The sequence below is a fragment of the Porphyromonas crevioricanis genome (genome assembly GCF_900476255.1).
Lineage (GTDB): Bacteria > Bacteroidota > Bacteroidia > Bacteroidales > Porphyromonadaceae > Porphyromonas > Porphyromonas crevioricanis.
In genome coordinates, this window is the sequence record NZ_LS483447.1 from 315,001 (window position 1) to 430,343 (window position 115,343).

At 46.0% G+C, this 115,343-nt stretch carries 100 protein-coding genes, 3 tRNA genes, 2 rRNA genes and 1 pseudogene (2 of these 106 only partly in view); 32 read left to right on the forward strand and 74 right to left on the reverse strand.

Annotated elements, in window-relative coordinates; all coding sequences use genetic code 11:
- The 4 genes from DQN70_RS01495 to DQN70_RS01510 all read right to left on the reverse strand — a co-directional run.
- Positions 1-870 (reverse strand): 23S ribosomal RNA (locus DQN70_RS01495) (it extends 2,008 nt beyond the left edge of the window).
- Positions 871-986: 116 nt separating this feature from the next.
- Positions 987-1,060 (reverse strand) — tRNA-Ala (locus DQN70_RS01500).
- Position 1,061: 1 nt separating this feature from the next.
- Positions 1,062-1,135: transfer RNA gene (locus tag DQN70_RS01505), tRNA-Ile, on the reverse strand.
- A gap of 247 nt (positions 1,136-1,382) precedes the next feature.
- Positions 1,383-2,913: ribosomal RNA gene (locus tag DQN70_RS01510) — 16S ribosomal RNA — on the reverse strand.
- The 16S and 23S rRNA genes sit together here with 2 tRNA genes alongside, the layout of an rRNA operon.
- A gap of 500 nt (positions 2,914-3,413) precedes the next feature.
- On the opposite strand from DQN70_RS01510, the gene DQN70_RS01515 reads away from it, so the two are divergent.
- The 3 genes from DQN70_RS01515 (at position 3,414) to DQN70_RS09685 (ending at position 5,232) form a co-directional block, all read left to right on the forward strand.
- Positions 3,414-3,629 (forward strand): hypothetical protein, encoded by a 216-nt coding sequence (locus tag DQN70_RS01515; protein ID WP_111759313.1) that lies wholly within the window; start codon positions 3,414-3,416, stop codon positions 3,627-3,629.
- 728 nt (positions 3,630-4,357) lie between these two features.
- Entirely contained in the window at positions 4,358-4,822 is a 465-nt protein-coding gene (locus DQN70_RS01520) for a hypothetical protein (protein WP_023940911.1), read from the forward strand.
- A gap of 248 nt (positions 4,823-5,070) precedes the next feature.
- On the forward strand, positions 5,071-5,232 hold the full coding sequence (locus tag DQN70_RS09685; protein ID WP_023940910.1) for a T9SS type A sorting domain-containing protein: 162 nt from the start codon (positions 5,071-5,073) through the stop codon (positions 5,230-5,232).
- Here DQN70_RS09685 and DQN70_RS09470 read toward each other — a convergent pair.
- Positions 5,184-5,663: a hypothetical protein gene (locus DQN70_RS09470; RefSeq protein WP_170120694.1), complete on the reverse strand. Its 480-nt coding sequence runs from the start codon at positions 5,661-5,663 to the stop codon at positions 5,184-5,186. The two genes, DQN70_RS09685 and DQN70_RS09470, sit on opposite strands and share 49 nt — an antisense overlap.
- A gap of 8 nt (positions 5,664-5,671) precedes the next feature.
- Here DQN70_RS09470 and DQN70_RS01530 point away from each other — a divergent pair, with 8 nt between their 5' ends.
- From DQN70_RS01530 to DQN70_RS01545, 4 genes are read left to right on the forward strand one after another with little or no spacing between them, the layout of a single operon-like run.
- Positions 5,672-6,016 (forward strand): DUF3276 family protein, encoded by a 345-nt coding sequence (locus DQN70_RS01530; RefSeq protein ID WP_023937295.1) that lies wholly within the window; start codon positions 5,672-5,674, stop codon positions 6,014-6,016.
- Positions 6,017-7,363, forward strand: coding sequence for a tRNA (N(6)-L-threonylcarbamoyladenosine(37)-C(2))-methylthiotransferase MtaB (mtaB, locus tag DQN70_RS01535; RefSeq protein ID WP_023939925.1), 1,347 nt, complete (start codon positions 6,017-6,019; stop codon positions 7,361-7,363).
- On the forward strand, positions 7,363-8,286 hold the full coding sequence (locus tag DQN70_RS01540) for a lysophospholipid acyltransferase family protein (RefSeq protein ID WP_023939927.1): 924 nt from the start codon (positions 7,363-7,365) through the stop codon (positions 8,284-8,286). The genes mtaB and DQN70_RS01540 overlap by 1 nt, the downstream gene beginning before the upstream one ends.
- Positions 8,287-8,296: 10 nt before the next feature.
- Positions 8,297-9,331 carry a glycosyltransferase family 2 protein gene (locus tag DQN70_RS01545; RefSeq protein ID WP_023937299.1) on the forward strand — a complete coding sequence of 345 codons (1,035 nt, stop codon included), beginning with the start codon at positions 8,297-8,299 and terminating at the stop codon, positions 9,329-9,331.
- Here DQN70_RS01545 and dprA read toward each other — a convergent pair.
- The 4 genes and pseudogenes from dprA to DQN70_RS01565 form a co-directional block, all read right to left on the reverse strand.
- Positions 9,316-10,431 carry a DNA-processing protein DprA gene (gene dprA / locus DQN70_RS01550; protein ID WP_036888261.1) on the reverse strand — a complete coding sequence of 372 codons (1,116 nt, stop codon included), beginning with the start codon at positions 10,429-10,431 and terminating at the stop codon, positions 9,316-9,318. The two genes, DQN70_RS01545 and dprA, sit on opposite strands and share 16 nt — an antisense overlap.
- A gap of 57 nt (positions 10,432-10,488) precedes the next feature.
- Positions 10,489-14,189, reverse strand: a pseudogene (purL, locus tag DQN70_RS01555) (phosphoribosylformylglycinamidine synthase).
- A gap of 279 nt (positions 14,190-14,468) precedes the next feature.
- On the reverse strand, positions 14,469-15,776 hold the full coding sequence (locus tag DQN70_RS01560; protein ID WP_036888038.1) for a glycosyltransferase: 1,308 nt from the start codon (positions 15,774-15,776) through the stop codon (positions 14,469-14,471).
- Positions 15,777-15,916: 140 nt separating this feature from the next.
- Positions 15,917-16,825: an Ig-like domain-containing protein gene (locus tag DQN70_RS01565; protein ID WP_023937303.1), complete on the reverse strand. Its 909-nt coding sequence runs from the start codon at positions 16,823-16,825 to the stop codon at positions 15,917-15,919.
- Positions 16,826-17,771: 946 nt separating this feature from the next.
- Between DQN70_RS01565 and lon the strand changes: the two genes are divergently transcribed.
- The 7 genes from lon (at position 17,772) to DQN70_RS01600 (ending at position 25,550) form a co-directional block, all read left to right on the forward strand.
- On the forward strand, positions 17,772-20,210 hold the full coding sequence (gene lon, locus DQN70_RS01570) for an endopeptidase La (RefSeq protein ID WP_023937305.1): 2,439 nt from the start codon (positions 17,772-17,774) through the stop codon (positions 20,208-20,210).
- Positions 20,211-20,247: 37 nt separating this feature from the next.
- A complete protein-coding gene (locus tag DQN70_RS01575) occupies positions 20,248-20,787 on the forward strand; it encodes a DUF1599 domain-containing protein (RefSeq protein ID WP_023937306.1) in 540 nt (179 codons plus the stop codon).
- Positions 20,784-22,070, forward strand: coding sequence for a BT_3928 family protein (locus tag DQN70_RS01580; RefSeq protein WP_023937307.1), 1,287 nt, complete (start codon positions 20,784-20,786; stop codon positions 22,068-22,070). Before DQN70_RS01575 ends, DQN70_RS01580 begins: the two co-directional genes overlap by 4 nt.
- A gap of 56 nt (positions 22,071-22,126) precedes the next feature.
- Positions 22,127-22,888 (forward strand): triose-phosphate isomerase, encoded by a 762-nt coding sequence (tpiA, locus tag DQN70_RS01585; RefSeq protein WP_023937309.1) that lies wholly within the window; start codon positions 22,127-22,129, stop codon positions 22,886-22,888.
- A gap of 37 nt (positions 22,889-22,925) precedes the next feature.
- Complete coding sequence (locus DQN70_RS01590) at positions 22,926-23,456, forward strand: SPOR domain-containing protein (RefSeq protein ID WP_052115660.1); 531 nt, start codon at positions 22,926-22,928, stop codon at positions 23,454-23,456.
- A 170-nt stretch (positions 23,457-23,626) separates the two neighbouring features.
- Positions 23,627-24,205, forward strand: coding sequence for a GTP cyclohydrolase I FolE (folE, locus tag DQN70_RS01595; protein ID WP_023939932.1), 579 nt, complete (start codon positions 23,627-23,629; stop codon positions 24,203-24,205).
- A gap of 55 nt (positions 24,206-24,260) precedes the next feature.
- Complete coding sequence (locus DQN70_RS01600) at positions 24,261-25,550, forward strand: MFS transporter (protein WP_023939934.1); 1,290 nt, start codon at positions 24,261-24,263, stop codon at positions 25,548-25,550.
- Between the two features lie 777 nt (positions 25,551-26,327).
- On the opposite strand, the gene DQN70_RS01610 is transcribed toward DQN70_RS01600, so the two are convergent.
- On the reverse strand, positions 26,328-28,502 hold the full coding sequence (locus DQN70_RS01610) for a thiol protease/hemagglutinin PrtT (RefSeq protein ID WP_023939937.1): 2,175 nt from the start codon (positions 28,500-28,502) through the stop codon (positions 26,328-26,330).
- Between the two features lie 86 nt (positions 28,503-28,588).
- Between DQN70_RS01610 and DQN70_RS09565 the strand changes: the two genes are divergently transcribed.
- From DQN70_RS09565 to lipA, 7 genes are all read left to right on the forward strand, one after another.
- Complete coding sequence (locus DQN70_RS09565) at positions 28,589-28,810, forward strand: hypothetical protein (RefSeq protein ID WP_023939939.1); 222 nt, start codon at positions 28,589-28,591, stop codon at positions 28,808-28,810.
- Between the two features lie 427 nt (positions 28,811-29,237).
- On the forward strand, positions 29,238-29,855 hold the full coding sequence (locus DQN70_RS01620) for a hypothetical protein (RefSeq protein ID WP_042225781.1): 618 nt from the start codon (positions 29,238-29,240) through the stop codon (positions 29,853-29,855).
- Positions 29,856-30,051: 196 nt separating this feature from the next.
- Positions 30,052-30,471 carry a 6-pyruvoyl trahydropterin synthase family protein gene (locus tag DQN70_RS01625; RefSeq protein ID WP_023939948.1) on the forward strand — a complete coding sequence of 140 codons (420 nt, stop codon included), beginning with the start codon at positions 30,052-30,054 and terminating at the stop codon, positions 30,469-30,471.
- Positions 30,472-30,484: 13 nt separating this feature from the next.
- Positions 30,485-31,081 (forward strand): 7-carboxy-7-deazaguanine synthase QueE, encoded by a 597-nt coding sequence (locus tag DQN70_RS01630; RefSeq protein WP_197711758.1) that lies wholly within the window; start codon positions 30,485-30,487, stop codon positions 31,079-31,081.
- A 5-nt stretch (positions 31,082-31,086) separates the two neighbouring features.
- The gene (gene porE / locus DQN70_RS01635; RefSeq protein ID WP_023939953.1) at positions 31,087-33,348 is read left to right on the forward strand and encodes a PorE family type IX secretion system protein; all 2,262 of its coding nucleotides are present in this window, start codon (positions 31,087-31,089) and stop codon (positions 33,346-33,348) included.
- A gap of 48 nt (positions 33,349-33,396) precedes the next feature.
- Positions 33,397-35,583 (forward strand): S9 family peptidase, encoded by a 2,187-nt coding sequence (locus DQN70_RS01640; protein ID WP_023939954.1) that lies wholly within the window; start codon positions 33,397-33,399, stop codon positions 35,581-35,583.
- The gene (gene lipA, locus DQN70_RS01645; RefSeq protein WP_023937334.1) at positions 35,583-36,461 is read left to right on the forward strand and encodes a lipoyl synthase; all 879 of its coding nucleotides are present in this window, start codon (positions 35,583-35,585) and stop codon (positions 36,459-36,461) included. The genes DQN70_RS01640 and lipA overlap by 1 nt, the downstream gene beginning before the upstream one ends.
- 812 nt (positions 36,462-37,273) lie before the next feature.
- Here the strand turns inward: lipA and DQN70_RS01650 are convergent.
- Both DQN70_RS01650 and DQN70_RS01655 read right to left on the reverse strand, forming a co-directional pair.
- On the reverse strand, positions 37,274-42,259 hold the full coding sequence (locus DQN70_RS01650) for an InlB B-repeat-containing protein (RefSeq protein WP_111759315.1): 4,986 nt from the start codon (positions 42,257-42,259) through the stop codon (positions 37,274-37,276).
- Between the two features lie 434 nt (positions 42,260-42,693).
- Positions 42,694-45,465 (reverse strand): T9SS type A sorting domain-containing protein, encoded by a 2,772-nt coding sequence (locus DQN70_RS01655; RefSeq protein WP_023941385.1) that lies wholly within the window; start codon positions 45,463-45,465, stop codon positions 42,694-42,696.
- 69 nt (positions 45,466-45,534) lie between these two features.
- On the opposite strand from DQN70_RS01655, the gene DQN70_RS01660 reads away from it, so the two are divergent.
- From DQN70_RS01660 to DQN70_RS01670, 3 genes are all read left to right on the forward strand, one after another.
- The gene (locus tag DQN70_RS01660; protein WP_036888051.1) at positions 45,535-45,864 is read left to right on the forward strand and encodes a hypothetical protein; all 330 of its coding nucleotides are present in this window, start codon (positions 45,535-45,537) and stop codon (positions 45,862-45,864) included.
- A 119-nt stretch (positions 45,865-45,983) separates the two neighbouring features.
- Positions 45,984-47,804 carry a DUF349 domain-containing protein gene (locus tag DQN70_RS01665; protein ID WP_023941384.1) on the forward strand — a complete coding sequence of 607 codons (1,821 nt, stop codon included), beginning with the start codon at positions 45,984-45,986 and terminating at the stop codon, positions 47,802-47,804.
- 225 nt (positions 47,805-48,029) lie between these two features.
- A complete protein-coding gene (locus tag DQN70_RS01670; protein WP_023941383.1) occupies positions 48,030-49,085 on the forward strand; it encodes a L,D-transpeptidase in 1,056 nt (351 codons plus the stop codon).
- A gap of 722 nt (positions 49,086-49,807) precedes the next feature.
- On the opposite strand, the gene DQN70_RS01675 is transcribed toward DQN70_RS01670, so the two are convergent.
- The 53 genes from DQN70_RS01675 to pnp form a co-directional block, all read right to left on the reverse strand.
- Positions 49,808-50,002 (reverse strand): hypothetical protein, encoded by a 195-nt coding sequence (locus tag DQN70_RS01675; RefSeq protein ID WP_023941378.1) that lies wholly within the window; start codon positions 50,000-50,002, stop codon positions 49,808-49,810.
- A gap of 596 nt (positions 50,003-50,598) precedes the next feature.
- Positions 50,599-51,489, reverse strand: a complete 891-nt coding sequence (locus DQN70_RS01680) for a tetratricopeptide repeat protein (protein ID WP_023941376.1) — start codon at positions 51,487-51,489, stop codon at positions 50,599-50,601.
- Positions 51,486-53,324, reverse strand: coding sequence for a BatD family protein (locus tag DQN70_RS01685; RefSeq protein WP_023941374.1), 1,839 nt, complete (start codon positions 53,322-53,324; stop codon positions 51,486-51,488). The genes DQN70_RS01680 and DQN70_RS01685 overlap by 4 nt, the downstream gene beginning before the upstream one ends.
- A complete protein-coding gene (locus DQN70_RS01690) occupies positions 53,324-54,025 on the reverse strand; it encodes a tetratricopeptide repeat protein (protein ID WP_023936869.1) in 702 nt (233 codons plus the stop codon). Before DQN70_RS01690 ends, DQN70_RS01685 begins: the two co-directional genes overlap by 1 nt.
- Positions 54,022-55,041: a VWA domain-containing protein gene (locus tag DQN70_RS01695; RefSeq protein WP_023936870.1), complete on the reverse strand. Its 1,020-nt coding sequence runs from the start codon at positions 55,039-55,041 to the stop codon at positions 54,022-54,024. Before DQN70_RS01695 ends, DQN70_RS01690 begins: the two co-directional genes overlap by 4 nt.
- A gap of 12 nt (positions 55,042-55,053) precedes the next feature.
- Positions 55,054-56,037, reverse strand: coding sequence for a vWA domain-containing protein (locus DQN70_RS01700; RefSeq protein ID WP_023936872.1), 984 nt, complete (start codon positions 56,035-56,037; stop codon positions 55,054-55,056).
- Positions 56,034-57,032, reverse strand: coding sequence for a hypothetical protein (locus tag DQN70_RS01705; protein WP_023941370.1), 999 nt, complete (start codon positions 57,030-57,032; stop codon positions 56,034-56,036). The genes DQN70_RS01700 and DQN70_RS01705 overlap by 4 nt, the downstream gene beginning before the upstream one ends.
- Positions 57,029-57,916, reverse strand: coding sequence for a DUF58 domain-containing protein (locus DQN70_RS01710; protein ID WP_023936874.1), 888 nt, complete (start codon positions 57,914-57,916; stop codon positions 57,029-57,031). Before DQN70_RS01710 ends, DQN70_RS01705 begins: the two co-directional genes overlap by 4 nt.
- Positions 57,917-57,933: 17 nt before the next feature.
- Positions 57,934-58,932 carry an AAA family ATPase gene (locus DQN70_RS01715; protein ID WP_023941367.1) on the reverse strand — a complete coding sequence of 333 codons (999 nt, stop codon included), beginning with the start codon at positions 58,930-58,932 and terminating at the stop codon, positions 57,934-57,936.
- 3 nt (positions 58,933-58,935) lie between these two features.
- Entirely contained in the window at positions 58,936-60,339 is a 1,404-nt protein-coding gene (locus DQN70_RS01720; RefSeq protein WP_023941366.1) for a LysM peptidoglycan-binding domain-containing protein, read from the reverse strand.
- A gap of 23 nt (positions 60,340-60,362) precedes the next feature.
- A complete protein-coding gene (gene rimO, locus DQN70_RS01725) occupies positions 60,363-61,670 on the reverse strand; it encodes a 30S ribosomal protein S12 methylthiotransferase RimO (RefSeq protein WP_023941365.1) in 1,308 nt (435 codons plus the stop codon).
- On the reverse strand, positions 61,667-62,620 hold the full coding sequence (gene ftsY / locus DQN70_RS01730; RefSeq protein ID WP_036888055.1) for a signal recognition particle-docking protein FtsY: 954 nt from the start codon (positions 62,618-62,620) through the stop codon (positions 61,667-61,669). The genes rimO and ftsY overlap by 4 nt, the downstream gene beginning before the upstream one ends.
- Before the next feature lie 857 nt (positions 62,621-63,477).
- Positions 63,478-63,957: a 50S ribosomal protein L17 gene (gene rplQ / locus DQN70_RS01735; protein ID WP_023941362.1), complete on the reverse strand. Its 480-nt coding sequence runs from the start codon at positions 63,955-63,957 to the stop codon at positions 63,478-63,480.
- Positions 63,958-63,969: 12 nt separating this feature from the next.
- Positions 63,970-64,968 carry a DNA-directed RNA polymerase subunit alpha gene (locus DQN70_RS01740; RefSeq protein WP_023936884.1) on the reverse strand — a complete coding sequence of 333 codons (999 nt, stop codon included), beginning with the start codon at positions 64,966-64,968 and terminating at the stop codon, positions 63,970-63,972.
- Between the two features lie 11 nt (positions 64,969-64,979).
- Positions 64,980-65,585 (reverse strand): 30S ribosomal protein S4, encoded by a 606-nt coding sequence (gene rpsD / locus DQN70_RS01745; RefSeq protein WP_023936886.1) that lies wholly within the window; start codon positions 65,583-65,585, stop codon positions 64,980-64,982.
- A gap of 286 nt (positions 65,586-65,871) precedes the next feature.
- Positions 65,872-66,258, reverse strand: a complete 387-nt coding sequence (rpsK, locus tag DQN70_RS01750) for a 30S ribosomal protein S11 (RefSeq protein WP_023936888.1) — start codon at positions 66,256-66,258, stop codon at positions 65,872-65,874.
- A 10-nt stretch (positions 66,259-66,268) separates the two neighbouring features.
- The gene (gene rpsM, locus DQN70_RS01755) at positions 66,269-66,649 is read right to left on the reverse strand and encodes a 30S ribosomal protein S13 (protein WP_023936890.1); all 381 of its coding nucleotides are present in this window, start codon (positions 66,647-66,649) and stop codon (positions 66,269-66,271) included.
- Between the two features lie 40 nt (positions 66,650-66,689).
- The gene (ykgO, locus tag DQN70_RS01760; protein ID WP_023936892.1) at positions 66,690-66,806 is read right to left on the reverse strand and encodes a type B 50S ribosomal protein L36; all 117 of its coding nucleotides are present in this window, start codon (positions 66,804-66,806) and stop codon (positions 66,690-66,692) included.
- Positions 66,807-66,821: 15 nt separating this feature from the next.
- The gene (gene infA / locus DQN70_RS01765; RefSeq protein ID WP_023936894.1) at positions 66,822-67,040 is read right to left on the reverse strand and encodes a translation initiation factor IF-1; all 219 of its coding nucleotides are present in this window, start codon (positions 67,038-67,040) and stop codon (positions 66,822-66,824) included.
- 3 nt (positions 67,041-67,043) lie between these two features.
- Complete coding sequence (map, locus tag DQN70_RS01770; RefSeq protein ID WP_023936896.1) at positions 67,044-67,829, reverse strand: type I methionyl aminopeptidase; 786 nt, start codon at positions 67,827-67,829, stop codon at positions 67,044-67,046.
- A 23-nt stretch (positions 67,830-67,852) separates the two neighbouring features.
- Positions 67,853-69,190: a preprotein translocase subunit SecY gene (secY, locus tag DQN70_RS01775; protein ID WP_023936898.1), complete on the reverse strand. Its 1,338-nt coding sequence runs from the start codon at positions 69,188-69,190 to the stop codon at positions 67,853-67,855.
- A gap of 3 nt (positions 69,191-69,193) precedes the next feature.
- Positions 69,194-69,640 carry a 50S ribosomal protein L15 gene (gene rplO / locus DQN70_RS01780; protein ID WP_023936900.1) on the reverse strand — a complete coding sequence of 149 codons (447 nt, stop codon included), beginning with the start codon at positions 69,638-69,640 and terminating at the stop codon, positions 69,194-69,196.
- Between the two features lie 25 nt (positions 69,641-69,665).
- Positions 69,666-69,845 (reverse strand): 50S ribosomal protein L30, encoded by a 180-nt coding sequence (gene rpmD / locus DQN70_RS01785; protein WP_023936902.1) that lies wholly within the window; start codon positions 69,843-69,845, stop codon positions 69,666-69,668.
- Between the two features lie 24 nt (positions 69,846-69,869).
- Positions 69,870-70,388 carry a 30S ribosomal protein S5 gene (gene rpsE, locus DQN70_RS01790; RefSeq protein WP_036888060.1) on the reverse strand — a complete coding sequence of 173 codons (519 nt, stop codon included), beginning with the start codon at positions 70,386-70,388 and terminating at the stop codon, positions 69,870-69,872.
- 8 nt (positions 70,389-70,396) lie between these two features.
- The gene (gene rplR / locus DQN70_RS01795; RefSeq protein WP_036888061.1) at positions 70,397-70,741 is read right to left on the reverse strand and encodes a 50S ribosomal protein L18; all 345 of its coding nucleotides are present in this window, start codon (positions 70,739-70,741) and stop codon (positions 70,397-70,399) included.
- A gap of 21 nt (positions 70,742-70,762) precedes the next feature.
- Positions 70,763-71,314 (reverse strand): 50S ribosomal protein L6, encoded by a 552-nt coding sequence (rplF, locus tag DQN70_RS01800; protein ID WP_023936907.1) that lies wholly within the window; start codon positions 71,312-71,314, stop codon positions 70,763-70,765.
- A 15-nt stretch (positions 71,315-71,329) separates the two neighbouring features.
- Positions 71,330-71,728, reverse strand: coding sequence for a 30S ribosomal protein S8 (gene rpsH / locus DQN70_RS01805; protein WP_023936909.1), 399 nt, complete (start codon positions 71,726-71,728; stop codon positions 71,330-71,332).
- Between the two features lie 148 nt (positions 71,729-71,876).
- A complete protein-coding gene (gene rpsN / locus DQN70_RS01810; protein ID WP_023936913.1) occupies positions 71,877-72,146 on the reverse strand; it encodes a 30S ribosomal protein S14 in 270 nt (89 codons plus the stop codon).
- 1 nt (position 72,147) lies between these two features.
- Complete coding sequence (gene rplE, locus DQN70_RS01815; protein WP_394341827.1) at positions 72,148-72,702, reverse strand: 50S ribosomal protein L5; 555 nt, start codon at positions 72,700-72,702, stop codon at positions 72,148-72,150.
- An 11-nt stretch (positions 72,703-72,713) separates the two neighbouring features.
- Complete coding sequence (gene rplX / locus DQN70_RS01820; RefSeq protein WP_023941354.1) at positions 72,714-73,034, reverse strand: 50S ribosomal protein L24; 321 nt, start codon at positions 73,032-73,034, stop codon at positions 72,714-72,716.
- 24 nt (positions 73,035-73,058) lie between these two features.
- The gene (rplN, locus tag DQN70_RS01825) at positions 73,059-73,424 is read right to left on the reverse strand and encodes a 50S ribosomal protein L14 (RefSeq protein ID WP_023936919.1); all 366 of its coding nucleotides are present in this window, start codon (positions 73,422-73,424) and stop codon (positions 73,059-73,061) included.
- Complete coding sequence (gene rpsQ, locus DQN70_RS01830) at positions 73,424-73,681, reverse strand: 30S ribosomal protein S17 (protein WP_111759316.1); 258 nt, start codon at positions 73,679-73,681, stop codon at positions 73,424-73,426. The genes rplN and rpsQ overlap by 1 nt, the downstream gene beginning before the upstream one ends.
- A 2-nt stretch (positions 73,682-73,683) precedes the next feature.
- Positions 73,684-73,881 (reverse strand): 50S ribosomal protein L29, encoded by a 198-nt coding sequence (gene rpmC, locus DQN70_RS01835; RefSeq protein ID WP_023936923.1) that lies wholly within the window; start codon positions 73,879-73,881, stop codon positions 73,684-73,686.
- A gap of 18 nt (positions 73,882-73,899) precedes the next feature.
- The gene (gene rplP, locus DQN70_RS01840) at positions 73,900-74,325 is read right to left on the reverse strand and encodes a 50S ribosomal protein L16 (RefSeq protein ID WP_023941352.1); all 426 of its coding nucleotides are present in this window, start codon (positions 74,323-74,325) and stop codon (positions 73,900-73,902) included.
- Between the two features lie 21 nt (positions 74,326-74,346).
- Positions 74,347-75,096 (reverse strand): 30S ribosomal protein S3, encoded by a 750-nt coding sequence (gene rpsC, locus DQN70_RS01845; RefSeq protein ID WP_023936926.1) that lies wholly within the window; start codon positions 75,094-75,096, stop codon positions 74,347-74,349.
- 6 nt (positions 75,097-75,102) lie between these two features.
- Entirely contained in the window at positions 75,103-75,513 is a 411-nt protein-coding gene (gene rplV, locus DQN70_RS01850) for a 50S ribosomal protein L22 (RefSeq protein ID WP_023936927.1), read from the reverse strand.
- Between the two features lie 60 nt (positions 75,514-75,573).
- The gene (gene rpsS / locus DQN70_RS01855) at positions 75,574-75,843 is read right to left on the reverse strand and encodes a 30S ribosomal protein S19 (protein WP_023936928.1); all 270 of its coding nucleotides are present in this window, start codon (positions 75,841-75,843) and stop codon (positions 75,574-75,576) included.
- A 19-nt stretch (positions 75,844-75,862) separates the two neighbouring features.
- A complete protein-coding gene (gene rplB / locus DQN70_RS01860; protein WP_023936929.1) occupies positions 75,863-76,687 on the reverse strand; it encodes a 50S ribosomal protein L2 in 825 nt (274 codons plus the stop codon).
- Between the two features lie 8 nt (positions 76,688-76,695).
- Positions 76,696-76,989 carry a 50S ribosomal protein L23 gene (gene rplW / locus DQN70_RS01865; protein ID WP_023936930.1) on the reverse strand — a complete coding sequence of 98 codons (294 nt, stop codon included), beginning with the start codon at positions 76,987-76,989 and terminating at the stop codon, positions 76,696-76,698.
- A gap of 3 nt (positions 76,990-76,992) precedes the next feature.
- Positions 76,993-77,631: a 50S ribosomal protein L4 gene (rplD, locus tag DQN70_RS01870; protein WP_023936931.1), complete on the reverse strand. Its 639-nt coding sequence runs from the start codon at positions 77,629-77,631 to the stop codon at positions 76,993-76,995.
- A complete protein-coding gene (gene rplC / locus DQN70_RS01875) occupies positions 77,631-78,248 on the reverse strand; it encodes a 50S ribosomal protein L3 (RefSeq protein WP_036888067.1) in 618 nt (205 codons plus the stop codon). The genes rplD and rplC overlap by 1 nt, the downstream gene beginning before the upstream one ends.
- A gap of 32 nt (positions 78,249-78,280) precedes the next feature.
- Positions 78,281-78,586, reverse strand: a complete 306-nt coding sequence (gene rpsJ / locus DQN70_RS01880) for a 30S ribosomal protein S10 (RefSeq protein ID WP_036888069.1) — start codon at positions 78,584-78,586, stop codon at positions 78,281-78,283.
- A gap of 18 nt (positions 78,587-78,604) precedes the next feature.
- Entirely contained in the window at positions 78,605-80,728 is a 2,124-nt protein-coding gene (gene fusA / locus DQN70_RS01885; RefSeq protein WP_023936936.1) for an elongation factor G, read from the reverse strand.
- Positions 80,729-80,737: 9 nt separating this feature from the next.
- A complete protein-coding gene (rpsG, locus tag DQN70_RS01890) occupies positions 80,738-81,214 on the reverse strand; it encodes a 30S ribosomal protein S7 (protein WP_023936940.1) in 477 nt (158 codons plus the stop codon).
- A 264-nt stretch (positions 81,215-81,478) separates the two neighbouring features.
- On the reverse strand, positions 81,479-81,871 hold the full coding sequence (gene rpsL, locus DQN70_RS01895; protein WP_036888070.1) for a 30S ribosomal protein S12: 393 nt from the start codon (positions 81,869-81,871) through the stop codon (positions 81,479-81,481).
- A 235-nt stretch (positions 81,872-82,106) separates the two neighbouring features.
- Positions 82,107-83,450, reverse strand: coding sequence for a signal recognition particle protein (ffh, locus tag DQN70_RS01900; RefSeq protein WP_023936943.1), 1,344 nt, complete (start codon positions 83,448-83,450; stop codon positions 82,107-82,109).
- A gap of 75 nt (positions 83,451-83,525) precedes the next feature.
- Entirely contained in the window at positions 83,526-83,876 is a 351-nt protein-coding gene (panD, locus tag DQN70_RS01905; protein WP_023941348.1) for an aspartate 1-decarboxylase, read from the reverse strand.
- 157 nt (positions 83,877-84,033) lie between these two features.
- On the reverse strand, positions 84,034-84,870 hold the full coding sequence (locus DQN70_RS01910) for an FKBP-type peptidyl-prolyl cis-trans isomerase (protein WP_036888272.1): 837 nt from the start codon (positions 84,868-84,870) through the stop codon (positions 84,034-84,036).
- Positions 84,871-84,983: 113 nt separating this feature from the next.
- Positions 84,984-85,745 carry an FKBP-type peptidyl-prolyl cis-trans isomerase gene (locus DQN70_RS09635; RefSeq protein ID WP_023936949.1) on the reverse strand — a complete coding sequence of 254 codons (762 nt, stop codon included), beginning with the start codon at positions 85,743-85,745 and terminating at the stop codon, positions 84,984-84,986.
- A 48-nt stretch (positions 85,746-85,793) separates the two neighbouring features.
- Positions 85,794-86,378, reverse strand: a complete 585-nt coding sequence (locus tag DQN70_RS01920; protein ID WP_023936950.1) for an FKBP-type peptidyl-prolyl cis-trans isomerase — start codon at positions 86,376-86,378, stop codon at positions 85,794-85,796.
- Between the two features lie 286 nt (positions 86,379-86,664).
- On the reverse strand, positions 86,665-87,621 hold the full coding sequence (locus DQN70_RS01925; protein WP_042226333.1) for a glycosyltransferase family 2 protein: 957 nt from the start codon (positions 87,619-87,621) through the stop codon (positions 86,665-86,667).
- A 44-nt stretch (positions 87,622-87,665) separates the two neighbouring features.
- Entirely contained in the window at positions 87,666-88,166 is a 501-nt protein-coding gene (locus DQN70_RS01930) for a DUF4199 domain-containing protein (RefSeq protein WP_036888275.1), read from the reverse strand.
- A gap of 208 nt (positions 88,167-88,374) precedes the next feature.
- Positions 88,375-90,591, reverse strand: coding sequence for a polyribonucleotide nucleotidyltransferase (pnp, locus tag DQN70_RS01935; RefSeq protein ID WP_023935678.1), 2,217 nt, complete (start codon positions 90,589-90,591; stop codon positions 88,375-88,377).
- A gap of 448 nt (positions 90,592-91,039) precedes the next feature.
- On the opposite strand from pnp, the gene DQN70_RS01940 reads away from it, so the two are divergent.
- Together DQN70_RS01940 and DQN70_RS01945 are read left to right on the forward strand one after the other, a co-directional pair.
- Positions 91,040-92,635, forward strand: coding sequence for a S8 family peptidase (locus DQN70_RS01940; RefSeq protein WP_023935684.1), 1,596 nt, complete (start codon positions 91,040-91,042; stop codon positions 92,633-92,635).
- 93 nt (positions 92,636-92,728) lie between these two features.
- Positions 92,729-92,965, forward strand: coding sequence for a protease inhibitor I9 family protein (locus tag DQN70_RS01945; protein WP_036888073.1), 237 nt, complete (start codon positions 92,729-92,731; stop codon positions 92,963-92,965).
- A gap of 109 nt (positions 92,966-93,074) precedes the next feature.
- Here the strand turns inward: DQN70_RS01945 and DQN70_RS01950 are convergent, their stop codons facing one another.
- From DQN70_RS01950 to DQN70_RS01965, 4 genes are read right to left on the reverse strand one after another with little or no spacing between them, the layout of a single operon-like run.
- Positions 93,075-95,414 (reverse strand): ATP-dependent helicase, encoded by a 2,340-nt coding sequence (locus DQN70_RS01950; protein WP_023941339.1) that lies wholly within the window; start codon positions 95,412-95,414, stop codon positions 93,075-93,077.
- A 4-nt stretch (positions 95,415-95,418) separates the two neighbouring features.
- A complete protein-coding gene (locus DQN70_RS01955) occupies positions 95,419-96,807 on the reverse strand; it encodes a hypothetical protein (protein WP_052115592.1) in 1,389 nt (462 codons plus the stop codon).
- A 23-nt stretch (positions 96,808-96,830) separates the two neighbouring features.
- The gene (gene uvrA / locus DQN70_RS01960) at positions 96,831-99,659 is read right to left on the reverse strand and encodes an excinuclease ABC subunit UvrA (RefSeq protein WP_023941337.1); all 2,829 of its coding nucleotides are present in this window, start codon (positions 99,657-99,659) and stop codon (positions 96,831-96,833) included.
- A 54-nt stretch (positions 99,660-99,713) separates the two neighbouring features.
- On the reverse strand, positions 99,714-101,024 hold the full coding sequence (locus DQN70_RS01965) for a T9SS type B sorting domain-containing protein (RefSeq protein ID WP_052115593.1): 1,311 nt from the start codon (positions 101,022-101,024) through the stop codon (positions 99,714-99,716).
- Positions 101,025-101,656: 632 nt separating this feature from the next.
- Between DQN70_RS01965 and DQN70_RS01970 the strand changes: the two genes are divergently transcribed.
- On the forward strand, positions 101,657-101,926 hold the full coding sequence (locus DQN70_RS01970) for a hypothetical protein (protein ID WP_023935701.1): 270 nt from the start codon (positions 101,657-101,659) through the stop codon (positions 101,924-101,926).
- A gap of 233 nt (positions 101,927-102,159) precedes the next feature.
- Here the strand turns inward: DQN70_RS01970 and DQN70_RS01975 are convergent, their stop codons facing one another.
- The 3 genes from DQN70_RS01975 to DQN70_RS01985 all read right to left on the reverse strand — a co-directional run bounded on the left by DQN70_RS01975 (position 102,160) and on the right by DQN70_RS01985 (position 106,309).
- Positions 102,160-103,857, reverse strand: coding sequence for an OmpP1/FadL family transporter (locus DQN70_RS01975; protein WP_042226323.1), 1,698 nt, complete (start codon positions 103,855-103,857; stop codon positions 102,160-102,162).
- Entirely contained in the window at positions 103,854-105,095 is a 1,242-nt protein-coding gene (locus DQN70_RS01980; RefSeq protein WP_023935704.1) for a hypothetical protein, read from the reverse strand. The genes DQN70_RS01975 and DQN70_RS01980 overlap by 4 nt, the downstream gene beginning before the upstream one ends.
- A 200-nt stretch (positions 105,096-105,295) precedes the next feature.
- Positions 105,296-106,309, reverse strand: coding sequence for an aspartate-semialdehyde dehydrogenase (locus DQN70_RS01985; RefSeq protein ID WP_036888281.1), 1,014 nt, complete (start codon positions 106,307-106,309; stop codon positions 105,296-105,298).
- A gap of 279 nt (positions 106,310-106,588) precedes the next feature.
- On the opposite strand from DQN70_RS01985, the gene DQN70_RS01990 reads away from it, so the two are divergent.
- From DQN70_RS01990 to DQN70_RS02005, 4 genes are all read left to right on the forward strand, one after another.
- Positions 106,589-106,664: transfer RNA gene (locus tag DQN70_RS01990), tRNA-Gly, on the forward strand.
- A 173-nt stretch (positions 106,665-106,837) separates the two neighbouring features.
- On the forward strand, positions 106,838-107,557 hold the full coding sequence (locus tag DQN70_RS01995; protein WP_023941331.1) for a MarC family protein: 720 nt from the start codon (positions 106,838-106,840) through the stop codon (positions 107,555-107,557).
- A gap of 288 nt (positions 107,558-107,845) precedes the next feature.
- A complete protein-coding gene (gene rho / locus DQN70_RS02000; protein WP_023935708.1) occupies positions 107,846-109,885 on the forward strand; it encodes a transcription termination factor Rho in 2,040 nt (679 codons plus the stop codon).
- Positions 109,886-109,924: 39 nt separating this feature from the next.
- Positions 109,925-110,641: a Bax inhibitor-1/YccA family protein gene (locus DQN70_RS02005; RefSeq protein WP_023941329.1), complete on the forward strand. Its 717-nt coding sequence runs from the start codon at positions 109,925-109,927 to the stop codon at positions 110,639-110,641.
- Between the two features lie 140 nt (positions 110,642-110,781).
- Here the strand turns inward: DQN70_RS02005 and DQN70_RS02010 are convergent, their stop codons facing one another.
- Positions 110,782-113,352: an endonuclease MutS2 gene (locus DQN70_RS02010; protein WP_023940657.1), complete on the reverse strand. Its 2,571-nt coding sequence runs from the start codon at positions 113,350-113,352 to the stop codon at positions 110,782-110,784.
- 13 nt (positions 113,353-113,365) lie between these two features.
- A complete protein-coding gene (gene rseP / locus DQN70_RS02015) occupies positions 113,366-114,685 on the reverse strand; it encodes an RIP metalloprotease RseP (protein WP_023940656.1) in 1,320 nt (439 codons plus the stop codon).
- Between the two features lie 420 nt (positions 114,686-115,105).
- Between rseP and DQN70_RS02020 the strand changes: the two genes are divergently transcribed.
- On the forward strand, positions 115,106-115,343 hold the start of the coding sequence (locus DQN70_RS02020; protein WP_023938611.1) for a hypothetical protein. It continues 965 nt past the right edge of the window; the window shows 238 of its 1,203 coding nt (coding positions 1-238); the start codon lies at positions 115,106-115,108; its stop codon lies off the right edge, out of view.

Below are 115,343 nucleotides of genomic sequence, written 5' to 3' on the forward strand. Positions count from 1 at the left end.
GGCTGCACCTAAATGCATTTCGGGGAGTACGAGCTATCTCCAAGTTTGATTAGCCTTTCACCCCTACCCTCAGTTCATTCGAAAGCTTTTCAACGCTTAACGATTCGATCCTCCAGTTAGTGTTACCTAACCTTCAACCTGACCAAGGGTAGATCACTTGGTTTCGCGTCTTCTCCATCCGACTATACGCTGTTTAAAACTCGCTTTCGCTACGGCTCCGGTGATTAACACCTTAACCTCGCCGAATAGAAAAACTCGTAGGTTCATTATGCAAAAGGCACGCAGTCACCAATATAATATCGGCTCCTACCGCTTGTAGGCAGACGGGTTCAGGATCTATTGCACTCCTCTGTTCGAGGTTCTTTTCACCTTTCCCTCACGGTACTGGTTCACTATCGGTCTCTCAGACATATTTAGCCTTACGGGATGGGCCCCGCTAATTCACGCAAGATTTCTCGTGTCCCGCGCTACTCAGGATACTCCTAAAACTCTAACCCAGCTTTAAAATACGGGACTATCACCCCCTATGGTGCGCATTTCCATACGCTTCTTCTAACTGTGTAAAATCTATATCGAAGTCCTATTACCCCCATATTGCAATCACAATATAGGTTTGGGCTAATCCCCGTTCGCTCGCCACTACTGAGGGAATCACTTTTGTTTTCTTTTCCTATGGGTACTAAGATGTTTCAGTTCCCCACGTTCGCCCTGCTTGTCGCAGTGTCAGACCTCCTGCCTGACGGGTTGCCCCATTCGGAAATCTGCGGGTCAATTCGTATGTGCCAATAACCGCAGCTTTTCGCAGCTTATCACGTCCTTCTTCGCTTCTGAGAGCCTAGGCATCCACCGTCTGCCCTTATCAAATTCGCCTTATGTGTGTGGTTAATCCTACACACGGGTTGTTTTCTTTTTGCTCTATTGTTTTTGTTCTATCATTACGTCAAAGATCGCTTCCCTATTAGAAGATCCTCCCCTAATAAGAAATGTGGAGAATATCGGATTCGAACCGATGACCCCCTGCTTGCAAAGCAGGTGCTCTAGCCAGCTGAGCTAATCCCCCGTAGTCCCAGGCAGAGTTGAACTGCCGACCTCTACATTATCAGTGTAGCGCTCTAACCAACTGAGCTATAGGACTGCATCGACTGCCTGAAAACACACGGAAAATAATAACGCCCATCTCCCAGTGGTCTCCATGATGTTAGCCACCTATACAAAACACTCTCCTATCCCCCCCCACGCTAAAATATTCACGCAGAAGACTCGATAAAATGAAAGAGCCCATAAACAGAACTAACACCTATATCGAAAATCATAGAAACAAAAGAGAGCACAAGTCGTCTTATACATAAAATCCTTCCCTGTGCAAACGTAACGAACTCCAGAAAGGAGGTGTTCCAGCCGCACCTTCCGGTACGGCTACCTTGTTACGACTTAGCCCCAGTCACCGGTATTACCCTAGGACGCCCCTCGCGGTTACGTACTTCAGGTACCCCCGACTCCCATGGCTTGACGGGCGGTGTGTACAAGGCCCGGGAACGTATTCACCGCGCCATGGCTGATGCGCGATTACTAGCGAATCCAGCTTCACAGAGTCGAGTTGCAGACTCCGATCCGAACTGGGATAGGGTTTGGAGATTCGCATCCGGTCGCCCGGTAGCTGCCCTTTGTCCCTACCATTGTAACACGTGTGTCGCCCCGGATGTAAGGGCCGTGCTGATTTGACGTCATCCACACCTTCCTCACGGCTTACGCCGGCAGTCTTATTAGAGTCCTCAGCTTAACCTGTTAGTAACTAATAATGTGGGTTGCGCTCGTTAGGGCACTTAAGCCGACACCTCACGGCACGAGCTGACGACAACCATGCAGCACCTACATAGATGCCCCGAAGGGATAACAACTCTCGCTGCCTGTCATCTATATTTCAATCCCGGGTAAGGTTCCTCGCGTATCATCGAATTAAACCACATGTTCCTCCGCTTGTGCGGGCCCCCGTCAATTCCTTTGAGTTTCATCGTTGCCGACGTACTCCCCAGGTGGATTACTTAACGCTTTCGCTAAGAAGCATACACTCATATCGCATACTCCGAGTAATCATCGTTTACGGCGTGGACTACCAGGGTATCTAATCCTGTTTGATACCCACGCTTTCGTGCTTCAGTGTCAGATATAGCCCGGTAAGCTGCCTTCGCAATCGGGGTTCTGTATGATATCTATGCATTTCACCGCTACACCATACATTCCGCCTACCTATTCTAATCTCTAGCTCTGCAGTTTCAACGGCATGCTAGGGGTTGAGCCCCCAGGTTTCACCACTGACTTACAAAACAACCTACGCACCCTTTAAACCCAATAAATCCGGATAACGCTCGCATCCTCCGTATTACCGCGGCTGCTGGCACGGAGTTAGCCGATGCTTATTCGCAGGGTACTTGCAATTAAATACGCGTATCTAATTTTACTCCCCTGAAAAAGAGGTTTACAATCCTTAGGACCGTCTGCCCTCACGCGACTTGGCTGGTTCAGGCTCTCGCCCATTGACCAATATTCCTCACTGCTGCCTCCCGTAGGAGTCTGGTCCGTGTCTCAGTACCAGTGTGGGGGATAAACCTCTCAGTTCCCCTATCCATCGTCGCCTTGGTGAGCCGTTACCTCACCAACTAGCTAATGGAACGCATGCCCATCTGTCAGTAATAAATCTTTCCTTATCCCCCCATGCAGAAGAATAAGTGTATCCAGTATTAGTCCGGCTTTCACCGGGTTATCCCAGTCTGACAGGTAGGTTGCATACGCGTTACGCACCCGTGCGCCGGTCGCCGGCATAAGTAGCAAGCTACTTACCCGATGCCCCTCGACTTGCATGTGTTAAGCCTATCGCTAGCGTTCATCCTGAGCCAGGATCAAACTCTCCATTGTTATCTTGTTTTGTTTGTTTTCCTGTTATATGCTCATTATCGTTCGCCTGGTTGGTTGTACTTGACGAAAGTCTCGTTTCCTTATATGACCCCCTCTATAATAATCACGTGAAAAAAACTTCACAGCCAAAATAAAGGAGAGGAAAAAAACATTCCTGTACTACACTTTTGTTCTATGAATATCGTCAAAGATCTCTTCGCTTTACCTAAACTCCCCTTTCCTAAGAATGCTCCCCGGCAAGCCAACCCTCTGGATCAGCTGCAAAAAGCCACTCAAAAAAAAGGAAAACCGAGTCCAACTTAAAAAAACAAGCAGCAGACCACTGTCAAAAAAAAGGAGTACACACTCCTCAAATAACAGCTCTATCGCCTTCTGCCATTCCTTTCAAGTGGCGCCCCGCTCGGGCTTAGCGAATGCAAAGATAAAACAGTTTTTCCTTCCAATCCAAATCAAATACCAAAATATTTGACGAAAGATTAGTCGAGAGAGGCCTAACAGACTTGAAATCAGCACGAAACAAAAACAAAACTTTTTCCCGGAAAAACAACTCCAAAACAAGAAATCAAGAAAAAGAGAAAAAAAACATGGAAACACATGAGATTATGAAAAAAGAAGCGAGAAGGGAGAAGCGAGAGAGGAGAAGCGAGAGAGGAGAAGCGAGAGAGGAGAAGCGAGAGAGGAGAAGCGAGAGAGGAGAAGCGAGAGAGGAGAAATAAGAGGTGAGAAGGGAAAATGCTATCCTGTCGGAAGAAGAAAAGGGGCATATCTCTCACTCCTAAATGTGGCATGTTTTGTTAAGCATCATGCTCGCAAAAAGAAGAGAAAAAACACCTGAAAAAGCAGCCAAATACAAGTGAACAAAAAAAACTCTCAAAGGCTTTACAATGACCGCCTAAAAGGCCGATGAATAGAGCGTTCTGGAAAGGTCGGGTTTTTCTCCTCAGAGAAATTTTGCTAACACAGGAGAAAAAGTTTGCTCTCACAGGAGAGAATTTTTGCTCGCTCCCCTGTTAGAAAAAAACAGCTCCATAGAGAACAAAAAAAACAAGAGAAAAACAGACTCAATAATACCCCAATTTCAAGAAAAAAATACCAGAAAAAGAAAATGAAATTATAATATTCTTAGGAAAATTATATAGATACAAAAGAGATGCAAGAAGGAATAATCCGGAGTGTATTAGTAAAGCGTTTTCCTACCCTTGGCAGGGATAGTCTGTATCGAACCATGCAAATATTGACAACAAATCAAAATCTGCGGTAAAAAAATAACTTTGCATGCAGGAGGGGTGTTCGTTTTCAAAAGACAAGAGAATAAAAGAGGAGAGTCCCTATAAATATGGAGAGGGAATAGAACAAGAGAGCGTCACAAACGTACCCTACCCCCCACAAAGTAAAAAGACTGAAAGGGCAAACAAAAGTCCAACGTATTAAAAAGCATTTGATTATGAGCAAGAAAGACTATTTACGTACACTATTTGCAATAGCAGTACTGCTATTGGAGGGGTACTTGCCAAATGTGTCTTATGCGCAGACACAAGAAACTCCTGTCATAACAATGACTACGAGCAGGAAGGCCGGAGAAAAAATCAGACTAGGAATCAGAAGTGAAGGGGAAATCCGCATTGAAGGAGTGGAAGAAGAGGCAGAAACGATGGGACAAAAAGAATACACCCTGACTCAAACAAGCGTTTCCATATATGGCGATATCAGAGAATTAGGCTGCAATTCCAATCAGTTGGCCTCTTTGGACGTAAGTAAGAATACGGGCCTAAGAAAACTGTCCTGCGTCGACAACCAACCGACAGAATTGGATGTAAGCATGAATACAAAGCTCAAAGAGCTATGGTGCTTCTCTAACCAAATCAAAGGAGAAGCTATGACAAAGCTCATCGAAGGATTGACAAATTAGGATGGGAGAAGAAAGGGTCGGAGTATTGATAGTGATCAATAGTCGGGATACAGAGGAACAAAACATTTGCCTCGAGAGCGATGTGACTATAGCCAAGGAAAAGAACTGGATACGTCTATGACTTTAATGGAGATTCTAAAAACAAAAAAGAATACGAAGGAAGTACCAATGTAAAGCGCATCGCTAAAAAACAGTCGATAAACCTTTTTCCTAATCCGGCCCGAGAGTTCGTGTACATAGAAGGCTTGATGCCAGAAGAAGAAGTGACACTCTTTTCTTCAGACGGGGTACGGATCTGGTCCGCCAAAGCAAGTGAGACCGGACAGTTGAAACTCTCTCTCGAATCCCTTGCAGCAGGTACCTATATCATAAGGGCAGGCAAACAATCAGCTCGTCTCTTGGTCAAATAAGTCTCCAAGACATATTCTTTTGCCTCGGCATAAAAAGAGTAGCCGAGGTGACACAAATAAGCCCGAAAGCGTTTGGATGCGACTTTCGGGCCTATTTCGTTTCTCGACTTAGAGTCTATTGGGATTGTAACAGCGAACTCTTGCTCTTCTTCAAGAAATTTATAAACCCGTGCAACGGCCTCCATTTGCGTTGCATTCGCTGCCAAACAGAGTAGAAACAGTACCTTCGCAGAACGAGAGACCATTGCACAATACAGCTCTTGCTGCATTATTATAGACATCAGGGTTTGGTCGCGTGCCCAAAATGCGATCTCTACACCCTCATTCTCAATGTCTTGCGACTGCTGTTTTCTGCAAAGTCCGGCACAACAAGGTTGCCAAAACAGCCTTTGAAAAGCCCATACAAAGGTCTCAACGGGACTAAAAGCCATCCATAATTATGAAAAGCAATAACAGTCGCAGACATGAGCCTCTTTTCTCTCAAGTGATAAAGGCCGGACGACGACACTATTATTTCGATATCAAGCGAGACAGCAGGGGAACGGATTATCTCGTAATCAATGAAACCAAATCCTTGGACGAAAGCGAAGGTGGCGGATTTCAACGAAGTCGTGTATTTGTCTACAAAGAAGACCTGAAACGATTCTACCAAGCACTGGGAGAGGTTGTTGCCTACACCTGTCCGGAGATAGACAACTCGGGATCCATGGAGAAGGATACAGCCGAATCTTTTGACTTTTTCGCTAATCATGCGAAAGTGACTTTCGAAGAAGAAGATCTCTAAATGATCGATACTCACCAACACGAAGACCGTAAGGCAGCCTATTATACCTTGGGCTGCAAACTCAATTTTGCCGAAACTTCGACAATCGGGAAAGCTCTGCAAGAGCGAGGCATTCGCCGGGTACGCCGAGGAGAATTGGCCGATATATGCGTGGTAAACACTTGTTCGGTGACAGAGCTGGCGGATAAAAAATGCCGCTCTGCCATCAGGCGAATTCGCAAACAACACCCCGGAGCTCTACTCATTGTAACAGGCTGCTATGCCCAATTGAGTCCCGAAGAAGTGGCTGCCATAGAAGGTGTGGACTTGGTGTTGGGGGCGGAACAAAAGCTTGATCTGCTGAAATATCTGGACGAATGGGAAGCCGGGAATAAGCAGCAAATCATTACCTGCCGAGGAAGAGACATCAAAACATTTAGTCCCAGCTGCAGTAGTGATGATCGCACCAGACACTTTCTGAAGGTCCAAGATGGCTGCGACTACTACTGTACCTACTGCACCATACCGGCAGCTCGCGGTCCGAGCAGAAACGGCAGCATAGACCTGCTCACCGAGCAAGCCCGCCAAGTAGCTGCCGATGGAGGAAAAGAGATCGTACTCACAGGAGTCAATATCGGAGACTTTGGGCGAAGCACGGGAGAACGACTCCTCGATTTGCTGGACTCTTTGGATAAGGTAGACGGTATTGAGCGTTATCGTATCAGCTCAATTGAACCCAATCTTCTCTCCGATGAAATTATAGACTTTGTTGCCAGCTCAAAACGTTTCGCTCCTCATTTCCACATGCCGTTGCAATCGGGTAGCGACACTGTGCTTAAATTGATGCATCGACGCTATGACACACAACTCTTTGCCAACAGAGTGGCTCATATTAAAAGAGTAATGCCTCAAGCCTTTATCGGCATAGATGTGATTGTGGGCAGTCGTGGAGAAAAGCCAGAACTCTTCGATGAGACCTATCATTTTTTGGAATCTCTGCCTTTCTCTGCCCTACATGTATTCACCTACAGCGAACGCCCCGGCACGGCAGCCCTCAAGATACCCTATGTTGTAGATCCCAAAGAAAAACACAGACGATCAGAATTACTGCTCAACCTATCGGAAAGCAAACTCACAGCTTTCTCTCAGGCGAATATCGGACAAACTCATCGACTGCTATGGGAACAAGGAAAAGGCCAATGGATGGAAGGCTATACAGAGAATTATCTCCGCTGTGCCACAACTTACAGGGCTGGAGCAATCGGGCAAGTAGAAGACTTTTGTCCGATGTTTTATCATGAGCCGACAGGTCTGCTGACCGACAACAAGACCCTACCCTTTCTCGAACAAATAAGTAAACAGGAATAATGAGCATCGGATATTGGCTTGCCTATGCTCCGGCCAAACTATTAGGGTATCTCCCTTTGAGTGTTCTGCTCCTCATAGCCGACGGCATTGCTAAAATAGGCTATCACCTGCTTCGCTACAGACGAAAAGTAGTGAGGGAAAACCTCTGCCAGGCCTTCCCGGAGAAGAGTGAAAAAGAAATCATAGCCTACGAAAAGCGATTTTACAGTCACTTTCTGCGCCAGCTATTCGAGAGCTTCAAGCTCCTGACCTTTAGCAAGGAAGAGGCTGCCCGGCATATCTCCTTCTCCGGAATAGACATTATCGATGAGCTGCGAGAAGAAGGATGCCCAGTGGTCTTTTTGATGATGGGCCACTATGGGAACTGGGAGTACTTCACAGCAGCACCGCTACACATCAAAAGTCTTGGTTATGATCTGCACCAAATATATCGGCCTCTGAAAAATAAGAGTATAGATCGCTTGATGAAAGTCATGCGGGAGCAATACGGAGCTTACAGCATTGCCAAAGAAGATGTCGGCAGGAGCGTCATCAGCCTAAAAAGAAATCCTCGGGAAGGACAAACAGCTCTCATTATTTTCATTGCCGATCAAACCCCATCGAAACGCAACATCCATTACTTCGCCTCTTTCCTCAATCGTCCATCAGCCTTTTTTACTGGAGCTGAACGACTGGCAGCCAAGCTCGATATACCTATTGTGTATATGGATGTTCGTTGCACCGGGAAGGGACATTACCACGGAGAGTTATCCATGCTCAGTCGGCATCCCGCAAAAGAACCGTTTGGACTTATCACCGAGCGATTTGCCGAAAAATTGGAGCAAACAATCAGACAGGATCCTCCATATTGGCTTTGGTCACACCGTCGCTGGAAACACAATATAGAGGACTACCCCAACATACCTCGCTCTGCTAAACTCTAATGTTACTGCCATGCCTTGTGCCGTAATTATCCTGAACTGGAATGGAGCCGAATTGCTCAAACGTTATCTGCCCCATCTCATCGCCCACAGCCCGACCTCCCTGGCCCGACTTATCGTTGCCGACAACGGATCGGAAGATAATAGCCTGGAAGTATTGCACAGAGACTTTCCCCAGATAGAGGTGCTGGAGCTACATCACAACTATGGCTTTGCCGAGGGGTACAACAGAGCTATTGAAGCTATCGAAGAACCTCTGATATGTCTGCTTAACAGTGATGTACGAGTAGCCCCTCACTGGCTTGAGACCCCTCTCAAAGTTTTGGAAAAAGACCCCTCCGTGGCAGCTTTGCAACCCAAGATACGAGCAGAAAGGCAACCCGAACAGTTTGAATATGCAGGAGCAGCCGGAGGATATATAGACCGGCTGGGCTACCCTTTCTGCAGAGGACGTATCTTCGATACTGTGGAAGAAGATCATGGACAATACGACAACCCTATACAGCCCGTTTTGTGGGCTTCGGGAGCTTGTCTCTTTGTACGGCGGTCTGTATATCTGGAAGTGGGAGGCTTAGATCACCGTTTTTTTGCCCATCAGGAAGAAATAGATCTCTGTTGGCGAATGGCTGCACGAGGGCACCGTATCGTAGCAGTAAGCGGATCTGAAGTTTACCACTATGGTGGGGCTAGTCTGAATATGGGACATCCCAAGAAGACTTACCTAAATTTCCGAAACAACATGCTGATGCTCTATAAAAATATGCCCGACAAGCAGTATCGATCGGTGGTATTCCTACGACGGCTGCTTGACCTTCTTTCGGCAATACAGCAGTTGTTTAGTGGCCGGTGGCAACATACAAGAGCCATTCTCAGGGCCATGCGAGACTTTGCCCGAATGCGAGAAGAATTCTCTATTGACAGAAAAATAAATCTTGAAAAAACCGTTCGAGAGAATCCCGAAGGCATACGGCCATACGCAATCGTATGGCAATACTTTGTGAAAAGAAGGCACACTTACGATGCGATAGAAAATCAACGCAGATCGTAGATGCCACCGGGAAGGCTATTTACGTAGCCTTCAAATTCCAGTTCAAACAGCGTATTGAGCAACTGCGCTGCCGATAAATTTAGGATGGCTCCGAGTTGATCGATATGCATTGGTCCCTTCCTCAGGAGACAGTCTACAATCTTAGCCCCATCGGGATTTGTAGGCAGATCTCGAAAAATTTCTTCTTCCTCTCCGGATTTACCGCCTTCTCCCCAATTGAGATAGTCCAATATATCTTCTGCTCCATTGACACAAGTAGCCTCAGAAGAGGCAATGAGTTTATTGCAGCCGGCCGATTGGCGATCAGAGATACGGCCAGGTATAGCCAAGGTCTCTCTGTCATATTCATTGGCAAGCCGAGCTGTAATCAATGATCCTCCCTTTGATGAGCTTTCTATAACCAAGGTAGCATGGCTCAGACCGGCAATGATGCGATTGCGCGCAACGAAATTGTATCTATCCGGATTTGTTCCACAAGGATACTCGGTAAGCAGGCCACCCTGCCCGACTATTTGGGCAGCAATCCTACGATGCACGTGCGGATAAATACGATCCAGGCCATGAGCCAAAACCGCAATGGTATCCAGTCCGGCAGAGAGTGCACAGCTATGTGCCTCTACATCTACACCATAGGCCAAACCACTGACTATCACCAAATCGGGCAATGCTTTGGCCAAATCCTGAATAATGCGATGACAGCAATCTCTCCCATAGGCCGTAACACTACGTGTGCCAACCACAGACAAGATATGAGAGCGTTGCATCAAATCGGCTTTCCCTTTGTAGTAGAGAAGAGAGGGAGCGTCTGCACATTGCCCGAGCAAGGCAGGATAGCGAGGGTCATCCACATAATAGGTGTCTATACAGTGTTCTCTCACCCATGTGGCTATCCCTTGTGCTTGTGTTATCAGCTCAGGAGCATAAAAAGCATTAAGCAATTTGTCCGAAATACCCTCGACATTCCGAGCCAAGACTGACCTGTCTGCAAAAATAGCTTCAGCCGAACCCATTAGAGCCAGAAGCTTACGTGCAATCACTGGACCTACACCATGAGTACAAGTGAGGGCGATTCGACAGGTCAGTTCATCAAAAAGGGGCATAGCAAAAAAGGTCGGCACGAACATAAATGCCCGTACCGACCTTGATCTATAGTTCTTTTAATGTTGATAATCTTTGATCCATTGGTATGCCGCACGGAAGGCGATCATCCAAGGAGTTATTTCGTGTTCCAACAACTCTTTGTGTGGATAATAACCACATTGCCAAGGCATAATAGCACGTTCCAAGTGCGGCATCATAGCCAGATGTCGTCCATCCGGGCTGTAAAGGGCAGCTATGGCATGGGGAGAACCATTAGGATTGCCCGGATAGGCCTCGTAGGCATAGCGAGCAGCCACCCGATAGTGATCTTCAGAATATGGAAGAGCAAAGCGACCTTCTCCGTGCGCACACCAAATACCCAGCTTGGTACCAGATAGTGCTGAGAACATCACACTACTGTTCTTCGGTATACTTACACTCACAAAGCTACTCTCAAACTTTTTCGATTCATTGAGCAGCATCTTATGGCTCTCCTCGTGTTCGGGATAGAGCAATCCCAACTCTGCCATCAACTGGCAACCGTTGCATATACCCAAGCTGAGCGTGTCGGGACGTGCATAGAAAGCATCAATAGCAGCTTTGGCTCGTTCATTGAAGAGAATCCCCCGGCCCATCCTTTAGCCGAACCCAAGACGTCACTATTGGAAAAGCCTCCACAAAAGACAAGCATCCGAACATCTTCCAATGTTTCGCGTCCGGAAGTCAAGTCTGTCAAATGTACATCCTTGACATCGAATCCTGCCAAATAAAGAGAATAAGCCATCTCTCGCTCTCCATTGGTACCCTTGTCACGAACAATGGCTGCTGTGATACCGGAACGTTCTTTACGATCTGGATTCAGACCAAGATCTTTGAGCTTACCTGAGAAGCCTTTGGGGAATTGATAGCCCACCGGCTGCATCTTATAGTTCTCGAAGCGATGTCCGGCATGGGTATTGCCGCTCTGGAAACAATCCATCAGATATGAAGTTTCATACCATACATCACGCTTATGATCTATACCGAAGAGGTATTGCTCTCCATCTTTTTGTATACTGATCGTTCGCTCACTCTGCAGCTTGGCTATGCGCGCAAAGCCTATACCGGCCTCACGCAATATCTGTTCGGCCCTCTTAGGTTCAGAGATTTGCAGCACGACACCAGGATTCTCGGCAAAAAGGATCTTAACCAAGTCGGACTCAGCTATACTATCCAAATTCACTTCCAAGCCTCCATTGGTATTGGCAAAACACATCTCCAACAAGGTGGTAATAAGCCCTCCGGCAGATATATCGTGACCAGCCAATACCAAGTCCATGGCAATCAGCTCTTGTACGCACTCAAAAGCAGTAGCGAAATACTCTGTATTCTCTACCATGGGCACATCGTTGCCCACTCTCCCCTGACTTTGGGCAAAAGCCGAACCTCCCAAGGAGAGAGCAGTAAAACTAAAATCAACATAGTAGAGGGCTGAACCTGCAGCTGACACCAGCACGGGAGAAACGATCTTACGTACATCGCTAACCTCTCCGGTAGCACTGATAATCACCGTACCGGGACTCACTACTTTCTTGCCAGAAGGATAATTCTGTGTCATGGAAAGCGAATCCTTACCCGTGGGGATATTGATTCCCAAAGCAGAGGCAAACTCACTGGCAGCCTGCACTGCTTCGTAAAGACGGGCATCCTCACCTTCGTTGCGACAAGGCCACATCCAATTGGCAGAAAGGGATACTGCCTCCAATCCTCCCTTGAGCGGAGCAAATACGATATTGGTGAGAGCTTCGGCTATAGACAAAACCGAGCCGGCTGCAGCATTGGCCAAGGCTGCCTGCGGGGCATGGCCGATAGCAGTGGCCATCCCACTGTGAAATCTATAATCCAACGCCATTGCTCCCAAGTCACTCAAAGGTAACTGCAACTCTCCCTGACATTGCTGACGAGCAACCTTGCCAGATACAGAGCGGTCTACCTTGTTAGTGAGCCAGTCCTTGCAAGCCACAGCTTCGAGGCGCAAGACTTGCTCTATATATTCATCCAAGTGCTTCTGCTTGTAGTGAACAGGAGCATAGTCGTGGCGCACGGTCTTATCCTCCATCAACGTACGAGGTGGCTTGCCAAACATCTGACTAAGGGCCAAATCAATGGGTCGCTCGCCATTGCTCCGTTCAAAAACAAAGCGCATATCATTGGTTGTCTTACCCACAGTGTAGAAAGGAGCGCGTTCTCGCTCAGCAATACGAGCGACTTGCTCTACATCTTTCTCTTCCATAAGCAATCCCATTCGTTCTTGACTCTCATTGCCTACTATTTCCTTGGCAGAAAGAGTGGAATCTCCCACCGGCAAACGATCCAGATCAATGTGACCTCCGGTAGTCTCCACCAATTCGGAGAAACAGTTGAGATGGCCACCGGCTCCATGATCATGAATAGACACAATCGGGTTGTTATCACTTTCGGCCAAAGCTCGGATCACATTCTGCACACGCTTCTGCATCTCCGGATTGGCACGTTGGACAGCATTCAACTCTATGGCTCCTGCATAGCGACCTGTATTCACAGAACTCACAGCACCACCACCCATACCGATGCGATAGTTATCTCCTCCCATCAGTACGACTGTTTCTCCCGGCTTAGGCTCTCCCTTAAGAGCATCAGACTTCTTGGCATAGCCAATCCCTCCTGCCAACATGATCACCTTGTCGTAGCCATAGGCCACATCTTCGGGACTTTCTTGATGCTCAAAAGTGAGCACCGAACCAGCAATAAGAGGTTGTCCAAACTTATTGCCAAAATCACTGGCCCCATTGGAGGCCTTCGTAAGTATTTCTCGTGGACTCTGGTAGAGCCACTGACGCTCCGAAAGCGGATGACCAGTAGGGATCATTCTCTCCAAACGAGGATAGGAGGTCATATAAACAGCTGTCCCGGCCAAAGGCAAAGAGGCTCGACCTCCGGCCATGCGGTCTCGGATCTCTCCTCCGGTTCCGGTAGCCGCTCCATTGAAAGGCTCGACTGTAGTGGGGAAGTTATGTGTCTCAGCCTTTAGACTAAGCACCGTCTCAACATCTCTCGTCCGAAAGAAGTCCGGTTTATCGGCAGAAGCCGGAGCAAACATCTCCACTTCCGGCCCTTCGACAAATGCGACATTATCTTTGTAGCTGGAGACTAATCTATTGGGATTGAGACGAGACGTTCGCTTGATCAGTTCAAAAAGAGAGCTTTCTTTCTCTTCCCCGTCAATAACAAAAGTTCCGCCGAAGATTTTATGCCGGCAGTGTTCCGAATTGACCTGAGAAAAACCAAACACTTCACTATCGGTCAATTTTCGGCCAATCTCCGTACTCACTCCCTCAAGGTAAGCTACCTCTTCCTCACTCAAGGCCAATCCTTCTTGTTCATTGTAAGCTCTTATGTCTTCTACATATAAAATAGGTTCGGCTTTGCGATCCACATTGAAAGCATCTTGCCCAAGCCCTTTGTAGAGCTCCTGCAACATAGGATCAATATCTGCCTGTGGCCCATCTACACTATGAAACTCCTCAATACGCACGATGCTGGGGATATTCATATTCTGACATATCTCCACAGCATTGGTACTCCACGGGCTAACCATCTCTCTGCGTGGTCCAGCGTAGTATCCGGGTAATTCCTGCCGGTCGCTTAGTCGAGCAGGGGAGAATAGCCAATGCAAACGTTCGATGTGTTCGGAGGAAAAAGGTTCGCCATGCGCTACGGCATAGGCCAGACCATCCGGGCGAGTGAAAAAGGTGATCATTGTGGAATGTGAGTTATGCTAATTATCATTTGTTCTCTGGGAAGAAACCACCGGAATTGCCGACAGTAACTCAAGTGAAGGCTCGACATGCGAATCTTGAAAACACACCTTGCATATTAACTTAGGATGCCAAGGTACTTCCGCAAGACTCCCACTCATTTGCCTCCAAGGCCGTCTTGCGAAACAAAGATACACATATACGGCAGAACCATCATTACAAAAAAGAGCCTCTTTTGCAGATTTTGATAAAGAAATAAATCAGGATTCGGAACAGACAAATTATTCCAGAAGAGAATCGTAGAGCCCCTTATACAGATCGGCTACCACAGAACTATCGTATCGATCCTTGGCCGACTGCCTGCAAGCCCGTCTCTGCTGGAGGGCAAAAGCTGTCGGTTGTCCATCCGGAGTTCGGCAGAGTCGCCAATGGTTATAGATATATTCGGCCATATCTTCGGATGAGCGGTAGGGGGAGACATGCCCTAAGTTATCATCATTTATCATCTCCGGAATACCTCCGGTAGCAAAGCCTAATGACGGGGTACCACAAGCCATGGCCTCCATAATCGTGTTGGGCAAATTTTCCTCCAGAGAGGGAGTCACAAAAAGATCTGCCGCATTATAAACTCTGAGCATACGATCAGCTGAGAGATAACCCAAGACAAAGGTCTGGAAAGGAGGTAGCAAAGCTGCAGCTTCTTCTGTAAACTGCCCAAAAACAAGAAGTTTTAGATGATCTCTGATCTCAGGCTTTGTCTTGTAAAGGATATGTAATGTACGAGACAATTCGCCTATCCCCTTGCGATAGTCATGAGCTCTCACAGCTCCAAAAAGCAAAAAATAGGATGCTGGACTTGTTACTTCCAAAGCCAACTCTGCCCGAGCCTTTTCCCTTGGAATAGGATGAAAAAAGCCCGTATCAATCGGATTGGGGATTGAATAAAAATTGGAGGTAGATAAAAGAGACGAAGTAGCTGCCCGCTCCTTTATCCAATGGCTGCAACCAACGATTATCGGTTGAAGAGAAACAAACACTCGCTTCTTTTGCTGTGCGATTTGTCGTGACAGGTCATTCTCTCTGTGGCTATTGATTTGCGGACAGTAGCCACAAGCCGGCTCTTGAGCAAAACGATTACAGTCTCTCGGATGATGGCAGATTGCCGTAGCTGGCCAAAGATCATGCAAAGTCCAGACAACAGGCTTGCCTTTTCGAGACAAACCGGCCAGACCTTTTAAAGACAAAAAGCCCTGATTGATCCAATGAAGATGTATGATGTCAGCCCATTCTACCAAAGGGTGACTATTCAAATCAAATCCCCAACGAGCTGTAGAAACATGAAACAGTTTGCCACGATCTCTCCCATTGCGTAAATATATTTCCGCACGCTCCAGATAGAACACTATCCGTTGCTCCCACTTCTTGAGGGGAGTGTCACAAATCTCACCCAATAACCCATCGGGAGTTTCAGCGTGCATAACCAACATTCGTACATCTACACCAGAGGAATAAAGGGCAGAAGTCAATCGTGCTGCGGCGATGGCAGCTCCACCCTCCTTATCCGAAGTAGAAATGATCAGGATTTTCATTGCCTCAAGTCTTTTGCCAAGTCTCGACAAAAGTAAGTTTCGAAAGAAGCTTAGCAAAATAAAAAGGAAAGCCACCCTTAGTGACAAGGACGGCTTCCCCGAGAAATTACAGTCTTAAAGATGTTTCCTCTCAAAAGAGATCACATACGATTCCACTTGTTGAGCGAAAGAGGCAATACCTTTGCTGCTTTAGTTTTTGCATTAGGATCATACTGTTCATAGCGGAATTCCACATAGATGTAATCAAAATTCTCGATACCTGGGTTATTTGGATCCTTTTCCATGGGTTCGACTGTCATGAGGAGACTCATATCCAACTGAGGGTTATTTGCGATAAGACCCGGAACTTTCTTCCCCCCTTGGTCTACAGATACTTCCACGGGCTTTGCGTCCTTGTTAAACCCAAAAGCAGCAGCAAAGCCAGCCTTTACTTGATCAGGATCAAAAGACCCCTTGTCAACGAAGGTTTCACCGACAAAGAAAGGCTTCTCAACCTTAGGGTGACTGTGTACATAAGTCAAAAGCAAAAAAGCCTCTGGTCTGACTCCCTCTTTTATCTGGAAAGGCCACACATACTTTCCATCGTCCTTCCCAGGTTTATATTCAAATTTGAGATCCCCCATTGCAGCAAAGATTTCATCTTTTTGATCTACCATACTGCCATGTTTGGGGAAATAGGCTCCTCTTATAACGCGATCCTTGTCATAATTAACAGTAGAAGATTCGGTCACAATCACCTTGCAGGACGCATCCTTCTTCCCTGCTTTCACCTTAATGGTTACCTCACCTTTGGCTACACCCGTCACAATTCCCTTGTCATTCACAGTGGCAATCTTGGAATCAGAGCTATTGAAAGCTAACTTGGCACCAGCAGGATCCACAGTCACCTTCAGGGTCACTTGTTCTCCGATCTTCACTGTAGCATCGTCCACACTAAGGCTCTTAACCTTGTCATCTTCTTTACCCTTGTCATCCTTCTTACAAGAAGTTGCAAAACCTGCCAATAGCACTACTGAGAGCATTGACAATACAACGAAAACTTTCTTCATTCTACTCGTTCTTTTTTAAGATTGAAACTTAAACTGATTTAATTACCGATTCATCACGTAATATCTTCGTCAAAAACGAAAGCTTTTCCTCAGCCAGAGAACCATAAGGGAGAAGAAAACCCCTCATACGAAGAGCAGAGATCCCAGAACAAGGCTACGCTTCGCCATCTATCTCGGAGGATCTCTCGGCAAATTTATAATAAAATATTATACCCACACATAATGGCATAGAAACTATCCTTTTGCTGTGTATATGTCAATATTGAGTACATATCGCATATCTAAATGCGGTAGACGGGGATGATTTCTTTTCTAAAAGCGAAGGGAATTATCTGGGATGTAAATTCATTCCTCTTTCGGGGCCTCTATCATTGATTGGATAGATCAAGAATCGATATGTACTACCTCTTTTGGGTAATTCTTTTGTTTTTGAAAAAACTCAAAGCATCTACATCTGCCTTACTCTTCTCGAAGAAGAATACCACTGACTACAATAGCATCAATATGCAATAGTCTCTATCTATCGGCATTCTGAGGCCTTGTCTCAAAACCTCTCCGAAGACAAATATCCGATTCTATTCTTCTGACATCCAACACAGACTTCAGCCCATAAACCGAAACAGAGAAACGATATGCTTACCACATCGGAAGGTATAGGAGCGTGCACCTCTTAAGTGCCAATAAGTTAGCTCACTGGAAAATTGTACTTTTGCCAGAACATTGCCTTATTGTGCCCCGCGGTGTTACCCTCAGCAGTCGGGTCTACTCAACTGAATTGAGTATGTTCGCTCCGACCCTTGGGCTCTCCTCGCATGGTCTCAGTAGGTCAATGTTATGTTCCGAGATATTCGCCATCGAGCGGTTTTATGGAAAATCTCACAACTGAAGGTTACCACAAATCGTATGGTATCGAGGAAGAGACAGTTTATATAGACAGGAAGAAAAAATGTCAGACAATTATACCAACGTTTTCAACGACGACGAAGAGGACAGCTACCCGGTGTTTTTCCCCGTGCTTTCCATGTGTGAAGCGGATGAGGCTTTCGAGATAGATCCGGCCGAAATCCCCGATGAGATTCCCATTTTAGCCATGCGGAACATGACTCTCTTCCCTGGTGTAGCAGTACCCATACTTGTCGGGAGAGAGAAGTCCATGCGCCTCGTCCGTCACATAGAGAGACATGGCGGATTTTTCGGCTCCATTGCACAGAAAAATGCGGAAGTAGAAGATCCTTCAGAAAGCGACTTATACTCCGTGGGAGTGATCTCCCAGCTGGTGAAACTCATCGAAATGCCGGATGGCAACACAACAGGCATTATACAGGGACACCAACGCTTCCGACTCAAAAAGCTGACACATCAATCGCCTTTCCTCAAAGGACAGGTAGAGCTCCTTGAGGAACAACTGCCTCCTGTAGGGAAGAACGGAGACAAAGAGTTTGAAGCTCTGGTCTCCACGATACAGGATATGACACTAAAGATGCTCTCATTATCCAATATGGATGTACCGAGGGAAATCATATCAGCTCTCAAAAGGAATAGAAACCCCCTCTACCGCATCAACTTTGCCTCAGCCGGCATATCTGTTTCTACTGCTACTAAACAAGGGTTGCTGGAGATAGATAGTCTTAAAGATCGCGGTTACAGACTTCTTTATTTGCTGCACAAAGAGATAGAAATGCTGGAGCTGAAAGCCTCCATCCAGATGAAAACACGGGAGGAGATGGACAAGCAGCAGAAAGAATACTTCCTACAGCAACAAATCAAAACCATACAAGAAGAGCTGGGTGGTAACATCAACGATTTGGATGTAGCCGAACTTCGAAACAAAGCCCAGACAACAGAATGGCCCTCTGAGGTGGCTGAGACTTTTGAGCGTGAGCTACGCAAGCTGGAGCGCATCGCACCGCAAAGCCCAGACTACTCCATACAGCTGCAATACCTGCAGACTCTGATCGGAATGCCTTGGGGCAAATCCAGCAAAGACAACTTCGACCTCAAACGTGCTGAGCGAGTCCTTGACAGAGACCATTTCGGTCTGGAGAAAGTGAAGGAACGCATCATTGAGCACTTGGCAGTACTCAAACTCAAAAAAGACATGAAGTCTCCTATCATCTGCCTCTATGGTCCTCCTGGAGTAGGGAAAACTTCTTTGGGAAAAAGCATAGCAGAGAGCCTAAACAGAAAATATGTTCGAATCTCTCTTGGAGGAGTGCATGATGAGGCCGAAATACGAGGACATAGACGCACCTATATAGGAGCAATGCCCGGCCGGATCATCAAAAATATGCAGAAAGCAGGCTCCATGAATCCTGTCTTTATACTGGACGAAATAGATAAACTCAGTGGAGACTTCAAAGGAGATCCGGCTGCAGCCTTGCTGGAGGTACTCGATCCAGAGCAAAATACCGCCTTCCATGACAACTATCTCGATGTTGACTTCGACCTCTCTCAGGTGCTCTTTATAGCTACAGCCAACAACTTGGGCAACATCTCTCAACCATTGCTCGACAGAATGGAGCTAATAGAGGTAAACGGCTATATCCCAGAAGAAAAGATAGAAATCGGGATGAGGCATTTAGTACCCAAACAATTGCTCAATCACGGGTTTGAAAAGAAGCAAATACGATTATCAAAAAAAACAATAGAGCAGATCATTGAAGACTATACTAGGGAATCCGGAGTGAGAGGCTTGGACAAGCAGCTTGCCACGCTTTTCCGAAAGATTGCCAAACAAGTAGCCACAAATGAATTCTACCCCCTTCGGATAGAACCAAATAGACTCTCCGACTACCTCGGTGCGCCCAAATATAGCCGAGACAAGTATCAGGGCAATGAATTACCTGGGGTAGTGACCGGCTTAGCATGGACCCAAGTAGGAGGAGAAATTCTATTTATAGAAGCCAGTTTGCACAAGGGCAAAGAACCCAAACTAACCCTCACGGGCAATCTGGGCGATGTGATGAAAGAATCTGCGATTCTGGCTTTGGACTACATTCGGGCACATGCCTTGGAAATAGGGATAGAAGAAACTCTCTTCGACCAATATCAACTACACATACATGTGCCGGAAGGAGCTGTACCAAAAGACGGGCCTTCGGCCGGAATCACAATGGTAACAGCCATTGTGTCGGCTATCACCAAGCGTCGTGTACGCTCTCATCTGGCCATGACAGGGGAGATTACCCTCCGTGGGAAAGTATTGCCCGTGGGTGGTATACGAGAAAAGATGCTCGCAGCCAAAAGAAGTGGGATCACCAATGTCGTACTCTGTACTGAAAACAAGAAAGACATCGATGAGATCAATCCCAAGTATCTCGATGGTCTGACTTTCCACTTCGTAGACCGAATAGACGAAGTATTGGATTTCGCCTTGCTGGATTAGTAAGCGATATAGCCACAAACAAAACTAGCGATAAGTCATGCCTAATACAGAAACTCAATTTACTCAGGTCTTAGCCTCCTGCCGACAGCTTTTCGAGAAAAAGCTGCACGACTACGGAGCTGCTTGGCGTATCATGCGTCCTGAAAGCCTCACAGACCAGATTTACATCAAAGCTAACCGCATACGCAGCATACAGCTGCAAGGCAAAAGCAAAATCAACGAGGGGATAGAGTCTGAATTTGTCGGTATAGTCAATTATGGTCTGATCGCCCTCATTCAACTGGAATTGGGCATAGAAGAAGGTCCTATAACAACGACTAATGAGCAAGCTCTGAAGTACTATGACCTCAAAGGGAAAGCCGTATTGGATTTGATGCTGGCCAAAAATCATGACTATGGAGAAGCATGGAGACAAATGCGTGTATCCTCTTTTGTAGATCTCATCCTCTCCAAGGTACTACGGACAAAGCAAATCGAAGATCTCGGCGGTGAGACCTTAGTAAGCGAAGGCGTAGAAGCCAATTATATGGATATGGTAAACTATGCGATCTTCGCCCTCATTGACCTGACACTATGAACAAACTACGTACCACAATAGCCGAAATATCTCGCCTGCTACTGGCCCTCACATTCCTGTTCTCCGGTTTTGTAAAAGCAGTAGATCCCATGGGAGGAGCCATCAAGATAGGCGAATACTTCGGCATATTCGGGCTATCGGTTTCCTTCCCTCTCACAGTAGCAGCGGCCATGGCTCTCGCTTCGTTTGAATTTTTCCTTGGAGCTATAGCCCTGATGGGGGTATATAAGAAGTGTTCTTCCCGGCTGTTTTTGATCGTGATGGTTTTCATGACGAGCATCACTCTCTTTTTGGCAATTTCCAATCCCGTAAAAGACTGTGGCTGCTTTGGAGATGCCCTCAAGCTGACCAATTGGCAGACATTTGGGAAGAATATCATTCTGCTACTATTCTCTCTCTCTCTCTTTTTCGACTATCATCGAGTAAGGAGCCTTTTCTCTGTATCCAGAGCCTGGTTCCCGACCGCTCTTTCTGTGGTGGGAATACTCCTCTTCTCGATAGTCAATTATCGCTATCTACCAATGATCGACTTTCGTCCATTCAAAGTAGGATCCCGATTAGATGCCATTGTGAGTATTCCTCCGGGAGAAAAAGCGGACGAATACGAGTTTGTATTCGTATATGAGCAGAAGGGAGAACGCCGAGAATTTACTCTCGATGCCCTACCCGACTCTACTTGGACATTCGTAGAGCGTCACGAACGCTTGGTGAGCAAAGGTTACCAACCTCCGGTACCAGACTTCTCGGTCTTTGATCCGCACGGAGATGATATTACGGAACAGATACTGCATATGGGCGGTGCCTCGGCCGACTCTTCCGACAAAGGACTGATACTCTTAATTTCCCCCAATCTCTCGCAAATCTCCGAAACGACTTTCGATCTTCTGAACCGGCTGTATACCACCGCCCAATCACTTGGTGCTAATTTTTGTCTGCTTTCCGGATCAGATACGGAGGTCATTGACTCATGGCGCAACAAAGCCTCTGCACGCTATCCGATCTATATCGCTGATGCCACGATACTCAAAACAATGGCCAGGGACAACCCTTCCATCCTGTTTGTGAGTCAAGGGATAATCACAGGGAAATATGCCTACAGATCTCTGCCCGAAGCAAATGGATTATCTGCATTTGTGGAGAATCATCTTCAAGCTGATATAGAGTCCATAGACCTCCCCAAACCTTGGGGTCGGCTGTCTGTACTCTCGGCTTGGGTTGCTCTGCTTATCTTTGCTTCAGTGGGACGTCTTTTTCGAAGGAAGCCCAGCAAAACAGAGCACTGAAACTACAAGTTTGTGATCTAAACAGAAACTGAAAGACAATACAAAAACAGCAAGATATGAAAACACGCAATGTAGTAGCTGCAAACTGGAAAATGAATAAGACCCTATCCGAAGGGTTGTCTCTGATCAAGGACATCCAGGCTCAGCTGGAAAACTATCAACCCAACTGCAAGGTAATCCTCTGCCCTCCTTCTTTCTTTCTGGGAGCAATAGATTCGGCCAACTTACCTGAAAAACTAAGTTTTGGAGCCCAAGACTGTTCTCAACACACCAAGGGGGCCTACACCGGTGAGATATCTGCAAATCAAATTGCCAGCACTGTGGCAGACTATGTCATTATTGGACACTCCGAGCGCAGAGCTTATCATCAAGAAAATGCTATCTCGCTGGCAGAGAAAGTGGATCGAGCTCTTGCAGCAGGTTTACGACCGATTTTCTGCATAGGGGAGTCTCTCCAGCAAAGAGAAGATGGCAGCTACCTTGATGTAGTTGCAGACCAAATTACCTCCTCTCTCTTTCATCTGGAATCATCGGCCTTTGCTCATCTGATTTTGGCTTATGAACCAGTTTGGGCTATCGGGACGGGGAAAACCGCTTCTGCAGATCAAGCACAAGAGATGCATGCACACATCCGTAAGCACATCGCATTGAAATACGGAGAAGAGTTAGCCTCCTCGACTTCCATTCTCTATGGAGGTAGCTGCAACGGAGACAATGCGAAAGAATTATTTGCCAAACCGGATGTAGATGGAGGGCTCATCGGAGGAGCTTCGTTGGAGGCTGCCAAATTCATGCCTATCATCAAAGCTTTCGATTAAGGCTACAAAAACTTGATATTTCCCCATCCTTCTCGTCATGAAGTCCCTTTCGAAAAGCACTTTCCCCATACCGGCGATCATCTTGACAGCTCTTTTGCTATGGATCCCGAAGACTACATACGCACAAAATGTAGTAACCAACGACCAAAGCACAGCTCCTGCTTCTATTTTTGAAGCCTTGGAGTCTTCCAAGCCGGGCGAGGGGCGAGTAATAGTCTTTGTCCCGAGTGAAGTTCGCAAGAGAGTAGGTACAGTCGGTCCACAAGGAGGGCAGATCCTACATGGCGAGACAAACATTTCGCTACGTGGAGGCTTTCGTATTCAGGTCTATGTAGGTAATCTAAAGACATCCAAACAGGAGGCTTATTCGAGGGCAAGTCGAGTAAACCGGCTCTTCCCCGGAGAGGTTTGCTATGTGACATACAAAGCCCCCTTCTGGAAACTTCTGGTAGGAGACTTTATCTCCCACGAAGAAGCACACAAAGTAGCCAAAGAACTAAAGCAAAGTATGCCTGATTTAGCTCAGGAAATATACGTAGTAAGAAACCGCATAAGATATCACAACTAATCGCATTGGAGAACGAGGGGAGGGATACTCACTCTCCCCTCGGTCGGCTCTCTCATCCCTTTTCCATAAAAGACTTCTGCTTTTTCTTTTCGCAATTGTTCTCAGAGTATATTGTGGGGAGGGTGTGCCGGACTCCTTTTGCTCATTGTAACCGATACACTCAAATTTATATGCAAAACGAACAAGACCTCTCTATTCAAGAGGCACTACAACGTCATTACGAAGAAGTACTGACCCTTCTGGGCGAAGACCGTAGCAGAGAAGGGCTCATCAAAACCCCCGAACGAGTGGCAAAGGCCATGCAATTCCTCACCAGCGGATATCAAGAGTCTCCTGAGGATATTCTGCTTAGTGCCAAGTTTAAGGAAGATTATCGCCAAATGGTGATTGTCAAGGATATAGATTTCTTCTCTCTCTGCGAACATCACATGCTTCCTTTCTTCGGGAAAGCACATGTGGGCTACATTCCCAACAAATACATCACCGGCCTGTCCAAAATACCCCGTGTCGTGAATGTATTCAGCCGTCGTCTGCAGGTACAAGAAAGACTTACGACACAAATCAAAGAATGTATTCAGAATACACTCAACCCAATGGGAGTCATCGTTGTGATCGAGGCGCAGCATATGTGTATGCAGATGCGAGGGGTAGAAAAACAAAATGCTCTGACCACGACCAGCGACTTCACCGGAGCCTTCCAAGAAGCCAAAACACGGGAAGAGTTCCTCAATCTCATCAAACAGAAATAAGAACCTCTGGGAGCCAACGAACAGCAGGCTCCACCAATCATCATAACGCAACATCATGGATACCGGTACAAACAGTCGCACTTCCTATCTGGGGCCTTTCATCACCATGGTCGTGTTGATGGCTCTGATCGGATTTATCACCAGCATCAACCAACAGTTCCAAGTCCCTATACAGTCCGCCTACCTGCAGTCAGCAGGCTCTTACGAAAATACATTCTCTACCCTTCTGGTATTTGCCTTTTTCCTGGCCTATTTGTTGATAGGCCCCTTGGCAGCTCGTTATCTGGAGCGTAATGGCTACAAAAAGACCTTGCTCATGGGCGTAGGAATCTTAGGGCTGGCTTTCTGCATATTCCTCGGCTCTGCCATGCAGTACAGATACAGCTTCTCCCGACCAATCGAGTTTACACTGTGGGATGCTCGCATACCGCTCAGCTACTTCATTTTTGTCTTGGGGAGTTTCATTAGTGGCACTGGGCTAACTTTCTTGCAGGCTTCGGTCAATCCGTATCTGATCGCCTGTGATGTCAAAGGGACATCCCCCGTGCAAAGACAAAACATAGGAGGCACAGGCAATAGCATCATGACCACTATCGGGCCTCTCTTTGTAGCTTATGCCGTATTCCGTGGGCAGGCCGGCACCGATGTAGACATACAGTCTATATTTCTACCAATGGGGGTGCTCATCCTGGCTATGCTGCTACTATATGCCATTATCCGTCGATTGGAGCTCCCGAATCTGGCCAACACGACTGCAGCATCGGGAGAAGAGCTACCACACTCAGCTTGGCGATTTAGTCACCTCTCTCTGGGTGTTTTGGCCCTCTTCTGCTATGTCGGTGTAGAAGTTTGTATTGGCAGCAACTTCAATCTCTACGCCAAATCCGACTTGGGGATGACCGGCCCAGAAGCCGCACAGATGATTACGGTTTATTGGCTTTGCCTGCTCATCGGACGTTTCTTGAGTAGCTTCCTAAGCAAGGTTTCTGCCAAAGTGCTCCTTAGCATCTCATCCCTCTCGGCAATGATTTTGCTCGGGCTGGCTATGCTCATACAACAGCCATGGCTATTGATCGCAATCGGATTCTTCCACTCTGTGATGTGGGGAGCTATCTTCAGTCTGGCTCTGGAAGGTCTTGGTAAATACACAGCTAAGGGTACGGGGCTCTTGATGATGGGAGTCGTAGGAGGAGCAGTCCTGCCTTTCGCTCAAGGAATTTGGGCAGACAAACTCGGCTCATGGGATCTCACTTGGCTTCTGGTATTGGCCGGTGAGGCCTATATGCTCTTCTATGCTCTCATAGGCTCTCGGCCTCGCCTACGAGCAGATCGTATTGAGAGATAATTATTCTTTGCCGGACTTTGCAGAATGCAGTAATCACGAAAGCATTAGGGCTCAAAGGAGAAGGGAGCAGATTTAGACAAATAGCCAACCAACCCCGAGCGTCAGGAATAGTGTAGCGAATGCTGTATTCGTGCGACAGTCTCACAGGAGGAGAGGTATTCTTTCGGAGAGTACCTCTCTTTCTTTATTTTTGGTGTTTAGATTGCCAGTCCAAAGAGAACTACAGCACGGAGCTCACATCCCCCTCGAAAGGCTGTGCCCTCATTCAATAGTGCCGATATGATCCTACAAGAAGCCGGTTAAATAGTGTGTCTTTTTATTGCTTTCAGTTGCTTACGAGCAATGTTTTTATGCTCAGATTGGAGCTTTTTGACCTTGGATTTTCTACTCTTTTTTGATCCCTGCAGGAGGTGTTTTTGAATGACACGGGAGAGAGCAAAAATTCTCTCCTGAGAAAAAAAATGCTCTCTCCTGTGTTAGCAAAATTTCTCTCAGGAGAGAAAATTGACCCTCTCAGAACGGCCTATTCATCGGCATTTCAAAAGATCGATATAGAGCGTATAAAAAGGGAGGTTATCCGTTTGTTCGTACAGTCTTTTCTTCTCTCTTTCTCCACTTTTTGTCGCGAATAAGAATTTACAAAACATATCAGTTTCAATAGCAGGAAATAGACAATCCTTCTCTACCCCTCCTACGTGTAGCTATGAAAAAATAAGGCTGTGGTAACTCGGCAAGGGAAGCCGGATACCACAGCCTTACTATTCTATCTGTTGGAACTTAGTCTTTCTTCACCAACTTGGTTTGTTCTTGTCCTATACGCAACAGGTAGACAGCTACTGGCAACTCACTGAAATCGACAATCTGCTCAGTTGTCTGTAACAAACCTCTTCTGAGCAAACGACCATCCATGGTATAGAGAGCATAATCGACCATGTCTACTCCCGGATTACGAAGTATTACTTGTCCGGTTGTTGGATTGGGATATGCGAGCATCTGCTCTCGGCTTTTGGGGTTGGAGATATACTCGTCCCAATAATTTCTAACCTCGACCTCTCCCAACTCTTGCCAATCGTATTCTCTGTCAAATCTGCCAAGAAGAGTATAGGTACCTGCCAGGACTTCTAGCTCTTTTACTTCCAAATGCAACACAGAAGAGGCTCCATTTGGTGCAATTTCTGCCAATTGGCCTCTGAAAGAAAATGGTTTGAGAGCTTGATTTTCTCCCTTAGGAGTCAGTTTTAGGAATAATAGCTCTCGCTGTTCATCTATTCCGCTGTTCGTAAAAAATACATCTATCGTACTCGGCCCATACGAACGGAGGTCACTCTCAACCTTTTCGATTTTTACATCAAATTGTCTGGCTCCGACCACTCTGATATTCAACTTGTCAGCCTTGTCTATGTAATAATAAGGATGAGGAATATCTGCGTAGGAAAGCAATGGTATCCAATCAGCTCCAGGGACATCAGTACGTTTGGTGATGAAAGTCACCTTATTAGTACCTGGCTTGAGTAACTCTGTGTCGAATTTATAAGGGATACTGATAGAATATTTATAATTGACGGTCAGTTCTTTTTCGTAAGCTTGCAGGTCAGTGCTTTTTCCTTCCGAGTCTGTTATACGGACACCGAAAAGGAAATTAGGCTTGAATTCGTTGATGCAAGTTATTCGTGCTTCTCCTTCTATTTTTTGACCTGCATCTCTCACCTTATGCATGTCATTGAGACGGAAATCACAATCTCCAAACTTGTCATCTGCTCCATCCTTGTCTGGCTCAAGACCGACAATAATCTCTTGCAGTATGGTGAAGGTACCGTTTCCGGCCCCTGCTCCCAACTGCAGAGGAGCTAGAAGTGTCAGGCGGAAATATCCATTAGACAATCCACTCCAGCCCCAGTTGAAGTGGTAGGTACCATCAGCTTTATAGCCATCACAAATAAAGGCATGACCAGATGTTCTGTCTGCACCGGCATAGTATAAGGGTCTTTTCTTGCTCAACTCAGTACGCACAATTTTCTGCCATTCATAGGCGGTGGTAGTGTGACGGTCAAGCATCTTTATGCTCTTCTTGTAGAAAAAATTGTTCCTTAGAGCTCGTATCACGGGGGGAGTGTAGGCATAGCTTCCTCTATTCGAATAGGATGTATTGATAGATAATCCGACATCACGCATCAATGCACTTAGAGCCAAACGTTGTTCCTTAGGAGCATTCTTCTCGTCTACAGTTCCCGGCATATTCTCCCAGTCATAGGTCTGGCCCAATTCTACGGAATACTCGTTCCCATAATAATCCGTATACTCGTTCTTTCCCTGTCCTTTTTCCGGCCAAGTATAATAACGCATCAATTGTGCCACTGCTGTCGCCACACAACCAGTATAGATGGCCCCCTCGGGAAGTTGCATATTGTATGGTGCAAGCTGATTCCAACGGATGGCTTTGCCCTCCCATGGACCGGTCTCCATCAATGGCAGTACAGCCTCAGGCAGATCAGGATACTCAAAGGAGGAAAAGGTAGACACATCAATTCCGGAAGCTATAATAGTCTGTATTTCGTGCTGATAAAGACGGAGGAAAAAGGCTAAATTGTCCGGCAATTGCTCCATGTCAATTTGTCCTCTGTCGGAATAAGCCAGTATTTCCGGAACTAAATCGTCCCCGGCGACAAGAGCAAAACCGGCATTATCACCACGGTTGAATACATAGAAACAAGGCGTAAGCGACTCACCCATAGAGCCAAATCCGGCGGCTTGTATATCCGCATCCATCATCACGGTATGTGTCAGCCTTATTTCTCCTTTTGAAGTTATGTTTTTCTTCAAAGGTGAAGGCTTCTCCATTTGTTCAAACAAGCGTGTAGCAATCAAGCTCGCACGCTCCGAATCTATCGGCCCGGCCACAGCAATCCACATGCTCAACAGAGAGGCCAGTGTCAAGAGAATAATTTTCTTCATCTTTAGTGTTGTTACAAAGTTTAGTAAGTTAGATAGAGGTCGGTTAAAAAGCTCACTGGCGACAAATTTACCAATAATCTAAAACCATGAAACAGGAAAGATTCGGGAGCCTCGATAAAAGTCCTCTGGAATTGTTTCTCACTCCCTCAAAAGACCTTCTTAGCGAGCCTCTTGCCAGACTTCGCATAAGCAGGAATTGGGAGAAGGAATTGAAACCAGAGGATGTAATAGGGCAGAGACACCTCACCCCTCGCAAAACCAGCATTGCCGACCGGAGTTTCTCGATCGATCCCAAGATTGCTTGTTAGGAGTTTCTCGAGTAGAGATTAGAAACTTCTATTCCATTCTTGCATCAGCTATATTTGTAACGAATTTGATGATACACAACAGCTTCCTATTGCAGATAGACAAGCATTTCTCCCAAACAATACATTCAAATAAGAATGTAATTGAAGAAACCTTCGGCCATTTTTTCATATCTTACCTCTATAACGACACAAAAATGAGAGAGAAAATGGGACAAAAGATTTCGATTTGTTGGCTACACAAATGTCAATTGTTGTTTTTTCACAAAAACAGTCTCTCGTCGGATTATTTAATTATATCGTTAGAAGGAAAAGAACGATAGAGCCCGAAGTTCAGCCTAGAAGAAATATACTCGAACCTATTACGGATTATTGGCTGCATCCTTTTTATCTGAAGTAGTTTCTCAACATTTAGAAAAATCCCCGACAAATGAAATTCAAAAAATCAATAGCCCGGAAAGCAGAGCAAGAACAGCCTCTAAAATTTACGCAGCTGATTGTTAGGAGTCTCCTTTTCCTATTAGGATTTACCCTATTTTGGCTTGCCATTTTAATCATATCCAATGTGGCGAAAGAAGAGTTATTTCTATCTGAAATTCCAATTGTTTATACATGGTTAATAAGCTTACTTCTTGTCATTGCACCATGGTTGTTGTATTTAATTTTTATTACTGGAGACAATACTTTTAGCAAGATGCTTCGAAACTTCAAGTTGTATGGAGCATTCGGCACTCCCCCAGATATAGGGCTAAAATGGTGGACTGTATTCATAATGATGATTGTTTGTATCTATTTCTTCCAACCGAGCTTGTATTCCAATATAAATGCCCTGTATCATGAAATTGTCTTCAAGGGGAAAGCTGTTTTAAGCGAGGAGGAGGAGCAAAGTAGAGACAAACGCTTTGTGAGGATTTCAGTAGAAAACAGAGGCGAACAATATAGATTCGAGGGGAAAGCAGAGCAATTCGGACCATTGCTAAACAAAGAAGTTCATATTACTGTCTACCAAGGGCTATTCTTCAAGTATGCGTTGGTAAGTCAGCCGTGATTGACACGAATTGCTGAACCAACGGAAAACTTATTCATCTTTTCCTCCGAAGCTCACTTGTCGCCTCTACTTGTCTCACATATCAAACCTCAACTCTGCATCAATCCCATGATTAGGGGCAAAAACCGTATCTTTGGGAGCTTCTGGGAATAGACGGGAGCGTTTTTTCAGCAGCTGAACAATACGCTACAAACCAATGATTACAGCCGAACGATACCACGACATCAGCATGGGGCACCGAGTGGTGGGGCACCAACACAAGTGTAAACATTTGCATGGTCACAACTATCGCATACACTTCTGCTGCATTTCGGACGAAACAGACGAGCTGGGTATGGTGATTGATTTCGGCACAATCAAATCCACCCTCTGTGCCTATCTGGAGCGTGAATGGGATCATAAGTTCATGATCTGGCAGGAAGATCCGCTATTGGAGCAACTTCAAGCCATTGTACCACAGGACATCGTGATCGTTCCCTTTAACCCGACAGCAGAGAATATGGCTCGCTATCTGGTCGAAGATATAGCTCCATCTTTGTTGCAAGGCAGTCGGGTGACCCTGCACAGCTGCCGAGTAGAAGAAACAGCTAAATGTTCGGCAACCTATTCTCTGTAAGAAGATGAAGCCATTGCTCGTAAAAGAGATATTCTACAGCCTGCAAGGCGAAGGCGGACGCAGCGGTCGGCCATCCGTTTTTGTGCGACTTTCCGGCTGCAACCTTGATTGCTCTTTTTGCGATACGGATTTTGCCCATGGTCGTCCTATGCAAGTCCACGAGATAGCCCAAGCAATAGCCACATACCCCTCTCGGGAAATGATATGGACAGGGGGCGAGCCCAGCCTACAACTCACTGATGAACATATTGCCTACTTTGCCGTTCTAGGCTACTACCAAGCTATTGAAACCAACGGCACCCATACTCTTCCACAAGGACTGGATTATATCAGTTGCAGCCCAAAGCATCGCGATTGGTCTCTGCTTGCCCGGATCTTCCCCAAAGGAGTGAGTGAATGGCGCTTTTTGATAGAAGCAACAGGAGAGCTTCCCCCACACGAAAGTCTCCTGCCTGCTGCTCATCACTACTGCGTAAGCCCGGTTTTCCAGACTCAACCTAAAGGTGATATGGCAGATCCACAAGCCCTGAAACGATGTATAGAATACTGCCTGGCGCATCCGCGCTGGCAGCTGAGTATCCAGTTACACAAACTGATCGGAATAGCCTAACGATTGTGAAAAAGCTGTACCATATCTGCTGTTGCCTGCTCCTGCTCGCTTCGGTGCTCAGTTGCAAGAGCATAAAGATCGGTGATGCGGAGAAAGCCGAACACAATGGAGAGTATCATAAGGCAGCAAACTACTACAACATCCTCTACAAACGCACTCGCAAAGACAAACGAGAGCAACGAGCCTATCTGGCTTGGCATGCCGCAGAGAATTACAGTCGTCTGGGGCAAATGAACAAGGCCCTATCTTCCTACCAGTCTGCTCTGCGATACAGATACCCCGACAGTTTGCTCTACCTGCGCATAGCCAACTCCTTTCACGGCTTGGGCAGATATAAGGATGCACAGAAATACTATGCCCAATTCGCCCTTGCTCACCCACAGGATCCCAGACGAATACTCGGAGAGGAAGGCTGCCGGATAGCAACGTCAGGACAAAAAACTGCGATCTATAGCATACGCAAATCCCCGCTGCTCAATTCGCCCAGAGGAGACTTCTCCGCCACCTATGCTCCCGACGGCTCCGCCATATACTTCTCCTCCAGCAGAAGCAAAGATCCTTCTATTAGCCCCAGCGATATCACCGGCCTCAACCCTAACAATATCTATTACACCAAAAGGGATAACAAAGGGAAATACAGCAAAGCTGACTCTCTACCTGGTGGGGTCAATACTGATCAGGACGAAGGCACACCAGCTCTTAGCTCGGATGGCAAAACCCTCTACTACACCTATGCCGAGCAAAATGAGTTATACTCTCGTACTGCCAAAATATATAGCTCCAAAGCATCGGGAGATGGTGGATGGAGTAGCGGCACAGCTGTGGAACTGTGGAGCGACAGCCTGAGAATGGCAGCACACCCGGCACCAAGCCCTGATGGTAAATGGCTGTACTTCGTAAGCGAAGGAGGAAGCTCCCGTGGGGGGAAAGACCTTTATCGCGCAGCTATCACTCAGGAGGGATTTGGCTTTCCGGAAAATCTCGGAACAGACATCAATACCATAGGGGACGAACTTTTTCCCTATATGGCCACAGACTCGACTCTCTATTTTGCCTCGAACGGACATCCGGGGCTTGGTGGATTGGATATTTTCTGTGCCACACTCGACTCTGTTGGGCACTGGGATGTGACACATCTGGCTCCTCCAATCAACTCTTCTGCTGATGATTTCGGTTTTGTATTCGATCCTACGGAACGGTCTTCCGATGACCCCATAGCCGAGAGCGGTCTATTCTCTTCTACAAGAAATGACGCCTTGGCTCGACCACACTTGTACGAATTTTACCGTCCTGCAATTCGCCTCTATATAGAGGGCTATGTCTATGACCGAGAAGGGGAACCGATCCCTCAAGCAGAGCTACGCATCGTGGGAGACAAAGGCCCTGTGGGGAAAGGTTTGGTCTACACCAAAGACGATGGCTCATACAGGATAGCTGTCGAAGGAGCCTCCGAATACGTCATGCTCGCCGGAGCATCCTCTTTCCTCAACCGCTATGCACGTATCCAGACCGACACTGCTCGGCAAGACGAGGTGTACTATGTCGATTTTTACCTCGCATCTCGTCTGACACCCGAAGCTCTCAAAGATATTTTCTATGATTTCGATAAAGCTTCGCTACGCCCAGAAAGCAAGAAAAGCTTGGATGAACTAATAGAAATCCTAAACGACAATCCGGATATTTCCATACGCCTGACATCTCACGCAGACCGCAAGGGATCGGATGCATACAATTTGGATCTCTCCGATCGCAGAGCCAAATCGGTGTGCGACTATCTTGTCTCCAAAGGAATTGATTCTACCCGGCTGTATCCCATCGGCTGCGGCAAACAGCGACCCCGCAGCATAAGCAAAGGATTGGCCAAGACATACGACTTTCTGCCTGAGGGAACAATCCTGACAGACTCTCTCATTCAGTCTTTGTCGAGTGATCGACAGCAGATAGCAGACCAACTGAATCGACGTACCGAATTTAGTGTCATACCAGCCGCAGAGTTGGTAAAAATGAAACAGCAGACTGGAGCAGCAAAGCAGCAGGCCCTGCAACCAACCAAGGAGAAAAACGCCACAGAGGAAAAACCGGACGAAGGAAGGACGAATAACAGAGAAATCAAGGAAGCAACAACAGAGCATCAAAAGGACAATAGAGAGTTTGAGTCCGGAGAAGAAGCAGCAGGTAAAGAGAAAACAGAACGTACTCTCAATGAGACCGATAAGCTCCCCTCTTCTGTTCCTCAAGACAGCACAGAGTCTGCCAAACGTACCTAAGAAGAAAACAAAGTCGAACATCGAAAGAAACCAAAGCAAAACCAAGATATGACAAGACAAAAACAGACATTCATAGTCATGGCTCTTGTGGGCCTGATCGCTGTATTGCCTCTCTCAGCTCAACAGAAGAAGAGAATAACCCTAAGCGAAATTACCGGAGGGGACTTTCAAGAATTGGGAGCCAGAGGTACATTCCGCCCCATGGGAGATACCTTCTACACAGAAAAGACAAAAGACAATACAGCTATTGTACGCTATGAATTCGCCACAGGCAAAGTCGTGGATACGCTCTTCAGTACTACTTCGGCCAAAGACTGTTCCTTTGATCACTTCGATGACTACATCGTAGGTCCTAATGGCACTCATATCTTACTCCTCAACAAAAAAAATCCGGTCTACAGACACTCCTACACAGCAGAAGTCTATGACTATGATGTCAGACGCAAACTTGTGAAACCGCTTTCGGAGCAAGGAGGGCAAATCAGTATCCCGACATTCAGCCCCGATGGTCGTATGGTCGCATTTGTGAGAGACAACAATATCTATATCAAAAAATTCGACTTCGACACAGAAGTTGCTGTGACGACCGATGGCAAGAAGAATGAGATAATCAACGGACAAACCGATTGGGTTTACGAAGAAGAATTTGGACAGACAAAATTGATGAGTTTCAGCCCGGATGGTTCTTTTCTGGCCTATGGTCGCACCGATGAAAGTCTGGTGAAAGAATATGCCATGCCCATGTATGCCCCAGCCGGAAAGCTCTATCCCGAAGCCTATCGTTATAAATACCCCAAGGCAGGGGAGCAAAACAGCCGCCTCTCCGTACATCTGTACAACATAGACAATCGCTCTACTAAGACGGTGCAACTACCGAATATGGCAGACATCTATATTCCACGGCTACAGTTTACTTACAAATCGGATGAATTGGCTGTTGTCACCCTCAACAGACAACAGAATCTCTTGCGGATGTATTATGTACATCCCAAAAGTCTGGTAGCAAAACTGATACTCGAAGACAAGAATGAGAGATATATAGACGAGCAAGCCATAAGCTCCATCCTTCTACTTGCCGATGGTTTTGTGTACCTCTCCGAACGAGATGGATGGCAACATCTCTATCAATACAATGCCAAAGGGATAATGCAACGGCAAATAACCAAGGGAGAATGGGATGTGACACGCTTCTACGGAATGGATGGGCAAGGAAACATCTACTACCAAGCAGCCAAAGAAAGTCCGTTGCGTAGGGAAGTCTACCGTGTAGATCCGAAAGGGAAAACACTATGCTTGAGTAATGCCAAGGGTAACAATCATGCCCGGTTCAGCGGTAACTTCTCCTTTTTCATCAACAATCATAGTAGCATCGATACTCCCTTGGAGGTTGCTCTGTACAGGACGAAGACTCCCAATAAACCTCTACGTATCCTGCAAGACAATGCAGCTCTAAGGAAGAAATTGCAGGGCTACGAATTGGCCAAGAAAGAATTTATCAAAGTGAAAAATGGAGCCGGACAGGATATGAATGCATGGATAGTGAAGCCTCTTGACTTCGACCCGAACAAACAATATCCACTCCTCATGGTGCAATATAGTGGTCCTAACTCGCAACAGGTGGCAGATCTTTTCCGACTCGATTGGGAACAATACCTCGCAGTCAATGGGATCGTTGTAGCCTGCGTGGACGGACGAGGCACTGCCGCCAGAGGAGAAGATTGGCGTAAATGTCACTACCTCAAACTCGGCACATTGGAGACACAAGACCAAATAAGCGCAGCCAAAGAATTAGGGAAACTACCCTATATAGACGCCTCTCGTATAGGGATATGGGGCTGGAGCTATGGAGGGTACAACACTCTGATGAGTCTGTGCAAAGGAGAGGGAACCTTCAAGCTGGGGATAGCTGTAGCCCCCGTAACCGATTGGCGTTACTATGATACTATATACACAGAGCGGTATATGCGCACTCCACAAGAAAACGGGCGAGGATACGACGAAGCCTCCGTTCTTCGCTTTGCCAATCAACTTCGTGGCAAACTATTGGTTATCCATGGCTCTGCCGATGACAATGTACACCTGCAGAATACAATGAATCTCACCAATCTATTGGTAGAGGCAGGCATACCTTTCGAGCAGGCAATATACACTGATAAAAATCATAGTATACCGGGGCGCAATACCCGTCTACACCTGTATACTCGCATGGCCAATTATCTTTTCGACAACCTCTAATGACCACAGAAGAAACACCTCTGCAAGGGCCCAGGAAACGCCCTCTGCGCAAACCTGAGTGGCTCAAAATCAGTCTGAGTGCGAACGACCACTTTGCCCGCACGAAAGACATAGTAGACAAGCATTGCTTGCATACGATCTGCTCCAGTGGTCGTTGCCCCAACATGGGCGAATGCTGGAGCCGTGGCACGGCCACCTTTATGATTGCCGGAGATATATGCACCAGAGCTTGCCGATTCTGTAACACCAATACTGGCAAGCCCTTGCCTCTCGACCCTAACGAGCCAGCCAATGTAGCACGTAGCATCGAGCTGATGAAGCTCAAACATGCGGTGATTACCAGTGTAGACCGAGATGATCTCCCCGACTATGGGGCGAACCATTGGGCAAATACGATTCGACAAATCAAGGCAACCTGCCCCAATACGACCATAGAGGTACTGATACCCGATTTTCGAGGTCGAACAGACCTCATTGACCTCATTATAGCAGCCAAGCCGGATATCATATCGCACAATATGGAAACGGTTCGGCGACTAACTCCCTCGGTAAGACATGTGGCAACCTATGATTGCAGCCTGCACGTACTGGCACATATTGCAGCCGCTGGTGTCACAACCAAGACTGGGATCATGCTGGGATTAGGCGAAACGGAGCAAGAGGTTTGCGAGTTGATGGATGACGTGCTCTCTGTCGGTGTTTCCGTGATCACCATCGGCCAATACCTACAACCCTCCAGACGCAACTTGCCAGTAGAGGAATATATTCGACCGGAGCAGTTCGAACGCCTTCGCCTGATTGGCTTGGAGAAAGGCTTCCGACACATAGAGTCAGCACCGCTGGTTCGGTCCAGTTACCACGCAGAAAGGCATTTGTAGAAACCGTTGCACAAGCTCAAAAGGCCCTCTCCAGACCTTTCACTGAAAATCTACATGGTCTTTCGACAAAATCTCAGAATAAGAGTATTGCACAGAGCTTGCTAAATGTATTGATGTAATCTTCACAGGCAACGTTATATTTTGTATTACTACTCTTATTTGTATTATCGGATCAGACTGTCTTTTCGCTCAAATTAGTGGCTTTTTAGTTCGTTTTTCCCTCTCTTTTTTGATACTCATAGGAGTCGCTTTTTACTAACACAGGAGAGAACAAAAATTATCTCCTGAGGAAACGAATGCTCTCTCCCGTGTTAGCAAAATTTCTCTCAGGAGAGAAATTTGACCTCTCCAGAACGCTCTATTCATCGACATTCTGGAAGGTCAATAAGAACTCATAAAAAGAGGTGCATTCACTTGTCTCTATGATCTCCTTTTCTTCTGTTTTTCTGGATTTTATCGAGGAGTGAGTTTTTACAGAACTTATCTGTTTTAAGAGCGGAGAATAGGATATTATCTCTTCGTTTTTCTCTCCCTATTGACTCTCTTTTTGAGAGTGTCGTGGTGCACAATACTCACTGCATAAAAAAAAGCCGGGGTAACGAGAACGCATTGTCTCGTCACCCCGGCTTCACCATGGCGATGTGTCGTAATACGCAAACGGCTGTGTTACTTGCGACATTCGGCTTCGGTTCCATACTCCGGTATGCTCCCTTCAGCCTCAGTATTAGTGCCTTGCATTTTGCGCATTCTAACGCATCTAAATGGGGCTGTGGGCAAAATTAAATTTTGCCACAGCCCCGTTAGATTGATTGTTACTTCACGATAAGCTTTCTTACAGCTCCGTCTATCGTCAGCAGATAAGTACCTGCAGCTATCGAACTCAGATCGATACGAGCAAAGCCCTCTGCACTGGTTCGAGCAGAGATCAGTGTGCGACCATTCATTGACAGCAAGCGGATTTGAGCATCTGCATTGGCTTCTACCAAAACATAGTCAGTTGCCGGATTCGGATAAACACGAACACTTTCAGAAGCAACAGCTTCGACAGAGTCGTCCAAAACAAACCTTGCTACTACAGTAACATTGCTGTTTACAACGAACTTCTTCGTCTCAGTAATATTCTCTTTCCCGGCCAACAAGCTTTCTAACTTGAATCCCTTCGAAGGAGTCACTACTACTTCCAGCTCTGTACCAGCCACTACCTGAGAAGCCGAAGCAACAGGATTGCCCTGCATGTCTTTCAGGCTAACACTACCATTTTCGGTCGGAGCAACTACGACGGTATACTTTATCTCTTTCTGAGAGAATAGGGCTGTTACCTCCGTATCCTTTTCTACCTTGAATGCCTTTGCTACGAAAATATCCGTGTCATTAGCCTTGAGTTCTTTCAGTTCAAATCCTTCATTCGGAGTAGCGACAACAGTTATCATACTACCCTCTTCCACTTTTGAACCAGAAACAACTTCTTGCCCTTCGCTATTTTTCAGAACAATAGTACCATTTTCTGTGGCCTTCACAGTAACGGTGTACATCTTCTGAATAGGTTTGAAGCTGACAGTAAATATCACATTGTCATTAGCCTGATATGTACCTGTATAGGTACGGTCAGCTCCAACTGTCATGGCTACTGATGTTTCGCCAGCCATGACCTTATCCAACTCATAACCTTCATCAGCTACGGCTGTCAACATAAGCGTAGAGCCTTTCTCTACAGTAGAACCGGTAACAACTGCATCTGAACCGTTCTTCACAGAGAATTGTCCATTCTGAGGAGCTGCATAAGTCACAGTGACCTTTTCTTGTGGCTGTTCGGTCTTTTTGAAAGTAACAACAAAGGTTACACTGGCATTAGCCTGATATGTACCTGTATAGGTACGGTCAGCTCCAGCTGTCATAGCTACTGATGTTTCGCCAGCCATGACCTTATCCAACTCATAACCTTCATTGGCCACTGCTGTCAACGTAAGCGTAGAGCCCTTAGTCACGAGGTAACCGCTTTCGACATTCGCTTCGCCATTCTTAACGGAGAAAGTACCATTAGATGGAGCTGAATATTTGACTGTTACAACATCCTCAAATACTGCTTCCACAAGAGCATCGGCAGTGATAGTGAAGCTGAAATCCCAATCTTCAACCTTGAAATTCGTTACCTCACCACCCATAGTAAGCTTCAGGCTCTTGAGTCGGTCCTTGAGTGCATTCTTGGGTATAGCATCAATACTAACCTCGGTATTGGCGGGAACGTTGTTCAGATCTTCTATTTTTTCTCCTTCTGAATCGGTAAACTCAAGGGTACCATTACCGATTACATTGTGAGTAATCTTGAATGCATCGGGCTCTGGAGAAGCAGCTTCTTTGAATGTAGCGACAAAAGTAACATCCGCCTCAGCCTTATAGCTTCCCATGTAAGTACGGTCAGCTCCAGCTGTCATGGCTACTGACGTTTCACCAGCCATTACCTTGTCCAACTCATAGCCTTCATTGGCCACAGCTGTCAACGTAAGCGTAGAACCCTTAGTTACCTTAGATCCACTCGGCACATTGGTACTGCCACCATTTTTCTCAATGGTGAATATACCATTTTCCGGTGTCATATAGTTTACTGTTACTAGCTCATCTTTCTTTGCAAACTCCGCAGTAAACATATAAGTGCTTCCGGGCAGATCAAGCACATATTCTACAGTCTTTTGATCAACAGCCTTACTTGTTATATCCAAGGGAGGGAATCCATAAGTAAGCATCTTCAATGCATATCCTTCATTAGGTACAAGCTTGAATTGCAGCTTAGTACCAACAGGGACATTCTTGATATTGATTTGATCTTCTGTTTCTTCGATATTCAAACCTTCATTGAGGACAACGAACTTTCCTCCTTCTGCCTGTATAGTCATTTTGACTTTCACAGGCTTGGGATCGGCCTTCTTGAATGCGTAATTGATGACAGCATTCTCTGCCTTCATCGTGAATTGCCCCTCATACCTGATCGGATTAGAAAAGACTACTTTGCTAACCTTGATCGAGGTTCCATTCACTTTCACATACTCGGGAACATATCCATTCGCCGGGAAAACACGAACAGTCATCACTTCTCCGGCAGAAACAGAAGAGCCGTCTTCAACCGTTTCGGAATTGGAATCCAATACTTCCATACGACCCTCTCCGGCGTCTTTCACGAAGGAGATAGTGTAACCGGAAACTATTGCTTTTTTGAATGTAACAACAAAGGTTACATTGTCATTAGCCTGATATGTACCTGTATAGGTACGGTCAGCTCCAACTGTCATGGCTACTGATGTTTCGCCAGCCATGACCTTATCCAACTCATAACCTTCATCAGCTACGGCTGTCAAAGAAAGAGTAGAGCCTTTGTCCACAGTGGAACCGGTAACAACTGCATCTGAGCCGTTCTTCACAGAGAATTGTCCATTCTGAGGAGCTGCATAAGTCACAGTGACCTTTTCTTGTGGCTGTTCGGTCTTTTTGAAAGTAACAACAAAGGTTACATTGTCATTAGCCTGATATGTACCTGTATAGGTACGGTCAGCTCCAACTGTCATGGCTACTGATGTTTCGCCAGCCATGACCTTATCCAACTCATAACCTTCATCAGCTACGGCTGTCAAAGAAAGAGTAGAGCCTTTGTCCACAGTAGAACCGGTAACAACTGCATCTGAGCCGTTCTTCACAGAGAATTGTCCATTCTGAGGAGCTGCATAAGTCACAGTGACCTTTTCTTGTGGCTGTTCGGTCTTTTTGAAAGTAACAACAAAGGTTACACTGGCATTAGCCTGATATGTACCTGTATAGGTACGGTCAGCTCCAGCTGTCATAGCTACTGATGTTTCGCCAGCCATGACCTTATCCAACTCATAACCTTCATTGGCCACTGCTGTCAACGTAAGCGTAGAGCCCTTAGTCACGAGGTAACCGCTTTCGACATTCGCTTCGCCATTCTTAACGGAGAAAGTACCATTAGATGGAGCTGAATATTTGACTGTTACAACATCCTCAAATACTGCTTCCACATGAGCATCGGCAGTGATAGTGAAGCTGAAATCCCAATCTTCAACCTTGAAATTCGTTACCTCACCACCCATAGTAAGCTTCAGGCTCTTGAGTCGGTCCTTGAATGCATTCTTGGGTATAGCATCAATACTAACCTCGGTATTGGCGGGAACGTTGTTCAGATCTTCTATTCTTTCTTTTTCTGAATCGGTAAACTCAAGGGTACCATTACCGATTACATTGTGAGTAATCTTGAATGCATCGGGCTCTGGAGAAGCAGCTTCTTTGAATGTAACAACAAAGGTTACATTGCCATCAGCCTGATATGTACCTGTATAAGTACGGTCAGCTCCAGCTGTCATGGCTACTGATGTTTCGCCAGCCATGACCTTATCCAACTCATAGCCTTCATTGGCCACTGCTATCAAGGTTAACTCTGAGCCGGTCTCCACAGTAGAGCCGGTCTCAATATAAGTTTCGCCTTTCTTAACTGAGAAGGTTCCATTCGCAGGAGCATCAAAAGACACTTCCACTTGCTCTACAGCAGCCTCTTTGAAGGCATAAGTAATATTCGTAGCAGCCGACACTGTAGCAGAGCCTTCCAATTGATTAGTTCCGGCTATTGGATCCATCTCTATCTGAGCTCCATTGACTTTCACATAGTCCAAAACATTATTTCCTTGGGGAGTTGCCACTAGGAACAAATCTGTGCCTTGCAACACCATATCACCGTTTTTCACGGTTATCTGGCGACCATTTTCATCCAAGTACTTCACAGACAAGGAGCCTTCTCCTGCATCCTTGGCGATCGTGACAGTATATTTCTGAGGAGGTTCTGGGTCTTCGGAAGATTCTTTGAATACAACTTTCACCTTCAACTTGTCTTCCGAAATCATATTCTTGCCAACCTGAAACTTATACAGTCCCTCTGAGTTCGGAATAACTTCTTCGAGATTAACATAGACGTTTACAGACCAATTGGGGAGTTTGCTCAAGATCTCAACTTCCAATTGATCACCTATATTCACGTATTTACGTCCAGATGCATCTATCTTGGCTCCCTTGATATTGGCAGATTGATCATCACCGGAACCATCGTCCTCTCCATTATACTGATACTCCTCCCTCAACTCTATGTAATAAGAAGCAGGAGCATCCGGTTTGCGCTTAAATGCAGCACTAATGTCTTTTCCTCTGTCTTCCTCGCTAACAAGATGCTTTCCGCTGTAAGTTTGAGTAGCATCGCTATAGATCATTTGAACTGGCTTATCACCAACCTTGATATAGTCCAACTCATAACCTACATCAGCTCTAGCTTTTAGAGGCATTTCCTCTCCTGGCGAAAACTCCTGAGAAACACTCGTTACTCCATTTCCCCACATAAGTTCTCCGTTCTGTACGGAGAAAGCCTCAGGCAGATAAAACCGAATCGGCTGGACTTGCTTTTGTGCAAACTTGACATTTACAGTCAAGTTTTTGTACATGCGGACCAAGTCTCCACTTTCAAATGGAGTACCCGAAAAGGCAGAACCCTCAATATACTCAGCAAACTTGACCTCATACCCTTCATCAGGGAGAAGGGTAATCTTCACATTGGTTCCAGAGGCGACCTTAGTGATATCTGGGATATCGACACCTTCGGATGTAAATTTGACAGTCCCACTCCCCTCCTTATTAAGAGTAATTGCATAATAAGTAGTCTGTCCCTCTACAGAAAGAGGGGACAGAAAACCAAGCATGGAGAATAGGACAACTGCAGAGAGGATTAACCTCCAAACCAGTAATCTTTTCATACCACAAATTATTAATTAAACACTCAAAAAAACTCTCCCGAGAAGTAAAAGATAAAAAGGGAACGCCCTTGTTCAGAAAAAAACGAGAATAATCTCTAGGAGGGCGTCCAACTGCTTTTGCCAAAGATAAGTATTACTGTTGAGATTAGCAATGTTCTAAAAAAATAAAATTAAAGGTATCAATCAATTTCGCATTCTCTTTTTATCCTTGATATTCAGATCTTTCTATTCACATAACCATCTTATTATTCCCTTTCAGGCCCTCTTTTTCTTAAATCACAGCATCCCACAAGTGTTCAAAAAAAAGCAAGTCCATAAAAACAACTCTGTGGCACAAAAAAAGCAGAACTCCATTGACTATAAACACAAAAATGGGGCATCGAAACTTACAATTCCGATGCCCCATCTCGAAAAACATCAAAGCAAGATCTCTCTTACTTCACCACGAGCTTAGTAGCCTTATCGTTTACTACAAGCACATAAGTACCATTGGCAATAGAAGCAAGGTCGATACGCACGAAACCTTCTGCATCAGCGAGAGTTGCAAATACTACACGTCCATCAAGGGAGATGAGCTGCACGTTAGCAAGAGCCTCTCCCTGCACCAATACATAGTCGGACGCCGGATTAGGATAAACACGAAGACCAAATGCAGCAACTGTTTCAGAGGCTCCATCGTTAACAAAAACAGCTCTTACAGTAACATCTGCATTCACAACGAATTTCTTTGTTCTAGTGATATCCTCTTCTCCAACCATCAGCTTGTCTAATTTGTACTTATCTGCAGGAGTATCAACTACCACCAACTCCGTGCCGGCAAATACCTGAGAACCGGAAGCAATATCCTTGCCGGTTCTATCCTTCAAGGCGATTGTACCATTCTCGGTAGGAGCAATCGTAACTGTGTACTTAGTTCCTTCACCAGGGATAAATTTGGCAAAAATCTTATTTTCTCCCAATTTGACCTTGAAGGTCTTGACTTCCAGTACATCAACACCATTTGCAGTCAACTCAGCAAGCTTCCACCCGGCAGCAGGAGTTACACGGATAGCACAAGACTTGTCCTCATCCAAATCCAAAACTGGGAATCTATTATATTCCTCCCCGTCTACCTCTATTGCAATGGCTCCCTGTCCTTCAATCTCTGGTTCGAGCAAGAAACCATCTTCCGGAGCTGCAGGTTCCCCTTGCTCAAACTCGGCATAAATCTCCAAGCTCTTACTAACATAGAAACTGTAAATCTCCTTTGCGCTGGAGAGCTGGCCAATATGCAAAGTCTTCAGTCTATAACCAGCATCAGGAATTGCTCTTACGAAAAGAATTGTCTGTTTAGGTACAGCATTAGGATCAATACCCTTATTCAAAATCACAACCTTACCATTCTCACATTCCTTGAGAGTAATCTTATATCCTCTAGAGAACACAGCCGAAACTTCAGTATTTGCAGAGACTACAAATTCCTTACTAGCAAGAATATCTTCTTCATTCGCTTTCAGCTCTTTCAATATGTAACCTTCATTAGGGGTCGATACTACGGACACAACTATTCCTTCTTCAACTTGAGCTCCGGAAGCAATGTCTTCTCCTCCTTTTTTCTTGAGCGTAATAACACCATTATCTGATTCTTTTATCGTCACAGTAAACATCTGCGATGAATGAGCTTTGAAAGTAGCAACAAATGTCACATCTGCATCAGCCTTGTAGGTACCGGTGTAAGTGCGGTCAGAACCAAGTGTCATAGTAACTTCGGTTTGTCCAACCATCACCTTATCCAGCTTGTAACCTTCGTTTGCTACAGCTGTCAAAGAAAGAGTAGAACCTTTCTCCACAGTAGAGCCATTGGCAACATCGGCCTCTCCATTCTTAACCGTGAATGCACCATGATCAGGTGCAGCATAGTTGATAGTTACCGTTTCGATCACCTTTTCCTTGAAAGTAACAACAAAGGTTACATTGGCATCAGCCTGATATGTACCTGTATAAGTACGATCAGCTCCAGCTGTCATGGCTACTGATATTTCGCCAGCCATTACCTTATCCAGCTCATAACCTTCATCAGCTACGGCTGTCAAAGAAAGAGTAGAGCCTTTGTCCACAGTAGAACCGGTAACAACTGCATCTGAGCCGTTCTTCACAGAGAATTGTCCATTCTGAGGAGCTGCATAAGTCACAGTGACCTTTTCTTGTGGCTGTTCGGTCTTTTGTTTGAACGCATAAGTTATCGTAGTAGGCTCGGATATACTAAAACTACCCTCGAAGCCATCTCCTGCAGGAGTCATTTCAAGCGCAACATCATTCACCTTCACATAGTCCAGAGTGTAACCTTGGTTAGGCTTAGCCAAAAGAAAAAGATCGGTCCCTTCTGTCAACGTTGCTCCATTTTTGATTGTCCTATTATCTACATCCTTAACTGACAATCTACCATTCTTAACACCACTTTGTATTGTCAACAGATGCTTTTGAGGAGGCTCTGCATTGGGGTCATAAGTAAAAGTTGTTCTTACAACCAACTTTTCCTCTTTGATCATGTTTTCCGAAACAGCGAAGCGGAATCTCTTCTCTGCATCCGGATTGATTTGCACATCACCAGCTTTCACCACTACGCTCCATCCATGAGGGAAAGGATAGGCTTTATTGAAAGTAACCTCTAGTTTATCTCCAAGTTTTACGTACCTATAACCAGGGGTCCTCTTGGTTCCAGTCAAATTTGCCTCAATATCATCACCAAATTGACTATCACTCTCATCTTCCACTGATTGTGTTTCCTCTACAATGAAGATAGACTCTGCATCGGCAGTCTTTTTAATTCCGGCCGTGAGCGACTGGCCTTTGTCTGCCAAACTTACCGTATGCTCAGTTCTGTATACAAAATCACCCACTTTGCTCAACTTGAGAGCGACCTCTCCGAGTTTTAGCCACTCAAGTTCATAACCAGGTTTGAGATGGATCAAGTACTTTGCTTTCTCGCCAACCTCGAATTCTTTTGGTCCCTGGCCAACATTTCCATCATCCCAATAAAACCGTGCATTTGGGATATCAAAAGGACCTGGGAGGAAGAGGATAACAGTTTGTCCAGATTCTTCCATCATAACAACTGGAGCGGCTGTAGTCTGAGAAGAGTTTTCCAGCCCAAAAGCCGAAAAATTGACCGCCGAAAAAAGGACAGCACAAGAGAGAAGCAATCTCCCTAATAGTAATTTTCTCATGTCATTTTAATTAATTAAACACAAAACCTTGCCAAGAATTTTGTCAAGAACAAAGAAAGGGAACCACAATTGTCAAATCAATGCTCCAACAATAAAAACAAGGTCAAACAATACGTTCACCTTGCAAAGATAGACGATAAAAGAAATAATGCAAATCTTCATTTTGCCATCTTCAATTCAAAGAAAAAGAACAAAAATATTTATGCACAAGCGGATAAAATATCCAGTCAATCGGATCTTTCAGAGCTATCTCCTACTCTGTTGAAATTAAATGAACTTCACATTTCCGATCAAAATCAAGGATACAAAGATTCAAAAGCCAATGCGCAGGACGCTTGCTCTTATCAGCCAATCGCCCCACAGCATTCTTTGTATACATTTATCAAGATTAATGGCTAAATTTGTGGAGGTCATGAATAGTAACACCATTTCCATCGGGATAGCTCCCTCCATCAAATCCAACCGATGAAGACCGAGGGGGATCGTGGTGGGCTGGTAAAAACAAGGAAGGTTCTTTTATGGAAACACCAACAAACTCTCAGCAGGAGCTCCAACAGGCAGGCTCCGATCAGGAAAAGAAATCATTGCAACCAACAAGTGCGATCGCGGACACGACTTCGCTCAATGACAAGAATGCAGCCGAGCTGGTAGAAGCTTTGGCCGTCTTGCTGCAGGCAGAAGAGCTACCAGCCCGCACCGATGTAGAGGCCTACAAAAAAGCCTTCTACAGACGTAAGCAGCAAGTACTCGAAGCTCCTCAATCTCAGAATGAGGAGGGGGGAGAAAGTTTGCAAGACCTGAGCGAAAAGATAGAGGTGCACGAAGAACGCCTGAAAGACCTTTTGGCTAGCTTCCGAGAGAGATACCAAAAAGTGAAAGAAGAAGAGGAAGCTGTCAAGGCTCAAAATCTTGAGAAAAAGCAAGACTTGCTAACCAAACTCGGCGAACTACTTAGCAGTACCGACGAATTTGGGAAAATCGTAGCCGACTTCCGCCAAATACGTGAGAGCTGGGATGCTTTGGGGGCGATACCCGAGCAACAGGTCAATGAGATACAAAACAGCTATAACAAATTGGTAGAGCAATTCTACGACCTAAAGCAAATCAACGACGAATTCAGAGAATACGATTTCCGAAAAAACTTGGAAGCTAAAACGACTCTCTGCGAAGAGGCCGAATCCCTCTCCGAGCTCGAAGATATTGTACAAGCTGCTCGCAAGCTACAAGACTTGCACAAACAGTGGAGAGATCTAGGACCCGTAGCTCGTGATCTGCGGGAAAGCATTTGGGTTCGTTTCAAGGCTGCATCCTCTGTCATCAATAAAAAACACCAAGAGTACTTCGACCAGCTCAAGGCTGCCGAAAATGATAATCTGGAACACAAAGACACGCTCTGCCAAAAAGTTGAGGGGATAAAGATAGACGAGCTGACAACTCCTAAACAGTGGGAACAAGCCACACAACAGGTGCTGCAAATACAAGCCGAGTGGAAGAGTATAGGCTTCGCCCCCAAGAAAGAGAATGAAAAGATCTACCTGAGGTTCCGCGGTGCTTGCGACGCATTCTTCTCAGCCAAGAGTATGTTTTTCTCCAAAGTGCGGAAAGAGTATGAGGAGAATTATGCTCGGAAAAAGGAAATGGCAGAGGAGGCTGAAAGCCTGCAAGACAGCGAAGACTGGAAAGGCACCACAGCCAGACTCACCGAATTGCAAGCCAAATGGAAAGAGATTGGGCCGGTACCTCGTCGGCAAAGTGATGCTATCTGGCACCGTTTCCGTACAGCCTGCGACAAGTTCTTCAACCGCAAGAAGGAAGCAAATGCCGAAAGTGGAGCTTCATGGGCAGAAAACCTTAAACTCAAGTTGGACATCATAGCCCAACTCGAGGCACTCGAAGAGGAGCAAGACGAACAAATAGCCAGAGACAAATTGGCCGAACTCACCGCAAAGTTCCGCTCCGTGGGCTTCGTTCCTTTCAAAGACAAGGAGAAGGTACAAAAGGCATATCGGGTAATCACTGACAAGCTATACGATAGATTGCGTGTCAGCCGTAACAACAGGCGCCTAGAGGGCTATGGCTCAACTCTTGATGAAATGGGCGAAGGCAACAAAGGGAAACTTTTCAACGAAAGGACTCGCATGTTGCGCATTCTGGATAGGATGAAACAAGAGCTGCAAACTTATTCCAACAACTTAGGTTTCCTTTCCACAGACAGCAAAGGAGGCAATGCCTTGCTCAATGAAATGAATCGCAAGAAAGAACGTCTGGAAGAGGATATACGATTGATGCAGCAAAAAATAAAAATGATAGACGAACGCATAGATCAAACAGACGAATAGTACCAGCCAGCCAAAGACATATTGAAGCTGAAAAGTTGTCAGACAGGCAATATGCAAGCTGTATTCCCTAAAACAAAAGTCGCTCTTGGATAAGTCCGGAGCGGCTTTTTTTCACTCTACTAATGACACAGCCTACACAAGAGAATAAAAAGAGAAGTCTCTACTTAAAACACCCTCTACAGTCTATAAATAATCTACTCCTCCTTCACTGAACACAAAATTGACATGAAATACAGGCTGTCTTCCATTTCCATTCTAATTTTCCTTCTATCTCTCTTCTCTTGCATTCGAGAAAAAACAAGTGAGACCGAAACGATGCAGGACTCTATCCCTGCAGAAAGTTTGGAAAATTCGCCAAACGACATCGCTATAAATGAACAAAAAAAAGAACCTGAACCCGTTTTCCTGACAGCCCAAGACATACAACTCCGCCGAGAGCTACTGTTCGACAAATACATATTGGAAGACACTTATCCCTATCGAGACACTGTACGCTCCTTTCAATGGCAAGCTATCTGTGACAAGCTGGCTTTCATCGAAAATATGCAGCAAAAACCGGTCCAATGGGTAGTGTTCGAGAATTACAAAAACATCAATGGGGAGGCTCCCACTATCCTCAACTATACCCGAAATGAATACAACAGAATAACAGACAGCCTGGGAATAGAACGCTTTCAATCAGTCCCTCTTTATTCGCCCACAGGAGACATCGGCTCTCCCAAACTCTATGGACAGGATGGCACTCTGGCCAAGATCGTGGATACAGAAGAAGATTACTATCTCATAGAGCCAATACTTATCGAAGGACAATGGCTTGTGCCTAAGAATTATATTCGGGAGTTACCCGACAGCACAAGCTTCCAGCATATAGTGGTTGTAGACCGGATCCAGCAGAATATTGCAACTCTGGAAAGAGAATCTCCAGGCAATTGGCTTATACGAAGTACCAACCCGGCCACCACAGGGCGATTCAAGCCACCCTATGCCCAAAAGACCCCTCTCGGGATCTTTCTCCTGCAACAAAAAAAGAGGCGGATGCACTACTTTCAGGATGGAACCAGAGAAATCGAAGGGTATGCACCTTATGCCTCTCGTTTCACCAATGGAGCATACATCCATGGAATCCCGGTGGTAGGAGTAGACAATCCGATCAAAGAGCACAGCCCAACTCTCGGCACGACCCCTCGCTCACACATGTGTGTACGTAACAACTCCTCTCATGCAGAGTTTATATACAAGTGGGCACCTCTGAGACGAACCCTTGTGATCGTTATAGAGTAAAGCATTTCAGCAGCAATATTCCGGTCGTCCACCGGTAGCTCTCCACAAAAAAGACCATCACATAGCTTGGCAAGGAGAAATACACTCCTTTTGCTAAGCTACGTGATGGTCTTTTTCTATTTAAGGTTCAGAGGGACTGTTGCACAAGTTCCTCAAAGGCTATTTTGCAGCCTTCCTACCGGATCTTGCAAAACACGGCATCCTGCATGGATTCATTTTGCATCTCTCTTGATAACACCCGATTTGCTCTTGGGAGTAACCGGTGCAGATTTTGACGCCAAGGTTTTGAACTCAACTTTTGTCAACTTACCCCATTCGTTATCCGCATTCATACCCATGGCAACAGCATAATAAGAAGTGTTGGGGGTCAAGTTAGACCAAGTGAATTCATTATCTCCAATCTCGAAAGGCAGGTTAGGACTATCGGGAGGATAGATTGGTTGTTAATACTTATGACCGGAGGCCCAAGAAGAAATATCAATAGCCTGGGAGAGTTGGAAATGCTCTGCTGAGTACATGAGAACACCCGCTATGTCAAATATGCGAAGGGCATAAGACTTTTGCATATCCAATCCATTGAATTTGAGATTATTTCCATCCTCATAACAAGAGTAAGCAATATTGATCGGAAGAACTACTTCGGTATCAGTACTCTGTAGATCGGTGGAGAAGATACACTTCTCAATTTGTTTGAGAAGGTAAAGTCCATTCTCCGGAAGAGATCACCCTTTCTGCATTGTTACCTGCATCTTGCCTGCTTCAAAGGTAATCTTGTGCAGTTGGTGCAGATAAAAGACCTGCGTAGACTTGTTTTCAAGCCTTTTGATAACCAAAGAAGTAGGGTATTTACCCTGCCCATACGCACATGAAACAGTTAAGAGCAGCCCGAATAACAACAGTAACTTGTTCTTTTTCATAGGCAATCATATTATAAACATCCAATAACTGAGACAAAGTTCCTCTACCTTTGTGGAGATACTTTTTTATTCAATCATATACCAAAGCTTTGTTTTTTTGCATATTCCATTGCCAATTGCAAGCTTGTAGAGGATATTGATGACTCTCTGCAATTTCTCAAAAGAATTGGAATGCCCTTCGAGAGAAGCCTTTTAAGATATGTTTTACTATTTGATTTTACGTTTCTTTTTTTGGCCTCATTTTTTTGCTTAAATCAGGCTCTCTGAGGTCAGTTTTTTTGCTCTTTTTCGGTCTGCTAAGGAGTTGTTTTTGGCTAACACGGGAGCGAACAAAAATTCTCTCCTGTGAGAGGAAACTTTTTCTCCTGTGTTAGCAAAATTTCTCTCCTGTGAAAATTTCGACCCTCCAGAATACCGATGAATAGGGCATTCTGGAGGGTCGAAATTTAGTATATGAAACAGAGAATATCTATTCGTAGATACAACCTATTTCCTCTCCATTTCTTCGCTTTTTGTCACAGCCAAAATTTTACAAAACACATCACCTTAATAGTGCAAGATAATCACTGCAAAATGTAGACATCCGGCCAAAATCTCTATTCTTGGGGAACAACAAGCCCAACCTCCTCAGATAATAGCCAGCCATTCTTGCCATCCGAACTCTTCACAGCATACCAGCCCTCCTTACCTGCTTTGCGTAAATGCAGTTTGGCTCCTTCATGGAGGAGAGCAATAGTGGTAGAACTGCGATCCGGAGCCGTTTTGAGTTCGACTTGTGGGTACAGTACAACCGCATCTCTGTTGTCCCGGTAGTTCCGATAATTGTACCAAGACAGTAAGTTGAACAGCAAAGAAAAAAATAACATCAGGTTTGCGACATAAAAACCGATGCGTCTTTCTTTGCGGTTCCGTCCGAGTAGGAAAAACAAACTGGCAACGACAAACACGACCGCCGTAAACAGGCCCATCGCAATAAGCATACGCAGCCCCAAAAAGCCAGTTACCCGGTCGAGCAAATAGGCAGTGAAAAGGGGAGTCGGCTCTGTTGCATCTATTATTTTGCTGCGAGCCAAAGAGAGATTATTGGCAATATCCTTGTCGTAGGGATTCAAGCGTTTGGCACGCTCGAGCATAAGAATAGAAAGCCCATACTGCTTGGTTTGATAGTAAGCCGTACCCAGATTGTAGTAGAGTGCTGCTGTATGAGGATTATTCTGCAGCAACTGCTCATAGCTTTTTACTGCTCGCTCATACTGGCCTGCTGCATAATAGGCATAAGCCGAACTGTCCGAAGAGAAGATCGCTGACAATTCGTGCGGGGCAGCAGGCTCGGTTTGAGGTATAGAATCAGACTCGAAGACGTGGCCGGCTGTCGGAAGAGTTATAGAAAGGAGACTATCTCTCTGTGCCTCAATCGTATTATGTGAAGCACAAAGAAGAAGCATAAAGAAAGCGATGAGAGAGGAGCACAGGTATTTAGTTTTCATGGCTGAACGTTCACTTTTTCAGTTAGATCGATCAATTGAGCAGCTTCTTGATAAAAGTCCTCCATCTTTTTGCCCGTATCTACAGAGGCAAAGCGCGCAAACTCCAATTCCTGAATCAGAGCCTTCCAACGGGCAATCAAAGAGACTTCGGCTCCATATGCCTGCAATTTTTCTTCTACTTTGTCCTGCTTCAGGTCGGAAAGAGGCAGCAACAGTTTGTCTCCCAGATAGCCCCACAGCGCAGTAAGAAGAGCATCGTAGAAACTTCTCTCTTCTCCGGCTTGCATCCTGTTTCGGGCATTGGTCAAATGCTCAAGAGCCAGCTTGGCAGCTCGACGTTTGCGAGTACCGTCGATGTCGGCCTCCATTTTTCGTTTTTGTCTCACCAGAAAATAGCAAAGGACTCCCAATGACAAAACCAGTAGATAACAAGACCAGTAGAGGGGACTGAAAGCGAAAGCCGATCCGGGAAGAATGGTAGATCCATCAATCTCAAACCTTGGCAGAGAAGGCTCACGCCCCTGTAGTCGCACATTCTCTCTTGGAGCAGAAGAACCGGCAACGGCTGGGGCAAGCTCTTTCCCCTTTTTCACCTTTAGCTGAATAGGGTCCGTGGCAATCCTCTTGTACTTTTTTGTCGCAGGATCAAAAAAGACCATCTCTACTGGAGGCAAAGAGTAGCTCCCTACTCTGTTCGGCACTGCATAGTACTCTATTACTTTGCTGCCTGTACTGCCTCCTGCAGAAACTTGTATGTCGGATTTTGCTTTCGGATCATAAGTATCAAAAGACTCGGGGAATTGTATTTTGGGTTCTTTCAAGAGCTTAATATTGCCACGCCCATTTATTTCTACACGTACCGTCATAGCTTCGCCCGTGGCAGGTTGTTGAGGATCAACAGAAGCTTTGATCATATACTCTCCCACAGCTCCATCAAAAGCAGCTGGCTTGGGCAAAGGCAGAGGAATAACAGTCAATGCAGCAGGGGAGGTCTTGAGATGTCTTTTCAAATTTAAGTAACCGCCACGAGATGCATTCAAGAAGTCCTGCATCGGGTCTCCGGTGCTCTTCAATTTTCGTGGCAAAGAGACCTCGACCTCTATCTCAGCCGGTGAAATATTCAGTTGCCCGGGACGCTGTGCCAAGACAACCCATTGCTGCAGGAATACCACATTGTAGTATCGCCCGTTGTACTTCTCTATCACAAATCCACGCTCCGGTGTATCATAGACAGGTTGAGAAACAAAGCCCTCAAACTCCGGATAACGCACTGATTCCACCTGACGAAGACGCAACTTGGGATCTATGTACAACTTATAGGTGGCAATAACTTCTTCTTGCTCATAAGCCTTAGATTTATTCAGCTCGATACGGACAAAGACATCCTGTGCCCCCAAAGTCGGGAGCTCCTCTGTTGCCTCGGCAGTCTTTCCACCGTGATCTGTATTCCGGCTACTGCGTCCCTTATCTACTACTGCAATCTGTGTCGCTTTTGTACGCAAGCTTTTGTTGTCGCTCGTAACGACAGTAGCAGCTCCTATCGTAAACTTGCCTTTGCTTTTGGGGAGCAGTACATAAGTATGCGTATTAAGGGTCTCTGTCCTATTGTTCTCCCGGATCATCGCAACATCGGATGAAGCAAAAAGAATGTCGAAGCCCTCGAACTTGGGTGCCGAAAAGCGTTTTTCGGAAGCATTGCGTAACTCGAATACAACCTTGAATTGCTGCCCAAGCTCTACCGAAGAGGGAGCCGAAACCGTAAAACTGGTCTGGGCAAAAAGGCAGATAGGCAGGAAACAGATAAATAATAGGAGGATAAGTTTATCGCGATACATTACCAATTCTTTTTGCCTTTGGTTTGTTGTCGTTGTGCTTCTTCACGTTTTTGCATCTCTATCCGGCGGCGTGTCTTTTCTTCGTCTTGCTTGAAGGCATCCAATATCTGTTCTGCACGCTCTTTGTCTATCTCTTTCGGATCATTTTGGCGTTCTCCGTCCTGTGGTGGAGTCTGCTGTGGAGAAGGCTGTGCATTGGTGTTATTTTCATTTTGCCCTTCTTGCTGTTGCTTGTTTTGTTGTTGATTTTGCTCCAGAAGTTTCTTGGCCAAAGTATAGTTGTAGCGTGTCTCATCGTCCTGAGGTCTACGTATGAGTGCCTGCTTATAGGCTTCTACGGCTTTGTCGTACTGTTTGCTGCGCATCATCAGGTTGCCCATATTGTGCATCACATCGGCCTGACGGCTCTGAGACAACTGGTCGTTGTCAATTAGTCGTGCCAGTTGCTTTGTGGCTTCTTCATACTTGCTTTCGCTGTAGAGAGAGGCGGCTAAGCCGTAGATAGCCGGAGTGTAAGTACTGTCCACAGCAAGAGCCTGCCGGTAATATTCCGCAGCTTGTTGATAGTCTTGCCGAGAATAAGCCTTGAAGGCGGATCGGCTAAGCAACGTAACCGACTGCTGTGCCCACAATGTCGAGGCGGATAAGATGCACAGCAGTATTGTGCAGATAGGACGTATAGGATAGTGCCGAAAAATCATCTATCAAAGAGTTTGAATCGTGAGAAGAAACGGCTCTTGCGCTCTTGTATAAAAAATTCGATCAGCAAACAGAGGAAAGCTAAAGCGAGTGGATAGGCATAAATTTCGTAGTAAGAAGCTCCAGAAGGCATATGGATGTCCGCCTTTGGTAGTTTGTCGAGACGGTTGATCACTGCACGGGCAATAGAGCTCGCATTGCTCCCGACAAGGTAGATACCGTCTCCAGCCTCTGCTATTGTTCGGCACATCTCTTCATTCAATCGGGTGAGCACGGGTTGGCCGTCCTCTGCTTTCAGCACCTCGTCTCCCATAGGGATCATACCTCCCTGTGTCGATCCAATCCCGATTACAAAGGTGCGAATCCCCTGTTTGAGAGCTTTCTCCGCAGCAACTTTGGCATCCCCTTCTTGCGACTCGCCATCCGTAAGTAGAAGAATAGCCTTACCCACAAGTTCATTATCTCCGAAGCAGGCAGAAGAGGCCTCTATCACTTTGTCGATAGCGGTACCCTGATTGGAGATCATTCCAGGATCGACATCTTGTAACATCTCTTTCGCAACCGACAGATCCGTGGTGATAGGGATTTGGGTAAACGAACTGCCGGCAAAAACCATCAAGCCGACTTTGTTGCCATGCAACTCATCGAAGAGTTTGTTCAATATACGTTTGGCAAAGTCCAAGCGAGACGGAGATACATCAGTACTGTACATCGAGTTGGAAATATCCAGACCGATCATCAATTCATATCCTCTGCCCAATTCGTTTTCGTTTGTCGGCTTGGGTATTCTTGGCCGAGCAATTGCTATGATCAGAAAAATCATCGAGAGCAGAAGGAAAGCCTCTTTCCACAGTCGCCTTTTAGTAGAAGCCTCCGGCTTGAGCATTTTGATTCTTGGAATATCTGCATAGCGACGCTCAAGAGAGCGACGCCTCAAAAAAGAAGCATAGCACAGAGCAGCCAGTAATGGCAGTAAAAGCAATAGATATAAAATATAGGGAGAGGCAAATCCAATCATGGCTATCGAAGTTTAAGGGATACTGCGCAAATAGGTATTGCGCAAAATAAATTCGACTAAAAGAAGCAGTATAGCAGCCACAGCCCAAAAAGAGAATAACTCTTCGTAGCCGGTCTCTTCTCGGCTTATGATTTTCGTTTTCTCCAGTTCATCAATTGCATGGTAAACCTCGGCCAGACTCTCATTGTCCACGGCCCGGAAGTATTTTCCATCCGTTATTTCTGCCATTTTTGTGAGTGTAGGCTCATCCAGCTCTACCGGTACATTCTGCACTCTGGGGCCAAAGAGGGTATTCACAGTCATGGGAGCTTCTCCCTGCGTGCCGACTCCGATTGTGTAGATACGTATTCCGAAAGATTTGGCCAAAGAGGCCGCCATAAGAGGAGATATATCCCCTACATTATTTATCCCATCAGTGAGCAGGATGATTACCTTGCTCTTGGCTTTACTGTCTTTGATTCGGCTTACAGCTGTAGCTAACCCAAGACCGATGGCAGTGCCGTCTTCCAACATCCCGGGCTTGACTTCCTCCAAGCGGTTGAGCAACTGTTTGTGGTCTGTGGTGAGAGGGCACTGAGTGAAACTCTCGGCCGAGAAGACAACTAACCCAATATTGTCTGTAGGACGGTTGTTGATGAAACGCTGGGCGACATCTCGAGCAGCTTCCATTCGGTTAGGTTGCAAGTCCATAGCGAGCATTGACCCCGAAATATCCATTGCCATCATGATATCTATCCCCATCACAGTGTCTTTGCGAAAACTATTGCGATTCTGAGGACGTGCCAACGCAACGATCAGACAAGCCAAGGCTAATAAACGGAGAGTAAAGAGCAGATGTCTGAGTTTTACTCTCAACCCTGCGGATAACCCCTGTAGGGGACTAAGGTCAGAAAGGAACAGAGAGGCATGTTGCTTCTGTCTGCGCCATATATACCAATACAGCAAAAGGGGCAATAGCAGTAGCAGCAGTAGGAAAGAAGGGAAAGCGAAATTCATACCTCCGCCTCCTTTTCTCGTTGGGGGAGAGTAGCAGCTTTCTCTCTCTCGATCAGGATCGTATTGATGTGATCCAACATGTCTGTCACAGGGACTATGGCTGCACGCATGCGATTTATGGCAAACTCTCCTTTGGCATATTTGGCCAGATTGGCTTCGGTTTGTACATCGGCTAATGCTGTCGTTTCCAATTCAAAAGAAGCGTCTATTGCCTCTCTCAACTCCTTCGGTAGCATTTCCATGGCAGGAATATCGCTGACTTCTACCAAGTATATTCTCAATACATCGAGAAGTTCGGTATAGAAGTTTTTGGGAGAGTAATGTTCGGCTTCCCTATCGAGGTGTTCAAGACGTATTTTACTCTGCTCGTATGCCGTTGGCACATATGCTGGTGAGACTTCCGGTAGTCTCAATGCCTTTCGTTTTTGGTATCTGCGCCAGAGGAGGAACAATAGGCTTAGCAGGATAAGTGCCAGGAAAATGTAGAAAAGGGGATGCCTGATGATAAGGGTAAGAATGTCGCCGACTTTTAGTTTTACCTGCCATGGGGCTTTGATATCGGCAATAGAATCAGGGCGAGATATATCGACCGAAGGCTCGTTCACCTTGATGACGAATGGCCCGGCCTCAGCTTCCTCTCCGGCACATACAACCCGTATTTTAGGGACAACCAGCAAACAGCTATCCCAAGCGGTGATGACCATACGGGCTGACAGCTCATATAGTCCATCGCCCAACTCTGTCGTATCTACAGGCTGATAAGAGAGTAAATCGAAGTTTTGCTGCAATGAATCCGGAGGGATGATAATACGAGTTCCGGAAATGTCGGCAGTACGCACAACCAAATCGATAGCAGCCTGCTCTCCCACGAGCATCTCCGATCGGTCTGTTTCGGCTGTTATCCCCAGTCGTTGTGCCTCCACTCCCATGCTCACAATGAAAATGAGTATCAGAGACAGAGCGATCCTATTGAGACAATGTATTGTTCTACTCACTTTCTTCTCCTGAATAACTGTATCATGGGTGGTACATAATCCTCCCCTGTATGTACCTCCATCCGATCTATATGATATTTGTCAAGCAAAGTCTTGCGCTCCGATGCTATACGATGATGATATTGCTCAAAACCTTTCTTTACTCCTTTGCTGCTGCTATCTATCCAGCGTTGTACTCCCGTCTCGGCATCTCGCATCAATACCAATCCCATTGAGGGAAGGGCCGTATCATGTCTGTCATATACGCGTATAGCAACCATATCGTGCTTGCGAGCAACGATACCGAGAGACTGTTCGTAGGAAGAAGGCTCCGCCATGAAGTCGCTTATCAAGAATGCAGTACACTGCTTTTTTACGACAGTTCGAAGGGCCATGAGAGGGGCTGCAATATTCGTTCGGGGAGAGTTTGGCTCAAAGCTGAGTAATTCACGTATGATGTACAAGATATGACTACGACCGCTGCGTGGCGGAATATACTTATCCACCTTATCGGAAAAGAGAATAGCCCCCACTTTGTCATTCCCCTGCATAGCAGAGAAAGCTAGAGTTGCAGCAATCTCCGTGCTTAACTCTCGCTTTGTCTCGTCTATTGTACCGAAGAGGAGACTTCCACTCATATCGACCAATAGCATTACACTCAACTCACGCTCTTCATCAAACTCTTTGATAAAAGGCTTGTGATAGCGAGCTGTGACATTCCAGTCTATATCTCTGATATCATCTCCCACAGCATAAGGGCGTACCTGACTGAAAGCCATACCACGCCCTCGAAATGCAGACTGGTAAGAGCCTGCGAACACCTCTCTGCTGAGTCGTTTGGCTTTGATCTCGATACGGCGAACCCGCCTAAGCAGGTCTATTGCTTCAGTCCCAAGCTTTTTCATTCGGGGAGAAAAACTTTTTAGGGTACCTCCACCCTGTTTACGATCTCATCGACTACTGCATCAGCGGTCAGATTGGCGGCCTCCGCTTCATAGCCAAGCCCAATTCTATGCCTTAGCACATCGTGGGCGATCGCTCTAATATCCTCTGGCAAGACATAGCCACGACCATTCAGAAAGGCATAAGCCCGAGCTGCAACAGCCAAATTGATCCCGGCTCTCGGAGAGCAACCGAATGTAATCATACGGCCAAGTTCTTCCATTCCATAATCGGCAGGATAGCGCGAAGCAAAGACGAGATCTACGATATAGCGTTCGATCTTATCATCGATGTAGACCGAGTGCACAACCTGTCGTGCCTGCATCACCTCTTCCACAGATACGACCGAGGATACAGGCCGAGAGATCTGGTCACTCAGATTGCTCCGTATAATAAGAGCTTCTTCCTCCTTGTGCGGATAATCGAGCAGGACTTTGAACATGAAGCGATCGACCTGAGCTTCTGGCAAGGGGTAAGTTCCTTCCTGTTCTATGGGGTTCTGTGTTGCCAGTACCAAAAAGAGGCTGGGGAGTTTGTAAGTTGTTTCTCCTATTGTCACCTGTCTTTCCTGCATGGCTTCGAGCAGAGCACTCTGTACTTTGGCAGGTGCTCGATTGATCTCATCTGCCAACACAAAATTGCTGAATATGGGTCCTTGCTTGACCTGAAACTCCTCATTGCGTTGGCTATACACCATGGTACCGATGAGGTCGGCAGGCAACAGGTCCGGTGTGAACTGTATGCGTTTGTAATCGGCTTGTACCAGAGAGCTAAGAGTTTTGATCGCCAAAGTCTTGGCCAAACCGGGTACTCCCTCAAGCAAAATATGGCCATCGGCCAGAAGACCTACCAATAGAGAATCAATCAGATGACTCTGCCCTACAATATTTTGCTGCATTCCCCTGCGCAGGTTGTCTACGATTGGACTATGCTTCTCTATCAGAGCAGTAATTGCTTTTATATCTACCGCTGCATTCATGCGTTATTCTTGTTTTGTTTTCTTCAAATTCCATTCCTGTTCGGCTCGGCGAGCTTGCCAGACGCCCACGCTGTCCGTGCGGGTAAGACCATACTCCCCTATACGAGGTAAACGGATATTCAAGCCCGATGGTACTCTGTCAGGGTTGGATATGCGATTTTTATTGGCCCGGTAAATATACACCCAAAAAGCCTTGTCTCCATACTCTCGAAGGGCGATCTGATTGAGGCGTTCTCCCGGCTGGATACGCACCCAATGCGCATTTTCTGTATGCCTTTCCGTTGACTGAGAAGTCTCTATGATATTGGAAGTGGTCGAGGAAGTCGATATGGTAGATTCTTTGGTCTCTCCATTAGCAAGAGAAGCCGATTTCATTGTATCACTGTCCGGTTTTAGATTCTGGTTAGCGGCAAGCATGGCAACCGTATCGGTTGAGGTTGTTTTCCTCGATTTTTCTTGTGGTATGATAGATTGGTTGGGGAGGTTTTCGCCCTTTTTCTTTTCTCCTTGAGAAGTGAAAAGAAAAAGGGCAGAAAGCAACAACAGAATTAAAAGAAGAACCAAGGCAATCCATACCCATTGACTTTTCACAAGGTTACTTCCTTTCCGAGGATGCTCGATAGAGTCAGTGGGTGGCGTTTCTCTTTCCGGCTCCTCCGGATGTGTAAATACCTCTTCTTCTTCCATTTGTACTTCAGTGTGTGGCAAGGCTATCTTTCTCTCTTCTGGCTGCTGCTCAGGAGAATTATCGAAGGGTATCTCCCGGGAGCTTTCATCAATGGAATACTCCTCTTTCTCGTCCTCTCTTCGCAGAAGAGAACAACGCTGCAGAGCTTCTTCTATACTTTCGAATGGCAAAGAGGGTGTGTCATCCAACTCCGCCTTTTCATGCAGCTCGACAGGGATAAATACAGAGAAAGCCCGATCTAAATACTCACATACCTCCCCCTGTGGCTCAAAACAAATCTCTCCCTCTTGTGCCCTGAAGAGTCCTATTTCGGGCCAAACAACAACTCTCTCCAGCTCTAAATCTCGAAGAAGCAACTCTCCCAAAATATTCCACCAGCGTTGGCAAACATCAAGGAGCAAGCCCGAAGTCTCACTCAAGGCTCGCACGAGTTGCTCATCAGGACAGAGCCTTTTGCTCGGCTTTGAGCAGAGACGCAGATGAACACGGGGGGGAAGCAATATTCTTTTGCCATCGGGTAGCAGTGCAACAAACTCTCCCTTTGTCTCGCTCTCCCAGTATCCCAGTCCTTGTTGTCTAATGGATTCACCTCTCTCCAACCGGACTTTCAGCTGTTCGCACAGACAAGATATCAGCAGCTCCGAGTGCGATACCGGCAGATATGATGCTGCAGAAAGACGATTGAGCCAAAGCTCGTGTTGTAGGCTATTGCTCTCCAAAATGCTACACGTATATGAGGAGTCTATTCTATAGGTTCTGCATACAACTCAAAGGCTGTCGCATCGGTCACAGAAACGGTAACAAACTGCCCTATCTCAAGATTTTTTCCCGGATATTCAGTGATCCAAACCTCGGGATCTACATCCGGAGAATCGTATTGACTGCGCCCCACTGCATAGCCATCTTCTTTGCGATCGACTATGACTTTCAGAGAGGTATCGATTTTAGAACGCTGGATGGGGAGGGAAATCTCCTCTTGCAGAGCCATAAGCCTGTCGAGACGGTCTATCTTAACTTCGTTGGGGACGTCATCCTGATAGTGTTGATCGCACCAAGTGCCCTCTTCGTGCGAGTAGACAAAGGCTCCCATGCGTTCGAAACGAATGTCACGAACAAATTGCAGCAATTCTTGGAAATCTTCTTCCGTTTCACCCGGGTGTCCAACCATAAGTGTTGTACGCAGATGAATGCCTGGCACCTCTGCTCTTATTTTTCGGAGCAAGTTATAAGTGTCAGCGGAAGAGATATTTCGGCGCATCTGTTTGAGCATTCTATCGCTGATGTGTTGCAAGGCTATATCCAGATAGTTGCAAATCTTGGGTTCTTCCCGAATGACGTCCAATAACTCATATGGGAAGTGGTGTGGGTAAGCATAGTGTAGGCGGATCCACTCGATTTCATCTATGCATACAAGTTGCCTTAGCAATTCGGGGAGTAAGGCTCGATGTCCATCCAAATCCATTCCGTAATAGGTGAGGTCTTGGGCTATCAGTTGTAGCTCTTTCACTCCGGCTAACGACAGTCTTTCGGCCTCTTGCAAAATCTCCTGCATGGGGCGAGAACGATACCTTCCTGTGATTTTTGGGATGATACAGTAGGAACAACTGCGATCGCAACCTTCGGCAATTTTCAAGTAGGCATAGTGAGACGGCGTTGTAAGCATACGGGTAGTTGCCTCTCTATCGTAATAGGCCTTCCCTATGTCTCTGAGTAGCTGAGGCCAATCGAATTTCCCATACCAGCGATCTACGCCATCTAGCTCTTGCCCCAATTCATCACGGTAGCGTTCGCTCAGACATCCCATTACATAGACTGCTCCGACACGACCTCGCTTCTTCAGATCCAAAACCGTGAGAATCGTCTCAATGGATTCTTCCTTGGCAGCATCGATGAAACCACAAGTGTTGATCACAACAATTTCTCCATCAGGCTGTGCCGTATCGTGAGACACACGATAACCATTCAATGCAAACTGGCGCATCAGACGCTCTGAATCGATCAAATTTTTGGAGCATCCGAGGGTGATTACGTCTACTTTGTTTCGCTTCATTCGCCAAAGAGAGAATCGACAAACTCACGTTTGCGGAATACTTGCAAATCCTCTATCCCTTCACCCAGACCGATGTATTTTACCGGTATCTTAAATTCGTTGGATATACCTATTACCACTCCTCCTTTGGCTGTCCCATCAAGTTTGGTTACGGCCAAAGCATTGACCTCGGTGGCAATGCTGAATTGCCGGGCCTGCTCAAAGGCATTCTGCCCTGTAGAGCCATCGAGAACTAACAGACACTCATGAGGAGCATCTGGGATGACTTTCTGCATTACACGACGAATTTTGCTCAACTCCTGCATCAGACCAACCTTATTGTGCAAACGTCCAGCTGTATCTATCAACACCACATCAGCGTTGTTGGAAACGGCACTGCTGAGTGTGTCGAAGGCCACAGAAGCGGGATCCGATCCCATCTGTTGTTTCACGATCGGGACATCACAACGATCCGCCCATATTTGCAATTGCTCCACAGCAGCAGCTCGGAACGTATCGGCGGCCCCCAATACAACTTTCTTTCCCTGTGATTTGAATTGATAAGCCAACTTGCCTATGGTTGTCGTTTTACCTACACCATTTACTCCTACGACCATAATCACATAGGGGCGAGATTGAGTTGGTAGCTCAAATCGATCTCCATCGATTGTACCGTTTTCACTAAGCAGCGCTGCAATTTCCTCTCGTAAAATGCCGGTAAGCTCCGAAGTAGAGACATACTTGTCTCGTTTCACTCGCTCTTCAATTCTTTTGATGATAGTCAGAGTCGTATCTACACCAACATCGGAAGTGATGAGTATATCCTCCAGATTATCAAGCACTTCATCATCTACCGTACTCTTTCCTATAATAGCACGACCAATCTGACCAAATACAGAAGTCTTGGTCTTACTTAAGCCCTCATCGAGGGTTTCCTTTTTCTTTTTATTGAAAAAGCCAAACAATCCCATATGCTTATTACTGAATGTCTAATCTGTGCAAAGATAAGCCTTTTGCTAACGGCTTTATGCCTAATTGGCTCTATACTAATATATCAATAGCGTGAGTTCGATATAAAGGAAATATATAAAGTCTATTTACACGCGTTTTCCGGCATTTATACGGCTTTCAGAAGGCTTTTTATCCCTCTTTGAGGTTCAAAGACTTAAACTTCCGCCCCCCTTCTATCCCAAGGATCATAGAAGGTCTAGAATTACAGCTACTTGTTGTCTCTGCTATGTATTTCCTAAGATCGAACCGACGTATCGATAGAATAGTCTCCGTAGATCTCCAATACAACTGATCCCATATTCCAACATCATTCAACACCCTCTATTTGCTGCTTTTTTACTTAGTCTGTTTAGGCTCTGAGCATGCAAGAGAAAGAATCTCGTGCAAGACTCTCAATTTGCATCTCGTTTTATCAGATAGCCAATCCTTCAATCTTTCAAAAAGAGGATAATGGGATACTTATATAAGTATCAATCTCGAAGGATAATAAAGAGTTTATGATTTCTCTATTTTAGCTTGAGCTTGCAAGGTTCCTTATCAGACAGTTGATCCCAACATGAACAAGAGAGACTTACTGCGAAAAAAGTCCTCTTTTAACTACCTGCCACTGAGATTGCAAACTATTTAAGGTCTCCAAAACTTTTATTGGACTTCAATAATTTTCGATACACGTCACTATTCTAGAACTCAGCACAAAAAATAGAAAAAGGGTTGCAAGACAACTATCCTGCAACCCTCTTCTCTATTCAAATCTTCAAGTGCAACAGAGAATTTCCCTTTGTTCAACGAAGTAGTTCTTCTCTGTTGTATCTCTTTGTTACTCTTCTGTTGAAGTTTCCTGTTTCTCAGCAACAGGAGCCTCGGCTTTCTTCGCACGAGAGCGACGTGTGCGCTTAGCCGCTGGCTTGCTGGCATCAGCTCCTTCTTTAGCCATGTGTGCATTATAATCCACAAGCTCGATAAAGCACATGGCCGCAGCATCACCCAAACGATAACCGGTCTTGATAATACGAGTATATCCTCCAGGACGATCAGCCACTTTCTGAGAAATATCTCCAAAGAGCTCCTTCACTGCATACTTATTTCTCAACAAGGCAAATGCCATACGACGAGAATGAGTAGAGTCTGTCTTCGATTTTGTAATAATCGGCTCTACATATACCCGAAGGGCCTTAGCCTTAGCCACTGTAGTGAAAATGCGCTTATGCATGATCAATGAGGTGGCCATGTTTGAAAGCATAGCTTCGCGGTGGCTCTTAGTACGACCCAAGTGAGGTACTTTCTTATTGTGTCTCATTGTTTTGAGGGTTTATTCTTTGTCTAACTTATATTTGCTAACGTCCATCCCAAAAGAGAGATTGCACTTCTCGAAAAGTTCTTCAAGCTCAGTCAGAGATTTACGACCAAAATTTCTAACCTTGAGCAGATCTGCCTTCGTACATTTCACCAGATCACCCATAGTATCTACATCTGCTGCTCGAAGACAATTCAAGGCACGAACAGAGAGGTCAAACTCGGTAAGTGGTCGATTTAAAATCTCTTGCATCTCCATATCCTCTTCGCTCAACTCAACAGCTTCTTCACTAACCTGTGCTTCTTCGACTACAGAGAAATTATTCTCAGCGAAGAGAGCAAAATGCTCGATCAAAATCCCGGCAGCTTGGCTGAGAGCCTCTCTCGGGTGAATACTACCGTCTGTACTTACCTCCAACAAGAGCTTCTCAAAGTCCGTTTTCTGCTCCACACGGAAATTCTCCACCACGCACTTCACATTGCGGATAGGCGTATAGATAGAGTCAATTGCAATCGTGTGGATTTCATCTGAATCAGATCGATTTTCATCAGCAGACTGATAGCCCCGTCCCTTCTTAATTGTCAACTCTATCTGCATAGAAGCTGATGGATCTAGATGACAAACCTCAAGGGAAGGATTCAACACAGTAAATCCGGTAAGTTGCTCATTCATATCCCCAGCCTTGAAAACCACCTTCTTCTCTATCTGAAGACGAATGGTTTCCTCGGAAACATCCGGTTGTAGCTGTTTGAAACGAACTTGCTTAAGCTTAAGAATAATATTGGTGACGTCCTCCAATACACCCGGAATAGTAGCAAATTCATGATCTACCCCCTCTATCTTGATCGATGTAATAGCAAAGCCTTCCAAGGAGGACAATAATATGCGCCGAAGAGCATTACCAATAGTAATGCCATAGCCGGGCTCTAATGGTCGGAACTCAAACTTCGCGAAGGAGTCCGAAGCCTCCATCATCAATACACTGTCGGGTTTTTGAAATGCTAATATTGCCATGGTACTATGGATTATTTAGAATACAATTCTACGATGAGCTGTTCACGAATCTCTTCAGGAATATCTGCGCGCTCGGGGATGTGCAACATCTTGCCACTCTTGCTAGATTCGTCCCACTCCAACCAAGGATACTTGCTGTGATTGAATCCAGCAAGGGCATCAACTACCACTTCCAAGCTCTTAGACTTCTCTCGAACTCCAACAACTTGACCTGGTTGAACAAAGTGAGAAGGGATATTCATCACACGACCATCTAAAATTACATGGCGGTGAGTCACCAATTGACGAGCTGCAGCTCTGGTGGGTGCAATCCCCAAACGATAGACGACATTGTCCAAGCGTTGTTCCAACAATTGAAGCAACACCTCACCTGTTACCCCCTTACTACGCTGAGCCTTCTTAAACATGTTGCGGAACTGGCGTTCCAATACACCATATGTGTACTTAGCCTTTTGCTTTTCACGCAACTGCAGACCATATTCACTCGTCTTACGGCGACGATTGTTCCCGTGTTGTCCGGGAGGATAATTCTTCTTAGAAAGAACCTGATCCGGTCCGAAAATAGGAGCACCAAACTTACGTGCAATCTTACTTTTAGGTCCTGTATATCTTGCCATTATTTTCTTGTATTATAGAGCAGTGTCAGAGTCAATGTCTTTCTTCTACTTTCCATGATAGGAGGACTTGGTCTATGCCTAACCCAAACAGTCTGTGTGCAGCCGCGATTGACTAAAATATTGAGAGATGGTATAAGTATTGCTGGCTTAGACAATCTTTTTCACTCGACTAATTTTCTGGAGAGGCAAATAGTTTTTCCACCCTTGCGTCTTTTCCTCACAGAGTTTACTTAAACTCAACACAATGCTCAGTAAATGTTATTATCAAATGTGCTCAGTACCCAGATCAAACTCTTCTACGCTTCGGAGGTCTGCATCCATTGTGGGGCATAGGAGTCACATCCACAATCTCTACTACTTCAATACCAAGACCATGCAAAGTACGAATAGCAGACTCGCGACCATTACCTGGTCCCTTCACAAAAACCTTCACCTTTCTCATCCCTAAATCATAGGCAATCTTGCCGCAATCTTGGGCAGCCATCTGAGCAGCATAGGGTGTGTTCTTCTTGGAAGAACGAAAACCCATTTTACCGGCTGAAGACCAGCTAATTACCTGACCTTCGCTGTTGGCAATAGAGATGATGATGTTGTTAAAAGAAGAACTGATGTGGGCCTGCCCCATAGCATCAACTTTGACGGTTCTCTTTTTCGCGACTGTTTTTTTAGCCATATCAACCTATTTATTTGGTAGCTTTCTTCTTGTTTGCAACTGTCTTCTTCTTCCCCTTTCGTGTACGGGCATTATTCTTTGTGCTCTGACCACGCAGAGGCAAACCTATACGATGGCGTATTCCACGGTAGCACCCAATATCCATCAGGCGTTTGATATTCATCTGAACCTCAGATCTCAAATCTCCTTCAACCTTGTATTCCGCACCTATTACCTCTCGAATGGCAGCTGCTTGGTCGTCTGTCCAATCCTGGACCTTGATGTTCTCATCTACACCGGCTTTGGAAAGGATTTTGGCAGCACTGCTTCTTCCAATACCATAAATGTAGGTTAGGGCAATAGCCCCTCTTTTGTTTTGTGGCAAATCAACGCCAACAATTCTTATAGCCATATGTTAGTTTTGAGATTATTATTACCCCGAAAGGACGTACTCATCCCTGACGTTGCTTAAACTTGGGATTCTTCTTGTTAATTACATACAAACGCCCCTTGCGACGAACGATCTTACAGTCGTCCGAACGTTTCTTTATTGATGCTCTTACTTTCATATTGTGTTGTAACTTTTACTTGTACCTGAACGAGATACGGCCCTTGGACAAGTCATACGGACTCATCTCCACTTTCACCCTGTCTCCTGGCAATATCTTGATATAATGCATACGCATCTTGCCAGAAATATGTGCTGTTATTTCATGTCCATTTTCCAGTTGAACCTTAAACATGGCATTAGACAGAGCTTCGAGAATAATACCGTCTTGTTCTATTGCGGGCTGTTTAGACATACTCTAGAATTCTTTTTCTCCTAATACTTCTTTGATGAAATCAAAAGACGAAAGTATACGAGGCATACCTTCTGTTATAGCAATACAATGCTCAAAATGAGCTGCAGGTCTATGGTCGCGAGTGCGAACAGTCCAACCATCTTTCTCAAAAATCACATTCCGAGCTCCAAGGGTAATCATTGGTTCTATACAGATACACATACCACCACGAAGCAGTGGCCCGCGATGAGGAGCTCCATAATTGGGGACTCCCGGAGCCTCATGCATCTTGCGACCAATACCATGCCCCTCAAGCTCTCGCACTACACCATAACCTCGTGATGTACAATAGCTCTCAACAGCATGGCCTATATCACCTACCCTCTTCCCTGCAATAGCCTGCTCGATCCCCTTAAAGAGAGACTCTTTAGTTGCAATAAGCAGAGAATGCACCTCTGGAGAGATTTCCCCAACAGCAAAAGTGTATGCAGAGTCTCCTGTAAAACCATTAAGTTTTGTGCCACAATCAACTGAAATGATATCACCCTCTTTGAGGATCTTCTTTTCGGAGGGTATACCATGCACCACATGATCATTCACTGAGGTACACAAAGAGGCTGGGAATCCTCCATAACCAAGGAAAGCGGGAGCAGCACCATGGTCACAGATGAAATCATGAGCAATCTCATCCAAATGCTTAGTGCTAACTCCAGGTGCTATATGCTTAGCAACTTCAGCAAGGGTCATCCCTACAAGCTGGTTAGCTGCAAACATCAGCTCTATTTCCTCCTCTGTCTTGAGATAAATCATCGAAAATCGGAGATTCTTTGTTTTTAGTAGGCGGAAACAGTTCCTGTACGACCTTTAATTCGACCTGTCTTAAGCAAACCATCATAATGGCGCATAAGCAAGTGACTCTCTATCTGCTGAAGTGTATCCAAAACAACCCCTACAAGAATTAGCAAAGATGTACCTCCAAAGAATTGAGCAAAACCTCCACTAACTCCCAGGATCTCGGCAAAAGCAGGAAGAATAGCCACAACTGCTAAGAACAGAGCACCAGGCAAGGTTATTCTGTCCATGATCGCATCCAAGTAATCCTTTGTAGGCTTACCAGGTTTCACTCCAGGAACAAAACCATTGTTACGCTTCAAATCATCCGCCATTTGTGTTGGATTGATTGTGATAGCTGTGTAGAAGTAGGTAAAGAGAATAATCAACAGAGCAAATACAAAGTTGTACCAGAACCCTGTATTATCCATAAAGGCCTGCATGAAAGAACCTCCCTCCGCTTTTGCAAACCCCATGATAGAGATGGGGATAAACATGATAGCCTGAGCAAAAATGATTGGCATCACATTAGCTGCATTTACCTTCAACGGTATATACTGGCGAGCCCCTCCATACTGTTTGTTACCAATCACCCTTTTGGCATACTGCACAGGGACCTTCCGAGTCCCTTGTACAAGCAAGATTGCTCCTGCAATGACAAACAAAAGGAATACAATTTCGAACAAAAATGCAACCAACCCTCCAGCAGCACTTCCCAAACGAGAAGTGAATTCAGCTAATAGAGCGTGAGGCAAACGAGCTATGATCCCGACAAGAATAATGAAAGAAATACCATTCCCTATCCCCTTATCAGTGATGCGCTCACCAAGCCACAAGACAAACATACTACCTGCTGCAAGAATAATAGTCGCATAGATCTGGAACCAAAGTCCAGCAGGCAGAGACGCCCCCACAGAGCTCAGCTGCACATTCAGGTTAATCAAATAAGTTGGGGCCTGCATCAGAAGGATTAGCACAGTAAGATATCGTGTCCATTGATTAATCTTACGGCGACCGCTCTCTCCCTCACGTTGCAACTTCTGCATGGAAGGTACAGCAATAGCAGCCAACTGCATCACAATAGAAGCAGAGATATAAGGCATAATCCCCAATGCGAATATAGAAGCATTGGAGAATGCCCCCCCTGAGAACATATCGAGGAGCGCCAAAAGCCCCTCGGCAGTCTGGTTCTGAAGAGCACCTAAGTCAGCAGGATTAATACCCGGTATCACCACGAAGGAACCCAAACGATACACCAGAACAAACAATATGGTGATGAGGATTCGCTTACGCAGATCCTCAATCTTCCATATGTTTCTTACTGTCTCAAAAACTCGCATACCTTAGCATTTTACAACAGAACCCCCGGCTGCTACAATGGCCTCTTCTGCTTTCTTGCTGAAAGCATTCGCTTGAACTTCGAGTTTGATCGAAATCTCTCCCTTAGCCAAGATCTTGATTAAATCATTCTTTCCGGCCAGACCGGCAGATTTAATATCTTCGATCGTGATGCTCTGGAGATTGCGAAGCTGAGCCAGATCCTGCAAGCTAGAAAGGTTGACAGCTTGGTATTCTACACGATTAATATTCTTGAATCCGAACTTAGGTAAACGACGCTGAATTGGCATCTGCCCTCCCTCAAAACCGAGTTTTTTCTTGTATCCGGAGCGACTCTTAGCTCCCTTATGGCCACGCGTAGAAGTGCCTCCCAGTCCAGAACCAGGTCCACGACCGATACGCTTGCGTGATTTCACAGAGCCTTCAGCAGGCTTCAAACTGGATAGATCCATGTTTATCTGTTTTATAATAAACGACTTATTCTACTATACGCACTAAGTGCCTCACCTTTTCTACCATTCCAAGGATCTGTGACGTTGCAGAGTGCTCCACAATCTGATTATTCTTGCGAAGTCCCAATGCATCCAAAGTCCTTTTTTGGCAACTGGGCATACCAATACGGCTACGCACCTGTTGGATTTTGATTTTCTTATCCATCACAAAATCTTCATTAAGTTGTTTTTATCCCTTAAAGACTTTTTCCACAGAGATTCCCCTCGACTGAGCCACCATAAGAGGACTGCGCATTTCAGACAAGGCCTCAATAGTCGCTTTCACTAAGTTGTGAGGATTGGAAGAGCCTTTGCTTTTTGCAAGCACATCCTTAATGCCCACACTCTCCAACACAGCACGCATAGCACCTCCAGCCTTCACTCCGGTACCAGCACTGGCTGGCTTGAGCAGAACCTTGGCTCCTCCGAATGCAGCACTCTGTTCGTGGGGGATAGTACCATTGTGCACGGGCACACGTATAAGATTCTTCTTGGCGGCCTCTGTTCCTTTGGCTATCGCAGCAGCAACTTCACCTGCTTTTCCAAGTCCAAAACCAATCACACCATCTTCATTGCCCACAACCACAATAGCAGCGAAAGTAAAGGTACGCCCCCCTTTTGTAACTTTCGTCACACGGTTAATAGCGACTAATCTTTCCTTAAGCTCTAAATCATTCGTTGATTTAACACGATTCATTATTCCTGCCATTTCTTCCGTCAAAATTTGAGACCTGCACTTCTTGCGGCATCGGCCAGTTCTTTAATTCTACCGTGAAACAGATAGCCACTACGATCAAATACAACTCTCGTAATCCCGGCTTCTTGAGCATTGCGAGCGATGCTTTCTCCAACTTTGGCTGCTATTTCCTTCTTTGTACCCTGAAAATCCATCTTCAAGGATGAAGCTGCGGCAAGAGTACGACCACTCTCGTCATCTATCACTTGGGCATAAATCTGCTTATTACTCCTAAACACACACAAACGCGGGCACTCTGCAGTTCCACTGATCCTGCTGCGAATACGAGTTTTTATTTTGAGTCTTCTAGCTTGTTTTGTTATCATGATCTCAGTCCTTTTTGGGTGTTACTTACCAGCGACTTTTCCTGATTTGCGACGAATTTCTTCACCAACAAACTTCACGCCCTTGCCCTTATATGGCTCCGGCTTACGGAAAGATCGAATCTTATTACAAATTTGGCCGAGAAGCTGCTTATCTGCACATTCAAGAGTGATGAGAGGGTTTTTGTTTCGTTCAGTCTTTGCCTCTACTTTAACTTCTGCTGGCAATTGGAAATAAATCGCATGGGTAAATCCCAAAGACAACTCTAAGATCTGTCCGTTATTGGCGGCACGGTAACCAACACCCACCAATTCCAGTGTACGGCTGTACCCCTGACTTACACCTACGACCATATTATTAACCAGAGATCTATACAAGCCATGCAATGAGCGATCCTCTCTCTCTTCACTATGACGTGAAAACAATATGTGATCATCCTCAATCTCCATGGTAATACGAGGGTCTATCTTCTGAGAAAGCTCTCCTTTGGGACCTTTTACTGTCACGACTTCATCTACTAGAGAAACCGTCACTCCCGCTGGTATGGCTATGGGCATTTTTCCTATTCTAGACATAAGCTTACTCCTTCATCAATAAATATAACACAACACCTCACCACCAACCTTGAGGTCATTGGCCTCCTTGTCAGTCATCACACCCTTACTCGTTGAAAGGATAGCGATACCCAAGCCATTAAGAACTCGAGGCATCTCTCTGTAGCCAACATAACGACGCAAGCCCGGTCGAGAAACTCGTTTAAGACACTTGATCGCATTTGATTTGTTCTTAAGGTCATACTTGAGAGCAACCTTAATTGTTCCCTGAGGGGCATCTCCTTCCTCGAACTTATAGTTCAAGATGTACCCTTTTTCGAAGAGAATCTTAGTGATCTCTTTCTTTAGATTGGACGCAGGTATCTCTACTACCCGATGCTTAGCTCCGATAGCGTTCCGCAACCGCGTCAAATAATCTGCAATAGGATCTGTCATTTTGTTATTGATTAAATTGATCTGTTCTAAGCCAGACAATATTTAACATAGGCCCATTTCAGCTTGGCAAACCCTGCACAAAATCGACATCGATACAAGTGCAGCACCTCCCAAGCCAAAACGAGCAAGAGAAAAGTCAATCTATAGCTTACCAACTTGCTTTCTTGACCCCCGGGATGAGTCCCTTCGAGGCCATTTCCCTAAACTGTATACGAGAAATACCAAACTGTCTCATATAGCCTTTGGGACGACCTGTCATAGAACAACGATTATGGAGACGGACGGGGGAAGCGTTACGAGGAAGCGACTGAAGTTCCTCGTAGAGACCTTCCGCCTTAAGACGCTTACGCTTCTCGGCATACTTTTCTACGAGTTTGGCTCGCTTTACTTCCCGAGCCTTCATTGATTCTTTTGCCATATCAATTTTCTTTTTTCGCATTCTTGAAAGGCAGACCAAACTCTTTCAAAAGAGCATAGCCTTCCTCATCTGTAAGCGCAGAGGTTACAAAGGTAATATTCATTCCTAATATCTTGGTCACCGAGTCAAGATTTATCTCAGGAAATATGATTTGCTCCTCGATCCCCAAAGTATAATTACCACGGCCATCAAACTTACTTTCGATGCCCTTGAAGTCGCGAATACGAGGCAAAGCTACACGAATCAAGCGCTCCAGAAACTCATACATCTGCTCGCGTCGAAGGGTAACCATGACACCAATCGGCATACGCTTTCTGAGTTTGAAGTTGGAAATATCCTTCTTGGAGAATGTAGCAACTGCCTTCTGACCAGTAATAGCTGTGAGTTCATTGATAGCGACATCAATAATCTTCTTATCCGCAGTCGCCATACCCAAACCCTGATTGATAACAATCTTCTTGAGTACAGGTACCTGCATCACAGAAGAGTAACCAAACTGCTTCTGAAGAGCCGGAATTATTCGCTCGTCGTATTCTTTCTTGAGATTTGCTGTCATCACTTGGCTCATCACTTAATCTCCTCCCCAGATTTTTTGGAATAACGTACTAATCTTCCATTAGCACCGACTCTCCGACCAATCCTAGTTCCCTTTCCAGACTTAGGATCAACGACATTCAAATTTGAGAGATGTATAGGTGCTTCCTTCTTCTCTATTCCTCCTTGAGGATTGCTTGCAGAGGGCTTTGCATGCTTCGAAATGATATTCAAGCCTTCCACGATGGCTCTATTCTTGTCAACTAAGACCTGCAAGACACGTCCGGTCTTGCCCTTGTCTTCGCCGGCATTTACCATCACAGTATCGCCCTTCTTTATATGTAACTTACTCATTTTACTGTTGTCGATTTGAGATGGTTAAAGAACTTCAGGAGCAAGAGATACAATTTTCATATTCTTGGCACGAAGCTCGCGAGCTACAGGACCAAAAATACGGCTACCTCTCATATCTCCGGCATTGTTCAGCAACACACAAGCATTATCATCGAAACGGATGTAAGAGCCATCAGGACGACGCACCTCCTTCTTTGTACGTACAATGATAGCCTTAGACACCGCCCCCTTCTTCACATCACTGGAAGGTATTACACTCTTTACGGAAACGACAATGATATCACCCACAGAGGCATAACGACGACGTGTACCTCCTAAAACGCGGATACACAACACCTCACGAGCTCCACTATTATCTGCTACGGAAAGACGAGATTCCTGCTGTATCATTATTTAGCCCTTTCAACTATTTCTATTACTCTCCAACGCTTTGAGCGACTGAGAGGGCGAGTTTCCATAATGCGTACGGTATCGCCTATATTACACTCATTTTTCTCATCATGAGCATGGTACTTCTTCGTCTTATTGACAAACTTACCATATATCGGGTGTTTTTCCTTCCATTTCACCGAAACAGTGACTGTCTTGTCCATAAGATTACTGGACACCACACCCATACGTTCTTTTCTGAGATTTCTATCCATTATAATCAGTCGTTGTTGTTATTACGTTCCGTAAGAACTGTTTTCATCCTTGCTATCGTGCGACGCAACTTGGTCAATTGAGCAGGATTGTCCAACGGAGAGACTGAATGATTAATACGCATCTGGTTGTACTCTGCACTTACAGCCGCCAAACGCTCCTGCAATTCAGATGTACTCAGTTCCTTGATTTCTGCAATTTTCATATACCCTATACGTATTGTTTATTTAGCAAAGTCATAATCACGGCGCACTACGAATTTAGTAGTCACAGGCAACTTCTGAGCAGCCAAGCGCAGAGCCTCCTTTGCCACTTCATAGCTTACACCCTCAATCTCAAAAATCATGCGACCAGGAGTCACAGGGGCCACAAAACCTTCCGGAGAACCTTTCCCCTTACCCATACGCACCTCAGCAGGTTTCTTGGTAATCGGCTTATCTGGGAAGATTCTAACCCACACTTGACCCTGACGTTGCATATATCTGGTTACAGCAATACGAGCAGCCTCTATTTGGCGACCTGTAATCCACTTACTTTGCAGGGATTTGATCCCAAATGAGCCAAAAGCAAGCTGGTTGCCACGCTGAGCATTGCCTTTCATGCGCCCTTTTTGAGCTCTTCTGAATTTTGTTTTCTTAGGTTGTAACATTTCCTTAGTTACTTATAAATGTTAGCGATTACCTCTTCTGGCTCCACCGCGACGACGGCCCCCACGCTCCCGGTCTCCACGACCCAAAGGATCACGACGACCAGCATTCTTGGCAACTGCAAATGAAGGGGCAAGATCGCGCTTCTCATAGACCTCTCCCTTGCAAATCCAAACCTTTACACCAATCAAGCCAACCTTGGTCAAGGCCTCAGCCTGTGCATAATCAATGTCCGCACGTAGAGTATGCAGAGGGGTACGTCCTTCTTTGTACATCTCTGAGCGAGCCATTTCTGCCCCATTCAATCTACCAGAAAGCTGCACCTTGATGCCTTCCGCTCCCATACGCATAGAGGAAGCAATAGCCATCTTGATAGCCCTACGGTAGTTAATTTTACCTTCAAGCTGACGAGCAATACCATCCGCAACGATCTTTGCGTCGAGCTCAGGCTTCCGTATTTCGAAAATATTGATCTGGACATCTTTCTTGTCTGTAAGAGACTTCAGCTCCTCTTTGAGCTTATCAACCTCCTGACCTCCCTTGCCAATAATCAGACCTGGTCTGGAAGTGCAAATCGTAACGGTAACCAACTTAAGGGCCCGTTCAATAACCACTCTCGACACACTGGCCTTTGCAAGACGGGCATCCAGATAGCGACGTATCTTACTATCCTCCAGCAATGTTTCCCCATAATTGCGACCACCGAACCAGTTGGAATCCCATCCTCTAATGATACCAAGGCGGTTGCTAATTGGATTTGTTTTCTGTCCCATCCTACATCAATTATTGGTTTCGTTGTTACTAACAGCATCCACAAAGAGAGTCACATGATTTGATCTTTTGCGAATACGATATCCTCTACCCTGAGGAGCCGGTCTCAGACGCTTAAGCATCATGCCTTCGTCTACAGTTATACGAGAAACATAGAGTTCCCCAGCCTCAGCCTTGCGCTGATTCTTTTCTTCCCAGTTTGCAATAGCCGAACGAAGTAGTTTTTCCACACGAGCTGCAGCTTCTTTTTGAGAAAAACGTAACACGCCCAAAGCTCTATCTACTTCCATCCCTCGCACCATATCTGCTACATAGCGCATCTTACGGGGAGAAGTAGGCACATTCCTGAGCTGTGCAAAGGACACAGCACGAAGTGCTTCCCTTCTTCTTTCGGCTGATATTCTTTTTCTAGCACCCATTGTTCTAATTGTTTTTTGATCAGTTTCCTGAGTTATTGTCAAATAATCTCAACCGAAAGATTATTTCTTCTTATTACCAGCATGACCTCGGAAAGTACGAGTTGGAGCAAATTCACCCAACTTGTGACCAACCATATTCTCCGTTACAAATACAGGAATGAATTTATTTCCATTATGCACCGCTATGGTATGCCCTACAAAGTCTGGAGATATCATCGATGCTCTTGCCCAAGTCTTAACCACGGCCTTCTTACCGCTCTCGTTCATAGCGAGAACCTTCTTTTCCAGCTTCAGGTTGATATAGGGGCCTTTCTTAATTGAACGACTCATAATTCGTGTGATTTAAACTTTATTTCTTTCTCCTTTCGATGATATACTTAGACGAATGCTTCTTCGGAGCACGAGTCTTAAGACCCTTTGCATACAAGCCCTTACGAGAGCGAGGATGTCCTCCGGATGCACGGCCTTCACCACCACCCATAGGGTGATCTACAGGGTTCATAGCCACGCCACGCACACGAGGTCTGCGACCAAGCCAACGGGTACGTCCAGCCTTACCCGAACACTCAAGGCTATGATCCTTATTTCCTATTCCTCCGATAGTAGCCTTACAAGCCGACAATATTCGGCGAGTCTCACCAGACGGCATACGAATCACCACATACTTTTCTTCACGAGAGGTCAACTGAGCAAACGTTCCAGCCGAACGAACGAGCTTACCTCCCTGTTGAGGTCTGAGTTCAATATTGTGGATAATCGTACCTACAGGGATTTTGGCTAGAGGGAGAGCGTTACCAATTTCTGGAGCAGCCATTTCCCCAGACATCACTGTTTGGCCTACTTCCAAACCATCTGGAGCTACGATATAGGACTTTTCTCCATCTGCATAGTAGAGCAGAGCAATACGAGCAGAACGGTTAGGGTCGTATTCGATAGTCTTGACGGTAGCAGGGATGCCATCTTTCCTTCTCTTAAAGTCAATCAAACGGTAGCGTTGCTTATGACCTCCACCAATGTAACGCATGGTCATCTTACCAGTGTTGTTACGGCCACCGGATTTTCTCCGACCAACAACAAGAGACTTCTCTGGAGCCGACGCAGTGATTGTATCGAAAGCTCCAATAATCTTATGTCTTTGCCCCGGGCTAGTGGGCTTCAATTTACGTGTTCCCATTACTTTGCTTAGATATTACTGAAAAAGTCGATTACATCACCTTCCTTCAGTGTCACGACAGCTTTCTTGAAAGAAGCTGCACGCCCTTCTATAAGGCCACTACGAGTATAGCGATTCTTGGACTTGCCGGTATACCTCATGGTATTGACAGACTCGACCTTTACATTGTACATTGCCTCTATGGCTTTTGCTATCTCAATCTTGTTGGCTGTAGGAGAAACGCGAAAAGCATACCTCTGGGGCATCTTCTCGGTGATAGCAGTCATTTTCTCACTAATAATCGGTTTAATGATGATTCCCATTGCTTATTCTCCTTTTGCCTTAAGTTGTTGATTGAGCAAGTCTACAGACTGTTCAGTAAGCACCAGCACTGCATTGTTCAACACAGCATATGTATTCAACTGAGAAGCACGAATAAGAGCCGTCCTAGGAAGATTGCGAGCCGACAGATAGACAGTTTGCGCAATCTCATCAAAAACATACAGAGTCTTCATATTCTCCAAACCCAAAGCCTTGTTGATAGAAACAAAATCTCTGGTTTTTGGGGCTTCCATCTCAATGTTCTCAATTACCTTGATCTCTCCCTTACGAGCCTTATAAGTAAGAGCTGACTTCCGAGCAAGAGCCTTAAGCTTCTTGTTCAGTTTGAAGCCATAGCTACGAGGTCTGGGGCCAAACACACGAGCACCACCCACTAAGAGAGGAGAATTGATATCCCCCCTGCGAGCTCCACCACCACCTTTCTGGCGAATCAATTTACGCGTGCTACCGGACAGCTCCGAGCGTTCCTTGGCTTTATGAGTACCCTGACGTTGGTTAGCCATGTACTGCCTTACAGCGAGGTAAATCGCATGGTCATTGGGTTCGATAGCAAAGACAGAATCGTCCAAAACGACCTTACGACCAGTATCTTCACCCTTGATATTATATACACTCAGTTCCATTACTTTTCGATTAGAAGGATTGAACCTTTGGCTCCAGGCACACTACCTTTTACAAGCAGTAAATTGTGCTGGGGCATAATCTTAATCACTTCGAGGTTCTGTACCGTCACACGCTGGTTTCCGGTCTGGCCGGCCATACGCATCCCTTTGAAAACTTTCGCAGGATACGAACAGGCACCAATCGCACCCGGGGCACGCAAACGGTTGTGCTGACCATGAGTTGTCTGACCTACACCACCGAAACCATGACGCTTAACAACTCCCTGAAATCCCTTTCCTTTGGAAGTCCCTATCACATCCACATAGTTGGTTCCTTCGAAGAACTGCACATCCAATACATCTCCCAGATTGGGTGTATTCTCAAAATCTTTGAACTCGGCCAAGTGTCTCTTGGGGGTTGTCCCAGCCTTCTGAAAATGTCCGGCCATCGGCTTGGAGGTATTTTTCTCCTTTGCTTCCATGAAGCCAATTTGTACAGCTTCGTAGCCATCCTTCTCCAGGGTTTTGACTTGGGTCACCACACAAGGACCTACTTCGATAACAGTGCATGGAAGATTCTTTCCATCGGCACTGAAAACGGATGTCATTCCGATTTTCTTTCCTAATAAACCTGGCATTTCTTTTTACTATTTACAGGATTGTCCTATGATCAAACCTTGATTTCAACCTCTACTCCACTAGGAAGCTCCAACTTCATCAACGCATCTACCGTCTTCGCTGTAGCGTTGTAGATGTCAATAAGTCTCTTGTAGGAAGAGAGTTCAAACTGCTCACGTGATTTCTTGTTCACAAATGTAGAGCGATTCACAGTGAAGATCCTCTTATGAGTGGGCAGAGGAATGGGACCGCTAACTACGGCACCGGTCGTCTTCACAGTCTTTACGATCTTCTCTGCAGATTTATCTACAAGCATATAATCGTAAGACTTCAGCTTAATTCTAATCTTTTGGCTCATTATTATCGATTATGTATTTTACTTGATCAGATCTACCCGGCCGTTCACTTCTGTAAGAACGTCTCGAGCAATGTTGCTGGATACTTCTGCATAGTGAGAGAAAGACATGGTGGAAGTGGCACGGCCAGAAGTAATGGTACGCAAGGCTGTTACATATCCAAACATCTCTGCCAGAGGAGCTTTCGCCTTCACGATGCGAGCGCCAGTACGACTATTCTCCATCCCTTCGATCTGGCCACGACGCTTATTCAAGTCTCCAATCACATCACCCATGTTTTCTTCCGGAGTTACAACCTCTATCTTCATGATGGGCTCTTGGAGCACAGGACCGGCCTTCTCAGAAGCACTCTTAAAAGCCTGAATAGCACAAATCTCAAACGAAAGCTGATCTGAGTCTACCGGGTGGAATGAGCCGTCAATTACAGTTACCTTGAGCTTGTCCAAAGGATAGCCTGCCAAAACGCCATTTTCCATAGCCTTAGCAAAGCCCTTCTGCACTGAGGGGATAAACTCCTTGGGGATGTTACCTCCTTTCACCTCATCTACAAACTGCAACGAACCTTCGAAATCCGAATCAGCTGGTTCTACGCGAACGATAATATCAGCAAACTTACCTCTACCACCGGTCTGCTTTTTGTAGGTTTCACGCAATTCAACCGGCGTAGTGATAGCCTCCTTGTAAGATACTTGAGGACGCCCCTGGTTACACTCTACTTTGAACTCACGACGCAAGCGGTCAATGATAATTTCCAAATGTAACTCTCCCATACCGCTGATCACAGTTTGGCCCGTTTCCTCGTTTGTCTCTACACGGAAAGTCGGGTCTTCCTCTGCCAGCTTAGACAAACCAACACCTAGACGATCCAAGTCTTTCTGAGTCTTAGGCTCAACAGCGATACCGATCACTGGATCGGGGAAGTCCATGGATTCAAGAGAGATTGGATGGTTTTCGTCACAGAGAGTATCACCAGTACGAATGTCCTTAAACCCAACACCAGCACCAATGTCTCCACAACCGATCGCCTCCTTCGGGTTCTGTTTGTTCGAGTGCATCTGGAAGAGACGTGAAATACGCTCCTTTTTCCCAGAACGGGCATTGTAGACATAAGAGCCAGCCTGCAGTTCACCCGAATATACACGGAAGAAACAGAGACGACCTACATAGGGGTCTGTAGCAATCTTAAATGCCAAAGCAGTAAGAGGCTCTTCAGGAGAAGTCTTACGAGAGATCAGCTGCTCCGGATCATTCACATCATGCCCCTCAATAGTGGGCGTGTCTACCGGGCTAGGCAAATATGCACAAACAGCATCGAGCAAGGTTTGCACTCCTTTATTTTTGAAGGATGATCCGCAACACATCGGGTTGATCTGCATGGAGAGGGTTCCCTTACGAATAGCCGAACGGATCTCTTCTTCAGTGATTGTAGAAGGATCATCAAAGTACTTCTCCATCAAGACATCATCGCACTCAGCCAAGGCCTCGAGCATCTTGTCTCTCCAGCTATCAGCTTCGGCTTGCAAATCGGCTGGAATGTCGATCACATCATATTTAGCACCCATGGCTTCATTGTCCCACACAATGGCTTTCATCCGAACGAGGTCTACAACACCTCTAAAGGTGTCTTCTGCTCCGATAGGGATCTGGATAGGACATGGATGGGCTCCTAATATCTCACGCATCTGACGCTCTACTTCAAAAAAGTTAGCTCCAGAACGGTCCATCTTATTGACGTAGGCGATACGTGGCACATTATACTTATCAGCTTGACGCCATACTGTCTCACTCTGTGGCTCTACTCCTCCCACAGCGCAAAACGCAGCTACAGCTCCGTCCAAGATACGTAAAGAACGCTCCACCTCGACAGTGAAGTCTACGTGCCCCGGAGTATCAATCAAGTTGATCTTGTATTTCTTACTGTCATATTCCCAAAATGCAGTAGTTGCAGCAGAAGTGATTGTAATTCCCCTCTCCTGTTCCTGCTCCATCCAGTCCATAGTAGCGGCACCATCATGCACCTCTCCTATCTTGTGAGACAAACCCGTATAAAACAAAATACGCTCACTGGTAGTCGTCTTACCGGCATCAATGTGAGCCATGATACCGATATTACGCGTCAGGTCTAATGCTGATTTTTCGGACATAATCTTTACTTAGAATCTGAAGTGAGCAAATGCACGGTTAGCCTCGGCCATACGGTGAATATCTTCCTTGCGCTTGAAGGCACCACCTTGGTTATTGAAAGCGTCTACAATCTCAGCAGCGAGCTTATCAGCCATGGTTTTACCACCACGCTTGCGTGCATAAAGAATTAGGTTTTTCATAGAGATCGACTCTTTGCGTTCTGAGCGAATCTCGGTAGGAACCTGGAAAGTAGCACCACCTATACGGCGGGACTTCACTTCCACTTGAGGAGTAATATTATCCAAAGCTGCTTTCCAGATCTCAAGCGGGCTCTTCTCCTCATTAGACAGCTTACCTCTTACGATATCCAACGCACCGTAAAAGATGTCGAAAGCAATATTCTTCTTGCCGTCATACATCAGGTGATTAACAAACTTAGTCACCTTTACATCACCAAATACAGGATCAGGAAGTACCTGACGCTTTTTGGGTTTTGCTTTTCTCATTGTTGTACTAACAAAAAAATCGTTTCTGTCGATTGGTTGCCTGTTAACTTGTCTTCAACACTCCCGCCGGAGCATTTACTCAACCGGTTTTATAGCTTGTCCAATGAACACAAAACTGGTTCTTAAAATACTTACCACTTCCTTAGAGTGGAATCTGGAGACCGAAGTTCCCCTTCAATCTCCTTCGAGGCCTCTCTCAGCCCCTCCAGCTCGGAGCAACGACTCCGAAAGACGAAAAAATCTCCGCGAAAACTGCAGATTTTCTTACTTCTTAGCAGCAGCTCCCGGCTTAGGACGCTTAGCCCCATACTTCGATCTGCGCTGCGTACGGCCGTTCACACCTGCGGTATCCAAAGTCCCGCGAACAATGTGATAACGCACACCTGGCAAGTCTTTTACACGACCTCCACGCACCAACACAATGCTGTGCTCTTGCAAGTTGTGACCTTCGCCCGGGATGTAGACGTTTACTTCTTTGCCGTTTGTCAGGCGCACACGAGCCACCTTGCGCATAGCCGAATTTGGCTTCTTCGGGGTAGTTGTGTACACACGCACACACACACCTCGACGCTGTGGGCAGGCTTCGAGCGCAGGGCTCTTACCTTTCTCTTCGAAAGTAGTACGGCCTTTTCTAACCAACTGTTGAATTGTAGGCATTTCTTACTTTACTCCTATTTAACTATCAATACTAATTCCCAATTCTATACTAGACAGCACACACCAGCACCGACCGATGCACAAAAACGCATACTATCGGCTGGCAAAGGTAGTGATATTTCACAAACGAACAAATACCCCCACCCAAAGGACTCCCCGATTGAGGTGTATCCACACGGATACTCACAAGCGGAAAATCTATGTAACCGAAAATAGAATAGAGACTCTTAATCCTTCATCTGCGACCTCGCTGATGCTTGGCAGCTGCCATTTTGGCCAACTTGGCTCCCTTCCCTCCGGACATCTGCCGCATTACCTTGCGCATTTGATCGAATTGGGTAATTAGCCTATTCACCTCCTGTATGGAAGTACCACTGCCTTCTGCCAAACGTTTCCGCCTGCGTCCATCCAACAAAGAAGGATGCTTTCGCTCTTCCGGAGTCATAGAATAGATAATAGCCTCTACACCCTTGAAAGCATCGTCACTGATATCAATGTCTTTGATAAGCTTGCCCACCCCCGGAATCATACTCACAAGATCCTTGAGGTTACCCATCTTTTTGATCTGGTGAATCTGAGCCAGAAAATCATTAAAATCGAACTGGTTCTTCGCGATTTTAGCTTCCAGCTTACGAGCCTCTTCTTCGTCATACTGCTGTTGAGCTCTCTCTACCAAAGAGACAATGTCTCCCATGCCCAATATGCGGTCTGCCATACGATCAGGATGGAAGACATCCAGTGCATCCATCTTCTCTCCTGTTCCGACAAACTTGATTGGTTTGTCGACGACTCTACGAATAGACAAGGCAGCACCACCCCGAGTATCCCCATCGAGTTTCGTTAAGACAACTCCATCAAAATCCAACCTCTCATTGAACTCACGAGCTGTATTTACGGCGTCCTGACCTGTCATCGAATCGACAACAAAGAGCGTCTCGGAGGGATTGACCGCTTTCTTGATTGCTTCAATCTCCTGCATCATCTCCTCGTCGATGGCCAAACGACCCGCTGTGTCTATAATCACAACATCACAGCCCAACTTCTCAGCCTCAACAACTGAGTCTCGAGCTATTGTTATGGGGTCTTTGCTATCAGGGCGACTAAAAACAGGCACAGACAGCTGCTCGCCAAGAATATGAAGCTGCTCAATAGCAGCCGGACGATAGACGTCACAAGCAACTAAAAGAGGAGAGCGTCCCTGCTTATGTTTAAGCATAGAAGCCAACTTGCCGGAGAAAGTTGTCTTACCAGAGCCTTGCAAACCCGACATCAACACGATAGCAGGTTTCCCTTCGAGCTTAAACTCCGCAGCTGTACCCCCCATGAGCACAGCCAACTCATCACGCACGATCTTGACCATCAACTCATTAGGACGAACAGATGTAAGGACATTCTGACCAATGGCCTTTTCTTTTATCTCATCTGTAAGCTTCTTGGCTACATTATAATTGACGTCTGCATCGAGCAAAGCTCGGCGTACGTCTTTGAGCGTCTCGGCCACGTTAAGCTCTGTAATCTGCCCTTGACCCTTAAGGATCTTGAATGACCGCTCCAACCTTTCGCTTAGATTCTCAAACATAGGAATGTATACTGGTTAGATTTTATTTTTCTACAACAGGGTCTAAAAAGACCTAACTCTTCGGATATCTCTCACTTACTGCGGAAGTTTATTTCCCGGCATAGGGAAAACCACAGAAGCCTCAAAGTCGTTGGCTTCTTCCAGAGACATCCAGGCATAAGCCATGATAATTACAATATCACCCGGCTGTACCAAGCGAGCAGCTGCTCCATTGAGACAGACCACGCCACTCCTCCGAGGACCAGCAATCACATAAGTTTCCAGCCTGGCCCCATTGTTATTATTTACTATCTGCACTTTCTCCCCCGGCAGAATGCGGGCCGCATCCATCAGGTCCTGATCTATGGTAATACTTCCCACATAAGAAAGATTAGCCTCGGTAACTACAGCCCTGTGAATTTTTGACTTAAGAACTTCTACATACATATGCATCCGCATAGATTAAAATCCGCGCAAAGGTAAGCATTTGTCCATAAAGGGTTCCGAGCCAGCTCAAAAAGGAAAGACAAAGAGCCTCAGAGGAGAACGAACTCTCCTCCGAGGCTCTTGACTGGGAGCCAAGGGAAAACCCTATTATGCGACTTTATTCAGCATCTTTGAAGTCAAGCAGTTCCACTGTAAAAACAAGTGTACTGAAAGGCTCTATGAGATAAACACTTCTTGAGCCATAAGCCAGCTCTTGAGGAATTACGCATTCCACTTTTTGACCCTTCTTCATCAGCTTGAGCATCTCTGTCCAGCCTGGAATTACCTGACCCAAGCCAAATTCCGCTCCATCTTCATTCTTGTCAAATTCCTTACCATCTATGGTTGTTCCCACATACTTCACCTTAACAACCTGACCATCCTTCGGCATGGCATCGCCAGTACCTTCAGCAATCACACGGTAGATCAATCCTGAATTGGTTTTCTTGCAATCAGAATGCTCTTTGCAGTATTTGGCGATAAATTCTTTCCCAGCATCGATATTCTTGCCATACTGCGCACGCAGCTCACGCTCTTGCTTCTTCTCCTCATTGGCACGAATATAAGAGAGAGCATCCTCTGGAGTCATCAACACGTTAGTAGAATCGGAAAAGAGTGCAGCACGAAATGATGCCAAGAATTTCGCATAATCAATTGTATCATTCTTTATAGACATACGCCTCTGCACACCAGTGATGGCTCCCACCAAATAAGAAAAACGAGTTGTGTCGTTCAGCCCCTCTTCGTAGCCTTTGAAAAAGGCCATAGAGTCAATTGGACGCTTCTGCTGTGCAGAGATCTTAAGATTCTGCATCCATTGAGATCCATCAAATACACCCCAGGCCATAGACAAACTATCTTCGGCAGTCTTGGGTGCCTCTGGAGTAACTGTACGATTACAAGCCACACCGATAAACATCAAACCGGCTGCAGCCGCAACAAATACTTTTTTCATAATCTTTTTATCAGTTGATTTCATACTATTTACTTATCATTCTCTCTCGGAGTAAGAGCAACCTAATATCAAAATCTGAAGAGGAACAAAAAGTTTACTCTTTAACTCAACATTCAGTCTTTGTCTGCCGATACTTCCACTAAGCCTTTTGGCTCCACATACGGTTTCACTTCCAACAACTCTACTTCAAATACGAGGGTGGAATAAGGCTTAATCATACCTCCGGCACCTCTGCTACCATAACCCAACTCTTGAGGAATCACGAGCTCGTACTTAGCTCCCGGACTCATCAGGCAAAGCCCCTCGGTCCAACCCGGGATCACTTGAAGCAGGGCAAAAGTAGCAGGCTCTCCTCTCGAAATAGAACTATCGAACTCTTTGCCATCGATTGTCTTGCCCACATAGTGCACAACAACAGTATCCTGAACTGTCGGTCTTTGTCCATTCCCTTCAAAAATAACCTTATACGCCAATCCACTGGCTGTTGTTTTCACACCTTCCTGCATCTTGTATTCAGACATAAAGGCCTCATTCTCTGCCTTATGAGCCTTCTCCTCTACTTCCTGCATACGACGAAAGTAGTCCGACACCAATGTCTTGGATTGTTCTTGAGAAATCAGAACATCACTACCCTCAAAAGCCTGTTGAAAAGATTTCATCACCAGAGCAAAATCGAGAGAATCTCCAGGGAATTCCTCAAGATTGCGTCTAAAGCCCTCTCCATTCAAAGCCCCTATCGCATAAGCCACAGAGTCGATCTGCGTCTTCAAGACTATTGCATCTTTCTTTTTCTTCTTGGGATTGGCAGCAGAAGCCACCATACAGACTGCACTCACACAAAGAGAACAAGCCAATAGGAAACAAATTCGCTTCATATAAATCCTTATTTATCAGTCAATAATTATTTTCTACATAAAATTAGCTCAAACAATTGCTTGCAGCTCAATATCAAAAATCAAAGTTGAGTTGGGACCAATGGAGGATCCTGCTCCACGCTCGCCATACGCCAATTCACTTGGGATAGTGACACGCCAGGTAGAGCCAACAGGCATCAACTGCAAGACTTCAGTCCAACCTGAAATAACCCCCTTGAGGGGGAATTCGGCTGGCTCTCCTCTTTGCTTAGAGCTGTCAAAAACCTCTCCATTGATTAGCGTACCATGATAGTGGCAACGCACAGTATCTTCGAGCTTCGGTTTGGGACCATCCCCTTTGACCAGAATTTCATATTGCAGACCTGTCTCAGTTGTAGTCACACCTCGTTTCATTCCATTAATTTTAAGAAACTCTTTTCCGGCCTCTTTATTCTGATCTTTTACTCTCTCCTGCAAAGCAGCAAAAAAACTATTCAGGACCTGTTGTGCTTCTTCATAAGTGATTGCAGTCTGTTTTCCGTGCATCACATCATTCATAGCACGTACAAATTCGTCCATATCGACTGTCTCTATACCGGTAGCTCTAAAGTTATTGGCAATGCTCAGACCGAGCGCATAACTAATCTTGTCCATTCTTACTTCTATTACAAATGCATGAATACTCATCAGGTCCTGTCTCCGAGACTTCGGGGGAAGACTGTTTTTTTATTCTCTCCCGACTCAGGTCCGAAACAAGACTCCCAATCGAGGCAAAAGTAGCGAATATTTAATTGAGGGAGGATAAACCAACGAAAACCTCTCAACATGCATGAGAATACGCAGGCCTATTTTTCGCAACCCCTACAAGAGGAGTCGGCCTGCCAAAGCTCACCCACTCCCTACTATTCATGTTTCTTATGATCTTTTGCCTCACTCGCAGTCAAATCTCATGCTCTATCTTGTAAGCATTACGATCGGCAGCCTGTCTACTGATAAGCTCTCCTATAAAACCAGCTAAGAAAAGTTGAGAACCTATGATCATTGCAGTGAGAGAAATGAAAAAATAGGGTCTATCGGTTACTAAGGGAGCAGTGGTTCCTTGTATGATAGCGACAAATTTGATAATCAACACAATCAACAAGGCAATAAAGCCGAGCAAGAAGACCAGAGATCCGAGAAAACCAAAAAAGTGCATTGGCTTCTTACCAAAAGAAGAAGTAAACCAAAGCGTGATCAGATCCAAATACCCATTAAAAAAACGATTGATACCAAACTTAGAACTACCATACTTGCGAGCCTGATGCTGTACCACTTTCTCTCCAATGCGTGTGTATCCGGCCTCCTTGGCCAAATAGGGGATGTATCGGTGCATATCGTTGTAGACCTCGATAGACTTTATCACATTGTTTCTATATGCTTTAAGGCCACAATTGAAGTCATGCAGATTATGTATTCCGGAAATACGCCTGGCTGAGGCATTGAAAAGCTTTGAAGGAAGATTCTTACTAAACTTCGGGTCATAGCGTTTTTTCTTCCAACCACTCACCAAATCGTATCCCTCCTCCGTAATCATGCGATACAAGCCGGGGATTTCCTCTGGACTATCCTGCAAGTCGGCATCCATAGTTATTACGACCTCTCCCTCAGCCCGAGCAAAACCACAATGCAAGCCGGGACTCTTACCATAATTGCGCCGAAATCGGATTGCTCGTACAGCCGGATTGAGTTGGCTCAGTTGCTCAATCACTTGCCAGGAATTATCCTTACTTCCATCATCGACAAATATGATCTCATAGCTCAAGTGATTGCTTTCCATCACTCGACGAATCCAGCTCTCCAGTTCCGGAAGAGATTCGGCCTCATTATACAGAGGAATAACTACTGATACATCTAGCATAGCCATTTAACACTTCTTGTCCACATACACAAAACAAGGAGAAATCAGTTGCGTCTGAGTATGGCAGCAACGGGCAGAGAGAGAAGGATCCCCCAAATACAGTTACTCCAAATATCATTGATCACCCGTTTGATCGGAGAGGTAGAAGTTAGGTTTCTCTGCATTTCCTCCCACACAGAAGAGTCCATCATTGGCCGTAGAACCTCCTCCATTTGCTCCATAAACAAGGGTAAATGTTGTGGCAATATACTGTGGTAGAAATAATAGTGAGGTATCGAAACCAATATGGCAGCAAAAAAGTATAACAAAACCCCGAAACGCCAGCCTTGGCCAAAACTGAAAGCTCTCTCTGGCAAACTATTGCGATATCGCCGAGTCAGATAGTAGGCAACTACGGGGTCCAAAGATGTAAGAGGCAAATAGAGCAGACCCAACAGGGGTGACCTGAAAGCACTCATAAAGAAGACATACTTAATCACCCAAAAAGCTCCAAAAATAAGGCCATAGGTCGCGGCTGCTCCATAGAGACTGGAAGTTCTTTGCATCGAATTGTGTACAGATTGATCTGAGTGCAAAGGTAACATCTTGACTGAGACATTACAATGAAACTGTTGCACGGGACTCCTTCCTCCCCTGAAACATATCCTTTCTCCCAAGAAGAAGGGGGTGCCACAAATCTCTATTTTGTGGCACCCCCCTTTCCCTTTCTATTCTCTACTGGGATGCAGATAATCCCCTTTGCCTATACGTGTATTATCTATGGTGAGAATAACGACGGTCTCCACCATCCTTCTCTCCTCCACGGTCGGGACGATCAGTACGAGCCGGACGCTCCCGTCTCTGTGGCTCCACATAGCCTTCTGGCTTAGGTATCAAAGCTTTGCGAGAGAGCTTGAACTTACCTGTCTTGGCATCTATGTCAAGCAGTTTAATATCCAACTCATCCCCTTCTTTCAACTCGGTCTCCTCTATTGTCTGGAAACGCTTCCAATCAATTTCGGAAATATGCAGCAAGCCTTCTTTGCCGGGGAGAAACTCGACGAAACATCCATAAGACATCACGGAAGTTACCTTGGCATGATAGGTTTCTCCCACCTCCGGCATTACCACGATAGAGCGGACCATAGCCAAAGCAGCCTCCAAAGATTCCTTATTATTGCTACTGATCTCAACTACTCCTTCTCCATTTAGCTCTTCGATATTCACAGAAGCTCCGCTCTTCTCCTGAATACCCTGAATAATCTTTCCACCCGGGCCAATAACAGCACCGATAAATTCCTTGGCGATGTGGAGAACCTCGATACGAGGAGCATGGGGCTTCAGATCTTCACGAACAGCAGGCATAGCTTCTGTAATCTTACCCAGGATATGCATACGTCCAGCCTTGGCTTGTGCCAAAGCATTCTCCAAGATTTCATAGCTGAGCCCATCTACCTTGATGTCCATCTGGGTAGCCGTGATACCATCTTTTGTACCGGTCACCTTGAAGTCCATATCTCCCAAATGGTCTTCATCTCCGAGAATATCGGACAGGATAGCATAATTCTGTCCCTTATTTTCAGAGATCAAACCCATGGCAATACCAGACACAGGTTTTTTGATCTTTACACCAGCATCCATAAGAGCCAAAGTTCCAGCACAAACAGTAGCCATGGAGCTTGAGCCATTAGACTCCAATATATCACTCATAACTCTCACCACATAGGGATAATCAGCCGGAATCATTCGCTTGAGAGCCCGGTGAGCCAAATTACCATGACCTATCTCGCGACGCCCCACACCACGCTGAGGACGGGCCTCTCCTGTGGAGAAAGGAGGGAAGTTGTAGTGCAGCAAAAATCTTTCATAGGAGCGATTAAGGACGTCATCCACAAGTTTTTCGTCACTTTTGGTTCCCAATGTAACAGTGGTAAGAGATTGGGTTTCACCTCGGGTGAAAATAGCTGATCCGTGAGGGCCAGGTAAACATGCCGTTTCTATCCAGATAGGCCGTATCTCAGTTGTCTTTCGGCCATCGAGACGCTTACCTTCGTCCAAGATAGCGCGACGCATCGCTTCCTTTTCTACATCATGGTAATAGCGGTTGATCATCTCTTCTTTTTCCGCCAGCTCTTCCTCTGTATAGCGAGACTTGAATGTTGTCACAATCTCCTCGAATGCCTCGGAACGACTAAACTTGTCAGTTCCGGATGTAGCAATTGCATAAGCCTTGCTGTAACACTCATCGTGCACGAGTTTGCGCAAGTCTTCATCATTTACCTCATGACAGTAAACACGTTTTTCAACTTTTCCGACAGCGGCTTCAAGTTCCTTTTGAACTCGACACTGCTGCTTGATGGCCTCATGTGCGAACTTGATTGCCTCGAGCATTTCACTCTCCTGCACTTCTTCCATTTCGCCCTCCACCATCATGATATTCTCCTCCGTAGCCCCGATCATCATATCGATATCGGCATTCTCAAGCTGCTCAAATGTAGGGTTGATAATCAACTGCCCATTAACACGAGCTACACGCACCTCCGAAATAGGGCCTTCGAATGGGATATCGCTGACAGCCAGGGCTGCCGAAGCAGCCAAACCAGCCAATGCATCAGGCATATCTATACCATCGGAAGAAAACAGAATCACATTGACAAACACTTCTGCGTGATAATCGCTCGGGAAAAGAGGACGCAAAGCCCGGTCCACCAAGCGACAAGTCAAAATCTCATTGTCCGATGCCTTACCCTCTCTTTTGGTAAAGCCTCCAGGAAAGCGGCCAAATGCCGAATATTTCTCTTTGTATTCTACTTGCAAAGGCATAAAGTCGCAGCCAGGATTTGCATCTTTGGCTGCACAAACAGTAGCCAAGAGTACCGTATTACCCATGGTTACTGTCACGGCACCATCAGCCTGTTTAGCCAACTTGCCGGTTTCAATAGTAATAGCACGCCCATCCGGCAACACTATCGTCTTACTGATTACATTCATGAATTTTGTAATGCTTTATTTTTTCACACTCTAAGTTTCGATTGCAAAGGTACACAAATAAACGGCGCTATCATTTTTGATGAGCCTAAAAATCAATGTACTACGGAAGAATATCCCCCCAATCACTCTATTCTTGATTGGCACAGACAGAGAGTTATTGAGATAAAAAAAGAGGAATTGGCGATTGAGCTTTAGCTGTACGAACAAAAATACCAACAAAAAGCCATTTTTTATCCATTCGGATATTTATTCGCCCCAGAGCGAATCTTTTTTGTTTGATATATGAAAAACATACATACATTTGCCATAGAGAAAGAAAAAGAGATCGGAATAAGAGAATCTAGATAGGGTCGGGGTATACAAATCCGATCAACTTGGAGCAGAATACAAAAAGCTTCTCCTCAAGAGAGAACAAGGAGGAGCACATAACGACATAATAAGAGAAAATATGGAAAAGAAGAAAACGTATCTAGTCACCTACACCAGTGGGAACGTGAGCAAGGAAGATGCGATGAGTGTTTTGGGAATCCCCAAGACGAAGTGTAAAGACGGCATCGAAATCTTGAGTCAGGAAAAGGCTCCGGGAGGATCGGATGTCCTGCACTTCGAGAAGATGGGTGTTTCTATGCTGGATTTGTCAGAGACTGAAGTCGCTGAATTGCAACGCAAGGAAGAGGTATTAGCTGTGGAAGAAGATAGAGAAGTCTTCGTATCCTACCTCAGCGAAGAAGAACAAGACCTATTGGAAAGTCTGTTAGAAAGGGCCTACGACGAATCAGACTACAGTTTAGAAGGGAGGTATGCCGATGAAGGATATGAAGATGCAGGGGAGGAGATATCAGCTAGGCGGAACAGAATCCCAGACGGTATCTTGAGGCCTAATATACCAATCCGCCCCCCTCATAAAATACCTCGTCCAGGACCTATCCCAGGACCCATCCCGGGAGATCCCTGTCCGACACCTCCATGGTGGTTCAGGCCTTTGCCCAAGCCTTGGCCTCCTATGAAACCCGAGCGACCTGTAAGACCCGTGCCACCTTTCCCCCCCCTCATCAGTCCATGGAAAAGGGAGATCATGCGCAAAATAATGAATGACGTGTATCAATCCCTATTGAGGAACATCCCCAACAGAGGGTATGAACCTTACACTCCACCTGAGTATCAGGACACTCCTTGGAACATCTCCTTGGTACAAGCTCCTTCCGCATGGAATAGAAAAATCACCGGCAAGGGCGTGAATGTAGCAATCCTGGATACAGGCATTGCCTCTCACGTAGACCTTTCGATATCCGGAGGTGTTTCTTTTGTTCCAGGAGTGAGCAGTTACAGTGATGATCATAGCCACGGAACCCACTGTGCCGGTATTGTTGCAGCAAAAAACAATTCATCCGGAGTGGTGGGTGTAGCACCAGGGGCTAATCTCTATGCAGTAAAAGTGTTGAATAAAAATGGAGCAGGTAGGGATAGCCACATAATAGCGGGATTGGAATGGTGTCTCAAGAACAACATCCATGTAGCCAGCTTGAGCTTAGGATCGTTAAATGGTCCCTCAGTGGCCTACGCATCGACGATAGAGAGATGCCAAAATCAGGGTATAACAGTTGTTGTAGCTGCAGGGAATGATTTTGATAATCCGGAATTCCCTTGGGTAAACTGCCCTGCCAATTCCTTTATAAAGGGTCGCCCCAATGCTAGCCCAATTGCTGTGGGAGCAGTGGATAAGAGAGGTACCATCGCATATTTCTCTTCCAGAGGAACGAGACATTCCGACTGGAACCCTGTCACTTGCGTGGCTCCCGGGTATAGAGTTAACTCTACGATACTCGGCAACTCTTATGGCCTGAAATCAGGGACCAGTATGGCTTGTCCGCACGTTGCTGGTCTGGCTGCATTGCTGACACAACATTTCGAAAAAGTTCCGGCCTCGGAAAGAGTCGCCAAAATCAAACGAGCAATAGCTGCAACATCCATTGACCTTGGAAGCAGTGGATTCGACACCGCTCATGGAGCAGGGCTCATCAATTGCGATGAGGCAACGAAATAAAACCTTTTAGCAGCTTGAGACTGTTTTGGGATTGACTCTCTAAGTCAGTGAACGAAACAGTCTCAAGTTTTTTTGATCAAATACAATACAACCATGGCTAAAATACATCCGCAGTTGGAGCAACTCCTCCAAACAAATGAAGCAAAACCGATGAGTGTACTGCTCGTTATGAAAGAGGATAGCGAAGTAAGCTCTCTTGGGTTGCAGTCCTATAAAACTCTAACCCCTAATGTTATCTCAGCCATTCTAAGCCCCCAAGAGATACGAGAGTTGAGCAAAAAGCCTGAAATCCTCGCAATAGAAGAAGATTCCGAGGTAGAGATTCTCTAAACTCAGGCTTTTGCAAGCCCCGACTGGGAGAAGCCGGTAAGCATAAAGAAAAAAGGTATCAGAATGGTTATTCTGATACCTTTTTCTTTTCTATCGATAAGCAGAACCTTCATCCTATTCTCTTTAATTTGGCAAAGCGAAGCAAAAGCAACTTTTGCCCAACAGTATCGAACAAAACCGTAGCTCTTGCATCGCTCCCCAATCCATCCAAAGATGTGACCACACCGGCTCCAAAACGACTGTGAAGGACTCTGTCTCCGACAGCAAAATCCTCTGTCTCTCCCTCTTGGGTTTCCCCGAAAGATTTTGCCAGAAGATTTCCTCCAGAGGAAATTCTCCTGAGCTTACGACCGGATGTTTTAGGTTGATGCTCGGGCGCATGCTCCATGTCAGTGGCCGGACGCAACATCCATTCCGGACGCTCCTGTCCATTCCCATACTGATCTTTCAAACCAGAGAAAACACCAAGGTTCGACAATTTGCCAGCAGTCCTACAACCTTCTCCCTGCAATTCTTTGATAAAACGGCTTGGTGCACGCATCTCGGAACGACCGGACTGGTAACGGTTATGCGCAAACGTAAGTACACATTTCTCTTTCGCTCGTGTAATGGCGACATAGAGCAACCTTCGCTCCTCCTCCATTTCTCCGGGAGTATTGCACAAAGAACTGGGAAAAAGATTCTCCTCCAAACCAACAACAAAGACATAGGGGAACTCCAGACCTTTGGCTGCGTGAATGGTCATCAAAGTAACCTGATCTTCCTCCTCGTCAGAACGATCCTGATCAGTAAGCAGAGCCATATCATTGAGGAATGAAGAGAGAGAAGGTACACGGCCATCCTCATTTTCTGCTTCTTGATACTGTGCAATGCCACTGAGCAACTCTCGGATATTCTCCTGACGCGAAATACCTTCCACACTCTTGTCTCCGAAATAGAAATCTGCAATACCAGTGTCGGACATCACTTCCCGAACCAATGCTGTCAAATCATCCTGTGCCATCTGCCGCAACCTATCGAGCAATTCGACATAGCCGGAGATCTTGACTATTGCAGATCGCTGAATATTCGCCTCACTCATCCGTGCAGGAGAAGCTATCAATTCCGAGAGAGAGAGCCCCTTCTCTCGGGAAAGTACTCTCAACTTGGCAATCGTTGTATCGCCTATCCCTCGACGTGGAAAATTTATTGTGCGATAGATAGCCTCCTCATCATCAGGATTGACAATGAGTTTCAAATATGCCATAATATCTTTTATCTCTTTGTAGGAGAAAAAAGACATCCCTCCATGTATATGAAAAGGAATAGATTTCTTCCTCAACTCTTGCTCCAAGAGACGAGACTGGGCATTGGTGCGGTAAAGAACTGCCATCTGGGCAAATGGGATGTGCTCACTTTGATGCAATTCACTCAGTTGTTCCGAGATATACACAGCTTCGGTAATATCCGTATAACAAGAATGTACCTCTACCTCATCCCCTTCTGGCCTGGATGAATAAATTTCTTTGGGAATCTGTCGTGTATTGCGAGCGATCAAACGATTGGCCGTGCGCACGATATTTTGTGTACTGCGATAATTCTCCTCCAACTTAAAGAGCCTTGCTGTGGGAAAAGCCTGCTGGAACTTCAAGATATTGTCCAAATTAGCCCCACGAAAAGAATAGATCGATTGGGCATCGTCTCCTACGGCAAAGACCTTGCCATTCTCGCCCATCAGACGATAAGCAATTTCGTATTGCGCCAAATTGGTATCCTGATACTCATCGATAAGCAGATACTTGGTCTGTGCTCTCATCTCATCCCTCAAATCGGGAAAATCTCTCAAAAGGACATTAGTATAAACCAATATATCATCGAAATCAACAGCATTAGAAGCTCTCAATCGAGACTGATAGAGGGAATAGACATCTGCAAATCGACCAACTCTATTCTTTGCATCATAAGCAACAAACTCCCTGTTCTCTGCATACTCGCGAGCATCTATCAAGCGATTCTTGGCATTGGATATTCGTGACAAACAGAATTTGGGTGTATAGACCTTATCATCCAACAGCAAATCCTTGACAACAAGTTTGACAAGCGACTTCTGATCCACAGTATCATAAACGGTAAGATCCGACTTCAGTCCAAGCCTTTCGGCATGATTCCTGATCTCTCTCAAAAAAATGGAATGGAAAGTACCAACTCTGAAATTCCAAGGCAGTCGCATATTCAATTCCCTGGAAATTCGCTCTTTCATCTCTTTGGCAGCCTTGTTGGTGAAAGTGAGAGCCATGATGTCCTGGGGTAACAGCCCCCGTTGCAGCAAGTGGATCACCTTAGCCACCAACACACGCGTCTTGCCGGAGCCAGCTCCGGCAATAACCAGAGCCGGCCCGGAGATATACTCCACAGCTTCTCGCTGCGCCGGACTCAAATGGTCGAGATAGGTCTCTTGTCCCTCTGTCACCTGTCTATATGCACCTTTTGAGTAGCTCCAATAATTTCTCTCTGGCAGTCTGATCTTCCAATACCTGACCCAAGGCTGCGATAAAATCACTCACCTTTTTGTTGTTGGTCTCAATACCGGGAGTCAGGACATTCGGCACCATTCGCATCAGATCCTTGGTTGTCCTTGTGATATCCTCCTTGTCGTGGAAAAAAACAAAAGGAGCTAAGAGGTCGGGCAAATTGGATCCGTCATTATGCAGAGGGAAAATGGGTCTATACTGGTGAATGAACTTGTAGAACGGCCCTAACACATATGGATTGATATGCTGCAAAATAGAAGACAGCTGCACGGGCGTAAGGGCTGAGATATTAGAGATACGCATGTACAAATGTTCGGTCTTGAATCTCTTCAGAGCCGAAGAAACCGGATTGCGCCACTCTTTCAGATTATCGGCCTTATCCACATACACGAAAGAGCTGGTAGGGCTTGTTGTATATACCTGCTTGGCAAACTGTTGGTCTATGACCACCTGTATAGGCAGGTCATCCAAACCGGACTGATCGAGCAAAGCTCTCCAGTAATTCAGGCGAATCACATCCTCCACAAGGATTATACCCAAAGGCTCATGATCAGTCTCAATTGTACATATAGCCTCTGCCAAAGCCAGTATTTCATGTGCAACGACAGTATCTGTGATATTGACTATCAAACCATATCCCTGGTGACAATAATCATAAACCTTAGCTCTCAAAGACTCGGGCAGCTGCATGGCATAGGGGGTATCCACCTTATGTGTCGGGAAAAGCTGCTCTACATTTTTCTCCCAGACAATTTGGTCGTTTATCTGCCGTGCAAACTCAAACACGTCTTCGTAACAACGAAAAGAACTGTCAATGGCAATCGCCCGTTCGCAAATCTCATCCAAGTCTTTATACCTCTCAACGGGCAACGTATCATCCTCGGAGAAATATTCCCTCTTGAGAGCATTAAATTCCCGACTAAAATTATCTCCAACTCGGAATTTGATAGACCGACCTCCCTTATAACTCACATAAATAGAGGAATAGGGAGCCGAATAGGTAATATTGGCCCATGGGTATCCGGGGACCTCTTGAGCCAAATGCATTGTTACCGATTCTATATGCTTGCAAGTACCCAAACCGTTGGTGCGAAAATCCAGACAAGAGCAGTAATTTTTGTCCGATCTCACCCCACGAAATGCGACCTTGTACTTGCCTGTACCGCTGTACACCAGATAGTCGCCCCAGATACGGTTGTCATCCAGGTGCTCTATCTGAAAATTCGCCTCGGCAGCGCTTTCTCTTCTAAGCTGAGCCTGCCATTCCTCCACACTCATCCCTTCCGGACAAATCTTATTCGAAAGTCTCGATTCATTCATTTTCAAGTCCATAAACTACCAATACATTATTAGGTTCAGGTTAACGCAACTGCTTTCTCATCAGTGCTACGCTCCAACTCTTCTTTCAGATAAATGGCAGTACTGCCTCTTCCACAAGTGATCAAATTCTCTGGCGTTCCTTCGAAGACGAGCTGCCCTCCTTGCGCTCCCCCTTCGGGACCTATATCCACAATATAGTCTGCACACTTGATCACATCCATGTTATGCTCAATCACAATCACCGTATTGCCGCGGTGAACCAATCTATTCAAAATATCCAGCAACACTCTGATATCTTCAAAATGCAGGCCGGTGGTCGGCTCATCGAGGATATACACGGTGCGTCCGGTGTCTTTTTTCATCAATTCCGTGGCAAGCTTCACTCTCTGGCTCTCTCCTCCCGAGAGCGTTGCTGATGGCTGACCCAACTTGATGTAGCCAAGCCCTACGCTTTTCAACACATCCAACTTGCGTCTTATCTGTGGAACCTGGTCAAAAAACTCTATGGCCACATTGATGGTCATATCCAACACATCCGCTATAGACTTCCCCTTGTAGCGCACCTCAAGGGTTTCTCTACTGTATCGCTTACCACCGCAATCTTCACAAGGCACCAATACATCGGGCAGGAAATTCATAGCAATGCTTTTGAAGCCATTGCCACTACAGGTTTCGCATCTTCCACCAGCCACGTTGAAAGAAAACCGACCCGGTTTGTAGCCACGAGCCTTACCCTCCGGCAAAGCTACAAATAAGGCTCGAATATCGGTAAACAGCCCTGTGTAAGTAGCTGGATTGCTGCGAGGAGTCTTCCCAATAGGAGACTGATCTACTGCTATCACCTTATCTACATGCTCCACTCCTTGCAGTTCCTTGTAAGGCAAAGGTTTTTCGAGAGATCGATAAAGATGCTGGCTCAGGATAGGATAGAGCGTTTCGTTGATGAGGGTACTTTTGCCACTACCTGAGACTCCAGTCACACAAATAAGAGTACCAAGAGGGAAATGCACATCCAAACTTTTGAGGTTATTCCCCATAGCACCCTTGAGTACCAGCTCCACTCCTTTTCCCTTTCGTCTCTCGACAGGTACGGAGATTTCTCTCCTCCCTACAAGATAATCGGCTGTAAGTCCGCTTGCCGAAACAATTCCCTGCGGTGCACCGGCATATACGATCTCCCCTCCCTTACGACCGGCCTCTGGTCCCATATCAATCAAGTAGTCGGCATGCAGCATCATATCTCTGTCATGCTCTACGACAATTACGGTATTACCAATATCTCTTAGCTTCTCCAAGGCGTGTATCAATCGAATATTATCTCGCTGATGCAAGCCAATACTGGGTTCATCAAGAATATAAATAACCTCCACCAGTTGCGTTCCAATTTGGGTAGCCAGACGAATACGCTGGCTCTCTCCTCCGGAAAGCGTTGCTGCCGGCCTATCCAAAGAGAGATAGCCCAAACCTACATCCAGAAGAAACTCCAGCCTTCCTCTAATTTCTTTGAGAACCTCTGTGGCAATAGCTCTCTGTCGCCCCTCCAATTTATCTTCCAATGTCTCTACCCATGCATAGAGGGAACGAATATCCATGTGGCTGACCTGCCCGATATTAAGTCCATCAATGCGGTAGTATAAGGCCTCCTTATTGAGTCTGAAGCCACTACATTCGGGGCAGACTTCCGGCCTTAGAAATTCTTCTATATCCCGACGAAACTCCACCGGCATATCAGGATCCATACGAGCATCCAGAAGAAGGCTTTGCAAACCGGCAAAGGAAAAGCCTGAAGAGTTGTTCTCCTCCAACTCATCTGTACCGAAAAACAATTCTTTGACAAATGCTTCCGGCAAGTCCTTTATGGGCACAGAAAGCGACAAACCATGTTTCCGACAAAGGGTCTCCACCGTATCCCAAGTATAGGTGTTTCTGTATTTGCCAAGAGCAGCAATCCCTCCGGCCCGGATACTAAGATTCGGATCCGGGAATATCCGTTCCCGATTCGGCACAGTTACCACTCCCAATCCCTTACAGCAAGGGCAGTAGCCTTGGGCCGAATTGAAAGAAAAGTTGTGTGGAGCAGGATCACGATAGGCGATACCCGTGGAGGGACACATCAGCGAACGACTGTAGTAGCGTTGCTCCGAACTATCTACATCGACTATCATTATCAATCCGTCTCCCTCTCTCAGTGCCAAAGCAATCGAAGAAGCCAAACGCTCCCGATCAGCCTCTCCACGAATATGGATCTTGTCTATCTGCACCTCTATGGAGTGAAGCTTGTAACGATCCAACTTCATTCCCAGATATATCTCCCTAATCTCCCCATCAATACGGACATTGGGATAACCTTTGCGACGAAGTCTCTCGAAAAGCTCCTTGTAATGTCCTTTACGCTCTCTGACCACCGGAGCCAAGACAATAATTCGCTTCCCTACATATCTCTTCATGCAGAGGTCTATGATCTGCTCCTCTGTATGTTTGATCATTTTTTCTCCACTGGCCCAAGAATAAGCAGTACCGGCTCTGGCATACAGCAAGCGAAAGAAATCGTATATATCCGTCACCGTACCTACTGTGGAGCGGGGGTTACGATTGGTCGTTTTCTGCTCAATGGAAACCACCGGTCCCAATCCCCTTATCTCATCCACATCGGGACGCTCCATTCCTCCAGAGAGAAAACCTCGGGCATAGGCCCCAAAGGTCTCTATGTAACGACGTTGCCCCTCGGCATAGAGTGTATCGAAAGCAAGAGAAGACTTACCACTGCCACTCAAACCGGTAATCACGGTGAGTGCATGTCTCGGTATCCGGACGTCTATCTCTTTCAAATTATGTTCTCTGGCTGCGTATACTTCTATATCCATCTTATAAAAACTCCCCACTAATCCTTCCCTTCGATCTTAAATCTCCACCCATGACTATTGCGTGGATTGGGATTCAGCCCCATCATAGCCAATGATATTGATATGCCCTCTTTCGCTGTACTCATGCCCATCGGCTCCTTTGGCCGATATTACATAGAAATATACACCCGGAGATACTAGCCGACCATTGTATTTGCCATCCCATCCTCCGTCCGGATCCTGCCAGCTGTATAGCAGCAGCCCGTTCCGATCATATATTTGGGCTTTGAAAGAAACCAATGAACGGTGTTGTACACGGAAAATATCATTGATACCGGCAGAAGCTCCCGGACTGAAAGCATTCGGCACTTCAAGCATCGACTCTCTGATCTTCACAGCACGACTAAAGCCATGGTCGCTGCAACTATGATCCCTATTGCTAACCTCAAGAGCAATCATATACTCCCCGGCCTGCTCGAATGTGTAATCGAAACTCTTGCCCAAATAGCGAACAACAGCCTCCTCTTTGGTCTTCCCCTGTGGATAAATAAACCATGAATAGAGAGAGGCCGATGGCTCATTGGCAAAAACATCCATCTGCACATGCAAGGGGGCTGAAGCATCAGCCAAGAGCTTGTCAAGATCGGGCTTCTCCTCTTTATCAGGCTGACTGCTACGAATAACATCTATGTATGGATGCAAGTCCAACCGCTTGGTTAGATAATGCTCCGTGTACAAGGGTTGGAGAGTAACACCTAAAGCCGCAGCGAAATTGTCTCCCTCCAAACTGTATGCAGCATCGACGAGAGAAGCCGGCAACTCAGCACGACTGCCCACTGCATCCACGTCATAAACGCTCTGCTTATCGGTATAGCTACGACTCTTCTCCTCCCAAACCCAATCGGGGTAGACAAATCGTAGTTTCCGCTCCAAGCCTTTCTCCATACCAGCAGGAGTATGGTAGCGAATCTGTCGTATATCTCCCTCCCACTCAATAACAACTAGACTGCATGGATCAGGTTGCTCTTGGGCTACCCGAATGGCAGCTGGCAACGGGTAAGAAGAATAATCAACAATCCAGTAGGCTTGCAAATCCCCATTTCCCGATTTCACAAAGTAGCCAGTAGCGTTCTCCGGCTTATCCACCACAAAGACTCCATCCGAAGGAGAAGAAGACAACAACACCGCCGTCTCTGCTGACGAGACATAGCTCCAAAGCTGAGAGCCGGGGGGAGCTGACAGAATAAGCCGAGCATTATCAAGAGAAGCCAAGAGATGTACCTCTACTCGACCAAATTTGTCCTCTACAGCCTTATGAGAACGCACCCCCTCCACCCTCAACTGTGCTTCGAGCGGAAGAGCCACACTCACCCACAGCAAGACCATTGACAGAAAGCCTTGCAGAAATCTTAAACGACCCCTCCAAAAATGGTGCAAAGTATTTGGCATCACGGACAAACGGTACATAGCAACACAAAGGTAATAAGAAAGAGAAAGCACAAGTAGTAGAGAATGACACAAGAAGAAGTCTATCATGCGATAGCTTATCAAGGGCAATTTTTTCCAAGAATTTTCCGGACAACACCTCGTTTAGAAAGATGCATATATGTTTATTTATGCGTCTTCGCCAGAGCCTTTTTTCGGAGCAAAATGAGACTTATGCACCTGAAGTTTCTTCCTCTTTTTGATTCCTATGGGGTCTGTTTTTCTGTGACACCGGAGAAAGCAAAAATTCTCTCAGGAGAGAATTTTTGCTAACACAGGAGAGAATAAAATTTTTCTCCTGTGAAAAATTTGACCCTCTCAGAATACCGATGAACAGGGCTTTTTGAGAGAGAGGATCGGAAGGGGGTAAAAAAGAAAATATGGAGTTGGGTATTCGTGAGCTTTTCCCTCGATTTTCTTGCTCAGAGCCCGGATGAAACTTTACAAATTATATCGAATTGATCTCGTATTTTCCTCCCCTTGGCGAGTTTCTTTTTGATCCCACTATGACTTAGCATTGCGTGGATGAATCTATGGACACCAATGCTGAAATCTCAATCACCCCAAAAGAAGCAATGGATATTGTTGTCACTTTCTGGACGAGTATGGGTACGGCCAACACCAGGGCCACCACATATAGATACAAGTTCCAGTCAGGTGACTTTTATCTCATCGGTGAACAAAGTGACAGTTTTAACCGTATGACCGGGGAGGGAGAAAATGTCAATATCAATTATCTCACCGGACAAAAAAGTATCACAACAGGCAACATGATCGAAAATACTGGTATGAAACTCAAGTGAATTAAAATCAAGAAGGAGCCGTTGCGCCTCTCAGGATCATTCTATAGTGTAACAATGCTACAAATGAGAATAAAATAGCCCTCCCACTGTCTCCTAATCGAGAAAGGAGGCTGTACCAACGAAGTGAGCCCTGAAAGTTTTTATCCAACTTTCAGGGCTCGCTTCGTTTTTTTAAGATTGCAGCAAAAGCTTCAACAGCCTTTTTGCCGAACTCTGCAGAATGCAGGAATTTCTCAGAAACGGTAGGCCAAGGTAGCCGATATAGTCATCTTGTCTCTATTCAGAGTTATTGGTTTTTGAGTAAAACGTGGCTTTACCAGCCCTGCTGGTGAACCTAACAAGGCTTCCTCATCATTGATAAAGGGGAAGGTAATCAGATGGCTTTCATAACGCTGCCATACCAAAGCCATATCAAGGCTCCACTCTGGAGTGATTCGATACCCCCAACCCAATGTATATGCAGAACTCTTGCCCGGTAAAACATAGTGAGGAGTGGTACCAGCTACCAAAACCTCTTGCTCTTGTGAACCGGAAAAATTGGTAAGTCTCTTGTTCTTCACCGGCTGAGAACCTTGCATCGTACCGGCACGGAGACTGAGGCGATTGGTCAGCCTGAACTCTGCCCCCAAACGGAATATATGTTCTGAACCAAAATCCTCCTTGATTGCACTATTATCGGCCTGATAGGCTGACGCAACCTCATCGTCACTCAACTTGGCTGTACCGACATCAATATATTCGTAATCGGCACTCAAAACAGCTCGCTGCCCAAGGATCAATGCCGCAGAAGCAGCGAAACGCCCGGGAGTCCTCATAGAAAAGCGATTCAAACCATCTTCAGACTGTACCTTCAGGTCCTTGACCACATTGCCATGCTCATCCAATAAGGCTCGATCTCCACCATAGCGAGAAGAAGCCGTGGCACGGAAATCTCTCTCCATAGACCACCATGTAGGCGAATGATAGGCAGCTCCCAAGCGAAGTTCGGGAACAGGAGCATAGATAACACCCACACTCAATCCCATACCAACACCTTTGGATTCTACCAAACCATCGAGACCCAAATAATCTTCCTTTCCATCACTATCATCCTTCAAAAACCACTCGGTATAGTTACTCTTACCCTGATAGGAGATTGAATGAATATCCAAACCTGAACCAAAATAGAAGGTCTCTCCTATACCAACTCCGATATTCATATCGTAGCGGAACTTGCTACCACTCTCTTCCAACCACATCTCTCCAGCTGTGGGCAATTCGATTTCGTCTCCATAGACATAGCGCGGAAAGTAAACTCCACCAGCTTCATCATCGGAATCTATCCAACCTCCCTCATAAGCGAGGATACCGAGCCAAGGAATCCGAGGATTATTGAAGTTCTTTGCTCCCAAATCCTTGTGCGAAATCAGCCCACCAGTACGGTTCTGAATATTGTTGAGCATTGCCGATACATAATCGGCCAAGGAAGCTCCGGGATTGGCAGCGGAAATATTCACTTTGCGACTAAAGTCGTATTCTCGCTGGAAGCCGAACCCCAAGGAAACATCCGTATCATCGGAAGTCGGCAACAACATAACCAGAGACAACTCACTAAAAGTAAGATGGGAGGTATTATCATCTCCCTTCTTCCCCATCCATTCAGCCCCATGGGAATGGCGTTCTAAATCTGAAGAAAAAGAAAGCCCGAAATACCTACGATTGAGCCCCAAACCGGCAGGGTTCTGCCTAACCGAAGAGAAATCGGCACCCACAGCTCCCATAGCTCCAGCCATACCTTTGTAACGAGAAGAGCCGGCAAGCTCCGAACGACTATAACGAACCACGTCTGTCTCCGACTGCGCACTGGAGATAAAAGGAGTCAGGGACAAAGATGTCGCTACAAGCAGGGCAATAAACAGCCCTCTACTACATGTCATAAATATAGATTTCATCTGCTACGTGTATATGATGATCTGGAAGATGCATTACTGCCACTGCGAGAGGAAGTACTATAACTCCCACTCGATGAGCTACTGCGAGAAGGGGTACTGTAGCTATTGCTGCGAGATGGCGAAGAGCTACCACTACTACGAGATGGAGTGGAATATCTACCACTGCCACTATCATAATTCCTACGAGAAGGAGTGTTATAGTTGCCACTCGAATTGCGCGATGGAGAAGAATATCTACCACGGCGGTTACTGTCGTAACTGCCACGTGAGGGAGAATCATAGCGATTGCTACGTGAAGGGCTGTTGTAACGTCCCTGTCTGTCACTGTTGTAGCGACTGCGAGAGGGGGTACTGAAACGATCACGGTTGTTATTGCGGTCATAATTACCCCGACTGTCCCGATCATAAGTGGATCGTGAATGGTGACGACGCTCATAGGTATTGCCCCGATCATAGTAATAGTTGTTAGACCGAGAACCGTGTGAGAAGTTACGGTAGCGATAGTTGTCGTAGCCGATTCTATAGCCATCGTAGAAACCATGATGGTAACCCCAATCCCATCCCCAACCGGGATAAGGATAGGAAGGACCATACCAGCCATACCAACCACCCCAACGAGGGCCTCTCCAACCCCAATGCCAACTCCAGCCCCAACCGGGATAATAATCCCAACCGGTATACCAAGGATAGTAAGAGTTAGGCCACCAAGGATCATAAACGCCCCAGCAAGAGGAAGCGCCTACATACAGATTAACATAAGTGTTTCCATCGTCGTAACAACCTCTGTCGTACTCATAACCGTGGCAACCATAGTCATCTATATATATGTTCACTTCATCGGCATTTCTTACTCTCACATCCGGGTCATAGAAGCGACTCAAGCGACGAGAGTAGACTCCCGGACCGGCACAGCGATGTGGTCTCCTCTTTCGCTCTACTTTCGCTTGTCTTTTCACTTCGGCTTTCTGTACATCGCCTTGTCTACGCCTATTGTAAGCCTCCAGTTCAGCATCACTGGCAATTGGGTAGACCCCTTCGGAGACTTCCTGTGCATAAGCATCACGCCGAGCCTCTTCGAGGTCCTGGGCTCCCTTCTTCGCGCCTGTCTTGTAATCCTTTACTATACGGCCTCTTGTGTTGTAGACATCGTCTACATAGGGATCCTCGTTTTGAGCGTACAAACTACCACCCATGGTTAGTAGCATCCCCAGCAGAAGTATCAGCTTATTCGTTTTCATGACTCTATTCCTTCCGTATTATGAGGTTTAACCTATTCATCTTCACTTCACGGAGAGCACGCATTGCACAGCACTCCCTTCATCTACTTGGATCATTCGATCCGGTTGGGGTTTATTCCTCTCTACCCTCCTAATTGAGATTAGATAGGCCGAATACTCCCCTATTTCGGGGCGTAAGATAGACAATGTTTCGAATTATGCTACTTCAAATCTCCGTGGGCAATGAGCCACTCGGCTATCTGCACAGCATTAAGAGCAGCCCCCTTGCGTATTTGATCACTTACGCACCAAAAACTAATTCCATGGGGGTTCGAGAGATCTTTTCTGATGCGCCCAACAAATACAGGATCTTTTTCTGTCACATGTAATGGCATTGGATATTCCCCTTCTGCAGGAGTGTCTACCAATACGATACCGGGAGTCTCCGAGAAGGCCTTTCGGACTTCATCTATCCTCAACTCATGTTCACATTCTACCCATATTACCTCGCTATGCGCTCTCATGACCGGCACACGCACACATGTGGCACTAACAAGAATATCACTATGCATAATCTTGCGTGTCTCGTGATACATCTTCATCTCCTCCTTGGTATAGTCGTTGTCCATAAATACATCCACTTGAGGAATCAAGTTGTACATCAGTTGATGTGCAAACTTCTTCACCGTTACCTTGCGTCCCTCGACTAGCTCTCTCGACTGCTCTTCCAACTCTGCCATGGCCGAAGCTCCGGCTCCACTGGCAGCCTGGTAGGTAGCAACATGTACACGACGAATATGTGAGAGCTTCTCAATAGCTCCCAAAGCAACCACCATCTGTATGGTTGTACAATTAGGATTGGCTATAATGCCTTTGGGGCGACTAAGAGCATCTTCCGGATTGATTTCGGGTACCACCAACGGCACATCCTCCTGCATACGAAATGCATTAGAATTATCTATCATCAGACAACCATATTTGGTGATTGTTTCGGCATAGGCCAAAGAAACGCTCCCTCCTGCCGAACAAAAAGCCACATCTATATCCTTAAAATCTTCTGGCTCTTGTCTGAGCAACTGTACTGTATATTCTCTACCAGCAAATAAATATGTACTACCTGCCGAACGCTCCGAACCAAAGAGCGTAAGCTGACGAATAGGGAATTGTCTTTGTTCCAACACTCGCAACAACTCTTGCCCCACGGCGCCACTCGCACCGACGATGGCGATATTCAATTGTTTCATTCTATTTATTGTCTTCTATTGTGAGAAAGCCATTTACCATCAACTCTATCCAAAATAAAAAGAGAGAGGCAAAGCTCCGGAGCACAAACCCAGCCGAAATATTCACCTCCTCTGTCAAAGGTATATCAAAAAACGAAGTTTTATGTGGGAAATAGAGCTAGCACATTCCGACATCAAGCTGTTGCATTCAATACAGAAAAGTGTTTGCTCAAAACGATCATTTTTCTACCTTTGTAGCCGATAGGCGGTTTTTCTGCATCCGCTGATCATGCGGTAGTAGCTCAGTTGGTAGAGCATCAGCTTCCCAAGCTGAGGGTCACGAGTTCGAGCCTCGCCTACCGCTCCACTTGGGTCCCTTGTGTCTGCAATCGGCCTAGACCAAGGCTACGATCCCTCCCCTCAGTACTTTTGTTCTGTCCGTATGTGCATTCGTGAGCCTCGATAGAAGTTGAAAGAGAGAGGAGTATATTCGAGTGTAGGATCTTAATGCATGTACCACTATTTAACAACAAAAACCACATGTGGAATGAATTTTTAGCTGACCTTGAGAGCTTCGACCTTCGAGCTATTTTCAGTGCTTTTATGATTTTGTTTGTAGCTATTGATATAATAGGAGCTATCCCTATTGTTCTTAGCCTAAAAACTCAGGGTAAAACAATCAGTCCCAACCGTATCTCCCTGTACTCCGGGGTTATGCTCATAGCTTTCCTTTTCGTTGGAGAGCCCATGCTGGGTTTCTTCGGTGTAGACATTTCCTCTTTTGGAGTAGCCGGAGCTGTCGTTCTTTTCGTATTGGCTGTGGAAATGATTTTTGGGATACAAGTATTCAAGGATGATGGGCCGAGCAACAGTAGCACAATCGTACCTCTTGTTTTTCCCCTCTTCGCCGGAGCTGCGTCTTTCACTACCATGCTTACCCTGCGTGCCGATGGTTTTGCCGTAATCAATATACTCTGCGCCCTGCTGATCAATGTATTGGCAATCTTCCTCATGCTTAAATATGTGGGACCGGTAGAAAAGTTTTTAGGCGAAGGTGGAGTATATATTCTGCGCAAATTCTTCGGAGTGCTGCTATTAGCTATCTCAGTGAAGTTTTTCACTGGCAATCTTCTCAAGATCATCGACATGAGTAGTTCTGCCGATGAAAGTGCAACGCGAACAGAGCAATTGCAAACGACTCCTTCCGAAGTACCAGTGCAGGCAGACACAACTGTGCTTTCTGCTTTTCTCCGAAAGTGAGAGGGAATGAGTGTGCCTCGGATCCACAATCCGTATGCCTTTGTTCCTTATTAAGACGATATTCTATATATTTGCGATGCTCAAAGGATAGAAAATGTTCCTTTGATATCGATTTTGGGGGTGAGAGCATACTATCGTATGCCAGAAGAGGTCTTTCCGAGAAAAACAGAAAGGATGAGTCTCTTTTATTTTCAATTTGTTTTACTCGCCTAAAGTCAATTGTCAATTGCATCCCCTTCCAAAACAAAAAGAAAAAACATCAAGTATCAATACAGATAGGAGTTCTTTATGCAGAAATTCACAATAGTAGATTTGAGTGCCAAATCGGAAGAAGAGCTGAAACAAATAGCACGTGCACTGGATTTGAACTTGGACAGCAACCCTTCCAAACAGGATCTGATCTACGGTATATTGGATGAACAAGCCATTGCCATGGCCGGAGCACAGGCTGACAGACAAAAAAGCAGAGAGGAGCGACGAAATGACCGTAGGGCTCCTACCGACAACCGTAACAACAACCGCCGAGAAAACTCCGGACAAAAAGATGAAGAATCAGCTACTCCGGTAGACAATCAAAAAATACGTGCCAAGCTGGAGGCCGTAGAGAGCGTTATAGATCCCAATGTGGTTGTTGATTTGGCCAAAGAGGTAGCAGGCTCTGGGAAAAGCGTGGAAGAGATTGCTCAAGAACTTCCCAAACGCCGTCGAGGTCGTCCCTCTAAGGAAGAAGTGGCTGCTCGGGAACTTGCTCTGAACATCCTCACTCAGGCCGCATCTCAAGTACCCCAAGGTGATATGCAAGAACCAGTAGAGAGAAAGCAAATTCACCCAGCCATCCTTGATATAGAGGAAAGTAATAAACCGCAGCCAACCGCTCGCCCCAGATTTGAGTCAGAAGAGAAAGCCGAAAAAAACATTCAACCCAAGCAAGATCAGATGGGGGAAGAAAAAGCGACAGAAAGCGAAAGCACTGATCTGACTAGAATGGTATTTAAGCATAATGACTCCGGATCTTCGGTACTTGACCAAGTCTTGCCTTTCAACAGCAAACCGGTTCAGCCCAGAGTGGCTCAGTCCAAAAGAGTAGTCTCTCAGCGTGTACCATCGCACACACCCGGGACTCGCCAACAGCGGCAACAAATGGCTCAAAGCACAGTGGAACCAATAGCACAAGAAAGCAATGAGCCATTGTATGATTTCTCCGGTATATTACAATGCACTGGCGTATTGGAGATTATGCCCGATGGATATGGATTTCTCCGCTCTTCGGACTACAATTACTTCACCTCACCGGATGATGTATACATCTCTCAACAACAGATCAAGGCCGCAGCTCTTAAAACAGGCGATGTGGTGGAAGGCACAATCCGCCCTCCCAGAGAGGGAGAGAAGTATTTCCCCTTTGTTGACCTGATTTCTGTAAATGGTCGTAACCCGGAGGAAATCAGGGATCGTATTCCCTTTGACCACCTCACACCTCTATTTCCTGATTCGAAATTCAAGCTCGAATGCCCCAATGTAGCCTCAGTCAACGACAAGACAGCTGTACGTATAGTAGACCTTTTCACTCCTATCGGAAAAGGGCAACGTGGTCTGATTGTAGCCCAGCCTAAGACAGGTAAAACGATGCTGCTAAAGGATATAGCCAACGCTATTTCTGCTAACCATCCGGAGGTTTACATGATGATCCTGTTAATTGATGAACGCCCCGAAGAAGTAACCGATATGGCCCGTAATGTGGATGCCGAAGTCATTGCTTCTACATTCGACGAACCGGCCGAACGCCATGTGAAGGTGGCCGAAATTGTGCTCAACAAAGCCAAACGCCTCGTCGAATGCGGACACGACGTAGTAATCCTACTCGACTCCATCACCCGCCTGGCGCGTGCATACAATACAGTTCAACCGGCATCGGGCAAAGTCCTCTCCGGGGGTGTCGATGCTAATGCTCTGCAAAAACCCAAACGGTTCTTCGGTGCTGCCCGGAATATAGAGCATGGAGGTAGCCTTACCATTTTAGCTACAGCTCTGCAGGAAACAGGATCGAAGATGGACGAGGTGATCTTTGAAGAATTTAAGGGTACAGGTAACATGGAGCTGCAATTGGATCGCAGACTTGCCAACAAACGACTGTTCCCAGCTGTTGATATTGTGTCTAGCAGCACTCGAAGAGATGATCTAATCTTGGAAGAAACAGCACTGAACCGTATGTGGATCCTCCGTAAATATTTATCGGATATGAACCCTGTGGAAGCTCTTGAGTTCGTCAAACAACGACTTGAGATGACCGGTTCCAACATCGAGTTTTTGGCAAGTATGCAGAATTGAGTTGATGCAGTTTTCAGATAACCTACAATTGTTACAACCATGATAGATTACAATGAACAACCAACCAATCAATACGAACAGTCCTATGCGATAAGTTCGGAGGTTACTTCACGATTGATGCGCTCTGTTTTCCTATGGATGACTATAGGCTTAGGTATCAGCGCTTTGGCAGCCTATATCATACATGACAAGCAGTTCGACATTGCCTTGCTGCAGTCCAGAGGTTTGTATTTAGGCCTGTGTATTGCGGAGTTTGCCTTGGTGATGCTTCTCTCAGCAGCCATCAGACGTCTGTCTTTCGGATTAGCAACCCTCATGTTCGGGGCTTACGCCTTGCTCAATGGAGTTACGATCAGTCCGATATTACTCATGTTTACAGGTAGTTCGGTCATGACAACTTTCCTAATCACGGCCGGCGCATTTGGGGCAATGGCTATTTTGGGCTACACGACCAAGATGGATCTGAGCAAGATGGGGAAACTTCTCTATATGGCTCTCATAGGCCTATTGATAGCCATTGTGGTAAATCTTTTTGTAGGTAGCTCCATGATGGACCTTATAGTATCTGGAGCCGGAGTCTTAATCTTCACAGGCCTGACGATGTATGACGTAAACAAGCTGAGAAAGCTTTTTGGTCAGGCATATGAAGAGAACGAAGAGACACGCAAAGTAGCACTGCTGGGAGCCCTGACTCTTTACCTTGACTTTATCAACCTCTTTCTATTCGTGTTGCGCTTTTTGGGCAACAGACGATAAACAAAGCATTCCAATTCTATGATCCGGCTCTGCCGGGCGCAAAAAAAGCGGCACGACCCTTTCTCCGGGTCGTGCCGCTTTTTTTTATAAACCTTGGAGACATGGAATCTCTTTAGAATGAGACTATTCCACAATCCCACTCAGTTCAAATCGACCACAGTGATACCAGCTCCTCCGAACTGTACATGTTCATCTTTATATTGCCGTACTCCCACCACTCCACTCAAATAGTCCCGTATAGCCATCCTCAAAGCTCCGCTTCCGGTACCATGGAGAATACGCACTCGTGGAACAGATAGCTGTATGGCATCATCGACAAAATAAGCCACAGCATCAATGGCTTCGGCTGCTCTCATACCTCTCACGTCCAAATCGGCCTTAAACTGAAGCCGTTTGTTATGTATAGTATCTATCACATTGGAGTGACGTGACACTCGCGTATCACGCAGCTGCTCCTGCTGCTTATCGGCTTGCTCCTGCTCTCGCTCATTGGGTAAAAGGATCTTATCTATCGACACATTTACTTTGAGCATCCCGAGGGCTACACATACATCCCGGCTGTTAATCTCCAGTATTCGACCGAGGGCTTGCTGCCCTTTAATTTTGACCAAATCACCTACCGAAAGGTCATCCAAGCGAAGAGAACGAGGAGGAGCAACCGGAGATTGCCGCTCAGGTTCGACAGGCAAACCAGATGTAGGGACTTTGCCCACAGCCTTACGTTCTTTGCGACGTTTTAGCTTTTCCAATTCGCGGGTATAGCGATCATCTTTGGGCTGTGAGTTGGCTGTTTCAGTCTTCCCCAATTCGGCTATTTGTCTGCGAAAATCCTCCAATTCTCTGCGAGCTTTCAAGGTCTCTTCTCGTTCGGCCTTGGCTTCTTTGATGCTTCGAACCGTCCCTTCGATGCGACTACGAGCTTCGTCCAACAAGCGTCCGGCCTCGGCAGCAGCCTCTTTGTAAAGGCGTTTGCGCTCTGTATCAAAAGACTCCAACTGCCGGGCATACTTGTCAGCACTCTCTGTGAGGCGTTTTTCTTCCCGACGTATCTTCTCTCTCTTCGACTCCCAATAGCGTTTGTCACGGATAATATCTTGCAGATATTTATCCATATCGGTATAATCTTGCCCAACAAGCTCGGAAGCCATATCTATCACATCTTCGGGCAAACCTGTCTTGCGGGCAATCTCAATGGCAAAAGACGATCCGGGGCGACCTATGCTGAGCCTAAAAAGAGGGCGCATCTCATGTCTGTCGTAAAGCATAGCGGCATTGACGAGCCCGGGGGTATCATCGGCAAAGAGTTTGAGATTGTGGTAGTGGGTTGTTACCAAACCTCGGCAACCGGCCTGATTAAACCGATGCAAAAGGGCCTGCGCAATAGCTCCTCCAATACGAGGTTCGGTACCCGATCCGAACTCATCGATAAGCAACAGACTGCGCTCGGAGGAAAGGCGGATAAACTCTTTCATATTCTTCAGATGCGAGCTGTAGGTACTCAAATCATCCTCCAAACTCTGTTCATCCCCAATATCAATAGCCAGACAACCGAATATGCCTACCCGGCTGTCTGGCGAAAGAGTCGGCAACAAACCGCATTGCAGCATATATTGGACAATACCGACTGTTTTGAGACACACACTCTTTCCCCCGGCATTGGGCCCGGAAATAACCAGTATGCGATTATCGGAAGAAAGCGTAATATCCAATGGCACCACCGAACGCCCATGCTCAGATAGAGATTGCTGTAATACGGGATGAGTAGCTCCTACCCACAACAAATCCGGCTGGGGAGATAGATGTGGTAAATTACCATTGAACTTGTGAGCAAACTTGGCCTTGGCTACAATCAGGTCGAATTGAGCCAAATAGGCAATTCCTCTTATGATCTCTTGTGCGACACTCCTAATTTGAGCAGTAGTCTGTGTAAGAATACGGATAATTTCTCTACGCTCCTCTCCTTCCAGTTCTCGAAGCCTGTTGCCAGCCTCTACCACTTCAGCCGGCTCCACAAATACGGTGCGCCCGGTGGTGGATTCCCCCTGAACAATCCCACCCAAAGCTCTTTTGTGAGAAGGGATGATCGGCAACACCACACGGCCATCCCTGACCGTAGGCATGGCGTCAGCTTCCATGTACCCTTCGGCCTTGGCTTGGCGCATCGCTCGCTCTATCAAGCGACTCATTTGCCGCTCAATCTGACTTATCTCTCGCCGAATAGTTCCTAATTCCGGTGAAGCCGTATCAGCAATCTTGCCACGTACATCAAACAGAGACGCAATATGCCGGCTCAAATCAGGGTATGTATAACAACCGGAAAAGACCCGTTGCAGGTAAGGAACCGTTATTTCATTTTCGGGGACATTGTGTGCAGCCACAAAGGCAACAATTGCCTCTATCGACTGCATAGAGTGGAGTACCGAGAGCAGCTCCTCCTGCTCCAAGTAAGTCCCCTCGGGCCGTATCCTGCGGAGAGCCAACCGACAGTCTGTCTCAACAATAGAAGGGATTGGGCGCGATTGCCTTATCAGCAGAAGCATTTCAGCTGTCTGATGCAGCCAGGCTTCGATAGAGGTAAAATCGTCTGTTGCATGGAGATTTGAGACAAGTTCTTGCCCCAGTTCTGATCCGCAGTAAGAAGAGAGTAAACGACGCAGCTCATCAAAGCCAATTTTTGCCTCGAAATTCGAGGGATAAATCCGAAATGACATTTACCAAATGAGCTTAGAGGAAACGAACCAAATCCTTCACATTGGCATATATCATCAGGGCAAAGAGAAGAAACATACCTATCAACTGTGCCCGGATAAGCCATTGCTCTTTCATCTTACGTCTTGTGATCATCTCGATCAACAAAAAGACAATATGCCCACCATCCAATGCCGGGATAGGCAAAAGGTTCATAGCCGAGAGAATCACAGAGAGCAAAGCTGTCATACTCCAGAAAGCACGCCAATCCCAAACAGGAGGGAAGAGATTCCCTATACTCCCGAAACCTCCTATTTGCGAGGCCCCCTCGGGGGTAAACACATACTTCATATCCCCGACATAGCCCTTGAGCGTTGTTACACCCAACCGAACTCCAGCCGGGACAGCCTCTATCAAATTGTAGCTGTGATGATCTACCTGATACAGCTTAGAAAGATCCATCTCCGTGAGTACACCGATTTGCCCGGCAGTATCTATAGGAACAGAAAGATCCAAGACCTCTCCATTACGCTCAAAAGTCATGGGTACAACTTGGCCTCTACGGCTATGTATCTCTGCCCTTGCTTGGCGAAACTCGTCCACTTTCCGCCCCTCTATGGCAAGCAGTTTGTCACCGGCTTTCAGCCCAGCACGCTCGGCTGGCTTGCCGGGAACTACCTCTCCCACTACAAAAGGGAAGCGGATGTACATCAACCCTCGGCCATCGAGCAGGAGACGCTTCATCAGATCATCTGGCATCAGCAGAGTCGTATCTACGCCCTCGCGGCGAACCTGCACACTCTCAGCCTGCGCTACCGAACGCATGAAACCAGCATCGAGAATATCGGCAGGACGACCATCTGTAGCAAGAATAATGTCTCCATCCCGGAAGCCGGCATACTCTGCCACAGGCGAAAAGGCCATACCATTCTCTATACGAGCAGACGGGAGTTCGTCACGCCCCCAAGTGTAGATGATCCCGGCGTAGATGACTATTGCCAACAGGAAATTGAAGACAACACCAGCAACCATGATCAAGAAGCGTTGCCAAGCCGGCTTGGAACGAAATTCGTAGGGCTGAGGAGTAGTGCCTTCGATCGAACGATCCAGCGACTCATCTATCATTCCATTAATCTTGCAATATCCTCCGAAAGGCAGCCAGCCAATCCCCCATTCCGTGTCACTCCCTTTGGGTTTGTACTTAAAAAGCGAAAACCACGGGTTGAAGAAAATATAGAACTTGTCAACTCTCACACGAAACAAGCGAGCCAACAAATAATGCCCCAACTCATGCACAAGCACCAGTATGGTGAAAGAAAGCATCAGTTGAACGAACTTGATCAATATAGTACTCATTGTATGTATTCGTCTTCAAACTATTAGTGCGGGCAAAGATACGCACTTTCGGAAAGGGAGGCTTCCGGTAAAAGCAGGTCCACACAATCGAAGACCACTGCATAGGCACCAAGAGGCTATCTCAGCAGCTTTTTGCCGGACTTTTCAAAATGCAGCAATCACAAGAGCTCGAGGTAGAGAACAAAAGGAACATATTCGGATGGACAACCGAATCCAAAAGTCTATAGATAACGCAACAAAAGCTGTATCACAAACAATCTCAACCGGCACAGAAAAGCGGAATAATATACCTTTGCCCTGCACCGACACCAAGGCAAGGTCTCTACACACCCGGAGACAGAGACCGGCCTGCCGGAGCAACGGATACCAAGACTCTCCGGGGCCATTATGTTCTAATCTCTAAAACAGGTTTATACGAGTATGAGAAAGTATTACTGGGGGTTGTTCACCCTGCTTGCAATGATCGGCTTTGGCAACTCGGCCTTAGCTCAAACGGAGACGATCTCCATTGTTTTTGGCAAAGGAATGCACAGTGACGATGTGCGCAAAGTAGTCGTATTGTCTGCTCCGAGTGGCCCCACCGGTGAGCTGAAGCCCGATGCGGATCAATATACTTACCATGCTGTCAAGGGATCCAACCTACGCTTCGAGGTTGCCC

What these genes read in the sequence shown, in the direction of transcription:
- DQN70_RS01530 (WP_023937295.1), top strand. Translation starts at nt 5,672, where the DNA reads ATGAAAAGCAATAACAGTCGCAGACATGAGCCTCTTTTCTCTCAAGTG.
- rpsD (WP_023936886.1), bottom strand. Translation starts at nt 65,585, where the DNA reads ATGGCAAGATATACAGGACCTAAAAGTAAGATTGCACGTAAGTTTGGT.
- DQN70_RS01545 (WP_023937299.1), top strand. Translation starts at nt 8,297, where the DNA reads ATGCCTTGTGCCGTAATTATCCTGAACTGGAATGGAGCCGAATTGCTC.
- rplO (WP_023936900.1), bottom strand. Translation starts at nt 69,640, where the DNA reads ATGGATCTATCCAGTTTGAAGCCTGCTGAAGGCTCTGTGAAATCACGC.
- uvrA (WP_023941337.1), bottom strand. Translation starts at nt 99,659, where the DNA reads ATGGATATAGAAGTATACGCAGCCAGAGAACATAATTTGAAAGAGATA.
- panD (WP_023941348.1), bottom strand. Translation starts at nt 83,876, where the DNA reads ATGTATGTAGAAGTTCTTAAGTCAAAAATTCACAGGGCTGTAGTTACC.
- DQN70_RS01940 (WP_023935684.1), top strand. Translation starts at nt 91,040, where the DNA reads ATGGAAAAGAAGAAAACGTATCTAGTCACCTACACCAGTGGGAACGTG.
- rimO (WP_023941365.1), bottom strand. Translation starts at nt 61,670, where the DNA reads ATGAAGCGAAACAAAGTAGACGTAATCACCCTCGGATGCTCCAAAAAT.
- DQN70_RS01695 (WP_023936870.1), bottom strand. Translation starts at nt 55,041, where the DNA reads ATGATTGGATTTGCCTCTCCCTATATTTTATATCTATTGCTTTTACTG.
- rplF (WP_023936907.1), bottom strand. Translation starts at nt 71,314, where the DNA reads ATGTCTAGAATAGGAAAAATGCCCATAGCCATACCAGCGGGAGTGACG.
- DQN70_RS01650 (WP_111759315.1), bottom strand. Translation starts at nt 42,259, where the DNA reads ATGAAAAGATTACTGGTTTGGAGGTTAATCCTCTCTGCAGTTGTCCTA.
- rpsJ (WP_036888069.1), bottom strand. Translation starts at nt 78,586, where the DNA reads ATGAGCCAAAAGATTAGAATTAAGCTGAAGTCTTACGATTATATGCTT.
- DQN70_RS09635 (WP_023936949.1), bottom strand. Translation starts at nt 85,745, where the DNA reads ATGAAGCGAATTTGTTTCCTATTGGCTTGTTCTCTTTGTGTGAGTGCA.
- DQN70_RS01625 (WP_023939948.1), top strand. Translation starts at nt 30,052, where the DNA reads ATGATTACAGCCGAACGATACCACGACATCAGCATGGGGCACCGAGTG.
- DQN70_RS01930 (WP_036888275.1), bottom strand. Translation starts at nt 88,166, where the DNA reads ATGCAAAGAACTTCCAGTCTCTATGGAGCAGCCGCGACCTATGGCCTT.
- DQN70_RS01955 (WP_052115592.1), bottom strand. Translation starts at nt 96,807, where the DNA reads ATGGACTTGAAAATGAATGAATCGAGACTTTCGAATAAGATTTGTCCG.
- rpsN (WP_023936913.1), bottom strand. Translation starts at nt 72,146, where the DNA reads ATGGCAAAAGAATCAATGAAGGCTCGGGAAGTAAAGCGAGCCAAACTC.
- rplV (WP_023936927.1), bottom strand. Translation starts at nt 75,513, where the DNA reads ATGGGTGCTAGAAAAAGAATATCAGCCGAAAGAAGAAGGGAAGCACTT.
- rplC (WP_036888067.1), bottom strand. Translation starts at nt 78,248, where the DNA reads ATGCCAGGTTTATTAGGAAAGAAAATCGGAATGACATCCGTTTTCAGT.
- rplX (WP_023941354.1), bottom strand. Translation starts at nt 73,034, where the DNA reads ATGAGTAAGTTACATATAAAGAAGGGCGATACTGTGATGGTAAATGCC.
- rpsC (WP_023936926.1), bottom strand. Translation starts at nt 75,096, where the DNA reads ATGGGACAGAAAACAAATCCAATTAGCAACCGCCTTGGTATCATTAGA.
- DQN70_RS01975 (WP_042226323.1), bottom strand. Translation starts at nt 103,857, where the DNA reads ATGAAATCTATATTTATGACATGTAGTAGAGGGCTGTTTATTGCCCTG.
- DQN70_RS01665 (WP_023941384.1), top strand. Translation starts at nt 45,984, where the DNA reads ATGGAAACACCAACAAACTCTCAGCAGGAGCTCCAACAGGCAGGCTCC.
- DQN70_RS01700 (WP_023936872.1), bottom strand. Translation starts at nt 56,037, where the DNA reads ATGAATTTCGCTTTCCCTTCTTTCCTACTGCTGCTACTGCTATTGCCC.
- map (WP_023936896.1), bottom strand. Translation starts at nt 67,829, where the DNA reads ATGATTTATCTCAAGACAGAGGAGGAAATAGAGCTGATGTTTGCAGCT.
- rplB (WP_023936929.1), bottom strand. Translation starts at nt 76,687, where the DNA reads ATGGGAACACGTAAATTGAAGCCCACTAGCCCGGGGCAAAGACATAAG.
- rpsL (WP_036888070.1), bottom strand. Translation starts at nt 81,871, where the DNA reads ATGCCTACAATTCAACAGTTGGTTAGAAAAGGCCGTACTACTTTCGAA.
- mtaB (WP_023939925.1), top strand. Translation starts at nt 6,017, where the DNA reads ATGATCGATACTCACCAACACGAAGACCGTAAGGCAGCCTATTATACC.
- DQN70_RS01715 (WP_023941367.1), bottom strand. Translation starts at nt 58,932, where the DNA reads ATGAATGCAGCGGTAGATATAAAAGCAATTACTGCTCTGATAGAGAAG.
- rplQ (WP_023941362.1), bottom strand. Translation starts at nt 63,957, where the DNA reads ATGAGACACAATAAGAAAGTACCTCACTTGGGTCGTACTAAGAGCCAC.
- DQN70_RS09565 (WP_023939939.1), top strand. Translation starts at nt 28,589, where the DNA reads ATGAAACAGGAAAGATTCGGGAGCCTCGATAAAAGTCCTCTGGAATTG.
- DQN70_RS01925 (WP_042226333.1), bottom strand. Translation starts at nt 87,621, where the DNA reads ATGCTAGATGTATCAGTAGTTATTCCTCTGTATAATGAGGCCGAATCT.
- DQN70_RS01710 (WP_023936874.1), bottom strand. Translation starts at nt 57,916, where the DNA reads ATGAAAAAGCTTGGGACTGAAGCAATAGACCTGCTTAGGCGGGTTCGC.
- rpsS (WP_023936928.1), bottom strand. Translation starts at nt 75,843, where the DNA reads ATGAGTCGTTCAATTAAGAAAGGCCCCTATATCAACCTGAAGCTGGAA.
- DQN70_RS01740 (WP_023936884.1), bottom strand. Translation starts at nt 64,968, where the DNA reads ATGGCAATATTAGCATTTCAAAAACCCGACAGTGTATTGATGATGGAG.
- DQN70_RS01640 (WP_023939954.1), top strand. Translation starts at nt 33,397, where the DNA reads ATGACAAGACAAAAACAGACATTCATAGTCATGGCTCTTGTGGGCCTG.
- DQN70_RS01560 (WP_036888038.1), bottom strand. Translation starts at nt 15,776, where the DNA reads ATGAAAATCCTGATCATTTCTACTTCGGATAAGGAGGGTGGAGCTGCC.
- rseP (WP_023940656.1), bottom strand. Translation starts at nt 114,685, where the DNA reads ATGAGTACTATATTGATCAAGTTCGTTCAACTGATGCTTTCTTTCACC.
- rpmD (WP_023936902.1), bottom strand. Translation starts at nt 69,845, where the DNA reads ATGGATAAGAAAATCAAAATCCAACAGGTGCGTAGCCGTATTGGTATG.
- rpsH (WP_023936909.1), bottom strand. Translation starts at nt 71,728, where the DNA reads ATGACAGATCCTATTGCAGATTATTTGACGCGGTTGCGGAACGCTATC.
- DQN70_RS01995 (WP_023941331.1), top strand. Translation starts at nt 106,838, where the DNA reads ATGTGGAATGAATTTTTAGCTGACCTTGAGAGCTTCGACCTTCGAGCT.
- DQN70_RS01580 (WP_023937307.1), top strand. Translation starts at nt 20,784, where the DNA reads ATGAACAAACTACGTACCACAATAGCCGAAATATCTCGCCTGCTACTG.
- DQN70_RS01620 (WP_042225781.1), top strand. Translation starts at nt 29,238, where the DNA reads ATGAAATTCAAAAAATCAATAGCCCGGAAAGCAGAGCAAGAACAGCCT.
- DQN70_RS01690 (WP_023936869.1), bottom strand. Translation starts at nt 54,025, where the DNA reads ATGATTTTTCGGCACTATCCTATACGTCCTATCTGCACAATACTGCTG.
- tpiA (WP_023937309.1), top strand. Translation starts at nt 22,127, where the DNA reads ATGAAAACACGCAATGTAGTAGCTGCAAACTGGAAAATGAATAAGACC.
- infA (WP_023936894.1), bottom strand. Translation starts at nt 67,040, where the DNA reads ATGTCTAAACAGCCCGCAATAGAACAAGACGGTATTATTCTCGAAGCT.
- DQN70_RS01980 (WP_023935704.1), bottom strand. Translation starts at nt 105,095, where the DNA reads ATGAAAACGAATAAGCTGATACTTCTGCTGGGGATGCTACTAACCATG.
- DQN70_RS01675 (WP_023941378.1), bottom strand. Translation starts at nt 50,002, where the DNA reads ATGAAAAAGAACAAGTTACTGTTGTTATTCGGGCTGCTCTTAACTGTT.
- DQN70_RS09685 (WP_023940910.1), top strand. Translation starts at nt 5,071, where the DNA reads ATGCCAGAAGAAGAAGTGACACTCTTTTCTTCAGACGGGGTACGGATC.
- rplN (WP_023936919.1), bottom strand. Translation starts at nt 73,424, where the DNA reads ATGATACAGCAGGAATCTCGTCTTTCCGTAGCAGATAATAGTGGAGCT.
- DQN70_RS01680 (WP_023941376.1), bottom strand. Translation starts at nt 51,489, where the DNA reads ATGAAAACTAAATACCTGTGCTCCTCTCTCATCGCTTTCTTTATGCTT.
- DQN70_RS02005 (WP_023941329.1), top strand. Translation starts at nt 109,925, where the DNA reads ATGATAGATTACAATGAACAACCAACCAATCAATACGAACAGTCCTAT.
- rpsM (WP_023936890.1), bottom strand. Translation starts at nt 66,649, where the DNA reads ATGGCTATAAGAATTGTTGGCGTTGATTTGCCACAAAACAAAAGAGGG.
- DQN70_RS01965 (WP_052115593.1), bottom strand. Translation starts at nt 101,024, where the DNA reads ATGGTCTTGCTGTGGGTGAGTGTGGCTCTTCCGCTCGAAGCACAGTTG.
- rplR (WP_036888061.1), bottom strand. Translation starts at nt 70,741, where the DNA reads ATGATAACAAAACAAGCTAGAAGACTCAAAATAAAAACTCGTATTCGC.
- DQN70_RS01540 (WP_023939927.1), top strand. Translation starts at nt 7,363, where the DNA reads ATGAGCATCGGATATTGGCTTGCCTATGCTCCGGCCAAACTATTAGGG.
- DQN70_RS01685 (WP_023941374.1), bottom strand. Translation starts at nt 53,324, where the DNA reads ATGTATCGCGATAAACTTATCCTCCTATTATTTATCTGTTTCCTGCCT.
- pnp (WP_023935678.1), bottom strand. Translation starts at nt 90,591, where the DNA reads ATGAATGTAATCAGTAAGACGATAGTGTTGCCGGATGGGCGTGCTATT.
- rpsG (WP_023936940.1), bottom strand. Translation starts at nt 81,214, where the DNA reads ATGAGAAAAGCAAAACCCAAAAAGCGTCAGGTACTTCCTGATCCTGTA.
- rplE (WP_394341827.1), bottom strand. Translation starts at nt 72,702, where the DNA reads ATGACAGCAAATCTCAAGAAAGAATACGACGAGCGAATAATTCCGGCT.
- fusA (WP_023936936.1), bottom strand. Translation starts at nt 80,728, where the DNA reads ATGTCCGAAAAATCAGCATTAGACCTGACGCGTAATATCGGTATCATG.
- DQN70_RS01655 (WP_023941385.1), bottom strand. Translation starts at nt 45,465, where the DNA reads ATGAGAAAATTACTATTAGGGAGATTGCTTCTCTCTTGTGCTGTCCTT.
- DQN70_RS01670 (WP_023941383.1), top strand. Translation starts at nt 48,030, where the DNA reads ATGAAATACAGGCTGTCTTCCATTTCCATTCTAATTTTCCTTCTATCT.
- lon (WP_023937305.1), top strand. Translation starts at nt 17,772, where the DNA reads ATGTCAGACAATTATACCAACGTTTTCAACGACGACGAAGAGGACAGC.
- DQN70_RS01610 (WP_023939937.1), bottom strand. Translation starts at nt 28,502, where the DNA reads ATGAAGAAAATTATTCTCTTGACACTGGCCTCTCTGTTGAGCATGTGG.
- ftsY (WP_036888055.1), bottom strand. Translation starts at nt 62,620, where the DNA reads ATGGGATTGTTTGGCTTTTTCAATAAAAAGAAAAAGGAAACCCTCGAT.
- lipA (WP_023937334.1), top strand. Translation starts at nt 35,583, where the DNA reads ATGACCACAGAAGAAACACCTCTGCAAGGGCCCAGGAAACGCCCTCTG.
- DQN70_RS01920 (WP_023936950.1), bottom strand. Translation starts at nt 86,378, where the DNA reads ATGGACAAGATTAGTTATGCGCTCGGTCTGAGCATTGCCAATAACTTT.
- DQN70_RS01945 (WP_036888073.1), top strand. Translation starts at nt 92,729, where the DNA reads ATGGCTAAAATACATCCGCAGTTGGAGCAACTCCTCCAAACAAATGAA.
- DQN70_RS01575 (WP_023937306.1), top strand. Translation starts at nt 20,248, where the DNA reads ATGCCTAATACAGAAACTCAATTTACTCAGGTCTTAGCCTCCTGCCGA.
- rplW (WP_023936930.1), bottom strand. Translation starts at nt 76,989, where the DNA reads ATGGGAATCATCATTAAACCGATTATTAGTGAGAAAATGACTGCTATC.
- DQN70_RS01600 (WP_023939934.1), top strand. Translation starts at nt 24,261, where the DNA reads ATGGATACCGGTACAAACAGTCGCACTTCCTATCTGGGGCCTTTCATC.
- ffh (WP_023936943.1), bottom strand. Translation starts at nt 83,450, where the DNA reads ATGTTTGAGAATCTAAGCGAAAGGTTGGAGCGGTCATTCAAGATCCTT.
- DQN70_RS02010 (WP_023940657.1), bottom strand. Translation starts at nt 113,352, where the DNA reads ATGTCATTTCGGATTTATCCCTCGAATTTCGAGGCAAAAATTGGCTTT.
- DQN70_RS01910 (WP_036888272.1), bottom strand. Translation starts at nt 84,870, where the DNA reads ATGAAAAAAGTATTTGTTGCGGCTGCAGCCGGTTTGATGTTTATCGGT.
- DQN70_RS01520 (WP_023940911.1), top strand. Translation starts at nt 4,358, where the DNA reads ATGAGCAAGAAAGACTATTTACGTACACTATTTGCAATAGCAGTACTG.
- DQN70_RS01565 (WP_023937303.1), bottom strand. Translation starts at nt 16,825, where the DNA reads ATGAAGAAAGTTTTCGTTGTATTGTCAATGCTCTCAGTAGTGCTATTG.
- DQN70_RS09470 (WP_170120694.1), bottom strand. Translation starts at nt 5,663, where the DNA reads ATGGCTTTTAGTCCCGTTGAGACCTTTGTATGGGCTTTTCAAAGGCTG.
- rho (WP_023935708.1), top strand. Translation starts at nt 107,846, where the DNA reads ATGCAGAAATTCACAATAGTAGATTTGAGTGCCAAATCGGAAGAAGAG.
- secY (WP_023936898.1), bottom strand. Translation starts at nt 69,190, where the DNA reads ATGCGAGTTTTTGAGACAGTAAGAAACATATGGAAGATTGAGGATCTG.
- folE (WP_023939932.1), top strand. Translation starts at nt 23,627, where the DNA reads ATGCAAAACGAACAAGACCTCTCTATTCAAGAGGCACTACAACGTCAT.
- rpsK (WP_023936888.1), bottom strand. Translation starts at nt 66,258, where the DNA reads ATGGCTAAAAAAACAGTCGCGAAAAAGAGAACCGTCAAAGTTGATGCT.
- rplD (WP_023936931.1), bottom strand. Translation starts at nt 77,631, where the DNA reads ATGGAACTGAGTGTATATAATATCAAGGGTGAAGATACTGGTCGTAAG.
- DQN70_RS01590 (WP_052115660.1), top strand. Translation starts at nt 22,926, where the DNA reads ATGAAGTCCCTTTCGAAAAGCACTTTCCCCATACCGGCGATCATCTTG.
- DQN70_RS01970 (WP_023935701.1), top strand. Translation starts at nt 101,657, where the DNA reads ATGGACACCAATGCTGAAATCTCAATCACCCCAAAAGAAGCAATGGAT.
- rplP (WP_023941352.1), bottom strand. Translation starts at nt 74,325, where the DNA reads ATGTTACAACCTAAGAAAACAAAATTCAGAAGAGCTCAAAAAGGGCGC.
- rpsE (WP_036888060.1), bottom strand. Translation starts at nt 70,388, where the DNA reads ATGGCAGGAATAATGAATCGTGTTAAATCAACGAATGATTTAGAGCTT.
- ykgO (WP_023936892.1), bottom strand. Translation starts at nt 66,806, where the DNA reads ATGAAAGTAAGAGCATCAATAAAGAAACGTTCGGACGACTGTAAGATC.
- dprA (WP_036888261.1), bottom strand. Translation starts at nt 10,431, where the DNA reads ATGCCCCTTTTTGATGAACTGACCTGTCGAATCGCCCTCACTTGTACT.
- rpmC (WP_023936923.1), bottom strand. Translation starts at nt 73,881, where the DNA reads ATGAAAATTGCAGAAATCAAGGAACTGAGTACATCTGAATTGCAGGAG.